Genomic DNA, 115,343 nt, shown 5'->3' on the forward strand with positions numbered 1-115,343 from the left:
TCGACGATCAGCACCCGTTGCGGCGGCAGGTCGGGCTCCAGCATGACGGCACTCAGCGCCTCGCGCTCGGCGTCGCTCAAAATATCGTGGTCGGACATAGCGTTCTCTAAATGTTCAATTTCATTCCTAGCACTGTGGTGAGACATCGCTAAGCAGACCTTGAATGTGCACTTCGTCGGATTTATTTCCTATAGGGGAAAGGATAGATTCTTCCCACAATTGCGTAAGGTTTTTCCGAAACTTCATCACCGGAAGGCCCGACCTAGACTTACGTCCAATGGGCACCCTGCGTTCCGGGGCCGACCATGGACAAGTCATCCGACAACAACAATTCGAAAAAAAGACTGCGGTCATGGTTATGAGTAAAACGGACGCCTTCATACAGGCAGGGAAAACCGCGGTGTTGCAGAACATCCAGGGCACTTTGCAATTCCTGCAGCGTTTCCCGCCCTTCAATCAAATGGAACACGCTCACCTGGCGTACCTGGTGGAACAGTGTCAGCTGCGTTTTTATGCGCCCGGCGAAAGCATCATCAAGCCCGCCGATGGCCCGGTTGAGCATTTCTACATCGTCAAACAGGGCCGCGTCGTGGGTGAACGCCCCCACACGGCCAAGGGCGGCACCGAAACCACCTTCGAAATCACCACCGGAGAGTGCTTCCCCCTCGCCGCGCTGCTGGGTGAACGTGCGACGCGCACCGAACATCTGGCAGCCGAAGACACCTTTTGCCTACAACTGAACAAGCTGGCATTCATCAAACTGTTCGCGCTTTCCAACGCGTTTCGCGACTTTGCCCTACGCGGCGTCAGCAGTTTGCTGGATCAGGTCAACCAGCAAGTCCAGCAAAAAGCCGTGGAAACCCTCGGCACTCAATATTCACTGAATACGCGCCTTGGCGAATTGGCCATGCGCCATCCGGTGACGTGCAGCCCCGCAACGCCTTTGCGCGAAGCCGTGACCCTGATGCACGAGCAGCAGGTCGGCAGCATCGTGGTGGTCGATGAACACAAGTCGCCGCTGGGCATTTTCACCCTGCGCGACCTGCGTCACGTGGTGGCCGAAGGCACCAACGACTTCAACGAAGCCATCGAATTGCACATGACCCACGCGCCGTTTTTCCTGACGCCTGACCACAGCGCCTTCGATGCGGCGATTGCCATGACCGAGCGGCATATCGCCCACGTTTGCCTGGTCAAGGATCAGCGCCTGTGTGGCGTGGTCTCGGAACGTGACCTGTTTTCCCTGCAACGGGTCGATCTGGTGCACCTGGCGCGAACCATCCGCAGCGCCCAGAAGGTGGAAAACCTGGTGGCGATGCGCGGCGAAATCGGCCAACTGGTGGAGCGCATGCTGGCCCACGGTGCGTCTTCGACCCAGATCACCCACATCATCACCCTGCTCAACGACCACACCGTGTGCCGGGTGATCGAACTGACCCTCGCCGAGAAAGGTGACCCCGGCGTGCCGTTTAGTTGGCTGTGTTTTGGCAGCGAAGGTCGCCGCGAGCAAACGCTGCACACCGATCAGGACAACGGCATTCTGTTCGAAGCGCGGGACGCGGCGCATGCCGCCGAGATTCGCGGCAAGTTGCTGCCCATCGCTCAACACATCAACCAGAGCCTGGCGCTGTGCGGTTTCACCCTGTGCAAGGGCAACATCATGGCCGGCAACCCCGAGCTGTGTTTGTCCCGGGCCGAATGGGCACGGCGTTTTGCGGCGTTTATTCGTGAAGCGACGCCGGAGAACCTGCTGGGTTCGAGCATCTATTTCGACCTGCGCGTGGTCTGGGGTGACGAGCAAAGCTGCGATCAGTTGCGCCGTGGGATTCTCGATCAGGTCGCCGACAACCGGCTGTTCCAGCGGATGATGGCCGAAAACGCCCTGCGTAACCGCCCGCCCGTAGGCCGTTTCCGCGAGTTCGTGCTGGCGCGCAAGAATGGCGAGAAGGCGACGCTGGACCTGAAAGTCCAGGGCCTGACGCCCTTTGTCGATGGCGCCCGATTGCTCGCACTGGCCCACGGCATCGAGGCCAACAATACGCTGGAGCGCTTTCGCCAACTGGTCGAAAAAGAGGTCATCGAACGGCTGGACGGTGCGGCGTACGAAGAGGCGTATCACTTCATCCAGCAAACCCGCATGCAGCAACATCAGCTACAGACCCGGGAGAACTTGCCCTACTCCAACCGGGTCGATCCCGACAGCCTCAATCATCTGGACCGACGCATCCTGCGCGAATCCCTGCGCCAGGCCCAACGCCTGCAAAGCAGCCTGACGCTGCGGTATCAGCTATGAGCCTGTTTTCATGGCTGCGCCCGGCAAGTCCGATGCTGTCCAGCGAGTTGCAGCAACGTCTGAAAGACTTGCCGGTGGGAGCAGATCTGAGCGAATGCAGCCTGCGCGAACAGCGCTGGGTGGTGCTGGACCTGGAAACCACCGGGTTGAATATAAACAAGGATCGGGTGCTGTCCATTGGCGCGGTGGTCATTGAAGACGGCGGGATCGACTTCAGTCAGCAGTTCGAACGTACCCTGCAATGCACGGATATGAAATTGGCGCCCAGCGTATTGATTCACGGCTTGGGGCCGAGTGCGATCGCTGCCGGCAGTGATCCGGCGCAGGCCTTGCTCGAATTCATGGAGTTTGTGGGCGACAGTCCGGTGCTGGCGTTTCATGCGCCGTTTGACCAGCACATGCTCGGGCGCGCGTTGAAGGATCATCTGGGTTACAAGCTGCAGCATCCGTTTCTTGATGTGGCGGACATCGCCCCGCTGCTGTGCCCGCAGGCGCATATCCGCGAGGCGGGGCTGGATGAGTGGATCGACTGGTTCAAGCTCGAAGTGTTCGAGCGTCATAACGCCAGTGCCGATGCGCTGGCGACTGCGGAACTGGCGTTGATCCTGTTCAGCCGGGCGCGGCAGCAGCAGATTCATAGTCCGTTGAATCTGCAGCAGCGGGTGAGTCAGTGGAAGCGCAGGCAGCGAACGCCTTCGTTCTAAATTTCCGGTGCCTGTTCTGACGCCTTCGCGGGCAAGCCATGCTCCTACGGGTTTTGTGTCGTTCCCTAATTCTGTGAACGACACAAAACCCGTAGGAGCATGGCTTGCCAGCGAAGAACGATAACGCGGTCTAACTGCACCCACCTGACCAGTGGCCAATTGCTTACCTCCCCCGCCTCTGCCACAATCGCGAACAATTCTCGTTAGTTAATACTTCCCAATCGGTGATGCTGCGTGTCGTCAGTCCAAAGCCCCCACAGTGAGCTCGTCGGTGCGTTATATCGCGACCACCGCAGCTGGCTATTGGCCTGGCTTCGACGCAATGTCGCCTGTCCGCAACGGGCCGAAGACCTGAGTCAGGACACCTTCGTGCGCTTGCTGGGCCGTGATCAACTGAACGAACCCCGCGAACCTCGGGCGTTTCTGGTGGCGATCGCCAAGGGCCTGCTGTTCGACTACTTCCGCCGTGCCGCGCTGGAACAGGCTTACCTCACTGAACTGATGCTGATCCCCGAAGGCGAGCAACCGTCGGTGGAGGAACAGCAACTGATCCTCGAAGACCTGAAAAACATCGATCGCCTGCTCGGCAAACTCTCCAGCAAAGCCCGGGCAGCGTTTCTCTACAACCGTCTCGACGGCCTTGGCCACGCGGAAATCGCCCAGCGACTGGGGGTGTCGGTGCCGCGGGTGCGTCAATACCTGGCTCAGGGCATTCGTCAGTGCTACATCGCGTTGTACGGTGAGCCGGTATGAGCCCGGTCAGTTCCAAACCGGTTTCGGCGCAAGTGCTGGACGCGGCGATTGCCTGGCAATTGTCGCTGGATTCCAGCAACCCGGTGGAGCGCGAAGAGTTCGCCAAATGGCACGCCGCCCACGAAGAGCACGCCCGTGCCTGGCGCCAGTTGGGCATGCTCGATCAGCGTTTCAGCGTGGCCAGCGGCCCGGCCCGCTCCGCGTTGCTGCAATCGCGCGAAAGCATTCGCCGACGTGTGCGCAAGCTGGGCAGCGGCGTGGCGAGCATCGTGGCGGTGATTGGTTTGGCGCTGTTCGCCGGTGAGCGTTATCTGCCGGTCGACTATTGGCTGGCCGATAAGCGCACCGCCACCGGCGAGCAACGCACCTTGCGCCTGAGCGACGGCACCGTGATCAACCTCAATACCCACAGTGCCGTGGACGTGCGCTTTGATGAGAAGCAGCGCCGGGTGATTCTTCAGGACGGGGAAATCCTCGTCGAAACCGGCCATGGCGATGCCCGGCCGTTTATCGTCGAAACCCGCGAAGGCAGCATGCGCGCACTCGGCACGCGTTTCCTGGTCAAGCGCGAGGAAGAAGGCACGCGCCTGAGCGTGTTGCAGTCCGCCGTGGCCGCCCATCCCGAGTCGAGCCCTGAAGAACAGATTCTGCGCGAAGGCCAGCAAGTGCTGATGCGCAGCAATGGACTGGGTCCGATCATCGCGCTCAACCTCGGCGCCGATGCCTGGACCCGCGGCATGCTGGTGGTGGACAACGCGCGCCTGGAGGATCTGGTCCATGAACTCGGGCGCTATCGTCGAGGGCATCTGGGCGTTGCGCCAGAGGTTGCCGACCTGCGGATCACCGGCAGTTTTCCGCTGCACGATACCGATCTGGCGTTGAGCGCCCTGTTGCCGACCTTACCGGTGCAGATCGAGCAGCACACGCAATGGTGGGTGACGGTGGCGAAGGCGGATGCCAAGCCCTGAGCATGATGTCGTCTGAGCGGACGCCTTCGCGGGCAAGCCATGCTCTACAGGTTTTGTGTCGTCCACAGAATTACCGTTCGACACAAAACCTGTAGAGCATGGCTTGCCCGCGAAGAGGCCCTCAGCCTCACCACAATTACTGAATCGAAATTATTTTCATCCAGCCCTATCACTTTTGGTTTTTCGTTCGGCACCTAGGCAATTGAGAAGTATTCCCTTTCAGGAGCCGCCGTATGTCGCGTTCACTAGACACCTTGTTGCGCCCCAGTTTGCTGGCGGTCGCCATTGCCTTTTGCACCCCTCTGGCCAGCAGCCAACTGGTCGCAGCTGAACAGGCATCCAGCGTTCGCGCCTACAACCTTCCGGCCGCGCCATTGGCCAGCACGTTGAACCAGATCGCCAGCCAGTCTGGCCTGGCGTTGTCGCTGAATCCGGCGCTGGCAGCGGGCAAGACGTCGGCACCGGTCAACGGCCAGTACGATGCCGTTGGCGCCCTGCGCGCGGCGCTGAATGGCACCGGTCTGCAACTGGAACAGAGCAGCACCGGCACCTACAGCCTTGTGGCCGCGCCTGAAGGTGTGATGGCGCTGCCGGAAACGGCCATCATCGGCGTGGAAAACACTGAAAGCGCCTGGGGCCCGGTGGAGGGTTACCTGGCCAAGCGTACGGCCGCCGGCACCAAGACCGACACCGCGCTGGTCGAAGCACCGCGTTCGATTTCGATCGCCACCCGCGAACAAATGGACGACCGCAGCGTGCACAGCCTCGATGACGCCGTGCGCTACATGCCCGGCATCACCGCCAGCAGCTATGGCAGCGATACCCGCGCCGACTGGTTGCGCGTGCGCGGCTTTGAACCGACCCAGTTCCTCGATGGCCTGCCGCTGCCAAGAGGCGTGTACGCCAACCCGAAACCGGAAACCTGGAACCTCGACCGCCTCGCCCTGCTGCGCGGCCCGGCTTCGTCGATCTACGGCCAGACCCCGCCGGGCGGCTTGCTGGACATGGTCAGCCGTCGTCCCAGCGCCGAATCCAGCAATGAAATCCAGGTGCAATACGGCAGTGACAACCACCGCCAGATCAACTTCGCCAGCACCGGCAAGATCGACGACGAAGGCCAGTTCCTCTATGGCCTGAGCGGCGTAGTGCGCGACAGTGGCACCCAGATCGATCACGTCGATAACAAGCGCTACAACATCGCACCGAGCCTGACCTGGAACATCGACGAAGACACCAAGTTCACCCTGCTCACGCAGTTCACCCGTGACGATACCGGCATCACCAGCCAGTTCCTGCCAGTACAGGGCACCCGGATTCATTCGCCACTGGGCGAGATTTCCCACCATAAGAATCTGGGCGACCCGGACTGGGAATACTACGACCGTACCTACTACGCACTGGGTTATGCCTTCGAACATCGTCTGAACGATGTCTGGCAGTTCCGGCAGAACCTGCGCTATACCAAGTCCGACCTGGCCTTCCAGGGCCTCACCCCTGGCGCTTACCCCTTCACCCAGGTCGATGCCAACGGTAATGTCGGCCGTACCAGTACAACGACCGACGAAGACATCAGCCAGTTCGCCGTGGATAACAATTTCCAGGCCGACTTCGCCACCGGCGACATTCGCCACACCCTGTTGATCGGCCTCGATCACCAACGCAGCAATACCAACTACACCTCGATCTTCGGCAATGGCCTGACCACTAACGTCATTAACCCGATCTATGGCCAACCAATCGTTCGTCCGCCACGCTCCTCTGCGTTCTATGACTACAACCAGAAGACCTATCAGACCGGTCTGTACGTCCAGGACCAGATGGCACTGGACCAATGGCGCCTGACCCTCGGTGGTCGTGAGGACTGGGTCCACACCGGCACCAAGTTCATCAACAAGGGCGATGCCACCAACACCGAGCGCGATAGCAACTTCAGCGGCAACGCCGCGATCAGCTATGTGTTCGACAACGGCATCGTGCCGTACCTGTCGTACGCCGAGTCGTTCCAGCCAACCAGCAACGCCACCGCCTCACCGACCGAGTCCTTCAAACCGACCGAAGGCGAGCAATGGGAACTGGGCATCAAGTATCAGCCACCGGGCAGCGATACCTTGCTGAGCGCCGCGGTGTACGACCTGACCCAGAAAAACGTTTCCGTCACCACCACCAACTCGAACGGCGCCTCGATCACCAGCCAGACCGGTGAAGTGAAGGTCAAGGGCCTGGAGCTGGAAGCCGTTTCCGACGTGACCGAGAACCTCAAGGTTATTGCCGCCTACACCCTGGCCAAGTCCGAAGTGCAAAAAGGCAACTTCAAAGGCAACCGCCTGCAACTGATGCCTAACCAGCAGGCTTCGCTGTGGACTGATTACACCTGGCACAACGGCGTGCTGGATGGCTTCGGTATCGGCGGCGGCGTTCGCTACACCGGCAACACCTATGGCGATCAGGGCAACACCGAGCTGGGCAAGGCCAATGCCTATACCGTGTTCGATGCCTCGGTCCATTACGACTTGGGTCGCCTGGACAACAGTCTGAAAGGTGCGTCCGTGGCACTGAACGCTACCAACCTGTTCGATAAGGAATACATCTCCACTTGCGACAGTTTCTACTGCTACTACGGCGACACACGTAGTGTCGTCGCCAGTGCCACCTACAAGTGGTAAACACTTGATTTGATACGCGCTGCAACCAGGCCGTCCTTCGAGGACGGCTTTGGTATTTCTGAAGGCTGAGAAATGAAAAGCAAAACAATTCGCCGCTGGTCCTTCGTCCACACCTGGACCAGCCTGATCTGCACGGTCTTCCTGCTGATGCTGGCGCTGACCGGCTTGCCGTTGATCTTCCATCACGAGATCGACCACTTGCTGGGCGATGCCGCCGAGCTGAAGCCAATGCCGGCCGATACCCCGCAGCTGAATTTGCAGCAGTTGGTGCAGGCCGCGGAAAAACATCGTCCCGGCGAAGTCATGCAGTATTTCGGCTTCGATGAAGACGAACCCAACGCCGCGATCGCGATTATGGCGGCCACCGCCGGTACCGAACCGAATTCGTCCCACACCTTCATGCTCGACGCCCGCACCGGCGAGGCGCTGGAAATGCCGTCGGCCAACGGCGGCTTCATGATGGTCATGCTGCGCCTGCACGTAGACATGTTTGCCGGCCTGCCGGGCAAGCTGCTGCTGGCGTTCATGGGCATTCTGTTTGTGGTGGCGATCGTGTCCGGGACGGTGCTGTACCTGCCGTTCATGCGCCGCTTGAAATTCGCCACCGTGCGCCAGGACAAATCCACTCGCCTGCGCTGGCTCGACCTGCACAACCTGATCGGTGTCGTCACCCTGACCTGGGCGCTGGTGGTCGGTGTCACCGGCGTCATCAGTGCTTGCGCCGATCTGTTGATTGCCGCGTGGCGCAACGACAGCCTGAGTGCGATGGTCGCGCCGTACCGCGACGCCCCGCCGCTGACACAACTGGCGCCGGCCACCCGCCTGCTCGACATCGCCAAGGAAGTCGCGCCCGGTATGCAGCCAGACTTCATCGCCTTCCCCGGCACGCGATTTTCCAGCGAACACCATTACGCGGTGTTCATGAAGGGCAGCACGCACCTGACCTCGCACTTGCTGACGCCGGTGCTGATCGACGCCAGTACATTGCAGGTCACCGCCGTGGCTGAAAGGCCGTGGTACATGGACGCCATGGGCATGTCGCAGCCGCTGCACTTCGGCGATTACGGCGGCATGCCGATGAAGATCCTCTGGGCGACCCTCGATGTGCTGACCATCATCGTGCTCGGCAGCGGGGTTTACCTGTGGGTGGTCCGGCGCAAAGCCGCAAAACCCGTACTGGAGAAAGCGGAGAGCGTGGCATGAAACCCCGACAGTCAAATTTCTGGAAGGTCTTCGCCACGCCAACCGTCATCGCCCTGCTCAGCGCGGCGGGGTTGTTTGCTGCGTTACTGGGCGATGGCGTGTGGGATGCCCTTAGCTGGCTGGGGCTGGGCGTTCCTGCAATCCTCGCCCTGCGCGGCTTGCTCCAGCGCAAAACCCTGTAGGAGCAAAGCTTGCTCGCGAAGGGGTCAGCGCGGCCTGACTGACTCACCGAGGCGATCCCTTCGCGAGCAAGCTTTGCTCCTACAGGCTGTCGGCCCAACGCGCTATGCTCCCGACACTGTCCACCGACCGAGACGCTGCCATGTCCGCCCCCAGCATGACCCTTTACCACAACCCGTTGTCACCCTTCGTTCGCAAAGTCATGGTGCTGCTGCACGAAACCGGTCAGCAAGACCGCGTCGCCCTGCAGAACTGTGTGCTGACCCCGGTCGCCCCGGACCTGCCGCTTATCGACGACAACCCGCTGAGCAAAATCCCGGCCCTGCGCCTGGCGGACGGCAACGTCATCCACGACAGCCGGGTGATCCTCGATTACCTCGACCACCAGCACGTCGGCAACCCGCTGATCCCGCGCGAAGGCTCGGCCCGCTGGCGCCGCCTGACCCTGGCCTCCCTGGCTGACGGGATCATGGACGCTGCGGTGCTGGTGCGTTACGAAGTCGCCCTGCGCGCCCCGGAAAAACACTGGGACGAATGGCTCGACGGCCAGCGCGACAAGATTCGTCGCGGTTTGGCGCTGCTGGAAAAAGACGCGATTGCCGAGCTGACCAGCCATTTCGATGTGGCGGCGATCAGTGTGGCGTGTGCGTTGGGTTACCTGGATCTGCGCCATCCGGATCTGGAATGGCGCGAGTCGAATCCGCAGTTGGCCGCGTGGTATTTCGAGGTGAGTCAGCGGCCTTCGATGGTGGCGACGATGCCGAAGGTTTAGATTTTCGCTGACTGGGCCGACCTCATCGCGAGCAAGCTCGCTCCCACATTTTGATCCGTGGTGTGCATACATTTTGTGTTCACTGAAGATCCCTTGTGGGAGCGAGCCTGCTCGCGAATGCACCACACCGGATCTACCGGAAACAACCCGAATATCAGCGTCGCCAACACCTCACCCTCCCGCTGATCCTCACGCAACCCCAACGACCGGCTCATTCCACCACCCCGATATCAAACTCCAGCGGCTTGGCTGCTTTCTGCCCGATCCCGTACCAATCCAGTTTGCGGGTCAGCACCATGAACACGCCCAGCAAGCCGAACAGCAGCAACGAGCCCATCAGCAGCGCGTAATCTTCTGCACTCAACAAGCCATAGAGCAGGCCATACAACGCCGCCAATCCCGCCGAAAAACTCAAACCGTGGCGCACGCTACGCAGCACGTGGCAGACATAGAAACCAATCAACAACACACAACCGCTCGCCGACAACAGATACGCCAGGGCAAAACCGATGTGCTCGGACAACGACAGCAACAACAGGTAGAAGAACGCCAGCGCCACGCCCACCAGCGCGTATTGCACCGGGTGCACCGTCAGGCTTTTCAGGACTTCGAAGAGGAAGAAACCCGCGAAGGTCAGGACGATGAACAGCAGTGCATATTTGATTGCCCGGTCGCTTTTCAAATACTGGTCCACTGGATCGATGAAGCTCACGCCAAAGCTGCGGCCATTGAACGCTTCACAGTCGTTGCCGGATACGCAGCTGCTCAGGGCTTCTTGCAGGTTGGTGGAGAAAAACGTTGTCTGCCAGTTGGCCGTGAAGCCCTGATCGGAGACTTCGCGCTGGGCCGGCAGATAGTTGCCAATGAAGCTCGGATGCGGCCAGTTGGCCTCCAGCGACACCTTGCTTGTCTTGCCCACCGGGAGGACTTGCAACTGGCCAGTGCCTTGTAAACGCAGGTCGAAACCGAAAGCCAGCTCTGTGGCTTGCGTGGTGTTCAGCGCTGGCAACGTCACATGCACACCCTCGCCCAGCCAGCCCACCTGGCTGCCCGGCACGAAGTCCAGGCGCAGGTCATTGAGTTCCAGTTTCAGCGCGTTCTCGATGCCACGAATGTCGCTGATCCCGACTGCAAGGAACGGCTGATCGAACTGGTAATCGGCGAAGTTTTCCTTGATGCCCAGTTGTGCCGGGACCGAGAAGTGCCCGCTGATGCGGTTATCGGCATGGAACAGCCGCGCCTCGTAAATGCCCCGCGCACGCAGCTCGGTCTGAACCTGGCCGTCGAGTTCGAAACGCTCCGGCAGGAAGTACAAACGGCCGCGCTCTTCTCCGACTTCCTGGTAACGCTCGTTGGTTTTTTCGTTGAGTTTCCAGGTGCGCACCACTTTGCGATACGGCACCACCATCAACGGTCCGCTCAGTCGCTGGCTGTAGCTGGAACTGCGTGCGATGTCTTCGAGTACACCATCGCGCAGTTGCTGACGGTCCTGGATCACGCCGTTGATCATCAGCAACGGGATCAGCAACAACAGAATCAGCAGGGCAATGGCCCCGAGTTTTATGGTCAGATTTCGATTCATGGGACTCTCCCTGTTTGGATGGGGAGAGTCTGGGATCGGAGTGTGTGGGGTTTATGGAGGGAATATGGAGAGTGTGTGGAGACTGGGCCGGCCTCTTCGCGAGCAGGCTCGCTCCCACAGTGGTTTTGCGGTGAAACACACATTGTGTGAACACCACCGCCCCCTTGTGGGAGCGAGCCTGCTCGCGATTGGCCGCGACTCGGTCCTAAGCCAGGCGCAACGTCACTTCAACCCCGCCCTCGACATTGCCAATGCTCATCGCCCCACCATGCAACTTCACCACTTCCTCAACAAAGTTAAGCCCCAACCCGGTGCTCTTGCGCCCGCTGTCCGGACGCGGCAAGGAATAGAAGCGCTCACTCAATCGCGGCAACGCGTAGTCGGGAATGGCCTCGGCCTGGTTGAACAGTTTGAATTCAATCTGCTCCCCAACCGGCTTCGCGCTGAATCGCAGCACGCCATTCGCCGGCGTAAAATCCAGCGCATTTTCCAGCAGGTTGCCCAGCGCCTGACGCAACAGAAACGGCTCGCCAGTGATCGTCAGATCCGCTGGAATCGCCTGCTCCACGCGCAACTGCTTGCCTTCGATGCGCGCGGCCTGCGCATTCAGCAACTCATCGACCAGCCCCGCCAACGGCACGGCCACTCGTTCTTCCAGCCCTTGGCGTTGCTCAACCTGAGCCAGATTCAGCAGTCGCTCGATCAACTGCTGCATCCGCACGCTTTCGCTGTCGATGTTGCTGACGAATCGCTGCTGTTGAGCCAACGGCATCTCACCCTGCAGCAACTCCGCCGCGCCGCGAATCGCCGCCAGCGGGCTTTTCAGTTCATGGGTCAGCGTGTGCACATAACGCTCGACATAGGCTTTGCCTTCGAGCTGCGTGCGCATCTGCTCCACAGCGGTCGCCAGTTGCTCCATTTCGCCGCCGCGATAATGCGGAACCTCGACCCGCCGCCCTTCGCTCACGGCTTTCGCATAAGCGGTCAAGCGCCGCAGCGCCGCGCTCAACCACCACGACAGCAGCGCGCCGAACAGCAGACCGAGGCCGATCAGCCCGGCGCCATACGCGAGCAATCGACGCTCGGTGCGATCGACATAAGGCTGCAGCGAGCTGTTGGGTTTGGCCACGGTGACCACGCCAATGATCCGGCCGTTATCGCGGATCGGCGCGCCAACGTGCATCACCGAGGAGTTGGCATCGTTCGGGTCGCTGCGACTGGAGCGCGCGCCGTACTCGCCGCGCAAGGTCAGCAGAACGTCGTTCCAGCGCGAGTAATCCTGGCCCACCGCCACACCACTGGAATCCAGGACCACGATGCCCTTCGCGTCAGTGACGTAGATCCGGTGGTTGACCTGATTCTTCGGCAGCCCCCAGATACTGGCTTTTGGCTGCCGCTCGCCATAGGCCCTGAGCAGTTCCGGCCAGCGGTTCTGGTTGAGGGTGCCGGCCTTGAAGTCGTCGCGCAGGATTTCGGCCATCAGGTTGGCGGTGTCGACCAGGGTTTCTTCGGTGGACTGACGCACACCGGGGCGGATTTCTTCCATCACGGTGCTGAGCACAAAGTAACCCGTCAGGCCGATGAACAGCACATAGACCAGGAAAATCCGGATCCCCAATGGCATCAGCTGTGCCCCGGGCTGTAGCTGTAACCGAGGCCGCGATGGGTCTGGATCGGCTCGGCGTCGACCTTCACCTGACGCAACTTGGCGCGCACGCTCTTGATGTGGCTGTCGATGCTGCGCTCGTACCCGGCATCGGCGGCAACACCCAGCGCATCGAGCAATTGCTCGCGGCTGAAGACGCGCTCAGGTTGTTCGAGCAGGCATTGCAGCAGACGGAATTCATGGCGCGTCAGGGTCAGCAACTGGCCGCGATAGCTGATCTGCACCCGCTCGCTGTCGATGCGAAACAGTAACGATCCCGTCTCGACCGCTACGCGAGGCGCCATGCGTTTGAGGATGGCTCGGACGCGCGCTGCCACTTCCCGTGGGCTGAACGGCTTGACCACGTAATCGTCGGCGCCGATCTCCAGGCCCACGACGCGGTCGATTTCCGCATCGCGGGCACTGAGAAAAATCACCGGCACGTCGCTGAAACGCCGCAGTTGCTTGCAGGTTTCGAAGCCGCTGATGTCCGGCAGGCCGATGTCGAGAATGATCAGATCGGCCGGTGTCTGCCGCTGATGGTCCAGCGCGGCGGCGCCGAGGCTCAGCCACGTCGTGGTGAACCCTTCGCCCTGCAAGGCGAAAATCAGGGTGTCGGCAATCGCCGCTTCGTCTTCGACAATCAGGATATGAGGCATGGCGTCCGAGCCCGGCAGTTGAGTGGGCGAACGGTGCCCCAAGCCTCACCTCACGTCAATGAGACCACTGGAAATCAGCAGTCGGGCTTGTCGGCGGTGAAACGCCGCGCCGGGTTCACGGCCGCGCCGAATTCACGCAGGGCTTTGGCACCGATCAGCAGCGGGTAGTTGAAGCTGCTGCGGTCGGTCAGGTTGACCTCGACCGTGCGCTTGACGTTGCCCAGGCACAGTTCCAGATCGACCACCGGACGCTTGGTGGGCGCCGCTGCATCTTCATCCTCGTCTTCTTCGGAGCGGGTCTTGATCTTGCTGATCCGCGCGACCTTGTGCTCGTAGACCTTGTTGCTGGCGTCTTTGGTAGCGAGGCGGAAGCGCACCCATTCATCGCCGTCACGGGTGAAGGTTTCAATGTCCTTGGCCGACAGCGACGCGGTCAGGGCGCCGGTGTCCATTTTGGCCTTGAGGACTTCGCCGCCGATTTCCGGCAGCGCAATGTATTCGTAGCGCCCGTACAGGGTCGGCTCGGCGGCCAGGACCGGCAGGGCCACGAGGGAAAGCAGTGCGAGGAGGGATTTCACGTGATGGATGTCCTTTTTGGAAAATAGGAGCGCAGAGGCCGAACTCTAGACCGCAAAACACAACGATAGTTGGACTGCCACAAACTTCTGTGGCGAGGGAGCTTGCTCCCGCTGGGCTGCGAAGCGGCCCCAAAACCATGCACCGGGGCGTCTCAGGGAAATCGCACGAACCGGTTTTACGACTGCTGCGCAGCCGAGCGGGAGCAAGCTCCCTCGCCACAAGTGCTCTCACAACGCTGCAAGCATACTGCCAAGAAGGTGAAACATTCGTCACCACCGATTTGGCCTGTCGCCCGAAGCTGCTTATCATGACGCGCCCAAACGCTTTCAAGAGTTACTTATGCGCCGCCTGCTCACCGGCTGTTTCGTTACCCTGCTGCTGTTGCTCAACACGCTGGTCCTGTTCGGGCCATTGATGGTGTTTGCCCTGCTCAAACTGGTCCTGCCCGGCCGCTGGCGTGATTACGCATCCAAGGCGGTGATGTGGATCGCCGAGACCTGGGCCGAGATCGACAAGTTGATCTTCCGTCTGTGCATCCCCACCCAATGGGACGTGTGGGGTGGCGATGACTTGCGCCGCGACACGTCTTATCTGGTGATCAGCAACCATCAGTCCTGGGTCGATATCCCGGCGCTGATCCAGACACTCAACCGGCGCACGCCGTTTTTCAAATTCTTCCTCAAGAAAGAACTGATCTGGGTACCGTTTCTGGGCCTGGCGTGGTGGGCGCTGGATTACCCGTTCATGAAGCGCTACACCAAGGCGTTTCTAGCGAAAAACCCGGAGTTGGCGGGCAAGGATCTGGACATCACCAAAGCCGCGTGCGAACTGTTCAAGCGCCAGCCGGTAACGGTGGTCAATTATCTGGAAGGCACCCGCTACACCTCGGTGAAAAGCGCTCAGCAGCAGTCACCGTTCACGCATCTGCTCAAGCCCAAGGCTGGCGGCGTGGCGTTTGTACTGGCAGCGATGGGTGAACAGCTGGACACCATTCTCGATGTGACGGTGGTGTATCCGCAGCAGAAGATTCCGGGGTTCTGGGATTTGATCAGCGGCAACGTGCCGAGGGTCATCATCGACATCAACACCCGCGAACTCGACCCCGCGCTGTGGCAGGGCGATTACGAGAATGATGCGGCGTTTCGCGAGACGGTCCAGAACTGGGTCAACCAGCTCTGGATCGAGAAGGACCGGCGCATCGACGCCTTGCGCGCCGAGCGCCGCTGAATCAGCTGCCGGCGCCCCAGATTCCGCCCAGGCTCTGCAGCACCGAACCGCCCACACCCTGCTGACCGAGGTATTGCAGAATCACCGGGGCAAACTGACCGATCATGCCGCTGTCCATGCCCAATGCGCTGAACGCATTGTTCAGGTCATTGGTGTCCTTGACGTTGCCCAAGGCATTGTCCAGACCGGCCGCCTTGCCGGACGAACCGAGCAAACCGGCGAGCGCACCCAGTTCACCGCCGCCCGACAGCGTGTCGATGCCCGGTACGCTTTTGGCCAGTTCCGAATAGTCGGTCGAACTCAATTGATTCTTCGCCAGGCCGAGCATCGCTCCGGTGCCGCCAACCATTTGTTGTGGCGTCACGTTCAATTGGCTGAGCGCACCCAGCAGACCAGCGGTTTCAGAGGTCGGCGCTGCCGCTGTGGCGGCGTTATCGCCCTTCATGCCGGAAATGGCATTAGCCGCATCGCTCAGGCTGAACTGAGCAAAGACCGGGCTGGCCGCCAGGGTCATGAGCGATGCCAGTGCAAAACCGCGTGAAATCTTCATCCAGACATCCTCTTGTGCCATGAAAACCGCCCGGTAACGGGCGGAAAAGCTGCCGTTTTGACCGGGCTTCTGTCGGCATGTTCCTCAGCGCTGCGCCCATTTTTAACCCGCTCGTCTGCGGATTGATGTATGACTAAACAAAAACGGCGACCCGAAGGTCGCCGTTTTGTATTGCGTGAAGCCTTATGCCGCGCTGAACAGCTTGTGCGGATCGATCACAAACTTCTTCGGCACGCCCGCATCGAACTCGCCATAGCCACGTGGCGCGTCATCGAGGCTGATCACTTCGACACCGACGATGTCAGCAATATGGATGCGGTCCCACATGATCGCCTGCATCAACTGGCGGTTGTACTTCATCACCGGGGTCTGGCCAGTGTGGAAGCTGTGGGATTTGGCCCAGCCCAGACCGAAGCGAATGCTCAGGCTGCCCATTTTCGCGGCCGCGTCCACGGCACCCGGATCTTCGGTCACGTACAGGCCAGGGATACCGATTTTGCCGGCGACCCGAACCACGCCCATCAGCGAGTTGAGCACGGTGGCCGGGGCCTCGTGTTTCACACCGTCATGGCCGTGACCGCGCGCTTCGAAGCCCACGGCATCGACGGCGCAATCCACTTCTGGCTCGCCCAGCAACGCAGCGATTTGTTCGTGCAGCGGGGTGTCCAAAGACAGGTCGGCGATTTCGAAACCCTGGGCCTTGGCGTGTGCCAGGCGGACAGTGTTGACATCACCAATGATCACCACCGCCGCGCCCAGCAGGCGAGCGGAAGCGGCAGCCGCCAGACCGACCGGACCGGCACCCGCGATGTACACGGTGCTGCCTGGGCCAACGCCGGCCGTCACTGCGCCGTGGTAACCGGTTGGCAGGATGTCGGAGAGGCAGGTCAGGTCGCGGATTTTTTCCATCGCACGATCGCGATCAGGCAGTTTCAGCAGGTTGAAGTCGGCGTACGGCACCATCGCGTATTCAGCCTGGCCGCCGGTCCAGTCGCCCATGTCGACGTAACCGTAAGCACCGCCCGGACGCGCCGGGTTCACGCTGAGGCAGACGCCGGTGTGCATTTCCTTGCAGGAACGGCAGCGCCCGCAAGCCACGTTGAACGGTACGGACACCAGGTCGCCGATCTGCAGGTTCTCGACGTCGCTGCCCTTCTCGATCACTTCGCCAGTGATTTCGTGGCCCAGCACCAGACCGGTCTGAGCGGTGGTACGGCCGCGCACCATGTGCTGGTCGGAACCACAGATGTTGGTGGAAACCACGCGCAGGATGACAGCGTGATTAATCTTCCTGCCACGCGGGTCCTGCATTTTCGGATAGTCGATTTTCTGTACTTCGACCTTGCCAGCGCCGAGATACACCACACCACGATTGCCAGACATGCTTTCACCTCGCTGTTGTTTTTATGTAGCGGTCGCGTCGCCATGGATCGGCGGCGCGTTGATTGCTCGGGTTATTGCCTGTGTGTTTTGTGTTGTTTGTTATGGCCTCATCGCTGGCAGGCCAGCTCCCACAGTGATTCGGGTGAGCACAGGATTTGTGAACAACCCAAAACCCTGTGGGAGCTAGCCTGCTAGCGATGGCGACCTAAAGAACGACGGTTCTATTGGCGTTCAAAAACACTCGCCGCTCAATGTGATAACCCACGGCTCGCGCCAACGTCAGCCCCTCGATATCCCGCCCCTTGGCGATCAAGTCTTCCGGGTAATGGCTGTGATCCACCGCCTCCACGCCCTGGGCGATGATCGGTCCTTCGTCCAGGTCGTTGTTGATGTAGTGCGCCGTGGCGCCCACCAGTTTCACGCCCTTGTTGTAGGCCTGGTGATACGGCTTCGCACCCTTGAACCCCGGCAGCAGGGAGTGATGAATATTGATCGCCTTGCCGTCGAGTTTGCGGCACAACTCCGGCGACAGAACCTGCATGTAGCGCGCAAGGATCACCAGTTCGGCGCCGGAGTCTTCGATCACCTGCAACACCTGACGCTCCTGCGACGGCTTGTCGTTCGGGTCGAGCGGGAAGTGGTAATACGGAATCTGGTGCCAGTCGGCCAACGGCTTGAGGTCCGGGTGGTTGGAGATCACGGCGGCGACGTCCATCGACAACTGACCGATGCGCTGGCGGTAGAGCAGATCGTTGAGGCAGTGATCGGCCTTGGAGACCATGATCACCACTTTTGGCCGGTAGTTCGGTGCAGTCAGTTCGAAGATCATGCCGAAGGCCTGGCCACGTTCTTCGAGGCCCGCGCGGAAGGCTTGTTCGTCGAAGCCGTCGGGCTGACGGAATTCCACGCGAATGAAGAACCGGCCCGAAAGCCGGTCATCGAAGGAGTGGTGCTCGGTGACGTAGCAGCCCTGCTCGAAAAGAAAGCGGGTCACCGCGTCCACGGTGCCGAGAACGCTTGGGCAGTCGGCGGTCAGAATCCATGTGTCTGGGGCGCGGCTCATAGTGCGGTGACTCCTAAGGCATCGATAAACGAAACGGCCTCCTGTAGGAGCGAGCTTGCTCGCGATGGACGTCAACGATAACGCGTGCTTTCTGGATTAACGCGTCGCTCTGGAGTCCTTCGCGAGCAAGCTCGCTCCTACAGGGTGGTTGTGATCAAGCCTGAACGCTAAGCCCGTACTCGGCCGCCGCATCCTGCAACCACAACCACCAGTAATCCGAGAAGCTGCGGCGAATCAGCAGTTCCCAGGTATCTTCGGCCGTGTGGCGGATCACCAGTTGCGACTTGGCGAACACGGTGCCCACGGCCTTGCCGACCGGGAAGCTATTCGGGTGTACGTCGTAGCTGGTGGATTTCATCAGCACCTGGCGCACGTTCGGGCCGCTCAGTTCGAGGATCTGCTGGCCACCGCTGACGTTGACGATCTGGATGTGCAGGTCGCCCAGCGCTTCACGCAGTTTTTGCTCGGCGGCGAATTCTTCGCCGGTCGGCACGATCAGCAGCCATTCATCCGGCCCCATCCATTGCAGGCTGGTTTCGCCTTTGACGATGACACTCAGTGCGCCAGGCAATTCGATGCCGAGGGCCTTGTGCACGTCCGCGGCAAACGCGGTGTCGTGGCCATCGCCACGGATGGTCAGGTGGCCGAGGAGTTTTTTCTCACGCACGATCACGCCGGCGTTTTTGCGACCCTTGCCGACCAGGCTGGCGAGGTCGGCATGATGCAGCGACGACTCGGCCTTGGCCCCGGTGGTTGGGCGTTGTTGGTAAACATTGGCTGCGGTCATAAAGCACCTGTTCCTGAATTCTGTTGGTTCCTGTGGTGGCTGCACTACCGCTATCGCTAGCGGGCTAGCTCCCACATTGGACCGCGTTCCCCTGTGGGAGCTAGCCTGCTAGCGATTGGTAGCCCGCCACAGTTCTCGAGGCCATTAGATGTTCTGGCGATCACCCTTAGGATCGAAGAACACCGAAGAAACGATTTCCGCCTCGATCACGCTGCCATCCGCCAGCGGTGCGAACACCCGCTCACCGATGCGCTTCAAGCCGCCCTTGACCACGCCCATGGCAAACGAATAGCCAAGAGAGTTGTGCAGGTAGCTGGAAGTGACGTGACCGACCATCGTCATCGGGATCGTCTGCTTGGTGTTGAACACCAGCTGCGCCCCTTCCGGCAGCCATGTGGTCGGATCGATCGGTTTCAGGCCGACCAGTTGTTTGCGCTGATCACGTACGCAGTCTTCGCGGTTCATGCCACGCCAGCCGATCCACGAGAACGGTTTGGTGCGACCGACACACCAGCCCATGTTCAAGTCGTCCGGGGTCATCGAGCCGTCGGTGTCCTGACCGACGATGATGAAGCCCTTCTCGGCCCGCAGGATGTGCATGGTTTCGGTGCCATATGGCGTCAGGTTGTACTGCTTGCCGGCCTCGATGATTTTCTCGAGCACGCCCATGGCGTAGTCGGCTTGCACGTTGACTTCGTACGACAGCTCACCGGTAAACGAAATGCGGAACACCCGCGCCGGCACACCGCCGACCAGGCCTTCTTTCCAGGTCATGAACGGGAACGCTTCGTTGCTCAGGTCGATGTCGGTGACTTCGCTGAGCAGCTTGCGGCTGTTCGGCCCGGACAGGGTCATGGTTGCCCAGTGATCCGTCACGGAAGTGAAGTACACCTTCAGGTCTGGCCATTCGGTCTGTTGGTAGATTTCCAGCCATTGCAGCACGCGTGCAGCGCCGCCGGTGGTGGTGGTCATCACGAAGTGGTTGTCGGCGAGGCAAGCGGTTACACCGTCGTCGAAGACCATGCCGTCTTCTTTGCACATCAGGCCGTAACGCGCCTTGCCCACGTCGAGCTTGGTCCAGGCGTTGGTGTAGATGCGGTTGAGAAACTCGCGCGCGTCCGGGCCCTGGATGTCGATCTTGCCGAGGGTCGACGCGTCCAGCAGGCCGACGCTGTCGCGCACGGCTTTGCATTCGCGTTTCACCGCGGCGTGAATGTCTTCACCGTTTTTCGGGAAGTACCACGGACGTTTCCACTGACCGACGTCTTCGAACTCGGCGCCGTTTTTCACGTGCCAGTGATGCAGCGCGGTGAAACGGACTGGCTCGAAAATGTGCCCACAGTGACGGCCGGCCACAGCGCCGAAGGTGACCGGCGTGTAGTTCGGACGGAACATGGTGGTGCCCATCTGCGGGATGGTCACGTTCAGCGAACGGGCGGCGATGGCCAGGCCGTTGACGTTACCAAGCTTGCCCTGGTCAGTGCCGAAGCCCAGTGCGGTGTAGCGCTTGACGTGCTCGACCGACTCGAAGCCTTCGCGGGTCGCCAGTTCGATGGCGGCGGCGGTGACGTCGTTCTGCAGGTCGACGAATTGCTTCGGCGCACGTGCGGTGTTCTTTTCGTGCGGCACCTGGAACAGCGCCAGGGTTGGCTCTTCCAGACGGCTCAGGGCTTTCGGCAATGTGCCTTCGACCACGCTGAAACCGGCTTCGCTGGCTGCGCGGGCGCCACCTTCAAAACCATCGGCCAGGGAATCGCCGAGGCCGTAGACGCCGTTGATGCCACCGACGCACACGCGTTTCTGCGGTGCTTCGCCCGGTACGAAACCGAGGATGTCTTCACGCCAGATCGGCTTGCCGCCCAAGTGCGACGCCAGGTGAACCACCGGGCTGTAACCGCCGGAACTGGCGATCAAATCGCAATCAAGCCATTCGCCAGGACTGGTCACGGCGTGTGCCTTGACATCGATCGCGGCGACGCGAGCGGCGGTCACGTGCTTGCTGCCACGGGCCTCGATCACGGCGCTGCCGGTCAGGATGCGAATGCCTTTGGCGCGGGCTTCTTCCACCAGCGCACCACGCGGGTTGCTGCGGGCGTCAGCGATGGCCACCACTTGCAGGCTGGCGTCGAGCCAATCCAGCGCAACGCGGTAGGCGTGATCGTTGTTGGTCGACAGCACCAGTTTCTTGCCCGGTGCCACGCCGTAACGACGAACGTAAGTCGACACAGCGCCGGCGAGCATGTTGCCCGGCACGTCGTTGTTGCCGTAAACCAGCGGACGCTCGTGAGTACCGGTCGCCAGGACCACGCGCTTGGCGCGGACCCGGTGAATGCGCTGACGCACCTGGCCAATCGGGGCGCGGTCGCCGAGGTGATCGGTCAGGCGCTCGTGAATGGTCAGGAAGTTATGGTCGTGGTAACCGTTGACCGTGGCGCGCGGCAACAGCAGCACGTCCGGGGTGTCTTTCAGTTCGGCGATGACGCTGGCGACCCACTCGGTGGCTGGCTTGCCGTCGAGGCTTTCGCGGGAATCGAGCAGGCTGCCGCCGAACTCTTCCTGCTCATCGGCGAGGATCACGCGAGCACCGCTGCGCGCAGCGGCCAAGGCAGCGGCCAGGCCGGCAGGGCCAGCGCCGACGATCAGCACGTCGCAGTGCTGGTTCATGTAGTCGTAGGTGTCCGGATCGTTCTCGGTCGGCGAGCGGCCAAGGCCGGCGGCCTTACGAATGTACTTCTCGTAAGTCATCCAGAATGATTGCGGGTACATGAAGGTTTTGTAGTAGAAGCCCGGCGGCATCAGCTTGCCGCCGACCTTGCCGAGAATCCCCATCATATCGTTGTTCACGCTCGGCCAGCCGTTGGTGCTGGTGGCGACCAGGCCTTGGTACAGCGCTTGTTGCGTGGCGCGTACGTTCGGGATCTGCGTGGCTTCAGTCGCGCCGATCTGCAGCACGGCGTTCGGCTCTTCGGCACCGGCAGCGAAGATGCCGCGTGGACGGGAATACTTGAAGCTGCGGCCGATGATGTCGACACCGTTGGCCAGCAGGGCAGCGGCCAGGGAGTCGCCTTCAAAGCCTTTGTAGACCTGGCCGTTGAAGGTGAAGCTCAGCACTTTGTTGCGGTCGATCCGTCCGCCGTTGGACAGGCGATTGATCTGGCTCATACCTTCTCTCCCAGAGCCGTGGTGGCCGCTTTCGGGCTATCGGTCTTGTCGGTGAATTGTGGCTTGGTGCCGATCTTGTAGGTCTCGAGAATCTCGTAGGTCACGGTGTCGCGGGTGGCGTTGAAGTACTGACGGCAACCGGCGGCGTGAATCCACAGTTCGTGGTGCAGACCGCGAGGGTTATCGCGGAAGAACATGTAGTCGCCCCACTCCTCGTCGGTGCAGGTGTTCGGATCCAGTGGACGCGGGATGTGCGCCTGGCCGGATGCGTGGAATTCCTCTTCGGAGCGCAGCTCGCCACAGTGAGGACAGAAGATATGCAACATGGGGATTTCTCCTGTTAGTGGGCAACCGCAGCAGCGCCGTGTTCGTCGATCAACGCACCGTTGTGGAAACGGTCGATGGAGAAAGGTGCGGCCAATGGGTGCATTTCACCCTTGGCCAGGCTCGCGGCAAACACATTGCCCGAGCCAGGTGTAGCCTTGAAGCCACCGGTGCCCCAACCGCAGTTGAAGAACATGTTCGGTACCGGGGTTTTCGAAATGATCGGGCACGCATCCGGCGTGGTGTCGACGATGCCGCCCCACTGTCGGTTCATGCGTACGCGGGACAGCACCGGGAACATCTCGACGATGGCCTGGATGGTGTGTTCGATCACCGGGTACGAACCGCGCTGGCCGTAGCCGTTGTAGCCGTCGATACCGGCGCCGATCACCAGGTCGCCCTTGTCGGACTGGCTGATGTAGCCGTGCACGGCGTTGGACATGATCACGCTGTCGATAATCGGTTTGATCGGCTCGGACACCAGCGCTTGCAGCGGGTGGGATTCGATCGGCAGACGGAAACCGGCCAGCTTGGCCATGTGCCCGGAGTTACCGGCGGTCACTACGCCGACGCGCTTGGCGCCGATGAAGCCCTTGTTGGTTTCAACGCCGATGCACACGCCGTTTTCCTTGCGGAAACCGATCACTTCGGTCTGCTGGATCAGGTCCACGCCGAGTGCGTCAGCAGCACGGGCAAAGCCCCACGCCACGGCATCGTGACGGGCTACGCCGCCGCGACGCTGAACGGTGGCGCCCATGACTGGGTAGCGGGTGTTTTTCGAGCAGTCGAGGTACGGAATCTCGTCGGCCACTTGTTTGGCATCAAGCAGTTCGCCGTCGACGCCGTTGAGACGGTTGGCGCTGACCCGACGCTCGGAATCACGGATATCCTGCAGGGTATGGCACAGGTTGTAGACGCCGCGCTGGGAGAACATCACGTTGTAGTTGAGGTCCTGGGACAGGCCTTCCCACAGTTTCATCGCGTGTTCGTACAGGTGCGCCGACTCGTCCCACAGGTAGTTGGAGCGGACGATGGTGGTGTTGCGCGCGGTGTTACCGCCGCCCAGCCAGCCTTTCTCGACCACGGCCACGTTGGTGATGCCGTGTTCCTTGGCCAGGTAGTAAGCCGTGGCGAGACCATGCCCGCCACCGCCGACGATGACCACGTCATAGACCTTTTTAGGGGTCGGCGTGCGCCACATTTTCTGCCAGTTTTCGTGATGGCTGAGGGAGTGTTTGAAGAGGCCGAAGCCCGAGTAGCGTTGCATAGTCATTTACTCCAAAACCGCGCTCAGCGATAAACCGGGAAGTCCGCGCACAGGGCCGACACTTGCTGCGCGACGTTGGCCTCGACATCGGCGTCGCCGAGGTTGTCGAGGATGTCGCAGATCCAGCCGGCCAGCGTGACGCACTGGGTCACCTTGAAGCCGCGCGTGGTCACCGCCGGGGTGCCGATGCGCAGGCCGGAGGTCACGAACGGCGACTGTGGATCGTTCGGGACAGCGTTCTTGTTCACAGTGATGTGGGCGCGACCGAGTGCTGCGTCCGCCTCTTTGCCGGTGAGGCCCTGACGGATCAGGCTGACCAGGAACAGGTGGTTGTCGGTGCCGCCGGACACTACATCGTAGCCGCGTTTGATAAACACGCCGGCCATAGCCTGGGCGTTGTCGATCACTTGTTGTTGGTAAGCCTTGAAACCGGGTTCCAAAGCTTCCTTGAAGCACACGGCCTTACCGGCGATCACGTGCATCAGCGGGCCGCCTTGGGCACCCGGGAAGACTGCCGCGTTGAGCTTCTTCTCGATTTCTTCGTTGGACTTGCACAGGATCAGGCCGCCACGTGGACCGCGCAGGGTCTTGTGGGTGGTGGTGGTGACCACATCGGCATACGGCAGCGGATTCGGGTACAGACCGGCAGCGACCAGACCGGCGACGTGAGCCATGTCGACGAACAGCAGCGCACCGACCTTGTCGGCGATCTGGCGGAAGCGTGGGAAGTCGAGGGTCTTGGAGTAGGCCGAGAAGCCGGCGACGATCATCTTCGGCTTGCACTCGACGGCCAGGCGCTCGACTTCGTCGTAGTCGATCAGGCCGGTCTTGGTGTCGATACCGTACTGCACGGCGTTGTACAGCTTGCCCGAGGACGACACCTTGGCACCGTGGGTCAGGTGACCGCCGTGGGCCAGGCTCATGCCCAGAATGGTGTCGCCGGCTTGCAGCAGGGCCAAGTACACGGCGCTGTTGGCCGAGGAACCGGAGTGCGGCTGCACGTTGGCGTAATCGGCGCCGAACAATTGCTTGGCGCGTTCGATGGCGAGGGCTTCGACCTTGTCGACGTGCTCGCAGCCACCGTAGTAGCGCTTGCCCGGATAACCTTCGGCGTATTTGTTGGTCAGGCCACTGCCTTGCGCTTCCATGACGCGTTTGCTGGTGTAGTTCTCTGACGCGATCAGCTCGATGTGATCTTCCTGGCGTTGCTCCTCGGCATTCATCGCCGCCAGCAGCGCATCGTCGTAACCCTTGATCTGGTCTTGCTTGCTGAACATCGCGTCTCTCCCAGCGGCGGCGGTGCGCCATTCGTCTCGGTGAGGCACGTACCTGTCGGTAGTGCCCTTTGATGCGATGGTATGACCGGCGCAGACAGGTCAAATGCCTACGGACGCCACGCAAAGGTGCGTTTACGACATGGACTGAAATGGGTGGGCCGGGGAAGGCTCTTGTGGGGAGGGGGCCTGCCCCCGTTCGGCGGCGTAGCCGTCGTAAAACCGGCCAATGCGGTCTGCCTGATAGACCGCATTCTCAGGATTTGGGGCCGCTTCGCAGCCCAACGGGGGCAAGCCCCCTCGCCACAGGGGCGGGGTCAGGCCAGGATTTGGCGCAAGGCCAGAAGCACGAGGAAATGCACGGGATAGAGCGCATACGCCCAACGCCGCATCGGCGGTGGCTTGAAATACCCGGCATGTCGCAACAAGAACAACCCGAGCAATGGCGCGATCAGACAAGTGGCGATGCCGAACAGGGCGGCACTGTTGCCGAACCGGGCCGAGGCATACAGCACATGCCATTGATTGGCGGCCATGCAAACCAATCCCGGAAACAGACTGAAATACCAGGGACGCCTGATCACCAGCAACATCACCAGCGGCAACAATACGCCGAAGAAGCCGAACATCAGGCGTTCCGAGAACAGCGCCGCCAGCGTCACAGCGCCGACCGCGAGCAGTCGCGATTGCAGCGTTTCCTGCTGCCAGCCGCGCGCGACCAGCAGCCCAAGCGCCAGCGTAGGCAACACGTTCAAGGTGTCGGGATCAGGGATGAACATCCGGTAAGGGATTTCGCTGATGGCACTGAACAGCATCAACCAGCCCAAATACCGCCACTGATGTGTGACTTCCCGTGCCCGCGAAACATTCGCCGCCATCGCCAGACAGAACCACGGAAACGCCAACCGCCCGGGAACATAGAGAATATCGACGGAGTAACCGACATATCGCAGGTGATCGAGCACCATGCTCAGCAGCGCCAGCCACTTCAGCAGATCCAGTGCCCCATCCCGTTGCGTCATGTGCATAATTGCCCGTCGTCTTTGTAGTGTTCTGTCAGACGCATCCCGTGTGCTCCCCGGATGATCTTCGGTAAAGTGCGCACCATCATTGACCACGAGACGCTTCACCATAAGCGTCTCGACCACGGAAAGCAGGGCCATGACCGATAAGAGCCAACAATTCGCCAGCGACAACTATTCCGGTATCTGCCCTGAGGCCTGGGCGGCGATGGAACAGGCCAACCACGGCCACCAGCGCGCTTACGGCGACGATGAATGGACCGCCCGCGCGTCCGATCAATTCCGCAAATTGTTCGAAACCGACTGCGAAGTGTTCTTCGCCTTCAACGGCACCGCCGCCAACTCACTGGCCCTGTCGTCGCTGTGCCAGAGTTACCACAGCGTGATCTGCTCGGAAACCGCCCACGTCGAAACCGACGAATGCGGCGCGCCTGAATTCTTTTCCAACGGCTCCAAGCTGCTGGTCGCCCGCACCGATAACGGCAAGCTGACCCCGGAATCGATCCGCGAAGTGGCCCTCAAGCGCCAGGACATCCACTACCCGAAACCGCGCGTCGTGACCCTGACCCAGGCCACCGAAGTCGGCAGCGTCTACACCCCGGAAGAAATCCGCGCCATCAGCGCCACCTGCAAAGAACTGGGCCTGAACCTGCACATGGACGGCGCGCGCTTCTCCAACGCCTGCGCATTCCTCGGCTGCACGCCGGCCGACCTGACCTGGAAGGCCGGCGTCGACGTGTTGTGCTTCGGCGGCACGAAAAACGGTATGGCCGTGGGCGAGGCGATTCTGTTCTTCAACCACAAACTGGCCGAAGACTTCGACTATCGCTGCAAACAGGCCGGTCAGCTGGCGTCAAAGATGCGTTTCCTCTCGGCGCCGTGGGTCGGGATTCTGGAAAACGACGCCTGGCTCAAATACGCCCGCCACGCCAACCACTGCGCGCAGTTGCTGGCCGAACTGGTCAGCGACATTCAGGGCGTTGAATTGATGTTCCCGGTACAGGCCAACGGCGTATTCCTGCAACTCTCGGAACCAGCCATCGCCGCGCTGACCGCCAAGGGCTGGCGCTTCTACACCTTCATCGGCAACGGCGGCGCACGCTTCATGTGCTCGTGGGACACCGAAGAAGAGCGCGTCCGTGAACTGGCGGCGGATATCCGGGAAGTCATGTCCCGCTAAGCAGCAACCCGATCCCCTGTGGCGTGGGGGCTTGTCGGACCGCCGCACCGCCCCGTTGGGCTGCGAAACAGCCCTAAGACCTGAACATGCGGTTTGCCAGCCACACCGCATTTACAGGGTTTACGACTGCTGCGCAGCCGAACGGGGCGGTGCGGCGGTCCGACAAGCCCCCTCGCCACAAAAGCTCACTCGCCATTCACCACAGCGTCTTGGTCTACATTGTCCTGCGAGCCACTCGATTCGCTCAGACAATAACAATCAGGAGCGCACGCATGTCATTACAAGGCAAAACCCTGTTCATTACCGGCGCCAGTCGCGGGATTGGTCGTGAGATCGCGCTGCGGGCTGCGCCGGATGGGGCCAACATTGTGATCGCGGCCAAAAGTGCCGAGCCGCATCCCAAACTTCCGGGCACGATTTTCAGCGTGGCGAAGGAAGTTGAGGACGCAGGCGGCAAGGCGCTGGCCTTGCAGGTGGATGTGCGCGATGAGGTCGCGGTGCGTGAAGCCTTGGCCCAGGCCAACGAGCACTTCGGCGGTATTGATGCGCTGATCAACAATGCCGGCGCAATCAAGCTGACCGGCGTTCAGCACATCGAGCTCAAGCGCTTTGACCTGATGCACCAGATCAACACCCGCGCCGTGTTGCTGTGCAGTCAGGCCGCTCTGCCCTATTTGAAAAAGAGCAGCGGCCATATCCTCAATCTGTCACCGCCACTCAACCTGGCAACCAAATGGTTCGCCCAATACAGTCCGTACACCGTGACCAAATACGGCATGAGCATGCTCACTTTGGGCATGAGCGAGGAATTCAAGAACTACGGCATCAGCGTCAACTCGCTGTGGCCGCAGACCATGATCGCCACCGCCGCTATCGAGTTTCAGCTGGGTTCTCGCGAGTCGTTCAAGCATGCGCGCACGCCCGCGATTATGGCGGATGCCGCCCATGTGATTCTGGACAGCAGCGGTCGCAGCATTACCGGACGATTGCTGATTGATGAGGAAATTCTGCGGGAGCATGGTGTGACCGAATTCGATCATTACCGCTTTGAGCCCGGCACCGAAGACAAACTGATGCCTGACCTGTTTGTGGACTGATCACCCTTGTAGGAGCGAGCTTGCTCGCGATGGACGCTAACGATGACGTGGGCTGCCTGAATGAGCGCGGCGCCTTCAAGTCCATCGCGAGCAAGCTCGCTCCTACAAGGGTCCATCAAAACTCGATGCGCACGTCACCCTTCGGCACGCTGCAGCACGAAAGAATGTATCCCTCTGCTTCGTCTTCCTCGGTGATCCCGCCATTGTGGTCCATTTCCACCTCGCCCCCCAGCTTCATCACCTTGCACGTCCCGCAGATCCCCATCCCGCAGGCCTTTGGAATCAACAGACCCAGCTTGGCAGCAGCGGCGTGGACCGTTTCCCCCGGTGCAACGCGAATGCTCTTGCCGGACGCGGTGAATTCCACTTGATGCAGATCCGCCACGTCGATGTCCGGTGCATCTGCTGCAATTTCGGCTTGCTCCACCGCATCGGCGCGGGCTTCCGGTGGCGTGGCACCGAAGGATTCCTCGTGATACCGCTTCATGTCGAAACCGGCGGCTTCGAGCATGCGCTTGACCGCGTTCATGTACGGCGTCGGGCCGCAGCAGAACACTTCGCGCTCAAGGAAGTCCGGCGCCATCAGCTCCAGCATCTTGTGATTCAGGTAACCGCGATAACCGGCCCACGGCTCACCCAGACCATGCTTCTCGCAGATCAGGTGCAGGCTGAAGTTGTCGATCCGCGACGCCATGTGTTCCAGCTCGCGGTGGTAAATGATGTCCTTGGGCGAACGGGCGCTGTGGATAAACACCATGTCGACGTTGCCGTTGGTGTCGTAGAACCAGCGCGTCATCGACATCACCGGCGTAATGCCGACACCGCCACTGAGGTAGAGCACTTTCGGCGCGGTGAAGTCCATGGCGTTGAACAGCCCGACCGGCCCGTGCACCGCCAGTTCCTGGCCTTCATGCAGGGTGTCGTGCAGCCAGTTGGAGACCTTGCCGCCCGGTACGCGCTTGATGGTCACCGAAAAGCTGTACGGCACCGACGGCGAGCTGGAAATGGTGTAGGAGCGCATGATCGGCACGCCTTCGATTTCCAGCTCCAGGGTGACGAACTGACCTGGTTTAAAGAAGAACAGGATCGGCTGGTCGGCCATGAAGCAGAAGGTGCGCACATCCCAGGTTTCCTGGATGACTTTGACGCAACGGACGATGTGTCGACCGTTGGCCCAGGTCTGGGTGGTTACCGGATTCAGGAAGCTGTTGGACATGCTGTTCTCCACCGCCGATGGTCGGCCTTATGTTGGCGATTCTGCGTATAGCGCAGAACACCCATTTACCTATCTGCGACATTCACATACTTATCGCGACCAGCCCCCAACTACCGGGGGTTGCGCGTCGGGAACAGAGTGGGCCATGTCGCTCGTGGATAAGGTTCCGGGTAACGCCGGCCCCACACTCGCCCCATACCAAGACACATTCTTTACACCTTGCGTAGCAAACCTGATTAGCCACTTTCGCCGGCCACACAGAATGGCCTTGAGGATTAAATGATGGACGTCACCACTACCCTGAGCCTGGGCGATCCACTGGAACCCGCACGCAAGGCCACCGCGCAGATGCTGCAAGAGCGCGAACGTACTTTCTCGCTGCCGCAGCCGTTTTACTCTGACGAGCGGCTGTTTGATATCGACATGCAGGAAATCTTCCAGAAAGAGTGGTTGATCGCCGGCATGGCCTGCGAGATCCCGACCAAGGGCAACTACCTGACCCTGCAAGTCGGCAAGAACCCGATCATCGTGATTCGCGGTGCCGAAGGCGTGATCCATGCCTTCCATAACGTCTGCCGCCACCGCGGTTCGCGGCTGTGCACCAGTGAAAAAGGCAAGGTCGCCAAGCTGGTCTGCCACTACCACCAGTGGACGTACGAACTGGACGGTCGCCTGTTGTTCGCCGGCACCGAAATGGGCGCCGACTTCGACATGAAGCAGTACGGCCTCAAGCCAGTGAACGTGAAGACCGCCGGTGGCTACATCTTCATCAGCCTGTCGGAGAACCCGCCGGCCATCGATGACTTCCTGTCGACGCTGAACCATTACATGGAACCGTACGACATGGAGAACACCAAGGTGGCGATTACCACCACCTTGATGGAGAAAGCCAACTGGAAACTGGTGCTGGAAAACAACCGCGAGTGCTACCACTGCAACGCGTCGCACCCTGAACTGCTGAAAACCCTGCTGGAATGGGACGACGTCACCGACCCGCGCGCCGATCAAGCGTTCAAGGATCACGTCGCTGCCTCCGCCGCTGCCTGGGAAGCCGAGAAGATCCCTTACGCCCACGCCAGTTTCGGCCTGCGTAACCGCATCGTGCGCATGCCGCTGCTCAAGGGCACCGTGTCGATGACCATGGACGGCAAACAGGGCTGCGCCAAACTCATGGGCCGCATCAAGAACCCGGACCTGGGCTCGATGCGCATCCTGCACCTGCCGCACTCGTGGAACCACTGCATGGGCGACCACATCATTGTGTTCACCGTGTGGCCGATCAGCGCGCAGGAAACCATGGTCACCACCAAGTGGATCGTGCACAAGGACGCGGTCGAAGGCGTGGACTACGACGTGGAGCGCATGCGCCAGGTCTGGGATGCGACCAACGACCAGGACCGTCGACTGGCTGAAGAGAACCAGCGCGGGATCAACTCCACCGCTTACCAGCCTGGGCCTTACTCGAAGACTTATGAGTTTGGTGTGGTGAACTTTGTGGACTGGTACAGCGAGCGTCTGTTGAACAACCTTGGGGCTGAACCGGCCCCGTATCTCAAAGGCGTTCCGGTACAAGGCTAAGAGCAAAAGCATCGCGAGCAGGCTCGCTCCCACAGGGGATCGGTGGTGTTCACAAATGTTGTGAACGACATCAATCAATGTGGGAGCGAGCCTGCTCGCGATAGCGCCATTCCACGCGACGCATCCCCCTCTGACCCACCGCGAACTTAGAACTGTACGAAATATGATCTATAACGTTCAGGCCTATACCGGACGTGGCTCCCAGCCTTCCGCAAACAAGTTATCCACACCTCCACCCACAGCTAATGGGGACAAGTGTGTGAGAACCAATAACTTTCTCCACAGAAACTGATGAAAATCCGTGACTTATCCAGAAGCAGGGTTTTTAACAGCGATTGGTTGTTTTTTGACCTGACACTTGAAAGCCACGCGATACGTGTCCTGTAGCGGATGGCGAACACCTTATCCACAGAAGCGCCAACAGACTTTGGGGGCAACTTTTGCGGATCTGTGGAAAACCGCTGAAAGCCGCGATAAATCGCGGTTTGCGAGAGGTTTACCTGGTCAAAGCGGTGATTTGGTTGTTTTTTAATCAGACGCCTGACAAGCCCGTTTTATATGGCCTGTAGCGGACAGCGAACATCTTATCCACAGAAGCGCCAACAGAGATTGGGGGCAAGTATCGTCGCCCGCCTAAACTTATCCTTGGGGAAAAGCCCGTAAAAACCGCAAGTTAGGCTGGTTGTTTTTTGTACGAAGGCTTGCAGGGCTTTATTTTCATGGCGTGCAGCGAGGGGCGAACATGTTATCCACAGAAGCGCTAACAGGGATTGTGGGTAACCGTCATCAAACCCTGTTGAAACAGGACAGGCCCGAGGCGATATCCAGGTTCAACTCATAGTCATTGAATGCACCCCAGCCGAGCAGGATCGAAGGCACGTACTGCCCGAGCAGCATGGACGGCGGAATGGTGTAGTCCGGGTAGTATTTATAGGTGATCGACCGGATGCGTCCGGACAGGCTCAACTCGCCCCTGTAGGTCCGCTGGCTCGGCGTGACGCTGTCTGCTGAATGGCCGGGCGAGGACGAGGTCAGGTAATCCACGTTGCCGGTGTCGATTATCGCCAGCGTTGCCCGACGATCCAGTCGCGCAGAAATGGTCAGTCTTTGATTGATGTCCATACGCACGTAGGTGATTGGCGAATCACATCGCGTGGGCGGTGCAGCGTTAATCTCAAGGGTCTTTTTCGTGACCTTCAAACGCCCTGACTGACCGATCAGATCAAGCCCCAACAAGTTATCCCGGTCACTGACAAACACCAGGACATTCCTGAATTCGTTTGTGCCTATCTTCAAGGATTCCAGGATTCCCAGTTGGGCTGCCAGGTCTCGCTCACCGTAAAACGTGCTGTAGCCATAATGGGAGTCGGTTAACAACCTGATTCCCATCAGCTTCGCGGTTTCAGTGTTGACCCGGGTTTGAGGGGCTCCCGTGTCAAGAATGAACCGCGCCGAAACACCATTGGCCGCTTTGACATCGACGTAGGGCAGCGCTTCGTCCGTCACGTGGCTTTCACTGGGGTGAGGATGGATCGGCAATACCTCGTGGTGCTTTGTCCGGGTCACCGAAAAATCGGCGACCTGGCGCAAGATTGCGAACGATTCGCTGCCGAACATGGAGAACAACAGTTTGAGCTCAGGGTCATTCGCGATGGCCCGGGCGTGACGGCGCTTGATCGCCAGGTAGTAATCGGGAAGCTGATTGGCGGCTTTGGCCTCGAACATTCTGGCGAGAACGGACACTGAACATTGCAGGTTTTTTCCAGCATCGCGCACGTCGTCGCACTGCTGCTTCATCTGCGCCAGGGAAGCGCTGCGCCCCTGTTCGGACTCGATCCATGTGTAGAAATCCGGCGCTTCGTTATCAGCCGTCGAATTCGTGGATACAACCAGAAAAACCATCAGGGCACAGATCAGACATGTCTCACGCCGACTGACCGCGTTCATGATCGACCCATGCCTGAAAACGCATTGTTTGAATTAGCGCTGCAGCCAACCCGGACAGCTCATAGAGAAATGTAGCTCACTAGGGCCACTGCATGAGGTAGGCCTCACCGGTCACCCGAATCATCGGGTGAGGGGTGATCTGGCAGGTATCGACGATTCGAAAGCCATGACGCTCGTAGAACCGACGGGCACCGGTGTTGACGGCGTAGTCGATCAGGCTCAATCCCTTGAGGCCCAACTGGTTGGCGCGCTCGTGAGCGTGCGCGAGGAACTGTTTGCCCAGGCCCTGATTTCGCCAGCCGTCGTGCAGCGCCAGGCTGGAGATGTAGAGCGTGTCGGGGATTTCCATGTCGGCATACGGCGCCAGCACCGGGTCGGTAGTGGGTTCGGCCAGGGGATCGTGACGCATTGTGTAGCTGTGCATCATGCCGATGACCTGCCCGTCTGCTTCGGCAATCAGGCAGTTCTGCCAGGAGAAATCCACATCGTCGCCGGCGTAACGACTGGCGCCCACGTCCAACAGATCCTGGCCGGGCTCTGCCAGTTGGCTCCAGATGTAATCCGAAGCGCCCTCCGACGAAATCTGGAACAGACGAGCAATCTCCCGCGCATCCGCGCGTACTGCCGAACGAAATTCAACGGTCATTGTTTTTCCCTGTGGGAGCGAGACCGGCTTGCCGGCGATTGCGTTGGGTCAGCCACCAGTGATGTCGACTGACCCAACGCTATCGCCGGCAAGCCGGTCTCGCTCCCACATTAGATTTGCGCTGATTTTATGTGTTAGCGAACCACGCCTTCTTCGATCAGCAACTTGAGAATCGCCTCGGCACCCGCTTGCGCAGTCACGCCTTTAAGCACCTGTCCGCCGCCGCCACTGGCCTTGGCCGTCGCGGCTTTCATCCGGTCTGCGCCGCTTTTCGCTTTGATCACTTTCAAGCGTTTAGGCCGGGGTTTGGCAGGTTGCAGGGTGGCAACCGCCAGCAGGTCATCGTCGATCACTTCGACTTCATCCGCCTGCAACACCCCACGCCGGGCCGGGCCGTAGGCGCTCTGCCGAGGCTTCGGCGCGGCGTTATCCACCGTTGCGAGAAACGGCAGCCGTACCTTCAAACGACGACGCTGACCACGGGGCAAGGCTTGCAGCACCAGCGCCGAACTTCCGTCGATGGATTCCACCTGAGCCAGCCCGACCACCAGCGGCCAGCCAAGGCTTTCCGCCAGCAGAAACGGCAGCATGCCCGAGCCTTCACCGGTTTCCGCCTGGCTGCCGGTCAGCACGACTTGCGCACCGGCATCGCGCAGATAGGCGGTCAACGCCGGCAATGCATCGGCGCCCTGCGGTTGTTCCAGCACATGCAATTGCTCCAGGCCCATGCCCAGGTAAGCGCGCAACGCCGGTTCCGCGACGTCGCCGGCATGCAGCACTTGCAGATTATCCCCAGCCAGTTGCAGACCCAGTTCCACCGCCCGCGCATCCTGCTCCGCGCGACGTGGCCGGCCGGAGGTCGGGTGGGCGCCGATGGACACCAGGCTGATGATTTTCGTGCTCATAACCCTTTCCTTTCCTTAAGCCGCATCGCGCTTGGCTTCGTTGCGGTAAGCCTCTACCGCCGCGATCAAGGCTTGAAGAATCTCGGCGCTCTCGCCGATCACCGACAGGTCGGCCCGTTTGATCATGTCGCAGCCAGGGTCGAGGTTGATCGCCACCACCTTGTCGCAGGCACCGATGCCTTGCAGGTGCTGGATCGCCCCGGAAATCCCCACCGCCACGTAGACCCTTGCGGTGACCCAGGTGCCGGACGCACCGACCTGCCGATCACGCGCCATGAAGCCGTCGTCCACTGCCACTCGGGACGCGCCTTCGGTGGCGCCGAGTGCTTCGGCAGTCCTGTGGAAAAGTCCCCAGTCCTTGACCCCGTTGCCGCCGGAGAAGATGAACTCGGCTTCGGCCATCGGAATCGCCGCCGGGTCCACGGCCACCGCGCCCAGATCCTCGATCCGCGACAAGCTGCGCGCCACGGTTGTGGATAACTCCACCGGCAAGGCTTCGTGTCGGGTTTCGCTGACCGGTTCGGCACATTCGACGGCAGCCAGGATCAAGCGTGCAACCGGGCGCGCAAGGTCTTGCAAGCCAGCGCCGGCACGGCCGATGCATTCCTGATCCTTGACCTGCCAGACCCGTGTGGCCGGGCGCTCACCCAGTGCGGCGGCAAAGCGTCGACCCAGTTCCCCGCCACCACTGCGGCTATCGGGCAGCAACCAATGACGCGGGCTGAACTGGTTATCCACAGCCCGCAGGCCCTGGACCCGTTGTTCCGGTGCATAACCGCTGAATTCTTCGCCATCCAGCACCAGCAAGCGATCGACGCCAGCGGTGGCAAAGGCGTTTTCTTTATGTTCGCCGAAGACCACGGCCAATACCGCGCCGTCCTTGCCGGCCAATTGATGCGCCAGACCGAGCAAGTCGCGGTCGTGGCTGCTCAAGCGGCCGCCGACCATGTCCGGCACCACGCTGATGTAGAACGCCGGTGCAGGCACTTGATGCAACGGCAATTGCACTTCAACGGCGGCCGAGCGTTTGGTCGCCCCGCCCTGCTGAGCCCCACTGCGGTCGATCCGTTTAATGCCGTTCGGGCCGATGAAACCGATGCCATGGGGATTTTTGCGGATGACGCCGTTCGGCCCCATCCAGCTGTGTTGCGCCGGTTGCATGGCCACATGCAGCGGGTGCAAGCGGTTACGGGCAATCCATTCGGCGCGGGGGTCACGGCGGATAATGTCGCTCATCAGTGGGCCTCCGCAGGTTCACGTTGGGCCGGTGTGGTCGGTTTGCTTGGGGCTGCGTCTTCGAGCAACGCGTCCGCCACCAGTTCGGCGATGTCCTTGATCAACGGACGTGGTTCGACCACGCCTTCGAGCATCGCGGTGCATTGTGGGCAACCCACGGCCACCAGTTCGGCGCCGGTTTCGCGGATGTCTTCCATGCGCATGTCGGGAATGCGTTGCTTGCCCGGAATGTCGGTGATTGGCGCGCCGCCGCCGCCGCCGCAGCAGCGCGAACGGAAACCGGAGCGTTGCATCTCTTTCACTTCAATCCCGAGGGCGCGCAGCACCTCACGCGGCGCCTCGTATTCGCCGTTGTAGCGACCGAGGTAGCACGGGTCGTGATAGGTCACGCTGCTGCCTTTGTGCTGGCCGAGATTGAGTGCGCCAGCACTAATGATTTCCGACATGTAGGTGCTGTGGTGCTGCACGAGGTAGTTGCCGTCGAAGGCGCCGTACTCGTTTTTCAGCACGTGGAAGCTGTGCGGGTCGCAGGTGACGATGCGGTTGAAGCTGTATTTGGCCAGGGTCTGGATGTTGCGTTTGGCCAACAACTGGAAGGTTGCTTCGTCGCCCAGACGTCGGGCCACGTCACCGCTGTCGCGCTCTTCGAGGCCCAGTACCGCGAAGTCGACCTTGGCCGCTTTCAGCACTTTGACGAAGGCGCGCAAGGTGCGCTGGTTGCGCATGTCGAAGGCACCGTCGCCGACCCAGAACAGCACGTCGACGGATTTCTTTTCGCTGAGCAGGTTGAGATTCAGGTCCGCCGCCCAGTTCATCCGCCCGCCTGGGGCAAAGCCGCCCGGGTTGTCGGTGGCGATCAGGTTTTCGAGGACTTCGGCGCCCTTGTTCGGGGTCGCGCCTTTTTCCAGGGTCAGATGGCGGCGCATGTCGACGATGGCATCGACGTGCTCGATCATCATCGGGCATTCCTCGACGCAGGCACGGCAAGTGGTGCAGGACCACAAGGTTTCAGCGTCCACCAGACCGTTGACGATCGGTTGATGCGGATTACCCGCGTGTTCGCCGATGGCTTTGCCCGGATACGGGCTGCCGGCGAACTTGGCGTCGGTGCCACCGGCGAGGCCGACGACCATGTCCTGAATCAGTTTTTTCGGGTTCAGCGGCTGGCCGGCGGCGAACGCCGGACATGCAGCTTCGCACTTGCCGCACTGCACGCAGGCGTCGAAACCGAGCAGTTGGTTCCAGGTGAAATCCTTGGGTTTTTCCACGCCCAGCGGTGCGTTTGGATCGTTGAGGTCCAGCGGCTTCAAACCGGTGGAACGACCACCGCCAAAACGTTCGGCGCGGCGGTGCCAGGCCAGGTGCAGCGCACCGGCGAAGGCGTGCTTCATCGGGCCGCCCCAGGTCATGCCGAAGAACAATTCCGAGACGCCCCAGACCACGCCGATCCCGAGGATCGCTGCCACCAGCCAACCACCGAAGTTTTCCGGCAGGATGCCTGCCACCGGCAGGGTCACCAGGAAGAACGACGCCGAAAACGCCAGCAAGCTTTTCGGCAAACGCATCCACGGGCCCTTGGACAAACGGGCCGGTGGGTTGCGCCGACGCAGGTACACAAAGATTGCACCGACGAACATCACCGCCGTCATCAGCAACAGTGCATAACCGAGGAAGCAGTTATGCAGGCCAAATCCGTGCACCAGAATCGCGAGCACAGCGGACGCCACCGCACCGCCAGCCGTAGCGACGTGGGTGTTGGCGATGTATTTGTCCCGCGCGACGACGTGGTGCAAGTCGACCATGTAGCGCTTGGGCATGGCGAACAGGCCGCCGATCAGGTCGACTTTCGAAGCCCGGCCCCGGCGCCACATAGCCACCCGCCGCAACGCGCCCAGAACCGCAAGGCCCAGGGCAGCGAACAACAGGATTGGAAGAAGGGTGTTCAACATGGTGGAGCTCCCAAAGACCTCGGGGTCTTGCAGGCCAAACTACCTGGATGCCTTGCTCGAATCCCTGTAGGAGCAGAGCTTGCTCGCGATGGCGGTATTTCTACCGCCAAAGATGCATCGGATGTTCCAACGCTATCGCGGGCAAGCCTTGCTCCTACGGGTTATCCACAAGCTCTTAGAAATCCTTGCACAACCGCAGCGCGTCGTAGATCGCCGCGTGGGTGTTGCGCTGCGCCACGCAGTCGCCGATGCGGAACAGCAAGTAGCCGTCGCCCGCCTGGCTCAGCGAAGGCTGAGGCTTGATCGCGAACAGGGCTTCAATGTCCATCTGGCCTTTGTTGCGCGAGCCTTCCTTCATGGCGTAGTAGATTTCTTCGTCCGGACGCACGCCGTTTTCGACGACGACCTGGTCCACCACCCGCTCCTCTTTGGCGCCGGTGTATTCGTTTTCCAGCACCGCCACCAGCTTGTCGCCTTCGCGGTAGACCTTCTCCAGCATCATGTCCCCGGTCATGATCACTTCTTTCGGGTACATGCTGCGGTAGTACGTCGGGAACGAGGTACCGCCAATCGCTACGCCCGGCTTGATGTCGTCGGTAACGATCTCGACCTGGCTGCCCTTGTCGGCGAGGAAGTCGGCGGTCGACATCCCGGTGAACTCGCAAATGGTGTCGTAGACCAGCACGTTCTTGCCCGGTGCGACCTTGCCGTCGAGGATGTCCCAGCTGCTGACCACCAGGCCTTCAGCTGCGCCCCAATGTTCGTTTTGCTCGAGGAATGGATGACCGCCGACAGCAAGCACTACAACGTCCGGACGCAGGTCGAGAATGGTCGCCGCATCGGCTGCCACACCCAGGCGCAGGTCGACTTTCAAACGCGCCAGCTCCAACTGGAACCAGCGAGTGATACCAGCGATCTGGTCCCGTTGCGGGGCTTTCGAGGCCGTGGTGATCTGCCCGCCGATGAATTCTTTCTTCTCGAACAGGGTCACGTCGTGGCCACGTTCGGCGGACACGCGAGCCGCTTCCATCCCGGCAGGACCGGCACCGACCACCACGACTTTGCGTTTCACACCGGTCGATTTCTCGATGATGTGCGGCACACCCATGTATTCACGGGAGGTCGCGGCGTTCTGGATGCACAAGACGTCCAGGCCCTGGTACTGACGGTCGATGCAGTAGTTGGCACCGACGCATTGCTTGATCTGGTCGACCTGACCCATTTTGATCTTGGCGATCAGGTGCGGGTCGGCGATGTGGGCGCGGGTCATGCCGACCATGTCGACATAGCCGCCTTCCAGAATACGGGTCGCCTGGTTCGGGTCCTTGATGTTCTGCGCGTGCAGAACCGGGGCCTTCACCACTTCTTTGATACCGGCAGCCAGGTGCAGGAACGGCTCCGGTGGATAACTCATATTCGGAATAACGTTGGCCAGGGTGTTGTGGGTGTCGCAACCCGAGCCGACCACGCCGATGAAGTCGATCATGCCGGTGTCGTCGTAATACTTGGCGATCTGCTTCATGTCCTCGTGGGACAAGCCGTCCGGGTGGAATTCATCACCGCACAGACGGATGCCGACGCAGAAATCCGGGCCGACTTCGGCCCGCACAGCCTTGATCACTTCCAGGCCGAAACGCATGCGATTCTCGAAGCTGCCGCCCCATTCGTCAGTACGCTTGTTGACTCGCGGGCTCCAGAACTGGTCGATCATGTGCTGGTGCACGGCGGACAGTTCGACGCCGTCGAGGCCACCGGCCTTGGCCCGCGCAGCCGCGCTGGCGTAGTTGCCGATCACCCGCCAGATTTCTTCCGGCTCGATGGTTTTGCAAGTCGCGCGGTGCACCGGTTCACGGATGCCCGACGGCGACAGCAGGGTTGGCCAATGCTCGCCGTCCCAACGGGAACGACGGCCCATGTGGGTAATCTGGATCATGATCTTGGCGCCATGCTTGTGCATGGCATCGGCCAGGTTCTGGAAGTGCGGGATGATCCGGTCGTCGGCCAGGTTGACCGATTTCCACCAGCCTTGCGGGCTGTCGATGGCCACGCTGGAGGAACCGCCGCAAATCGCAAGGCCGATCCCGCCCTTGGCTTTCTCTTCGTAATACTTGACGTACCGGTCGGTGGTCATGCCGCCGTCGGTCGCGTAGACCTCGGCGTGCGCGGTGCTGAGCACGCGGTTACGGATGGTCAGTTTGCCGATCTGGATCGGCTGGAACATTGCTTCGAAAGCCATGGCGGGGTCCTCGACTTACAACGGCTTGACGGTGAACAAACCGTCGTCGTGGCCTTCTTCGGAGCCACCGTAGACTTGCTCGGCAACCGTGCGAATCTTGCTGCCGCGGGCCTGCAGAATCTGGTCCATGGCACCGGCAAACCAGCCAGTGAACATGTAGTCGACCTTGCGCCCGACCTTGCCGTACACGTAGACGAACGCCGAGTGTTCGAGCTTGACGCTGGCGGTGCCTTTGTCGAGGTCGATGTCCTGGATCTTGAACAGGCCCCAGCCGCGTTGCGACAGGCGTTTCATGTAGTGCTCGAACACCGCGACGCCTCCCAGGCCGTGGCATTCAGCTTCTTTTTCACACCAGTGCCAGGCGGATTTGTAGCCGGCCTTGTACAGGATCTCCGCGTAGGCTTCGGCGCCCAGCACTTCCTCGATGCCCATGTGGTTGTTGACGAAGAAATGGCGCGGCACGTACAGCATCGGCAGGGCGTCGGAGGTCCAGACACCGGTTTCGCTGTCGACTTCGATTGGCAATTGCGGGGCGATCTTGGCCATGGAAACTTAACTCCAGAAAAATTTTGGTGTTTCCCCCGGCACGGACGGCCGGGGGAAAGGATTCAGAGATGCGGCGGCTTACTCGCCCCAGACGTCCTTGAGGACGTTGACCCAGTTCTCGCCCATGATCTTGCGCACCACGCGCTCGGAATGGCCGCGTTTGAGCAGGGTTTCGGTCAGGTTCGGGAACTCGCCGACGGTGCGGATGCCCAGCGGGTTGATGATCTTGCCGAAGCTGGTCAGACGGCGGGCGTAGCCCTTGTCATGGGTCAGGTATTCGAAGAAGTCCTGGCCATGGCCCTGGGTGAAGTCGGTGCCGATACCGATAGCGTCTTCGCCGACGATGTTCATGGTGTATTCGATGGCTTCGGCGTAGTCGTCGATGGTCGAATCGATGCCCTTGGCCAGGAACGGCGCGAACATGGTCACGCCGACGAAACCGCCGTGATCGGCGATGAACTTCAGTTCTTCATCGGATTTGTTGCGCGGGTGAATTTTCAGGCCCGACGGCAGGCAGTGGGAGTAGCAGACCGGCTTCTTGGATTCGAGGATCACTTCTTCGGAAGTTTTCGAACCGACGTGGGACAGGTCACACATGACGCCAACGCGGTTCATCTCGGCAACGATTTCGCGACCGAAGCCCGACAGGCCGCCATCGCGCTCGTAGCAGCCGGTGCCGACCAGGTTCTGGGTGTTGTAGCACATCTGCACGATACCGACGCCGAGCTGCTTGAACACCTCGACATAGCCGATCTGGTCTTCAAAGGCGTGAGCATTCTGGAAGCCAAAGAGGATGCCGGTCTTGCCCTGTTCCTTGGCTTTACGGATGTCGGCAGTGGTGCGTACTGGAATCACCAGGTCGCTGTTCTCGCGGATCAGCTTCTGGCTGGCGGCGATGTTGTTGACGGTGGCCTGAAAGCCCTCCCACACCGACACGGTGCAGTTGGCCGCGGTCAGACCGCCCTTGCGCATGTCTTCAAACAGCTCGCGGTTCCACTTGGCAATAATCAGCCCGTCGATAACGATGCTGTCGGCGTGCAATTCGGCTGGGCTCATCAGGCTGTCCCCTATTAGCGATTCATGCGCCGAATCGTGTGCCGGCGCTTTGGGGCCAGCATATGCCTGAGGACCGGTGCAGCCGGGTGCAAAAACGACAGAGGGTTTGCCGAAAGCGTCAATCCGCGACAAAGGGTCGTCGTTGAACGTCGCAGGCCACCTGTTCAAGGGCTTTCGCATGGGCCAGAATTCGCGGCATTACGGAATTTGGGGTAAAGCAATGAAATCGATCTTCCTGGCTTTGGCACTAATAGCGACCGGCGTACAGGCGGCCGAAGAGTCCGACACCAACCCCTGCGATGCGGTCGAAAACGACGTCCAGACCCTGGAATGCTCGGTCTACAGCCGAACCACCGCCGAAGATCTGCTCAAGGACAACTACCAGAGCCTGATCGAACGTATGCAGTCGCTCTACGGCAAGAGCCCGACGCAACTGGCCGACATCACCGCCAAAATCAAGGCGGCCCAGCAGCATTGGCTGAAGACCCGGGATGCGGATTGCGCCGTTGAAGCGTTTCCGGCGACCAGTGGCAGCAAGGCGTTCACCATTGCGCAAAATGATTGCGTGGCGCGGATGAGTGATGAGCGGTCGGAGTTTTTGGAGTCGATTGGGCAGGAATAAGACGTTAGAGGACCTGCCACACTGACTCAAGAACGGTCAGCAGTTTTTTGCTCGCCGTTTTATCAATTTCCAGATCGGCGCAACAAATATTCCACTCGGAAAAAGCATCCAGCGTTTGTTCGATGTACCGTACGGGCTCAAGGAAACTGAAAGGTTTGCACACGTCAATCAGAGCCTTGCGTGTGGGTTTACCTCTTCCCGCGAATGCTGTGGTGTGCTCGATGCCGCGCCCTGTGGTACTGGAAAAGGTCAGGTCGTAGGCCGGCGCCATTTTCCAGCCATCCTTGCTGCCAAAAAACGAGAAGTTCTTCGCATGATCGTCGTGGTTATGAGCGAGGGCGTTGAAAACCATCAACCGGGCCATTTTCTCGACCTCGGCCGCATCCTTGGTCATTGCCCAGGTCGCTCGCAGCAAATCACTGTAATCGAGGCTTGGCGTACGGAAGTCGGCATATAGAATCGCCGCAGCGGTGAGCATGTGGCGCTTGGTATCTTCTTCCCGATCGAAGCGTTTCGTGGCGAAGAATTGCTCTGTGCCCTTGGTGGTTTCTACCTGAAACAGTTTCGACTCGGAAATTTCGACCCCTGCGCGGCGAGCCGTCAGAGCGTAAGCCTGCTCAATAGCGCCGCTATCTCGATGCTCCTCCTCGCAACGAAATTTGATCAACCAGTGCTCATATCCCTTGGGCATTTCACCGAATGACGAAATAGCGCGATGCTTGTCCGGCGAAAGGCCAATCACCACTTTGGGTCGGGCACCACCGGGGGAGCCGCCCGCCAGTCGCAGAGAATTGATGACCTCGCCAGTGCTACCTGAAAGTATCGTTTGTGAAGCCTCGTAGAGATCAGCCAGATCGAGGTCTTCGTCTCCTTCAACGGTTTCGAACATCGGCACGTATTCAAGCGCGCCCATGCTGCGATTACCCATATATGCCAGACGATCCAGCGGGCCGATTGCGTGGCGCTCGACGCCCAACTGACTGCGAAAAAACCGGTCCATGAGCAACAATCCCCAGCCATCGGGCAACGAATCGCTGAAGGCACCGTGCAGGCCGTCGAACAGCAACGGATCAGCCGCCTTCTGGGGTTTGACCGAGAAATCCATATGAAACGGCGCAAGGTTGAATCCTTTCGCTAACCAGCCCGGATCATATGAAAAGTACATACCCTGACGAGGAATCACGACCAGTTCACCGACCCGTGATCCTTGAAGCATGACGCTGAGTGCGTTGATGGATTTCATTGTCGGCCACGAGCCCTTTCGTAGTTTTTCAGTTCTTGAAGCGTCAGCGATTGAGTCGAGGCGAACAAATTTGTCAACGGTTCCTCCGCTCCGAGGCAGCTTGCAATCAGCAACAAGCCATCCAGAGAGATCTTGCCCGTCGTTTCAAAGCGCTTGATATTCGACTCAGGGACACCGGATTTTTGCGCGAGCGAGCGCCGCGAAAGGTTTTTGCTGAGCCTCAGCCGTTTGGCATTTCCGGCGATCTGTAAAGCGATCTCTCCGGGGGAGTAAAGGATATGGGTTAGGGCCATGAGCCGACCTCATTTGGAGTGTTAGCAAGTGTAGCAGCGCAACATGACAAGTAGCTATAATAGACATCATATAGTCTTTTATTGAATTAATTTATTTTTATAAGACAATATATTATCTTTTATATTTAGTTCTTTTTCTACCGACCTCACCCGGTCGAACGCCGCGGAAAATCATCGGGGCTTTTTGCGTCGGGGCGGATCAACTTAAGCTGTAAGCTGCACATCACCATTCGGGGAAGGATTGAAAATGAAAATCTGCGGCATCGAAATCAAAGGCAGCGAAGCGATCATCGCCGTGGCCTCCCTCGACGGTCAGGCCTTGAGCCACGTCGCGCTGAACACCAAGAAAATCGCCCTCGATGATGATGACGAAGCCGCGAACGTCAAAGTCTTTGCCGCTCAGGTCGCGTCGTTCGTGCGTGAGAATTCCATCGACCGGATCGCGATCAAGAAGCGCAGCAAGAAAGGCGAGTTCGCCGGTGGGCCGACGACGTTCAAGATCGAAGGGGTTTTTCAGTTGCTGGAGAGTTGCGAGGTGACGTTGCTTTCGCCGCAGACGATCAATGCGCAGAACAAGAAGTTTGATTTTGAGCTGCCGGGGACGCTGAACAAGTATCAGCATGAGGCTTACAAGGCGGCTTGCTCCGCCCTGATGAAGAAGTAAAAGCGAAAGCAGATCAAAATGTGGGAGCGAGCCTGCTCGCGAAGGCGGACTGACATTCAACATCGATGTTGATGGTTCTACCGCTTTCGCGAGCAGGCTCGCTCCCACATTTGGTTTTGCGTTTGACTCAGACCAGTTCTCGCCCGTCACTCAACCGCCGTCGATCCTCCCGCGGGCACCGCTCAAACCGCGCCCGATAACTCCGGGTGAAATACGACGGCGATTCAAACCCGCACGCAATACTCACTTCCAGCACGCTCATGTCCGTCTGCCGCAACAACTGCCGCGCCTTCTCCAGCCTTAATCGCAGATAAAAATTGCTCGGCGTGTCGTTCAGGTGCAACCGAAACAACCGTTCCAGCTGCCGCCGCGTCACCTTGATCGACTCAGACAATTCCAGCGTGGTCAGCGGCGGCTCACTGTGCTGTTCCATCTCGCCAATAACGTGAACGAGCTTCTTGTTGCTGATGCCATACCGCGTGGCGACTTCCATGCGTTGGTGGTCTTTGCGCGGGCGGATGCGGCCGAGTACGAATTGTTCGCTGACCTGGATCGCCAGTTCCGGGCCGTGGGCCTGGGCGATGAGGTCGAGCATCAGGTCGATGGAGGCCGTGCCGCCGGCTGAGGTGATGCGTCGACGATCTATCTCGAACAGTTCCTGGGTGACGCTGAGCTGTGGATAAGACTCCTTGAAGGCGTCGATGGCTTCCCAGTGCAGGGTTATCCGATGGCCGTCGAGCAGGCCGGCTTCGGCGAGGACAAAGCTGCCGGTGTCGATGGCGCCGAGGGTCACGCCTTCGTTGTCCAGTCGACGCAGCCAGTGTTCCAGCGCCGGGGTGGCGAATTTCAGCGGTTCGAAGCCGGCGACCACCAACAGCGTCGCGCCTTTCTTCAGCGGTTCCAGCGCCGCGTCGGCGTTCACCGACATGCCGTTGCTGGCCAGCACCGCCCCGCCGTCAGCGCTCAGCACATGCCAGCGATACAGCTCGCCGCGAAAGCGATTGGCAACCCGCAGCGGCTCGATCGCCGAGATAAAACCGATGGCCGAGAAACCCGGCATCAACATGAAGTAGAAATCCTGGGACATGGAGCGCACTCGGTTGGCGGGTAGCGTGTGATGTTGATACGCCACTTGCACGCGGCATTCAAGAGGACAGGTCGCTGCAGTGCAAGAGCTTGTCGCCGCTGTGCGCTTTCATGGGCGCTTAGCTGCGTAACTTGGCATCACCGGCGCACGGCGCATCCGGTCTTGCGGATAGCTGCTCAATTTTTGCGGCGTCTGTTGCCCTCAAGCTGCGTTGCCGCTCCTCGTCATAGCGGGCTATGACTCGTCGCGGCGCCTTGCCTGAGGACAACAGCCACTCGCCAAAATATGAGCGCTATCCGCAAGACCGGATGCAGACGACCGGACCCACAATAACGAACTGCCGAGGAAACCTGAGATGAAACGACTGATCAGCAGCTGTGTTCTTGCACTCAGCGGTACCGCTTTCCTGAGCTCCAGCGTCATGGCCGCCGAACCTGCGTCGTGCCAGAACGTGCGCATGGGCGTAGTGAACTGGACCGACGTCATCGCCACCAGCGCCATGACCCAAGTATTGCTCGACGGCCTCGGCTACAACACCAAACAAACCAGCGCGTCCCAGCAAATCATCTTCGCCGGGATCCGCGACCAGCGCCTGGATTTGTTCCTGGGCTACTGGAACCCGCTGATGACGCAAACCATCACGCCTTTCGTCGACGCCAATCAGGTCAAGGTCCTTGAAGCGCCAAGCCTGAAAGACGCTCGCGCCACCCTCGCCGTACCGACTTATCTCGCCGACAAGGGCCTGAAAACCTTTGCCGACATCGCCAAATTCGAGAAAGAACTGGGCGGCAAAATCTACGGCATCGAGCCCGGCTCGGGCGCCAACACCCAGATCAAGGCGATGATCGCCAAGAACCAGTTTGGCCTCGGCAAGTTCCAGTTGGTCGAGTCCAGCGAGGCCGGCATGCTCGCGGCGGTGGATCGCGCCGTACGCCGCAAGGAAGCCGTGGTGTTCTTCGGCTGGGCGCCGCACCCGATGAACGTCAACGTGCAGATGACTTACCTCACCGGCAGCGACGACGCGCTGGGCCCGAACGAGGGTATGGCCACGGTCTGGACCGTCACCGCGCCGAACTACGCGCAGCAGTGCCCGAACATCGGCAAGTTGCTCAGCAACCTGACCTACACCGCCGAAGACGAGAGCCGGATGATGCAGCCGCTGCTGGATCACAAGGACGCGTTCGAATCGGCCAAGCAATGGCTGAAAGATCACCCGCAAGACAAGCAACGTTGGCTCGAAGGCGTCACCACCTTCGATGGCAAACCGGCGGCTGACAACCTGAAACTGACCAGCAAATAACCCGCTCACTTTTTATGAATCAAACCACCGATTCGCAGCCCGACCGGGCTGCGAACGGCACCACCACGCCTGCAAGGAACCCCCTCATGAACCACGACGTCATCATCACCTGCGCACTTACCGGTGCTGGCGACACGACCAGCAAAAGCCCACACGTGCCGGTCACCCCGAAACAAATCGCCGCCGCCGCAGTAGAAGCAGCAAAAGCGGGCGCCACGGTCGTCCACTGCCACGTGCGCAACCCGGAAACCGGCAAATTCAGCCGTGACGTGGCGCTGTATCGCGAAGTGATGGAGCGCATTCGCGAGGCCGACGTCGACATCATCGTCAACCTCACCGCCGGCATGGGCGGCGATCTGGAAATCGGCGCCGGCGAGAACCCGATGGAGTTCGGCCCGAACACCGACCTGGTCGGCCCGCTGACCCGACTGGCCCACGTCGAAGAACTGCTGCCGGAAATCTGCACCCTCGATTGCGGCACCCTGAACTTCGGCGACGGCGACACCATTTACGTGTCCACTCCGGCGCAACTGCGAGCTGGCGCCAAACGCATTCAAGAGCTGGGCGTGAAGGCCGAGCTGGAAATTTTCGACACCGGTCACCTGTGGTTCGCCAAACAGTTGATCAAGGAAGGCTTGCTCGACGACCCGCTGTTCCAGCTGTGCCTGGGCATCCCGTGGGGCGCGCCGGCTGATACCACCACCATGAAAGCCATGGTCGACAACCTGCCAGCGAATGCCGTGTGGGCCGGTTTCGGCATCGGTCGCATGCAGATGCCGATGGCGGCACAAGCGGTGCTGCTCGGCGGCAACGTGCGGGTCGGTCTGGAAGACAACATCTGGCTGGACAAGGGCGTGCTGGCAACCAACGGCCAACTGGTCGAGCGCGCCTCGGAAATCCTCAGCCGCCTCGGCGCCCGGGTTCTGACGCCGGCGGAAGGCCGGACAAAAATGGGCCTGACCAAGCGCGGCTGATCGTGTCACCAAACCCTGTAGGAGCGAGCTTGCTCGCGAAAAAGGTACAGCCGACGCCCCTATGCGCCTGGAATACCATCGCGAGCAAGCTCGCTCCTACAGGGATCACCGAATTCTTTTAGGACGTCGCCATGAGCTTTATCACTGATATCAAAACCTTCGCCGCCCTGGGCAGCGGTGTCATCGGCAGCGGCTGGGTGTCCCGCGCCCTCGCCCACGGCCTCGACGTGGTGGCCTGGGACCCGGCGCCCGGCGCCGAAGCCGCCCTGCGCAAACGCGTCGCCAATGCCTGGGGCGCGCTGGAGAAGCAAGGCCTGGCACCCGGCGCTTCGCAGGATCGCCTGCGCTTTGTCGCGACCATTGAAGAGTGTGTTCGCGATGCCGATTTCATTCAGGAAAGCGCCCCGGAACGCCTCGATCTGAAACTGGAACTGCACAGCAAAATCAGCGCGGCGGCCAAGCCCAATGCACTGATCGGCTCCAGCACTTCGGGCCTGTTGCCGAGCGAGTTCTACGAGAGCTCGACCCACCCGGAACGCTGCGTGGTCGGCCACCCGTTCAACCCGGTTTATCTGTTGCCCCTGGTGGAAGTGGTCGGCGGCAAAAATACCGCCCCGGAAGCCGTTCAAGCGGCCATGAAAGTCTACGAATCCTTAGGGATGCGTCCGCTGCATGTGCGCAAGGAAGTACCAGGATTCATCGCCGACCGTTTGCTCGAAGCACTGTGGCGCGAGGCGCTGCACCTGGTGAACGACGGTGTGGCGACGACCGGTGAAATCGACGACGCGATCCGTTTTGGCGCGGGTCTGCGCTGGTCGTTCATGGGCACCTTTTTGACCTACACCCTGGCCGGTGGCGATGCGGGGATGCGTCACTTCATGGCGCAGTTCGGTCCGGCGCTGCAGTTGCCGTGGACGTATCTGCCGGCGCCGGAGCTGACCGACAAGCTGATTGATGATGTGGTGGATGGCACCAGCGATCAGCTGGGCAAACACAGCATTTCGGCGCTGGAACGCTATCGTGACGATTGCCTGCTGGCGGTGCTTGAAGCGGTGAAAACCACCAAAGAGAAGCATGGGATGGCGTTCGCCGACTAACCACCGCCGTATCTGTAGGAGCGAGGCTTGCCCGCGAAGAGGCCGGTACATCCGACGGATTTCTTGCGGCAGGAATACCGCCTTCGCGGGCAAGCCTTGCTCCTACAGGTTTCAACCACTTTCGGATGTGACGACATGCCCGCACTGACTACCTACCAAACCACAATCATCCCCGACTGGGTCGACTACAACGGCCACCTGCGCGACGCCTTCTACCTGCTGATTTTCAGCTACGCCACCGACGCACTGATGGACCGTCTGGGCATGGACAGCAACAACCGCGAAGCCAGCGGCAACTCGCTGTTCACCCTCGAACTGCACCTCAATTACCTGCACGAAGTGAAGCTCGACGCCGACGTTGAAGTACACACCCAGATCATTGCTCACGACAGCAAACGCCTGCACCTCTATCACAGCCTGCATCTGGTCGGCGATGACAAGGAACTGGCGGGCAACGAACAAATGCTGCTGCACGTCGACCTCGCCGGGCTGCGTTCCGCGCCGTTCAGCGAAGCAACGCTGGGCAAGCTGCAAGCCATCGTTGCCGAACAAACCGACCTGCCTGCCCCCGACTACGTTGGCCGAGTGATCGCTCTACCCGCAAAAAAATAACAAGGAGATCGCCATGAACACCGCCGCTGCGTTTGCCGACTTTCGTACTTATCCGTTGATCAGCGCGCTGAGTGGCGTGCAGGCCCTGGCGGATCGCGTTCTCGTGAAGTGGGCAGATGACCGTGTCAGCCCCTTTCATCATCAATGGCTGCGGGACAACTGCCCGTGCCCGCAATGCGTCTACACCGTGACCCGTGAGCAAGTGCTGGAAATCGTCGATGTTGCTGAAAACCTGATACCCGCAGAGACGAGCGTCGACACTGAAGGTTGCCTCTGCGTCCAGTGGCAGGACGGCCACCTCAGCCGCTTTGATCCAGGCTGGTTGCGGGCCCATGCCTATGACGACGACTCCCGCGCCGAACGCCGGGCCGGCAAGCCGAAATCCAGGCTGTGGAAAAGCGACTTGCGTCTGCCGGTGTTCGACTATCAGGCGCTGATGAACGACAACGACGCCTTGCTGCAGTGGCTGCTGGCCGTGCGTGATATCGGCCTCAGCCAAGTCCGCGGCGTGCCCACCGAACCCGGTTCGCTGAAGTTGATTGCCCAGCGGATTTCCTTCATCCGCGAGAGCAATTTCGGCGTGCTGTTCAACGTGCAATCCAAGGCCGATGCCGACAGCAATGCCTACACCGCTTTCAACCTGCCGTTGCACAGCGATTTGCCGACCCGGGAGTTGCAACCGGGCCTGCAATTCCTGCATTGCCTGGTCAATGACGCGGACGGCGGCGAGAGTATTTTTGTCGACGGTTTTGCGATTGCCCAAGCGTTGCGCGAGGAAGATCCCGAGTCGTTCAAAGCCCTGTGCGAAATCCCCGTGGAGTTTCGCAACAAGGACCGTCACAGCGACTATCGCTGCCTCGCGCCGATCATTGCTCTGGATGCGGTGGGGCAGGTGTCGGAAATCCGTATGGCGAACTTCCTGCGCGGGCCGTTTGATGCGTCGGTGGATGAGATGCCTACGTTGTATCGCGCTTACCGGCGCTTTATTGCCATGACCCGCGAGGCGCGGTTTCGCGTGATGACGCGGCTTAATCCGGGTGAGATGTGGTGCTTCGATAATCGCCGCACCCTTCATGCCCGCAATGCGTTCGATCCTGCCAGTGGCGCCCGGCATTTTCAGGGGTGCTATGTCGATCGGGATGAGTTGTTGTCGCGGATCCTCGTTTTACAGCGTTAAACCGCGTCATCGTTCTTCGCGGGCAAGCCTCGCTCCTACAGGTTATGTATTGCTCCTGTAGGAGCGAGGCTTGCCCGCGAAGGCGTCCGCAAAGGCAACACTAAGATCCCGGATTCACAGGCAAAAAAAACCCCGATCAAGCCGTGACAGGATCGGGGCAGAAGGTACTGTTGAGGAGCCGTTGCGCGAGGGTGACCAAACCTTCGTGAAGCCAGCTGAATCCAGTGTGCCCACTCTCCCCTCTCGCAAGTTAGCCGAAAACGACCTGTTCATAGGTATTGCGGCCATTGCGACAAATCGTCCTTGCCGACGCCAACGGCCCCTACGAGAATCGAACCACGACACCGTTCCCTGAAGAAGGATTGCGTCATGATGCACGCCGATTTGATTGACCAGGAAGACCTGTTGGGCCAACTGAAGTCGTTGGGGTTTCAAGTACCGAACGGCTCCACAGCCGAGCAGGCATGCGAGTGTGCAGTGCGGGGCTTGAACGATGAACGGGCGATGACGCTGCGGACCATGGTCAAGCAGATGTACACCAGCAGCGCGACCATTCTGCCGGCGGTGCGCCAGGCCATTGATAAGCAACTGCTGCCGGCATTGGCGGAGTATCAGCAAAGCCGTAGCGCCTGATCTGTGGCGAGGGGGCTTGCCCCCGTTGGGTCGCGCAGCGGCCCCAAGATTTTACGACTGCTGCGCAGCCGAACGGGGGCAAGCCCCCTCGCCACAATGGTTTAGAGCCTAACGCTGGCGAACGTCGACTCATTGCGCGCCTGACTCAACGCCGACAACGGCCCGGACAACGGCGACAGCACCAATGCTTGCGGCAGCGGCATCATCGCCACTTGCTGCGTGGTGTTGGAACCGACGCGTTCGTCACGCGGCGGAATGCCGAAGTATTCGCGGTAGCACTTGGAGAAGTGCGGCGTGGACACGAAGCCGCACACCGACGCCACTTCGATGATCGACATCGGCGTTTGCTTGAGCAACTGCCGGGCGCGGATCAAACGCAGTTTCAGGTAGTAACGCGACGGCGAGCAGTGCAGGTATTTCTGGAACAGCCGCTCGAGCTGGCGACGGGACACGGCGACGTACACCGCCAGTTCGTCGAGGTCGATCGGCTCTTCAAGGTTGGCTTCCATCAGCGCGACGATTTCCTGCAACTTCGGCTGGTTGGTACCGAGCATGTGCTTGAGTGGCACGCGCTGGTGATCCTGTTCGTTACGGATGCGCTCGTAGACGAACATTTCCGAGATCGCGGCCGACAGTTCACGACCGTGATCGCGGCTGATCAGGTGCAGCATCATGTCCAGCGGCGCGGTGCCGCCGGAGCTGGTGAAACGGTTACGGTCGAGGGTGAACAAACGGGTGCTCATGGCCACGCGCGGGAAGGCTTCCTGCATCGAAGCCAGACATTCCCAGTGAACGCTGCAATCAAAACCGTCCAGCAGGCCGGCGCAGGCCAGGGCCCAGCTGCCGGTGCAGACGGCACCGAGGCGCTTGGATTGACGCGCCTGGCTTTGCAGCCATGAGACGTGTTCGCGAGTAACAGTGCGCTGAATGCCGATACCGCCGCAGACAATGATGGTGTCCATGGACGGTGCTTTGTGCATGGAGGCGTCGGGGGTGATCTGCAGACCGTCACTGGCCCAGACCTGACCGCCGTCGACGGTGAGCGTGGTCCAGCGATACAGCTCGCGACCGGACAATTGGTTGGCCATACGCAGGGGTTCTACGGCGGAGGCCAGAGAAATAAGCGTGAAATTGTCCAGCAGCAGAAAGCCGATGGATTGAGGCGCACGGTTCTGGGGTTGAGCCCCGGAGTTGAACGTCGTCATCGCGGTATCTCCTCACACAAAGCAGGTGATGGCCTCAGGCGGAGGCTCTTGTTATTGCCATCGTTCTCGCATGGGAGACGGGCTTTGTAATGACAGAGCAATTGCCATGCCTAAAATTGAATGCGCGTTCAATAACTCCTGAAAACGACGTCGCAGCGTGTCTATATAAGCCGCGTCGCGAGTGGGGGTTATAAGTGGCAGGAAAGGCAGCAAGCGCTCTGCTCCGTTGCGTGTGAGCAAATCGGTAGCACTTGTGGGAACAGGCTTGCGGCGCCTCAGGAAAGAGTGTCACCGCAAGCACAGGGGACGGAAGGTCAGGGCTGACTTGGATCCCTGACTTGCTGCAAGTGGCTTATCTGTAAGCGACGCGCCAAAACGTGGCGCGTTTCAATTTCTGTGTTCACTTAGCGCGCAGTTTTGACTGGTCTGGTGTGGCAGAAACCGTCCTGTGGCGAGGGAGCTTGCTCCCGCTGGGCTGCGTCAGCAGCCCCAAACCTTGCGACCCTACTCTTTCAGGCACACCGCAGTCGCCGATTTTACGACTGCTCCGCAGCCGAGCGGGAGCAAGCTCCCTCGCCACAGGTTCAACTCGGTATCAGCATTCAACCGCACTCACCGCCAACCCACCTCGCGATGTCTCTTTATATTTGTCATGCATATCCGCCCCGGTATCACGCATGGTGCGGATCACCCGGTCCAGCGAAATAAAGTGCTGACCATCGCCGCGCAACGCCATCTGCGCCGCGTTGATCGCTTTCACCGCGGCAATCGCATTGCGCTCGATGCACGGCACCTGCACCAGTCCGCCGACCGGATCGCAGGTCAGGCCGAGGTTGTGCTCCAGACCGATTTCCGCCGCATTACACAATTGCTCCGGCGTGGCGCCAAGGATCTCCGCCAACCCCGCCGCCGCCATGGCGCAAGCCGAACCGACTTCGCCCTGGCAACCGACTTCCGCACCGGAAATAGAGGCGTTCTTCTTGCACAGAATCCCTACCGCTGCGGCACTGAGGAAATAGTCGACCACGTTGGCGTCGGTCACCGCCTCGCTGAACTTCATGAAGTAGTGCAACACCGCCGGAATGATCCCCGCCGCGCCGTTAGTCGGCGCCGTGACCATGCGCCCGCCGGCGGCGTTTTCTTCGTTGACCGCCAGGGCGAACAGGTTGACCCACTCCATCGCGCTCAGCGTCGAGCCGATCACGTTGGGCTTGTTCAACTCCTGCAGGCTACGGTGCAATTTGGCCGCACGACGGCGCACGTTCAGGCCTCCGGGCAGGATGCCTTCGTGCTTGAGGCCTTGCTCGACGCAATCCTGCATCGCCCGCCAGAGCTTCATCAGCCCTGCGCGGATTTCTTCTTCGCTGCGCCAGACCTTCTCGTTGGCCATCATCAATTCGGCGACGCGCAGGTTGTGCTGCTTGCAGAGGCTGAGCAGTTCGACGGCGCTGGAGAAATCGTACGGCAACACCGTGCGATCCAGATCCACCACACCGCTGGAAGCTTGTGCTTCATCGACGACAAATCCGCCCCCGATGGAATAGTAGGTGTCGCGATGCAGCTCGCCGTCATCGCCTTCGGCGATCAGGGTCATGGCGTTAGGGTGGAACGACAGGTTTTCGTCGATCAGACGCATGTCCCGGGCCCAGATGAACGGCACTGACAATCGGCCGTCTAGCAGCAGCGTATGGGTTTCGCGCAGGGTTTCAATGCGGATGCCGATTTGCGACGGATCGATCGCGTCAGGCCACTCACCCATCAGGCCCATGATCACCGCGTTGTCGCTGCCGTGACCGATGCCGGTGGCCGACAATGAACCATAGAGCTGAACTTCAACACGCCGCACTTGTTCCAAAAGACCCTGCTCACGCAAACCTTGCACGAACAGCGCCGCAGCACGCATCGGCCCCACGGTGTGCGAACTGGAAGGGCCGATGCCGATTTTGAACAGGTCGAAAACGCTGATAGCCATTACTGCCGAACTCCTGGATGTGCCAACTCCAGGCGCAGAAGCGCCCGGTGACGGAGCTGCTACGCTCAAGCTGCAATCCGCCGGGATGGCCGCATCATCAGGCTTTTGCGGTGTCGTTCGACGTCTCACACCGACGCACTCATGCCCACCAACGCCGTGTGCGTTTTACGCCATGTTTTCGCCATTTTTTTGCGATGCAGAGGGGGAAAAGGGGCTGAAAAAATCTGTAAACGACGTCACCGACACTGGATGCGACCATCCCTGTACTGGTTACGACGCACCCTGTAGGCGTCAGATTTTCGCTGGTACATGATCGTATCGACTCGATTGCAAGGCGCCGTGGTAGAGCTGTCTCCAAAACGCCATCCAACCGCAACCTATAAGTGCGGTGGTCCAGTCGGAACACTGCCAAAAAAAACACCAAGGAGTCCATCCATGAAAGGTTCCCCGTCGTTGTTGTTGGCCGCCATGCTGAGTCTGCCGTTACTGGCTCAAGCCGCAGAACCCGCTCAGTGCAGTACCGTAAACTTCTCCGATGTCGGCTGGACCGACATTACCGCGACAACCGCCACCACCAGCGTCGTGCTCGATGCCCTGGGCTACAAGACCAAAACCACCATGATTTCCGTGCCAGTGACCTACAAGTCCCTGGCCGATGGCAAGAACATGGACATTTTCCTCGGTAACTGGATGCCGACCATGGAAAACGACATCAAGGCCTACCGCGATGCCGGCACCGTGGATGTCGTGCGCACCAACCTCACCGGCGCCAAGTACACCCTCGCCGTGCCGCAGGCGCTGTACGACAAAGGGCTGCATGACTTCGCCGACATCGCCAAATTCAAGAAAGAACTCGACGGCAAGATCTACGGCATCGAGCCGGGTAACGACGGCAACCGTCTGATCCAGAGTATGATCGACAAGAACGCCTTCGGCTTGAAGGACGCCGGTTTCAAGATGGTCGAATCCAGCGAAGCCGGCATGCTGTCGCAGGTCGACCGCGCCCAGAAACGCGACACCGCCGTCGTATTCCTCGGCTGGGCGCCGCATCCGATGAACAAGCGTTTCAAGATTCAGTACCTGACCGGTGGTGACGACTTCTTCGGCCCGGACTTCGGTGCCGCCACCGTGGCAACCAATACCCGCAAGGGGTACGTCCAGGAATGCAGCAACGTCGGTCAGTTGCTGAAAAACCTGGAATTCACCGTCGACATGGAAAGCGCACTGATGGGCAACATCCTGGACGACAAAATGAAGCCTGATGCGGCCGCCAAGGCCTGGCTGAAAAAGAATCCACAGGTGCTCGATACCTGGCTCGCTGGCGTGACCACCATTGACGGTAAACCAGGCCTGGAGGCCGTGAAAGCCAAGCTCGCACAGTAAATCGCTTACGCCGGGCGAGCGTGCTCGCCCGGGCTGTTTATTCCTTGCATGCGGACGTTCACTACCATGCTGATTGATCAGAAAATCCCTTTAGGCCAGTACATCGCGGGCTTCGTTGAATGGTTGACGCAACACGGCGCCAACACCTTCGACGCGATCGCCGTGACACTGGAAACGATGATCCACGGCGTGACTTTTGCGCTGACCTGGTTCAACCCGCTGGCATTGATCGGCCTCATCGCGCTACTGGCACACTTCATTCAACGAAAGTGGGGGCTGACCGTTTTCGTCATTGCCTCCTTTCTGCTGATCCTCAATCTGGGGTACTGGCAGGAAACCATGGAAACCCTCGCCCAGGTGTTGTTCGCCACCCTGGTCTGCGTGGTCATCGGCGTGCCGCTGGGCATCGTCGCTGCACACAAACCGATGTTCTACACACTGATGCGTCCGGTGCTCGATCTGATGCAGACCGTACCGACCTTCGTTTACCTTATTCCTACCCTGACCCTCTTCGGTCTGGGTGTGGTCCCGGGTCTGATCTCCACGGTGGTGTTTGCGATTGCCGCGCCTATCCGCCTGACCTACCTGGGTATCCGTGATGTTCCCGCAGAACTGATGGACGCCGGCAAAGCCTTCGGCTGCTCGCGCCGTCAACTGCTCGCTCGCATCGAACTGCCCTACGCGATGCCAAGCATCGCGGCCGGTATTACCCAGTGCATCATGCTGTCGTTGTCGATGGTGGTGATCGCCGCACTGGTGGGCGCCGACGGCCTGGGCAAACCTGTGGTCAACGCACTGAACACCGCCGATATCGCCCTGGGCTTCGAAGCCGGGTTGGCAATCGTACTGCTGGCGATCATGCTCGACCGTATCTGCAAACAACCCGACGCTAAAGTAGGGGGTGACGCATGAGCATTATTCGCTTCGAAGACGTCGACGTGATCTTCTCCAAAGATCCGCGCGAGGCGCTCAAACTCCTCGACCAGGGCATGACCCGCGACCAGATCCTGAAAAAGACCGGACAGATTGTCGGTGTTGAAAAGGCCAGCCTGGACGTCGAAAAAGGTGAAATCTGCGTATTGATGGGCCTGTCCGGCTCCGGCAAATCCAGCCTGCTGCGCTGCATCAACGGTCTCAACACCGTGAGCCGCGGCAAGTTGTTTGTCGAGCACGAAGGCAAGCAGATCGACATCGCGTCCTGTACCCCGGCAGAATTGAAAATGATGCGCACCAAGCGTATCGCGATGGTGTTCCAGAAGTTCGCCCTGATGCCTTGGCTCACGGTGCGCGAGAACATCAGTTTCGGTCTGGAAATGCAGGGTCGGCCGGAGAAGGAACGGAAAAAACTGGTGGACGAAAAGCTTGAGTTGGTGGGCCTGACCCAGTGGCGCAACAAGAAGCCCGACGAGCTCTCCGGCGGCATGCAGCAGCGTGTCGGCCTGGCCCGCGCCCTGGCGATGGACGCCGACATTCTGCTGATGGATGAACCGTTTTCGGCCCTCGACCCGCTGATCCGCCAAGGCCTGCAGGACGAACTGCTGGAGCTGCAAAGCAAGCTGAACAAAACCATCGTCTTCGTGAGTCACGACCTCGATGAAGCACTGAAGCTCGGCAGCCGTATCGCGATCATGAAAGACGGTCGCATCGTCCAGTACAGTAAGCCTGAAGAAATCGTGTTGAACCCGGCGGACGACTACGTGCGGACCTTCGTCGCGCACACCAACCCGCTGAACGTGTTGTGCGGTCGCAGCCTGATGCGCACCCTCGACAACTGCAAACGCATCAACGGTTCGGTCTGCCTCGATCCGGGCGGCGATTCGTGGCTGGACCTGGCCGAAGGCAACACCATCAAAGGTGCACGCCAGAATGGTTCGGCCCTGGATCTGCAGAACTGGGTGCCGGGTCAGGCCGTGGAAGGCCTGGGTCGTCGACCTACCCTGGTGGATTCGAACATCGGCATGCGCGATGCGCTGCAGATTCGTTATCAGACCGGCAACAAGCTGGTGCTGCACGACAAGAACCATGTGGTCGGCATTCTCGGCGACAGCGAGCTGTATCACGCGCTGCTCGGCAAGAACCTGGGCTAAGACCGCAGACACAAAAACGCCGCGAGAGGATCGCGGCGTTTTTGTTTATGGGATATCGGGTGATGCAGTGTTGAAGTTGAAGCCCCCATCGCCAGCAGGCTGGCTCCCACATTGGAATGCATTCTCTTGTGGGAGCCAGCCTGCCGGCGATGAAGCCGACGCGGCGCTTCAGACAGAAACACCGCGCCACTCACAACTCAACTATAGACCCGGCCAAGGAGTTGCCGATGGCTTTCAAACTGATCGAGCACGTCACGGGTGATCTGATCCTGAGTGAAGCCCATCAAGTCGTAATCCTGGCTGCCGTTGTGCAGGTACACCTCGGCGCGGTAGTAACGTGCGCGCGGCTCATCGGCACTTTCAGCCGACACAGTGTCGCTCGCCGCAGCCAGATAGCCATCCAGGCTCACTTCGTAGACAAAAGGGTTGCCCTCTTCCATCTCGATCCGCAGACCCATGCAACGCTTGGCCTTGCCCAGCAACGTTTGCACGTCCAGACCTTTGCCACGCAATTGCACCACGGCCTCTTCCAGCGCCGGGCTGACTTGCTTATCCATGAAACGCTGAACGATCGACTGGTTCGGTTGCAGGTCCAGTTGAGTCAAACGCTCGCTGAAACCACGGCGACCGCGCGCAGCCAGTTCCGCTTGCTCCTGTTCGACCTGCACGTCCTGGCGCATGGCCTTGTGCAAGCCGAACATGAAGAACACCAGCACCACCGAGAACGGCAGACCGGCCAGCACCACCATGGTTTGCATGGCTTCGAAGTTACCGGCGAACAGCAGGCCGATGGTCACCAGGGTGATCACGCCGGACCAGAAGATCCGCAGCCAGTGCGGCGCATCTTCGTCGACATTGCCGCCCTTGCACGAAAGGTTGGCCATCATCACCGCGCCGGAATCCGCCGGGGTCAGGAACAGCACGAAACCGACGAAGATCGAAACGCCGATCACCACTTTCGACGCAGGGTAATGCTCCAGCAACTGGTAAATCGCCATGGACGGTTGTTCCAGCGCCGTCTTCCCGAGCTCCACCGCCCCATGGTTCATCACCAGGTCCAGCGCCGAGTTACCGAAGATCGACAGCCATGCCAGGGTGAAGCCCAGCGGGATCAGCAGCACGCCGGCCACCAGTTCACGCACCGTACGACCACGGGAAATACGCGCGATGAACATGCCTACGAATGGCGCCCAGGAAATCCACCAGGCCCAGTAGAACAGGGTCCACAGGCCCAACCAGCGGTCGGACTTCTCACTGTCGCCTTCGTACACGTAGAGGTCGAAGGTCTTCAGCACCACGCCGTTCAGGTAGTCGCCGACGTTTTGCACGAAGCCGTTGAGCAGGTGCAGGGTCGGGCCGAACAGCAGCACGAAAATCAGCAGACCGCTGAACAGCACGATGTTCAGGTTGGACAGACGACGAATGCCGTTTTCCACGCCGGACACGGCCGCAATGGTCGCCACGGTGCTCATCACAATGATCACGATCAGCAGGTTGGTGTTGCTGTGTTCCATGCCGAACAGGTTTTCAAGGCCCGACGACACTTGCAGCGAACCAATCCCCAGGTTCGTCACCAGCCCCAGCAGGGTCACGAACATGCCGAAGCCGTCCACCGCATGACCGGCCGCGCCTTTGACCCAACGCTCACCGACCAGCGGATACAGCGCCGAACGCAACGCCAGCGGCTGATTGTGACGGTAGGCAAAGTAAGCAACGGCCAGGCCGACCAAGGCGTAGATCGCCCAGCCATGCAGGCCCCAGTGCAGGAAAGTCAGCTGCACCGCCTGACGCGCGGCCATGTTGCTGGCCGAAACGCCTTCCGGCGGATTGAAGTAGTGGTCCAGCGGCTCGGAAGCACCGAAGTACAGCAGCGAGATGCCGATGCCCGAGGAGAACAGCATCCCCGCCCAGGCGCCATAACTGAAGTCCGGGGTGTCGTCCTTGCTGCCCAGTTTGAGCTTGCCGTAGGACGAAAACGCCAGGCCGACCACGAAAACCAGGTAAGCGGCGATCACCACCATGTAGTACCAGCCGAAGCTGCGGGACAACCAGGCCTGAGCCACTCCGAGCATTCTGCCGGCCTCTTGCGGGGCGATGATCAGAATGGCGGTCAACAGCAGGATCAGCGCGGTAGAGGTGTAGAACACCCAACCGTTGACCGTCACCTTCTCGGGCGGGGTCTTTATAAGAGAGGCAGAACTCATGGCACAGATGCTCCGGCAGTGCGAGAGAAGAACACAAGGCAACGCGATACCCGACCAATCGATTAGTTGGCAGCCGACCGGCGGGTGATATAAAGACACCCCGAAAAAAGCCCGAAGCCTGTAGAGGCCGTTGCGTATAGGTTTCGAGCCGTTTTGGATGTCGGTTTATCGCCATTTACACGTAGGAAAAATCTGTAAGCAGCGACGATTTGTCGCAGATCTTATTCTTTGTTGATTGAACGTTCAATCAAAACAAAATAGACTGGCCCTCAATCCGATAGACGTTTTGCGTCTGCCGGAAGGCCTAAGGAGATGTGCAAGATGCCCAAGGTCGGTATGCAACCCATCCGCCGCCAGCAATTGATCGAAGCCACATTGCAGGCCGTCGATCAGGTCGGGATGGGGGATGCCAGCATTGCGCTGATCGCCCGTTTGGCCGGTGTCTCGAATGGCATCATCAGTCATTACTTTCAGGACAAGAACGGCCTGATAGCTGCCACGGCGCAGTATCTGATGAGTGTCCTCAGCGAGAACGTCACCGCGCGCCGTCAGGCGCTGACAGATGACAGCCCGCGGGCGCATCTGCAGGTGATCATCGAAGGCAACTTCGACGCCAGCCAGGTCAATGGCCCGGCAATGAAAACCTGGCTGGCCTTCTGGGCCACCAGCATGCACCACCCGTCTTTGCACAGATTGCAGCGGATCAACGATCACCGTCTGTATTCCAACCTGTGCTGCCAGTTCCGCCGCGTATTGCCGCTCGATGATGCGCGCAGTGCAGCCCGGGGCCTGGCAGCCCTCATTGACGGTTTGTGGTTGCGCGGCGCGCTGTCGGGAGACGCTTTCGACACCGGGCAGGCGCACCGGATCGCTTACGAATACATGGATTTCCAACTGGCCAAGCAGGTGAGTTAGAGCACACATAAAACGCTCAACCCCTGAACGCTACCGACGGCGATGCCAACTGCTTCGCGGCACGCCCGGTGGTTAACGCCAACTAACTTATGCACTTGCGAGGACTTTATGGCCCGTTTCGAACTGCAAAAACTCTACATCGATGGCGGCTACAGTGACGCCAGCAGCGACGCCACTTTCGAAGCCATCAACCCGGCTAACGGTGAAGTCCTCGCAAAAGTACAACGCGCGACCAAGGAAGACGTCGAGCGCGCCGTGGTCAGCGCCGAAAAGGGCCAGAAAATCTGGGCCGCGATGACCGCCATGGAGCGTTCGCGCATCCTGCGCCGTGCCGTGGACATCCTGCGCGAGCGCAACGATGAACTGGCCGCCCTGGAAACCCTGGACACCGGCAAGTCGTTCTCCGAAACCAAGTATGTCGACATCGTCACCGGCGCTGACGTGCTGGAGTACTACGCTGGCCTGGTTCCGGCCATCGAAGGCGAGCAGATTCCGCTGCGCACCACGTCGTTCGTCTACACCCGTCGCGAGCCGCTGGGCGTCGTGGCCGGCATCGGCGCGTGGAACTACCCGATCCAGATCGCCCTGTGGAAATCCGCTCCAGCCCTGGCGGCCGGTAACGCGATGATCTTCAAGCCAAGCGAAGTCACGTCCCTGACCACGCTGAAACTGGCCGAGATCTACACCGAAGCGGGCTTGCCGGCTGGCGTGTTCAACGTCCTGACCGGCAGCGGCCGTGAAGTCGGCACCTGGCTGACCGAGCACCCACGCATTGAAAAAATCTCCTTCACCGGCGGCACCGACACCGGCAAGAAGGTCATGGCCAGCGCTTCCGGCTCGTCGCTGAAAGACGTGACCATGGAACTGGGCGGCAAGTCCCCGCTGATCATTTTCGACGACGCCGACCTCGATCGCGCCGCCGACACCGCGATGATGGCCAACTTCTACAGCTCCGGTCAGGTCTGCACCAACGGTACCCGCGTGTTCGTACCGTCTCACCTGAAAGCGGCTTTCGAAGCCAAGATCGCTGAGCGCGTTGCACGCATTCGCATCGGCAACCCGGAAGACGAAAACACCAACTTCGGCCCGCTGGTCAGCTTTGCCCACATGGAAAGCGTGCTGGGTTACATCGCCAAAGGTAAGGAAGAAGGCGCTCGCGTCCTGTGCGGCGGTAGCCGTCTGACCGAAGGCGACTTCGCCAAAGGCGCATTCGTGGCACCGACCGTGTTCACCGACTGCACCGACGAGATGACCATCGTGCGCGAAGAAATCTTCGGCCCGGTCATGGCGATCCTCACCTACGAAACCGAAGAAGAAGTGATCCGTCGTGCCAACGACACCGACTTCGGCCTGGCCGCCGGCATCGTCACCAAGGACCTGAACCGCGCTCACCGCGTGATTCATCAACTGGAAGCCGGTATCTGCTGGATCAACGCCTGGGGCGAGTCCGACGCCAAAATGCCGGTCGGCGGCTACAAGCAGTCGGGTGTTGGCCGTGAGAACGGCATCAGCTCGCTGAACAACTTCACACGCATCAAATCGGTACAGGTCGAACTGGGCGATTACGCCTCGGTTTTCTAAGGCGGCATCTGCTTCGCCTGCGAGGCCGCTATCGCCAGCAGGCTGGCTCCCACAGGAGTACGCATTCCAATGTGGGAGCCAGCCTGCTGGCGATCGAGTGCGCAGCACTCGCAACGGTCTGACCTGACCAACTTCAAAGAGGGTGCATTCAATGTCCCAAGAATTCGATTACATCATCATCGGTGCCGGCTCGGCCGGTAACACCCTGGCGACCCGTCTGACTGAAGACGAAGGCGTCACCGTCCTGCTGCTCGAAGCCGGCGGCCCGGATTACCGTATGGATTTCCGCACGCAAATGCCGGCCGCCCTGGCGTTCCCACTGCAAGGTCGTCGCTACAACTGGGCCTACGAAACCGATCCAGAGCCACACATGGACGGTCGCCGGATGGAATGCGGTCGCGGCAAGGGCCTCGGCGGTTCTTCGCTGATCAACGGCATGTGCTACATCCGCGGCAACGCGATGGACTACGACAACTGGTCGAAACTGCCAGGTCTGGAAGACTGGACCTACCTCGACTGCCTGCCGTATTTCCGCAAGGCAGAAACCCGTGACATCGGCCCGAACGACTACCACGGTGGCGACGGTCCGGTCAGCGTGACCACGCCGAAAGCCGGCAATAACCCGCTGTTCAGCGCGATGGTTGAAGCCGGCGTGCAAGCCGGTTACCCCGCTACCTCCGACTTGAACGGTTACCAGCAAGAAGGCTTCGGCCCGATGGACCGTACCGTGACGCCGAACGGCCGTCGCGCCAGCACCGCCCGCGGTTACCTGGACATCGCCAAGAAGCGCTCGACCCTGACCATCGTCACCCACGCCCTGACCGACAAAATTCTGTTCGAAGGTAAGCGTGCCGTCGGCGTGCGTTACCTGATCGGCGCCGCTGAAGAGCGCGTTGAAGTCCGCGCACGCAAAGAAGTGTTGCTGTGCTCCGGCGCCATCGCTTCGCCGCAGATTCTGCAACGCTCCGGCGTCGGCCCGGCCGAACTGCTGAACAAGCTCGACATCCCGGTGGTCCACGACCTGCCAGGCGTCGGCGAAAACCTGCAGGATCACCTCGAGTTGTACCTGCAATACGCCTGCACTCAACCGGTCTCGCTGTATCCGTCGCTGCTGCTGCGCAACCAGCCAGCCATCGGTGCCGAGTGGCTGTTCAACGGCACCGGCATCGGCGCCAGCAACCAGTTCGAAGCCGGCGGTTTCATCCGCACCCGTCCGGAATTCGATTGGCCGAACATCCAGTACCACTTCCTGCCAGTTGCCATTAATTACAACGGCAGCAACGGCGTGAAAGAGCATGGCTTCCAGGCGCACATGGGTTCCATGCGTTCGCCGAGCCGCGGTCGCATCCAGGCCAAGTCGAAGGATCCGCGCGAGTACCCGAGCATCCTGTTCAACTACATGGCCACCGAGCAGGACTGGCAGGAGTTCCGTGACGGCATCCGCCTGACCCGTGAAATCATGCAACAGCCTGCGCTGGACCCCTTCCGTGGCCGAGAAATCAGCCCGGGCATTGAAGTGCAAACCGATGAGCAGCTCGACAAGTTCATCCGCGAGCACGCCGAAACCGCGTTCCACCCGTCCTGCTCGTGCAAGATGGGCACCGACGAAATGGCCGTGGTCGATGCCGAAGGTCGCGTGCATGGCATGCAAGCCCTGCGCGTGGTCGATGCCTCGATCATGCCGATCATCACCACCGGCAACCTCAACGCGCCAACGATCATGATCGCCGAGAAAATCGCCGACAAGATCCGTGGTCGCAAGCCGTTGCCGCGCAGCACGGCCGATTACTACGTGGCCGGCGATGCGCCGGTGCGTGGCAAGCCGTTGCGGGATGTGAGCCTGACTGCTCAGTAAGGCGTAACACCGAGGTGTACCCATCGCGAGCAAGCTCAGCTCCTACGGTTCGAGGTTGAATCACATTTTTGTGATCATCCCCAATCCCGTAGGAGCCGAGCTTGCTCGCGATGAGGCCCGACCAAACAACACATCTCTGCCTGACACACCCCGGTTATCCCTCCCCACACCGCCCCACCCTTGAACTCCCCCCCACCCAGGCCTAATCTAGCGCCACGCAAACGTTTCACCCCCCTCGCAACACCGATACATCGCAACCCCATACCAAGGAGGTTCCCGAATGTTCGATTTCCACCCCCAGCTCAAGCAGCGCTTCACTGCCTTGCGCACGGGCGCTGAATTCTTTTCGCTGCGTTATGTGCGCGAGTCCGGCCAATACCTGTCGGTGCGCAAGAACGTCGCCGAACCTCCGAGCCTGAGCCGTGACGAAGGCGCGATGCTGACCGTGCGCGTCAACGGCGTCGAAGCCTACGCCGCGACCAACGACCTGTCGCAAGCCGGCCTGCAGGCCGCGCTGGAAAAAGCCGAGCAACAAGCCCGCCGGCTCAAGCTCCACGCCCTGCTCGACCTGCGTGACCACGCCGTTTCCAGCGACCGCGCCGACTACTATTCGCCGAACTTCGACCAGCCCTTCCCGTCCCTGAGCGACTGCTATCAACTGCTCGGCGCCGAATCCGCGTCCGTGCCAAAAGACGAGCGACTGGTGAACTGGCAGGTGAGCATCGGCATCACCAACGTCGAACAGATCTACCTCAGCAGCGCCGGCGCTGAACTGCGCCAGGCCCAGCGTTTCATCTACCCGAGCCTGGAAGTCACCGCCTACGACGGCAGCGACAGCCAGACCCGCACCCTCGGCCGCGAAAACTTCGGCCAACAGGGCGGCTTTGATGTGATCAGTCGCTGCGGCCTGGTGGGTGCCGGCCCGAAAATCGCCGATCAGGCGCTGCAATTGCTGCTGGCACCGAACACTCCGCAAGGTCCGCGCGACCTGCTGTTGATGCCCGACCAGATGATGCTGCAGATCCACGAATCCATCGGTCACCCGCTGGAACTGGACCGCATCCTCGGTGACGAGCGCAATTACGCCGGCACCAGTTTCGTCAAGGCAGAAGACTTCGGCCATCTGCAATACGGTTCGAAACTGCTCAACGTGACCTTCGATCCGGACATCCCCGAGCAGCTCGCCAGCTACGGCCATGACGACGACGGCACCGCTGCCAGCAAACAGTTTCTGATCAAGGAAGGCTTGCTGCTGCGTCCATTGGGCGGTGCGCTGTCGCAGTTCCGTGCCGGCATGGACGGCGTCGCCAATAGCCGCGCCTGTGGCTGGAATCGCCCGCCGATCGACCGCATGGCCAACCTGAACATCGAGCCTGGCGATCAGCCGCTTGAGCAACTGATCGGCAACATCGAACACGGCATTCTGATGAGCACCAACCGTTCCTGGTCGATCGACGATGCGCGCAACAAATTCCAGTTCGGTTGCGAATGGGCGCAGTTGATTGAAAACGGCGAACTCAAAGGCGTGGTGAAAAACCCGAACTACCGGGCGATTTCCGCGCAGTTCTGGAAAAGCCTCAGCGCCGTCGGCGACGCCAGCACCTTCAAGGTCCTTGGCACTCCGAACTGCGGCAAGGGCGAGCCGAATCAGGTGATCCGTGTCGGCCATGCGTCGCCGGCCTGTGTGTTCAGCAATGTGGATGTGTTTGGGGGAGACGCCTGATGAGTACGTCAAACAATCAGGCCGATGGGTTCAAGGCCTTGGTCAACTGGCTGCGCGACGCGATTCGCGAACCGGAGCAGTTCACCCTCAGCTACGCCGCCGAGTCGTCGGCCTTCGTGCGTTTCAACCATGCGAAGGTGCGTCAGGCCGGTCAGGTTCAGCAAGCGAGTGTCGGCTTCAAACTGATCAACGAGGGCCGGCATGCCGACCTCGACATCACGCTGTCGGGCGATGCCGAAGTCGACCTCCAGCGTTTGGCCGAAGGGCTGCAACAGTTGCGCGAGACCTTGCCGTTGTTGCCGAAAGATCCGTACCTGCTGCTCAATCACAACGGCTGGCAGAGCAAGAACGTACAGGAACATCCACTGCCGGACACCGAGCAAGTGGTTGCAGAAATCGCCCAGGCTGCCGAAGGGCTGGACCTGGTGGGTTTCTATGCGGCCGGCCCGATCAGTCGCGGTTTCGCCAGTTCTTCGGGCGCGTTCGGCTGGCATCAGGCCAACAGCTTCAACTTTGACTTCAGCCTCTTTCATGACAACGGTCAGGCAGTAAAAGCCAGCTACGCCGGGCATGACTGGAGCAGCGAAGGGTTTGTCAAACGCTTTACCCAGGCACGCGAGCAGTTGGCGTTTCTCGGCAGGCCGCAGCGCACTCTGCCGCCCGGTCAGTACCGCGCCTATCTGGCACCGGCAGCCATGGGCGAAATCATGGACATGCTCGGCTGGGGCGGTTTTTCAGCGCAGTCGATTGCCAGCAAAAACAGTCCGCTGCAGAAGCTTTTCGCAGGCAACAGCTCGTTCAGCCCGCTCGTTTCCGTCGATGAAAAAGTCAGTGGTTCGTTGAGCCCGGCGTTCTCCGGCGAGGGTTATCCGCGCAGCGATCTCAAGTTGATTGTCGAAGGCAAGGCCGGCGCGCAAATGGTCAGTTCGCGCAGCGCCGCCGAATACGGCCTGACCGCCAACGGCGCCAGCGGCGGTGAAATGCCAAGCGCCTTGAACATGGCGGCCGGGACGTTGCCTGATGCAGAGATTCTCAAGCAACTGGGCACGGGGCTGTACATCAGCAATCTGTGGTACTTGAACTACTCGGACCAACCGGGGGCACGCATGACCGGCATGACGCGGTTTGCCACGTTCTGGGTCGAGAATGGCGAGATACAGGCGCCGGTCAGCACCATGCGCTTCGATGACAGTGCTTACAGCTTGCTGGGTTCACAGCTGGAGGCGTTGACCGAAGAGCGCGAGTTGTTGCTGTCGGCGAGCACTTACAGTCAGCGAGCGACGGCTTCGGCGTTGTTGCCGGGGGCGCTGATCAGCAAACTGACGCTGACCTTGTAAACACAAAACCCTGTGGCGAGGGAGCTTGCTCCCGCTGGGCTGCGAAGCGGCCCCAAAATCAGTAAACACGGTTCATCAGACAAACCGCATTTACCGGGTTTGCGACTGCTTCGCAGCCGAGCGGGAGCAAGCTCCCTCGCCACAGAGATTACTGCCATCCGCGACCTTGCATTAACTCCATCCCACAAGAGGTCCCATGCCCAACCGCCCACCTCTCGACGCTGTCACCGCCCGTTGGTTGCCGTGGGTCGTCGCCATTGCCTTCTTCATGCAGTCCCTCGACGGGACCATCCTCAACACCGCCCTGCCGGCCATGGCGCGCGACCTGGCGGAAGACCCGCTGCGCATGCAGGGCGTGATCATCGCCTACATGCTCACCGTCGCCCTTCTGATCCCTGCCTCAGGCTGGATCGCCGACCGTTTCGGCACCAAGAAAATCTTTTTCGGCGCGATCCTGTTGTTCAGCATCGGTTCGTTGCTCTGCGCCCTGTCGAGCAGCCTGAGCATGCTGATCGGCGCCCGAGTGATTCAGGGCCTGGGCGGTGCGCTGATGCTCCCGGTCGGGCGGCTCGTGGTGCTACGCGCCTACCCGCGCTCGGAACTGGTGCGGATCATGGGTTTCATCACCATTCCCGGCCTGCTCGGGCCGCTGATCGGCCCAACCATGGGCGGCTGGATGGTGGAATACCTGACCTGGCACTGGATCTTCCTGATCAACCTGCCGGTCGGCGCCGTCGGTTGCTACGCGGTGTGGAAATTCATCCCCGACCTGCGCGGCACTGAGCGCACGCGTTTCGACAGCCTTGGCTTCTTGCTGTTTGGCGCGGCGATGGTGCTGATCACCATCGCCATGGAGGGTCTCGGCGAACTGCACCTGCCGCACTTGCGCGTGATGTTGCTGTTGTTCGGTGGCATGGCCTGTCTGGCGGCGTACTGGCTGCGGGCCGGGCACATCGAGAATCCGCTGTTCGCGCCGTCGCTGTTCAAGACCCGGACGTTTGCCGTGGGTATCCTCGGCAACCTGTTCGCCCGTCTGGGCAGCGGCGCGTTGCCGTTCCTCGTACCGTTGCTGCTGCAAGTGGCGCTGGGTTACTCACCCTCGCAGGCCGGGATGAGCATGTTGCCGCTGGCCGCTGCCGCGATGGTCGCCAAGTCGGTGGCACGGCCGCTGATCGAACGGCTGGGCTATCGCATCGTGCTCACCGGCAACACCTTGGCGCTGGGGCTGATGTTGGCGAGCATGGGCCTGGTCAGCGAGCAGACACCGTACTGGCTGCTGCTGGGCATGCTGGCGATCCTCGGCGCGATCAACTCATTGCAGTTCACCGCGATGAACACCGTGACCCTGATCGACCTCGACGACGCCAGCGCCAGCAGCGGCAACAGCCTGCTGTCGGTGGTCGCGCAATTGTCTCTAAGCCTGGGCGTTGCGTGTGCCGGTGCGCTGCTCGGCGGGTTCACGGCGGAAGTCGGCAATGACGATGTGAACACGGTGCTGGGCGCGTTCCAGTTGACCTTTGTGACCGTCGGCATCATGGCAATGCTGGCCGCGACGATCTTCTCGCAGCTCTCGCGGGAAGACGGACGGCGCGTCAAGCGTCCGGAAGAACACATCGAGCCTTAGGGCGAATGGCCACTGGGCTGGTACACTGCGCGACATTTTGTTTTGCAGGCCAGTCCCGTGACCACCATCGCCACCGCTTTTAACACTTTGCCGCTGTCCGCCGCCATGCTGGCTAACCTCGACTCCCTCGGTTATGCCCAGATGACGCCGATCCAGGCGCAAAGCTTGCCGGTGATCCTGAAAGGGATGGACCTGATCGCCCAGGCCAAGACCGGCAGCGGCAAGACCGCCGCCTTCGGTATCGGCCTGCTGAACCCGATCAATCCGCGCTTCTTCGGTTGCCAGGCGCTGGTCATTTGCCCAACGCGCGAGCTGGCTGACCAGGTTGCCAAGGAAATCCGTCGCCTGGCCCGTTCCGAAGACAACATCAAGGTCCTGACCCTGTGCGGCGGCGTGGCGTTCGGTCCGCAGATCGGTTCGCTGGAGCATGGCGCGCACATCATCGTCGGCACTCCGGGTCGCATTCAGCAGCACCTGCGCAAGGGTTCGCTGGTGCTCCACGGCCTGAACACGCTGATCCTCGACGAAGCCGACCGCATGCTCGACATGGGTTTCTACGATTCCATCGAAGAGATCATTGCCCAGTGCCCCGAGCGTCGCCAGACCCTGCTGTTCTCCGCCACGTATCCGGTGGGTATCAAGCAACTGGCTTCGAAGTTTATGCGCAACCCGCAGCAAGTGAAGGCCGAGGCGTTCCACGACGACACGCAAATCGAGCAGCGCTTCTACGAGATTTCCCCGGAAGAGCGCATGGATGCCGTGGTCAAGGTCCTTGCGCATCACCGTCCGGCGTCCTGCGTCGCCTTCTGCTTCACCAAGCAGCAGGTTCAGGAAACCGTTGACCACTTGACCGCCAAAGGCATCTCCGCCGTCGGCCTGCACGGCGATCTGGAACAGCGTGACCGTGACCAGGTGCTGGCGATGTTCGCCAACCGCAGCACTTCGGTGCTGGTTGCCACCGACGTCGCCGCGCGCGGTCTGGACATCGATGCGCTGGACATGGTGATCAACGTCGAACTGGCCCGTGATTCGGAAATCCACATTCACCGTGTCGGCCGTACCGGTCGTGCGGGCGAGAAAGGCATTGCGATCAGCCTGGTCGCCCCGTCCGAAGCGCACCGCGCCCAGGCCATCGAGCAACTGCAGAAGTCGCCGTTGAGCTGGGATCAGCTGGACAACCTCAAATCCCAGGGCGGCGGACCGTTGCTGCCGGTGATGAGCACGCTGGTCATCGGCGCGGGTCGTAAAGACAAGGTTCGTCCGGGCGACATCCTCGGTGCACTGACCGGCGATGCCGGGATTCCGGGTGCGCAGGTCGGCAAGATCGCGATTTTCGACTTCCAGGCCTACGTGGCCGTGGAACGCGGGATCGCCAAGCAAGCCTTGCAGCGCCTGAACGACGGTAAGATCAAAGGCCGTTCGTTGCGCGTGCGTATCCTCTAAGAACGCCGCGGCCCCCTGTGGGAGCTGGCCTGCCAGCGATGGCATCGACTCGGTCTGACTGGTAAACCGAGTCGATGCCATCGCCGGCAGGCCAGCTCCCACATTTGATTGCATTCCAGATCAGCTCTTGTGTGAGGACACCGTTTTGCGCTCTACCGAAGTCGTGATCATTGGCGCTGGCGCCGCAGGGTTGATGTGTGCGCTGACCGCCGCCGGGCGCGGGCGCAAGGTGATGTTGCTCGACCACGCGAACAAGGCCGGCAAGAAAATTCTGATGTCGGGCGGTGGCCGCTGCAATTTCACCAACATGTATACCGAACCGGGCAATTTCCTCTCGCAGAACGAGCACTTCTGCAAATCCGCGCTGGCGCGCTACACCCAGTGGGACTTCATCGGGATGGTCGCCAAACACGGCGTGCCGTACCACGAGAAAAAACTCGGCCAGCTGTTCTGCGATAACAAATCCAGCGACATCCTCGAGATGCTCCTCAACGAGTGCGATCAGGTCGGCGTCAGCCTGCACCTGGACACCTCGATCCAGACCATCGAGAAGCTTGAAAGCGGTTACTTGCTGGACACCACGCTGGGCCAGATCACCTGCGAATCACTGGTAATCGCCACGGGCGGTCTCTCGATCCCGACCCTGGGCGCCACCGGTTTCGGTTATCAGGTTGCGAAGCAGTTTGGCCACGAACTGTTGCCGACTCGCGCAGGCCTCGTGCCGTTCACCATCACCGATCAGCTCAAGGAGCTTTGCACCGAGCTGTCCGGTACGTCGGTCGATTGCCTGGTCAGCTGCAACGACCAGAGTTTCCGCGAGAACATCCTGTTCACCCATCGCGGTCTCAGCGGTCCGGCGATTTTGCAGATTTCCTCGTTCTGGGAATCCGGCGACTCGGTAGAGATCAACCTGATGCCGGACCACGACGTGCCGAGCTGGCTTCAACAGCAGCAAGCCGAGCGCCCGAACAGCGAACTGAAAACCCTGCTTGGCGAGATCTTCACCAAGAAAATGGCCAACCTGCTGGCGGACAACTGGTTCGTCTCCAAACCGATGAAGCAGTACACCCACGCAGAAATCGCCGACATCGCCGAGAAACTGGCGAGCTGGAAAGTGGTGCCGGCCGGCACCGAGGGTTATCGCACGGCGGAAGTGACGCTGGGTGGCGTCGATACCCACGAGGTGTCGTCCAAGACCATGGAATCGCTGAAAAGCCCTGGTTTGTATTTCATTGGTGAAGTGCTCGATGTGACCGGACACTTGGGTGGTTTCAACTTCCAGTGGGCCTGGGCCTCCGGTTACGCCGCTGCGCAATACGCCTGACCACACAACAAACCCAATGTGGGAGCGAGCCTGCTCGCGAAAGCGGCCTGACAGTCGACAAAAATGTTGAATGTTATGGCCTCTTCGCGAGCAGGCTCGCTCCCACATTGGTTATGCGGCGGTCTTGAAGGAACAGATTTTGCTGTCAGATGTGATCGGCGCCATTGCGTCGGCGTCATTACTGGCTCAATTTAGCGTCATTGCCTCGGAAGGCCTTCGCACTTCATGCCATCGACCCCTTTTCGTCAGTCTCTGCGTCGCCTCTGGGCGCTGGATAAATTCAGTTACAGCGTGCGGGTGTTCATCGCCCTGACCGGCAGCATGGCGCTGTGTTGGTATCAGGATGAAATGGGGCTGCTGATCCCGCTGTTCCTGGGGATCATCGCCAGCGCCCTGGCCGAGACCGATGACAGTTGGCAGGGCCGCCTCAATTCGCTGGCCGTGACGCTGGTGTGCTTCAGCATCGCTGCCCTCTCCGTCGAATTGCTCTTCCCCTACCCCATCGTCTTCGTCATCGCCCTCGCGTTGGCCAGTTTCGGCCTGACCATGCTCGGCGCCCTAGGCGAACGCTATGGCGCGATTGCCTCGGCAACGTTGATTCTGTCGGTCTACACCATGATTGGCGTGGACCAGCGCGGCGGCGCGGTGACCGATTTCTGGCACGAGCCGGTGCTGCTGGTGGCCGGCGCGGCGTGGTACGGCTTACTCTCAGTGTTGTGGCAGGCGATGTTTTCCAACCAGCCGGTGCAGCAGAGCCTCGCGCGATTATTCCGTGAGCTGGGTTTTTACCTGAAGCTGAAATCGTCGCTGTTCGAGCCGATCCGGCAGATGGACGTGGAAGCGCGTCGTCTGGAACTGGCGCAGCAGAACGGCCGGGGCGTCGCGGCTCTGAACGCCGCCAAGGAAATCATTCTGCATCGGGTCGGCAACGGTCGACCGGGCTCGAAAGTCAGCCGCTACCTGAAACTCTACTTCCTCGCCCAGGACATCCACGAGCGCGCCAGCTCCTCGCACTATCCGTATAACGCGCTGGCCGACGCCTTCTTCCACAGCGACGTACTGTTCCGCTGTCAGCGCCTGCTGCGCCAGCAGGGCAAGGCTTGCCGGGCGCTGGCGGAATCGATCCAGATGCGTCAGCCGTTCATCTACGACGCCAGCTTCGCCGAAGCCCTGAGCGACCTGCACGCGTCACTCGAACACCTGCGCATCCAGAGCAACCCGGCCTGGCGCGGACTGCTGCGATCCTTGCGCGCACTGGCCGCCAACCTCGGCACCCTCGACCGTTTGCTCAGTGATGCGAGCAACCCCGACGCGCTCGCCGACGCCACCGACAGCAGTCTGCTCGACCGCTCGCCACGCAGCCTCAAGGATGTGTGGATGCGCTTGCGCACGCAGCTGACGCCGACCTCGTTGCTATTCCGCCACGCCCTGCGCTTGCCCCTCGCGTTGAGCATCGGCTACGGCATGGTGCATTTGATTCACCCGTCGCAAGGTTACTGGATCATCCTCACCACGCTCTTCGTCTGCCAACCGAACTACGGCGCCACACGCCGCAAGCTCGGCCAGCGGATCATCGGCACCGCCATCGGCCTGACCCTGGCCTGGGCGCTGTTTGATCTGTTCCCGAACCCGCTGATCCAGTCGTGCTTCGCGATTGCCGCCGGGGTGGTGTTCTTCACCAACCGCACCACGCGCTACACCCTGGCGACGGCAGCGATCACCTTGATGGTGCTGTTCTGCTTCAACCAGGTCGGCGACGGTTATGGCCTGTTCCTGCCGCGACTGTTCGATACCTTGCTCGGCAGCCTCATCGCCGGGCTCGCGGTGTTCCTGTTCCTGCCGGACTGGCAGGGTCGACGCCTGAACAAAGTGCTGGCCAATACCCTGACCTGCAACAGCATTTACCTGCGTCAGATCATGCAGCAATACGCCGCCGGCAAGAGCGACGACCTGGCCTATCGCCTGGCCCGGCGCAACGCGCACAACGCGGATGCGGCACTGTCGACGACGCTGGCCAACATGCTGATGGAGCCCGGGCATTTCCGTAAGGAAGCGGATGTCGGGTTCCGCTTCCTGGTGTTGTCGCACACTTTGCTCAGCTATTTGTCAGGACTGGGCGCACACCGTGAAACCCAGCTGCCGGCGGACGTGCGCGAGCATTTGATCGAAGGTGCCGGCGTGAAACTGGCAGCGAGCATTGATGAAATCGCTCAAGGCCTGGCGAGCAAACTGCCGATTGCGATTCAAAGTGATGAGGAAGAGGCGCTGGCCAATGAGCTGGAGCAGATGCCGGATGAAATCGATGAAGGGCAGCGGTTGGTGCAGACGCAGTTGGCGCTGATTTGCCGGCAGTTGGGGCCGTTGCGGACGTTGGCAGCGCATCTCATCAAAGACACCAGCGAGGATTGAGATCTGTGGTGACCCGGCGGGCCCCTTCGCGGGCAAGTCGGAACGCCGCCCGCTCACATCCCATGTTCCTTCATCAACCGCTCATAACTCCCATCCGCCTTCATCTCGGCAATCTCCCGATCAAAACCGGCCACGATCTGTTCATGTTGCGGATTTTTCAGGCTGACCAGTATATGCAGGCTGTTCTCGCTCAACGGCTTGGGCAGGAATTCCACGGCATTGCGCACCTTGGCTGACTCCCGTGCCAGGTAGTAACGCGCGACGTATTCATCCTCCAGGGTCAGCTTGACCCGGTCGGCGGCGACCATGCGCACGGCCATGGCGAAGCTGTGCACCGGGACCTTCTGCAGCGAGGCGTCTTCATCGAACGCGGGTGAATAGGCATAACCGCGCACCACCGCAATCGGGTACATGTGCAATTGCTGCAGATTATTGAATTCGATCGGCGCGTCTTTGCGCTTGAGAAAGCGCACGCGGTTGAGCAGGTACTCGCCGGAAAACTGACCGAGCTTGGTGCGTTCGTCGGTGTACCAGGCGTTCACCAGCACGTCATAACGCCCTTCGCCGATGCCCAGCAACGCACGCGCCCACGGCACCTGTTCAAAATCGCTGGCATAGCCGGCGCGGGCCAGCGCAGTACTGACAATGTCGGTGGCCAACCCACCGTTGACCAGCGTGGCGTCGGTAAAGGGTGGCCATAAATCGGCGACCAACCGCAGCTTTTCCGCTGCGGCGCTCTGAGTCAGCAACAGCAATCCGATCAAGGCCAAAGCTCGATGCAATCGCGGCATGCTCGAAAATCCTTAGCGGGCGGCTGCCCGACGTTTTCAGCCAAAACTCCAAGGCCCCGTACCGGCAAAATCCAGGTACTAACATTAGCTCATCGAAGCCACTGCACAGCGCTTCATCCCAGATTACACAAAGAAGACAACTCCGCGCAAAATGAATGATGGCATTTTGGCCTTTGTCACAGTTTTCTCCGCCATCAAGACATCTTTCGCGCGGACGCTTAGTATCGGAGGGACGCTGTTCAAGGAATGTGAAGATGACAATCGATTGGATCTGCAAACACCACAGTGATCTGGGCAAGGAGCAGCTGTACGCCGTTCTGCAGCTGCGCGCTGAAGTGTTCGTTGTGGAGCAGAAATGTGTTTATCAAGACGTTGATGGCCAGGATCTGGAAGGTGATACCTGCCACCTGATGGCCTGGGACGGGGATCGACTGGCGGCGTACCTGCGCTTGCTCGATCCTGAATTGCAGGGCGGCGATGTGGTGATCGGGCGGGTGATTACCGCGCCGGATTATCGCGGCAAGGGCCTGGGTCATGAGCTGATCGCCCAGGCATTGAAGCAGGCGGAAAAGCGCTGGCCTGAAGTGCCGGTTTATCTGTCGGCCCAGGCGCATTTGCAGGGGTATTACGGGCGGTACGGGTTTGTCGTGGCGGGTGAGGAGTATCTGGAGGACGGGATTCCGCATATCGGGATGCGTCGCTCCTGAGGGCCTCTTCGCGGGCAAGCCTCGCTCCTACAGGTTTTCAGTGAACCTGTAGGAGCGAGGCTTGCCCGCGAAGACGTCAGCCGCAACGCCGCAAATTTCAGGGATACTCCAACACCGCTTTAATCTGCCGCAGATTACGCTCGATCCATCCCCGATCAATCGCCCCCCACTCGCGAATCCGATAACACCCGGCATGGTTGCGCGCGCCCTCTTCCTGCTCGAACTCACAAACGATGTCCAGATCCGCCAACGCCGCAATGGTGTCCTGAGCCGTGCGCCGGGGCATGCCGGTCACCTCGGTCAGTGCCGGGACGCTGCTGGCCAGCCCGCTGTCGATCAGGTACGCCACGTACAAACGGCGATAGAAGCTGCTCTTGGTCTTGCTCACGTCCATCCACACACTCCTTGGCTACTGCATTTCCCGCCACGTCAGGTACACCCGCAAATCGAACTCGATCTGGTGATACCCCGGCAACATGTGTTCGCACAGCTTGTAGAACGCTTTGTTGTGATCCGACTCCTTGAAGTGCGCCAGCTCGTGCACCACGATCATTTTCAGAAATTCGGCAGGGGCTTCCTTGAACAATGAAGCCACCCGGATTTCTTTCTTGGCCTTGAGCTTGCCGCCCTGCACCCGAGAGATCGTGGTGTGCAGGCCGAGGGCGCGGTGGGTCAGGTCCAGACGGTTGTCGAACAACACCTTGTCGATGGCCGGGGCGTTACGCAGGTATTCCTGCTTCAGGTCCAGCGCATAGGTGTACAACGCCTTGTCGCTCTGCACGTCGTGCTTTTGCGGATAACGCTGGCTCAGGTAATCGCCCAGCCGACCTTCGGTGATCAGTCGGCGCACCTGGTCCTGCAATGCAGCGGGATAGGCCTGGAGGAATTTCAAGGCAGTCATCGGGGCGGCAACATCGGTTACGAAAAGGTCGCCAGTGTAGCGAATTCAGTCCGTCAGCGCGCTCCAGTCGAACGGCTGCGCAAAGTCGCCGACATCTTCGGCCACCATCGGGTGAGCAACCAGGAAGCCTTGTACGTACTCGCAACCATTGGCTTGCAACCACTCATATTGCGCGACGGTTTCCACCCCTTCGGCGATCACCAGCATTCCGTATTGTTTGCACAGGTCGATCACATTGCGCACCAACGCCGCATCCCGCGTAGACGCTGGCAAGCGAGCGATCAGATGGCGATCGAGCTTGAGCGTGTCCAGCTCCAGGTCGCGCAGATGAGCCAGCGAGCACGGCCCGGAACCGAAGTCATCCAGCGCCACCCGCACGCCCAGGTTACGCAGCAGGCGCAACTGTTTGCGGGTTTCCTCGGGGTTGTGCATCAAGGCCTCTTCAGTGACCTCGACTTCCAGGTGACGCGCCTGCAAGCCATGACGTTCCAGCACCTGGCGCAACTCGGTGACCAGGTTGGGCATGCCGAACTGCGTGCTGCTCAAACTGACACCCAGCACCAGGTCCTCGGCAAACAGGGTTTCCCAGGCTTTGCGCTGCCCGGCGCCGCGATGATAGATCCAGCTGCCCAGACGACTGATCAACCGCGCTTCTTCCAGCAACGGTAAAAACAGCCCGGGCGGCACGTCGCCGACACTCGGGTGCTGCCAGCGCAACAGCGCTTCGAACCCGCGAATCTGTCCACCGGCGATGGCCACCTGCGGCTGGTACACCAGATTGAAATCTCGATTTTCAATGGCGGCGCGCACACTTTCTTCGAGCATCAGCCGTGAGCGCGCGCGGCCATTCATGTCATGGTCATAGAAGCGATACTGCTGACGGCCGGCCCGTTTTGCCTCGTACATGGCGATGTCCGACGCCCGCATCAGACCATCGAGATTGGCCCCGCAATCCGGGTACGTGGCGATGCCGATGCTGGCGCCCAGTGCGATATCCAGACCATCGATCTGCTGACAGATCGACACCCGTTCGATGAGTTTTTCGGCAATCTTCGCCGCTTGCTCGGGGAACTCCAGATCCAGCAGCGCCGTGAACTCGTCGCCGCCCATGCGCGCCAGAATGTCGAACGGCCGCAAGCACGCCTTCAACTGCTCGGAGACCCAGCGCAACACGCGGTCGCCGGCATCATGGCCAAGGGAATCGTTGACCCGCTTGAACCCGTCGAGATCGAGGTAGAGCAATACCCACGCGCTGTCGGAGCGCTCGCCACGCAGCAGCAGGTTTTCCACCGTCTGATAAAAACCCCGGCGGTTGAGCAGCCCGGTCAACGGGTCGGTCACCGCCTGGAATTCCAGTTGCTGATGCAGATGGCGCACCACCGACATGTCCAGCACCGTCACCACCATCGCATGTTGTTCGGTGGGCAGTGGCGCGCAAGACAGCGCCACGGGCACCTGCTGGCCCGGGGCCGTACGCAACAGCGCGTCATGCAGGCGCAAGGTTTCGCCGCGTTTGTAACCGGCGAGCAATTCGGAATCGGCCCAGATCGGGATATGCGGCTTTTGCAGGTAATCCACAAACTCTTTGCCCTGCAGGTCTTGCAGCGTGGCATTGAGCAGCCGCGACATCGCCGGATTGGCAAAGCGAATCAGACCGTCCTCACCGACCACCAGGATGCCTTCGGCGGCGTTGTCCAGCACCGACGCATTAAAGGCGCGCGCGACCTCCAGATCGTGGCTCAGGCGCTGCAACGCCCGGCGATTGCGCTGATGCTCGAGCAGTGCCTGGACTTTGGGCTTGAGAATCTGCGGATCGAACGGTTTGAACAAGTAATCCACCGCACCGCTGGCATAGCCCTTGATCACAGCGTCCTGGGACTGTTCATTGGCGGTGAGGAAAATGATCGGCGTCAGGCGGGTGCGCTGGCTGCCTCGCATCAGGCGTGCGACTTCAAAGCCGTCCATACCCGGCATCTGCACATCCAGCAGCACCAGGTCGATATCGTGTTCGAGTAAAAGACTGAGGGCTTCAAAACCGGACGCAGCCGTCATGACCTGCCAATCCTGGCGCTGCAGCAACGCGCGCATGCTGATCAGGTTTTCAGGGTAATCATCGACGATTAAAAGGGTTGAGCTGCCTTCGGCTGGCGTGGGTTGCGCGCATTCCATGCTGCTTCTCTTGTTGGGGCGTCAGGCCGGTTTCTCGTGAAAACCGGACATATAACAAGCCTTCACTCTAGACCGGGATTCGCTAAAGCAGAAGATATCAGTACGCCATCATTTAACTAAAAGGTTCATTTACCGACTAACGGTCACCGCTACAGGCCGCTAAAAACGGGAAAGATGGCCTTTTAACAGGATTTTGATGTCATCCATTTGTCAGGCAGGCGTTAACAAAATGCCCTTTCTACGCTTATAAAGACCGCCTCCAAGGCGCGTGCTAGAGCTTCTGGTACGTCCGTGCTGCAAAATTCGTGGAAGCTTTTCCTATGATCGATCTCGCATCCTGGAACCTCAGTGTTCCCGTCGGCAACCCGCCGTACACCGTTGAAACAGCCAAACTGGTGAAGGGTTTCAAGGATCAATACTTCCATTCCGACACCGGCACCCTGTTTTTCTGGACCCCGGTGACCGGCACGAAAACCGAAAACGCGAAATATCCGCGCACCGAACTGCGGGAAACCTACAGCAACGGCACCCTGAAAAACTGGTACTACCCGGACGCCGACAACTCCCTGCATGCCACCCTGGCGGTGAACCAGGTGCCGAGCTCGGGCAAAATCGTCATCGGCCAGATCCACGCCTATGAAAGCCAGAAGCCCATGGTGAAGGTCGAGTATCAGTACAAGACCAGCAGCAAGACGGGCAACATCGTCGCCAAAGTGCGCATGCACCCCGATGACGGCGAAGGTCGGGTGATCACCATTGCAACGGGCGTGAAGCTGGACCAGGAATTCTCCTACCTCATCCACCTCAGCCCTGGCGGCGCGCTGGGCATCAGCGCTGCGGGTTACCAGTGGGACACCAACATCAGCGCTACATGGCGCGTCAAACCGCTGTACTTCAAGGCCGGGGTTTATGTGCAGGACAACACCGGGTACACCAGTGAAGGCGGGAAAGTGACATTCAGCAAGTTGGATATTGATCACGATAAATAGCCGTCACTGATTGTTCCTGCGCTCCCGCGTGGGGACGATCTGAATCAGCGTGGCTTTGACACGCTTAAACAGCAGCAAAACGCACGCAATAAAAACCCGCATTATTACGGGCTCTAAACTGGCTCAAACAATACGCAGCACCGATCGTTAAATCACCTGTAATAAATGACAGTTCTTAATACATTTTGGCAATTACGGCGCCAGTGAAAATAAAAAACAGCAATGCGGCTGAAAAAACTCTCCCTATAAAAAACCCGCCTCTCGGCGGGTTATTCATGCGACCAGAACAGCCAACACTTAGTTAACCTTCGCGTTCAACTCACCCTTCAAATAACGCTGATACATCGCTTCCAACGAGACCGGCTTGATCTTCGAAGCGTTGCCCGCAGTACCGAAAGCTTCGTAACGAGCAATACACACGTCACGCATCGCCGTCACGGTCGCGCCGAAGAATTTGCGTGGGTCGAACTCGCTTGGGTTGGTGGCCATCAGGCGACGCATCGCACCGGTGGATGCCAGGCGCAGGTCGGTGTCGATGTTGACCTTGCGCACGCCGTACTTGATGCCTTCAACGATTTCTTCAACCGGCACGCCGTAGGTTTCTTTGATGTCGCCGCCGTACTGGTTGATGATTGCCAGCCAGTCTTGCGGAACCGAAGACGATCCGTGCATCACCAGGTGGGTATTCGGGATGCGTTTGTGGATCTCTTTGATGCGGTCGATGGCCAGCACGTCGCCGGTAGGCGGCTTGGTGAACTTGTACGCGCCGTGGCTGGTGCCGATGGCGATGGCCAGGGCGTCGACCTGGGTGCGCTTGACGAAGTCAGCGGCTTCTTCCGGGTCGGTCAGCATTTGGCTGTGATCCAGAACGCCTTCGGCGCCGATGCCATCTTCTTCACCGGCCATGCCGGTTTCCAGCGAACCCAGGCAGCCCAGCTCGCCTTCTACCGATACGCCACAGGCGTGAGCCAAGGCCACGGTTTGTTGGGTAACGCGGATGTTGTAGTCGTAGTCGGTCGGGGTCTTGCCGTCTTCGCCCAGGGAACCGTCCATCATGACCGAGCTGAAGCCCAGTTGGATGGAGCGCTGGCAGACGTCAGGGCTGGTGCCGTGGTCCTGGTGCATGCACACCGGGATGTGCGGGAATTCTTCGATTGCCGCCAGGATCAGGTGACGCAGGAACGGTGCGCCGGCGTATTTGCGAGCACCGGCCGAAGCCTGGACGATCACCGGGGAGTCAGTCTTGTCAGCGGCTTCCATGATGGCGCGCATCTGCTCAAGGTTGTTGACGTTGAAGGCTGGAACGCCGTAGCCGAACTCGGCTGCGTGGTCCAGCATCTGGCGCATGCTGATAAGTGCCATTGTGTGTGTCTCTCCCGGTTTGGGTCGTTAATCGTGCCAGCCTGCCGGAGCGGCGGCTGCTATTCAAGTTTTTGCAGATCGGGGGTTGGTCCGGGCTGCGGATTCGGTACAACAAAAATCCTGAGAGCTGACGCTAGCCCTTGTAGGAGCCTAGCTTGCTCGCGATGGCGGTTTAACTGCCAACACTTGTGTTGAAAGTGCTGGCCTCTTCGCGAGCAAGCTCGGCTCCTACAGGGTTTGGCGTCGGCCTCGCATCATTCGGCTTTACAACCGCGGCCGATCAAATCGTTGGTGGCGACCCAGTACACCAGGCCTTCCTCACCTTTTACGTGAAACGCCAGCATGTCGTTGCTGTACAGCGAACCTTCCGCACCCGGTTCAAGCTTCAGGCGATAGACCTGATCGGCCCCGCCGAGGCGCACGTCGACGGCCTTGCGGCTGTCGTCGGTGTAGCGCCAGAGCACTTTGGCCTGGCTGTCGCAGGTCCAGGTGGTCCAGTTGTCCGTCGATTCGGCAGGCTTGAACAGGTTGAAATTAGAGCAACCTGCCAGCAGTGCCAGCGCCGTAATGGCGATAAAACCTTTCATCCGTGTTCCTCGACTGACGGCGCACGCCGCCAGCCCTGAGTAAGGAGTCAGACCCGTCAAGGGCAACCATGTTCCTTGGCGGGTGTCTGTGTTTCGTATTTGTCCAGGCCATCAGGCCCGGAACGCTTGTTGATCACCGGGTTGGTTTCCGCTTGCCAGTCAGCCTGGTAGCAGCCTTTTTCCACCGATTGCGGCGCAGGTTCCGGCTTGGCTTTCGGGTTACTCCCACAAGCCGCCAGCGAACCCGCAACGATCAACAGCGCTAGCGTCTTGACCATCTGAACACTCCCTTTCCTGGTCAAATCAGCGACCTCAGGCCTTGGCCCGACTTTCCAGGACTTCCACCGCCGGCAATACCTTGCCTTCGACGAATTCAAGGAACGCGCCGCCGCCGGTAGAAATGTAGGAGATCTGATCAGCGACGCCATATTTGTCGATGGCCGCCAGGGTGTCGCCGCCGCCCGCGATAGAGAATGCCGAGCTTTCCGCAATGGCCTGGGCCAGCACTTTGGTGCCGTTACCGAACTGGTCGAATTCGAACACGCCGACCGGGCCGTTCCACAGGATGGTCTTGGACGACTTCAACAGCTCGGCGAAATTCGCCGCGGTCTGTGGGCCGATGTCCAGGATCATGTCGTCTGCGGCCACGTCGGCGATCAGCTTGACGGTCGCGGTGGCGCTTTCAGCGAATTCCTTGGCAACGACAACGTCCACCGGCAGCGGCACGCTGACCTTGGCGGCGATTTCGCGAGCGGTGTCCAACAGGTCCGGCTCGTACAGGGATTTGCCGACCGGATGACCGGCAGCGGCCAGGAACGTGTTGGCAATGCCGCCGCCGACGATCAACTGGTTGCAGATCTGGCTCAGGCTGTTCAGCACGTCGAGTTTGGTCGAGACCTTGGAACCGGCAACGATGGCCGCCATTGGTTGAGCCGGGGCGCCAAGCGCTTTGCCCAGTGCGTCCAGTTCAGCGGCCAGCAACGGGCCAGCAGCGGCGACTTTGGCGAACTTGGCCACGCCGTGGGTCGAACCCTCGGCACGGTGAGCGGTGCCGAAGGCGTCCATCACGAATACGTCGCACAGGGCGGCGTATTGCTGGGCCAGTTCGTCAGCGTTCTTTTTCTCGCCTTTGTTGAAGCGCACGTTTTCGAACAGGACGATGTCGCCTGCCTTGACGTCAACGCCGCCCAGGTAATCGGCAACCAGCGGCACTTCGCGGCCCAAAGCCTTGCTCAGGTAGTCGGCGACAGGCTTGAGGCTGTTCTCGGCCGAGAATTCGCCTTCGGTCGGACGGCCAAGGTGCGAGCAGACCATCACGGCCGCGCCTTTTTCCAGGGCCAGCTTGATGGTCGGCAGCGAAGCCAGGATTCGCGCATCGCTGGTGACTACACCGTCCTTGACTGGGACGTTGAGGTCTTCGCGGATCAATACGCGCTTACCTTGCAGATCGAGGTCGGACATCTTCAACACGGTCATGGGTCGCACTTCCTACGGTTTTTTTGAAGTCGCTGTTTGCAGATAGTGTTCTGCAACATCCAGCATTCGGTTGGCAAAACCCCATTCGTTGTCGAACCAGGCCAGGATGTTCACCAGCCGTGGGCCGGAAACTCGGGTCTGACTGGCATCGACGATGGCCGAATGTGGGTCATGGTTGAAATCACAGCTTGCATGGGGAAGCTCGGTGTAGGCCAGCAGGCCTTTGAGCGGGCCGCTGGTGGCAGCCTCGCGCAGAATCCGGTTGACCTCGGTGGCGTCGGTATCGCTCACGGTCTGCATCGTAATGTCGAGGCAAGACACGTTCACCGTCGGCACCCGCACGGCTTTGGCCTGAATTCGCCCGGCAAGTTCCGGTAACAGGCGTTCGATGCCGCGCGCCAGACCAGTGGACACCGGAATCACCGACTGGAACGCCGAACGGGTGCGGCGCAGGTCTTCGTGATGATAGGCGTCTATGACGGGCTGATCGTTCATCGCCGAGTGGATGGTGGTGATCGACACGTATTCCAGACCAATGGCCTGATCCAGCAGGCGCAACAGCGGCACGCCGCAGTTGGTGGTGCAGGACGCGTTGGACACCAGCAGCTCTTCGCCGGTCAGGCAATCCTGGTTCACGCCGTAGACGATGGTGGCGTCGACATCCGCCTCGCTGGCCATCGGCTGGGAAAACAGCACACGCGGTGCGCCGGCGTCGAGGAAACGCTGGCCATCTTCGCGGGTGTGGTAAGCGCCGGAGCACTCCAGCACCAGATCGACGTCGAGCGACGCCCAATCGATGCCTTCGGGGGTGGCACTGCGCAGAACCTTCACGCAGTCGCCATTAATATGCAGACAATCGCCCTCAACTCGCACTTCGCCGGGAAAACGCCCGTGGGTGGAGTCGAAGCGTGTCAGGTATTCGATGCTGGCCATGTCGGCCAGATCGTTGATCGCGACAATCTCAAACCCGGCCTTCTCGCCTCGCTCGAACAACGCACGCAAGACGCAACGACCAATCCGGCCGTAGCCGTTGAGTGCAACTTTGTAGGGACGCGGTTGAGGCATGGGGTTCTCGATAATACGCAGCCAGACGAAATTCTAATGTGCAACACAACCCTTGTAGGAGCGAGCTTGCTCGCGATGGACTTCAGGACAACGCGTTTATCCAGACAGCCAGCGTTATCGTTAACGACCATCGCGAGCAGGCTCGCTCCTACAGGGACCGCGGCAGCCGGGGCCACCGTGTTGTGCTTTAGTCTTCCAGCAGCTCTTCAGCCTGACCCAGGATGTTTTCCAGGGTGAAGCCGAACTCTTCGAACAAGGCTGGCGCTGGCGCCGACTCGCCGTAGGTGGTCATGCCGATCACGCGACCTTCCAGGCCCACGTACTTGTACCAGTAGTCCGCGTGCGCGGCTTCGATGGCGATACGGGCGCTGACCTGCAAAGGCAGAACCGCTTGCTTGTAGCCGGCGTCCTGCGCATCGAACACGCTGGTGCACGGCATCGAAACAACACGCACCTTGCGACCTTGCTCGGTCAGCTTGTCGTAAGCCTGAACCGCCAGACCCACTTCCGAACCGGTGGCGATCAGGATCAGCTCAGGCTCGCCTGCGCAGTCCTTCAACACGTAACCGCCACGGGAAATCTCTTCGATCTGAATCGCGTTGCGGGTTTGGTGCTGCAGGTTCTGACGCGAGAAGATCAAGGCCGAAGGACCGTCGTTACGCTCCAGGGCGAACTTCCAGGCCACTGCCGATTCAACGGCATCGGCTGGACGCCAGGTGTCGAGGTTCGGTGTGCTGCGCAGGCTGGTCAGTTGCTCGATCGGCTGGTGAGTCGGGCCGTCTTCGCCCAGACCGATGGAGTCGTGGGTGTAGACGAACAGCACGCGCTTCTTCATCAGCGAGGCCATGCGCACGGCGTTGCGGGCGTATTCCATGAACATCAGGAAGGTCGCGCCGTAAGGCACCAGACCGCCGTGCAAAGCCACGCCGTTCATGATCGCGCTCATGCCGAACTCGCGAACGCCGTAGTACACGTAGTTGCCGCTTGCGTCGTCGGCGGTGACGCCTTTGCAACCTTTCCACAGGGTCAGGTTGGAACCGGCCAGGTCAGCGGAGCCGCCGAGGAATTCCGGCAGCATCGGGCCGTAGGCATTCAGTGCGTTCTGGCTGGCTTTACGGCTGGCGATGGTTTCGCCCTTGGCCGCGACTTCAGCAATATAGGCAGACGCTTTTTCAGCGAAGTCAGCCGGCAGTTCGCCGCTCAGACGACGGATCAGCTCGTTGGCCAGCTCAGGGAAAGCCGCGGAGTAAGCAGCGAAACGCTGATCCCACTCGGCCTCAACTGCGCGGCCGGCTTCCTTGGCGTCCCACTCGGCATAGATATCGGCCGGGATTTCGAAAGGACCGTGGTTCCACTTCAACGCCGTGCGGGTCAGAGCGATTTCCGCGTCACCCAACGGGGCGCCGTGGCAGTCTTCTTTACCTTGCTTGTTCGGCGAACCGAAACCGATGGTGGTCTTGCAGCAGATCAGGGTTGGCTGCGCGCTTTTGCGTGCAGTGTCGATGGCGATCTTGATCTCTTCCGGGTCATGACCGTCGACGTTGCGGATCACCTGCCAGTTGTAGGCTTCGAAACGCTTAGGGGTGTCGTCGGTGAACCAGCCTTCGACTTCGCCGTCGATGGAGATGCCGTTGTCATCGTAGAAGGCGATCAGTTTACCCAGGCCCAACGTACCGGCCAGGGAGCCGACTTCATGGGAAATGCCTTCCATCATGCAGCCATCACCCAGGAACACGTAGGTGTGGTGGTCGACAACGTTGTGGCCCGGACGGTTGAACTGCGCCGCCAGGACTTTTTCTGCCAGGGCAAAACCAACCGCGTTGGCCAGGCCTTGGCCCAGTGGACCGGTGGTGGTTTCAACGCCAGGTGTGTAGCCGAATTCCGGGTGGCCCGGAGTGCGGCTGTGCAGTTGGCGGAAGTTTTTCAGGTCATCGATCGACAGGTCGTAGCCGGTCAGGTGCAGCAGCGAGTAGATCAGCATCGAACCGTGACCGTTGGACAGCACGAAGCGGTCACGGTCGGCGAACGATGGATTGCTCGGGTTGTGCTTCAGGTAGTCACGCCAAAGTACTTCGGCGATATCTGCCATACCCATAGGGGCACCGGGATGGCCGCTGTTGGCTTTTTGCACGGCATCCATGCTGAGGGCACGAATGGCGTTGGCACGCTCACGACGGCTGGGCATCGCTGTTCTCCTGCGGATATTGAATCGAGAGTGAATAAAACGAAACGGAAAAAAGGCGAGCATTTTCCCTCACCGAGCCGCCTCGGGGCAATGACAGATAATCATCTGAAGGCGTTTTTCCGGTGGATAAAGGCGCATTCGCCTGGTGAAACCTTTCCGCTGACGATTTGTAGAGTGACCCTTTCCCCGAGAAGTGCCATCTATCGAGCAATATCAAAACTTTTTGATATTGCTCTTGCGGGGATTTCTGACCATCACTAGACTGCTGGCCCTATGAATTTACGCGTGCCTTCCATTCAACATGACGAGTGCGATGAGCTGGCAGCCCTGTGCAAGGCCGGCGGCGATCCTTTGCGGCTGAATGTATTGCGTGCGCTGGCCAACGATTCGTTTGGCGTACTGGAACTGGCGCAGATCTTCGGCATCGGCCAGTCGGGCATGAGTCATCACCTCAAGGTGCTGGCCCAGGCCGACCTGGTGGCAACGCGTCGTGAAGGCAATGCGATTTTTTACCGTCGCGCCCTGCCCCACACCGATCTGCTGGGCGGCAAACTGCACGCTGCGCTGCTCGAAGAAGTGGACAACCTGACCCTGCCGGCCGATGTGCAGTCGCGGATCGGTCAGGTCCATGGGCAACGGGCGGCGGCCAGCCAGGACTTTTTCTCACGGGTCGCGGAGAAGTTTCGTGCCCAGCAGGACTTGATTGCCGGCCTGCCGCAGTACCGCGAAAGCGTGGTGGCCTTGCTCGACAAACTGAGCTTCAGTGAAGGGGCCACGGCCATTGAAGTCGGCCCTGGCGACGGCGCTTTTCTGCCGGAACTGGCGCGCCGTTTCACGCACGTCACCGCACTGGACAACAGCACGGCGATGCTCGAACTGGCGCGCCAGGTCTGCGAACGTGAAACGCTGGCTAACGTCAGCCTGCAACTGGCCGATGCATTGAATGGTGTAAGCCTCAAGGCCGATTGCGTTGTACTGAACATGGTGCTGCACCATTTTGCCGCGCCGGCCGATGCGCTCAAGCACATGGCCGATTTGCTGCAACCGGGCGGTAGCCTGCTTGTGACAGAGTTATGTAGCCACAACCAGAGTTGGGCCAGGGAGGCCTGCGGTGATCTCTGGTTGGGGTTTGAACAGGACGATCTGGCCCGTTGGGCCACCGCTGCGGGACTCGTTCCCGGGGAAAGCCTCTATGTAGGCTTACGTAATGGTTTCCAGATTCAGGTCCGCCACTTTCAGCGGCCAGCTGGCGACACTCACCATCGGTAAATTCAGGAAAAAATCGAGATGAGCGAATACTCCCTCTTCACCTCCGAGTCCGTGTCCGAAGGGCATCCGGACAAAATCGCCGACCAGATTTCCGATGCGGTGCTGGACGCCATCATTGCTGAAGACAAGTTCGCCCGTGTGGCGTGCGAGACGCTGGTGAAAACCGGCGTGGCAATCATCGCAGGTGAAGTCACCACGTCGGCCTGGGTCGACCTGGAAGAAATCGTGCGCAACGTGATTCTCGACATCGGCTACAACAGCTCCGATGTCGGCTTCGACGGCGCTACTTGCGGCGTGATGAACATCATCGGCAAGCAGTCCCCTGACATCAACCAGGGTGTCGACCGTGCCAAGCCTGAAGATCAGGGCGCTGGCGACCAGGGCCTGATGTTCGGCTACGCCAGCAACGAAACCGACGTGCTGATGCCAGCACCGATCACCTTCTCGCACCAACTGGTTCAGCGCCAGGCCGAAGCCCGTAAATCCGGCCTGCTGCCTTGGCTGCGCCCGGACGCCAAGTCGCAAGTGACTTGCCGTTACGAAGGCGGCAAGGTTGTCGGTATCGACGCCGTTGTTCTGTCGACCCAGCACAACCCAGAAGTGTCGTACAAAGACCTGCGCGAAGGCGTGATGGAGCTGATCGTCAAGCACGTGTTGCCTGCCGAACTGCTGACCAAAGACACCCAGTTCCACATCAACCCGACCGGCCAGTTCATCATCGGTGGCCCGGTAGGTGACTGCGGTCTGACCGGTCGCAAGATCATCGTCGACAGCTACGGCGGCATGGCCCGTCACGGCGGCGGCGCGTTCTCCGGTAAGGATCCATCGAAGGTTGACCGTTCGGCGGCCTACGCCGGTCGTTACGTGGCCAAGAACATCGTCGCTGCCGGCCTGGCCGAGCGTTGCGAGATTCAGGTTTCCTACGCGATCGGTGTTGCTCAACCGACTTCGATCTCGTTGAACACCTTCGGCACCGGCAAAATCAGCGACGACAAAATCGTCAAACTGGTTCGCGAAGTGTTCGACCTGCGTCCATACGCAATCACCACCATGCTCGACCTGCTGCACCCGATGTACCAGGAAACCGCTGCGTACGGCCACTTCGGTCGCACTCCGGCCACCAAGACTGTGGGCGAAGATACTTTCACCACGTTCACCTGGGAAAAAACCGACCGCGCCGACGACCTGCGTTCGGCTGCCGGCCTGTAAGACCTCCCCGGCGGTACCAAAAGCCCTGCACGGTTCGCCGTGTGGGGCTTTTTATTGTCTTTCGCTTGGACCGTGTCGCCGCCATCGCCGGCAAGCCGGTCTCGCTCCCACATTGGAATGCATTTCCCTGTGGGAGCGAGCCTGCTCGCGATGAGGCCAGCTCATTCACCCGGAAACACAAGGCAAAACACCCACCCTTCCCGCCTGACAATAAGTGACTAGCCTTCAAGTATTCCAATTGAGCAAGGACGCTCAGCATGCTTCTGCGCCTGTTTACTATTTTCTCCCTGACCTTGCTCTGCTCGATCTCAAACGCTGCAGATTGCCCCGACTGGCCACCCGCCAGAGCTCTGGACGAAATCACAGCCCTGCAAAAACAAATCGACACCTGGGACGACAACTATCACCGCCGTGGCCACTCATTGGTCACCGACGAACTCTACGATCAGTCCCGCGAACGGCTGACCGAATGGAGTGAGTGTTTTGACTCAGGTCTGGCGCCTGAGCCATTGCGTACGGCTGGAGGCAAGATCGTCCACCCCATCGCTCACACGGGCCTGGAAAAACTGCTTGATGGTCGTGCGGCCGAGGCTTGGCTGCGCGATCGCAAGGACATCTGGATACAACCCAAGGTCGACGGCGTAGCCGTGACGCTGATCTATCGCAACGGCGTGCTGCATCAGGCGATCAGTCGCGGTGACGGCATGACCGGACAGGACTGGACTGCCTCGGCACGACTGATCCCCGTTATCCCCCGACAACTGGCGCAACCTGTGGACTTGCTCGTGCAAGGCGAACTCTACTGGCGCCTGATCGACCATGTACAAGCCAGGGCCGGCAGCCTAAATGCCCGTTCTACGGTGGCCGGTCTGATGGCCCGCAAGGAACTCCCCCCTGAGCAAGCCGCTGGCATCGGGCTGTTTATCTGGGATTGGCCGCAAGGCCCGGCCAATTTGCCCGACCGCGTCGCCGCCCTGGATGAACTGGGTTTTCCAAGCACCGCGCCTTACAGCCAGCCGATCCAGACATTCGCCGATGCCGAACGCTGGCGCGATCACTGGTACCGCTCTCCATTACCCTTTGCCAGCGACGGTGTCGTCCTGCGCCAGAGCCAGCGCCTTTCGGCCGAGCGCTGGCAGGTGAAAACACCTTACTGGGCCGTCGCCTGGAAATACCCCTTTGCCCAGGCGCTGGCCGAGGTGCGAAAAGTCGATTTCAAGGTCGGTCGTACCGGACGGATTACACCGGTGCTGGAGCTGAAACCGGTGACGCTCGATGACCGTCAGATCAAACGCGTGAGCGCCAGCTCCCTGCGACGCTGGGAGGAACTGGATATCCGCCCCGGCGATCAGGTGTCCATCAGTCTGGCGGGGCTGACCATTCCCAGGCTCGACGGCGTGGTTCTGCGCGCCGCCGAACGCGCCGAATTAAACATACCGTTGGCAGCAGACTTTCATCCGTTGAGTTGCTGGCAGCCGACACCCGGTTGCGAAAGCCAATTCCTCGCGCGACTGACCTGGCTCAGTGGCAAGCAAGGGCTGGCCTTGCCTCATGTCGGTCCCGGCATCTGGGAGAAACTTCTCGCAACAGGCCGTCTGAACGGCCTGCTGGATTGGTTGACCCTCGATGCTCAAGAGCTTGCTAACATTGACGGTTTCGGCGAGCGCAGCACGACTCGTCTTTTAAACAGTTTCAACAGCGCCCGCCAACGCCCTTTTGCTCGCTGGCTCAAAGCCCTGGGATTACCACCGACCGGCCAGGCGCAACTTGCCGATTCATGGCAGGAACTGGCGCAACGAAACACCGAACAATGGCAGGTCGAGGCCGGAATCGGCCCGGGACGTGCGGCGCAATTGAGCGCATTTTTCCGCGACCCGCAGGTCCTGGCCTTGAGTGACACATTACGTGCGGCGGGAATCGACGGGTTTTAGCGACCGCAGATGCTCGCCCACCCGGGAACCCAAAGGTGCCGATGGGCTCAAACGCCCACCGCCCTATCGATCCGATTTGCACTTTGTACATGGAGCTTTTATGAGATTTTTTTCACCGCTCGCCCTGCTGACTCTTTGCGGTGTGATGGCCGCTCCGCTGATGGCCGCCGAAGAGGCCCCGGGCCTGACCGGTTGCGCCGCCAAGAAACAGGGCATCATCAATCAGATCGAACTGGCCAAGTCCCACGGCAACGCCGATCAGCAGGCGGGCCTGGAAACAGCCCTGAGCGAAGTCACCGCTCATTGCACTGACGCCTCGCTGAAAAAGGAACGGGAGAACAAGGTCCTCGACGCCAAGCATGAAGTCAGCCAGCGTCAGGCAGACCTGGACAAAGCCATGAAGAAAGGCGATCCAGAGAAGATCAACAAGCGCAAAGACAAACTCGCCGAATCTCGCAAGGAATTGCAGAACGCGCTGGATGAGCTGGACAAGTAAGCCCCCCCAACTGAGCGACGGAGCTTTTGTGGCGAGGGGGTTTACCCCCGTTGGGCTGCGAAGCGGCCCCAAACGCGGCTAGTCAGACAGTCCGCAACTGCCGGGTTTACGACGGCTACGCCGCCGAACGGGGGTAAACCCCCTCGCCACAGGAATGCGTTGCAAATCAATGATCCCGAAACTCTTTATGACAGGCACTGCAGGCATCTTCGACTTTCTGCACCGCCGGCCCGAGGTTACTGGCCTTGTAAGGCTGGACCTTGCTGGCAATCACCAATTCACCGGTGCTGGCTTCAAGGGTGCGGGCCATTTCCTGAAAACGTGCCTGTTTCTGCCAGACATCGCTCTTGGCACTGGTGTGATCTTCTTCGCGCACCTGCGGAAAATGCTTCCACGGCTCATGGGACAGCGCATCGAGCTTCACCGCGCCGTCAGCGAACTTCGGACCGTCGAATGGAATGCGGCCGCGCAACATGCCGCCCAGGTCTTCGCCGGTCTTGAGCATTTGCTTGAAGATCGCCTTGCGCTGACCCAGTGGCGAGTTCGGGTCGACACCGCCACACGCAGACAACGTCAGGCAGGCCAGCAATACAACGGAAAGTCTTTTAAATGTCATGGTGGCTTCAGGTCACGGGAAACGGCGGCCAGTATCCTCGCGTCACCGACAAACACCAATAGCCCTATTATCAATACGGCTTGTTCGAGCGCAGGGAGCACTCGCGCAACCGGCAAAGGAATTACTCCATGAACAGCCGTTTCAAGGTATGGCGTCATCGCCTCGCCTGGACCCTCCCGATAGTGGCCGTGCTCGCAGGCTGCACCGGTGGTGACAACAACAAACCGAAAACCCACGCACTGGCGACTTATTCCAGCGCCACCTGGGAAGCACTGCCCGCAGTGTCCGATAACGATCTGGTCGCCGGTTTCGGTTCATGGCGCAGCGCCTGCACCCGACTCAAGGCCGACCCGGTCTGGGGCTCGACCTGCGCCGCTGCCGCGAATGTGCCGCAAACCGCCACCGACATTCGCGGCTTCCTCAAACAGAACCTCGACGTCTACGGCCTGCGTGCCGCCAACGACAACCCCAACGGGTTGATCACCGGTTACTACGAACCGGTCTACCCCGGCAGCCTGATTCAGACTACGGTCGCGAACATCCCGGTGTATGGCGTGCCTGAAGACATGATCATCGTCTCCCTGGACAGCATTTACCCGGAGCTCAAAGGCAAACGCCTGCGCGGACGACTCGAAGGCCGCGTGCTCAAGCCTTACGACGATGCGGCAACGATCGAAACCAAGGGGGTCAAGGCGCCGGTGGTGGCGTGGCTCACCGACCCGATGAACCTGCAATTCCTGCAAATCCAGGGCTCGGGTCGCATCCAGCTTAATGACGGCCGCCAGTTGCGCATCGCGTACGCCGACCAGAATGGCCATCCCTATCGACCGATCGGCCGCTGGCTGGTGGAACAAGGCGAGCTGAAAAAAGAAGACGTGACCATGGGTGCGATCAGCAACTGGGCCAAGGCCAATCCGACGCGCATTCCGGAACTGCTCGGCAGCAACCCCAGCTATGTGTTCTTCACCCGCAACCCGGACAGCAACGAAGGCCCTCGCGGCTCGCTGAATGTTCCGTTGACCGCAGGCTATAGCGCCGCCGTGGACCGCAAAGTGATACCACTGGGCAGTCTGATGTGGTTATCCACAACGCGGCCGGACGGCACGGCGCTGGTTCGCCCGGTGGCGGCCCAGGACACCGGCGGCGCGATTGCCGGTGAAGTTCGGGCGGATCTGTTCTGGGGCACCGGCGAGGCGGCCGGGCAATTGGCCGGCGACATGAAACAGCAGGGGCAGATCTGGATGCTGTGGCCCAAAGGTGCGGCATTGCCGCAAGTGCCTCAGGTGGCTGATGCAGTTAAATCCAATCCTTGAGTTCTGCTGCGCCTGATAAATTGCAATCGCGAGCAGGCTCGCTCCCACAGGGGATTTGTGAACAACGCAAATCCAATGTGGGTGCGACGGTGCGACGATTCGACCTGCTCGCGAAGAGGCCGATAAAACCACCGAATATTGTCAGACAGAAACCACAAAGAAACTAACGATCAACCCCATCCCCACAAACCACACCAACGACCGCAAAATATGCCAGTCCGCCAGGTAGCAAATGATGTACAGCAACCGGCTGGTGATAAACAAAACCGACAGCACATTGATGGTCACCAGCTCGGCATTGCCAGCCAGATGCGCCACGATCACCGCCGCAGCAAAGGCCGGGGTGATTTCAAAACTGTTCAGTTGCGCCGCATTCGCGCGCCTGCCCAAACCTTCCAGTGAATCAAGAAAATCCCGGGGATCATGGTTGTCTTTCAGCCTGTAACCGCCACTGATCTTGGCCACGCCCGTACACAGGTAAGGCAGGAAAATCGCGATCAAAATGCACCACAAAGCAACCGTCATAGAGTCATCCCTTCATCAAGTTTCATGCGTCGAGCGTTCGTCGACAGTGAGCCAGTCAAAACTTCATCACCAACATACCGATCAACACCAGCCCACAGGCCAGGAGCCGTGGCCGGCCGAAAGGTTCTTTCAGGTAGCGCATGCCAAACAACACCACCAGAATCACGCTGATCTCGCGCAAGGCCGCCGCCTCGGCAATCGACCCCAGCTGCATCGCCCACAGCACCAGAGCGTAGCTGAACAACACGCAAAACCCGACCGCCAATCCCAGCCGCCACTGTTCACGCCAGAACAGCATGAACGCCGGTCGCTTGCGCACCAGTGCCAGCAACGGAAACGGCCAGGCGCTGAGCAACGTCACCCAGACCAGGTAATCCAGCGGATGCGACCAACGCCGCAGCGCCTGGCCATCGATAAAGGTGTAGCAGCCGATGCACAGACCGATCAGCGCCACCACCGGCAGCATCGACCACGGCAAACGTGCGCCGCCACCACCCTGCCACAGCAAACACAGCATGCCGAACGGGATCAGCAGGATTCCGAAAATCTGCTGATGGGTCAGCACTTCTCCGGCAAAGATCAGCGTCAGGGCCAACACCACCAGCGGCGACAGTCCGCGCATCAATGGATAGACCAGCCCCAGATCACCGACCCGATAGGCCTGAATCAGCAAATAGCGATAGAGCAACTCAAATGCCGCCGACGCCAGGATCCACGGCCAGATTTCAATCGGCGGCAACGCCACGAAAGGCAGCATCAGAGCAACAAACAACATCGCCACGCTGTCCATGCAGGCCACGACCAACAACCGTTCCGCGCTGAATTTAATCAGGGTATTCCACGCCGCGTGCAACAGCGCTGCCACCAACACCAGTGCTGTTGCAAGCACGGCACACTCCTTTTGTATCGCCGCGATCCCTTGTAGGAGCGAGCTTGCTCGCGAAGAACGTCGAGACACCGCGTTTAAGCAGTAAGCACGCGTTATCGTTGACGACCATCGCGAGCAAGCTCGCTCCTACAGTGATCGGGGAGAATTGATTCGCCATATGTCAGCAGCTGTTTATACTGCAAGCGACCACGCCGCACTCAGTTGCGCACAGACTAATTCCAATAATTTCTGCCTCGGTCCGTTCTCCTCGAGAACGGTCGTCGGCATGCGTATGCCTGATCACAGCGTCAAGACTACCGACAGAGACCTTGCGCATGCCACTCGCCTTACTTGCCCTCGCTGTTGCCGCGTTCGGCATCGGCACCACTGAATTCGTCATCATGGGCCTGCTGCCCGACGTCGCTCGCGACCTTGCCGTGAGCATTCCCGACGCCGGCCTGCTGATCACCGGCTACGCCCTGGGCGTGGTGTTCGGCGCGCCAATCCTCGCGGTCGGCACCGCCAACATGCCGCGCAAAGCCACACTGCTGGGCATGACGCTGATGTTTATCCTCGGCAACATCCTGTGTGCACTCGCGCCGAACTACGCCACGCTGATGGCCGCGCGCGTGATTACTGCACTGTGCCACGGCGCATTTTTTGGCATCGGTTCGGTGGTCGCCGCCGGCCTGGTGGCACCGAACAAACGGGCCCAGGCGATTGCCATGATGTTCACCGGCCTCACGCTGGCCAACGTGCTGGGCGTGCCGTTGGGCACCGCGCTCGGGCAGTACGCCGGTTGGCGTTCGACGTTCTGGGCGGTGTCGGTGATCGGCGTGATTGCCGCCATCGCGCAATGGGTCTGGCTGCCGAAGGACATCGCCATGGACAAGGCCAACCTGGCCAGCGAGTTCAAAGTGCTGGGCAAGGTCAATGTGCTGCTGGCCCTGGGCATGAGCGTACTGGCGTCGACCAGTCTGTTCAGCGTGTTCACCTACATCGCGCCGATCCTGCAGGACATCACCGGCGTCAGTCCCCATGGCGTGACCATCATGTTGCTGTTGTTTGGCGTGGGGCTGACGGCGGGCAGCATGCTCGGTGGTCGATTGGCGGACAGTCGATTGCTGCCTTCGCTGGCGGGGATGGCACTGGCGGTGGTGGTCGTGCTGGCGGCGTTTACTCAGACCAGCCATTCGGTGATCCCGGCTGCGATTACGCTGGTGCTGTGGGGGATCTTTGCCTTCGCGCTGTGCCCGATTCTGCAGCTGCTGATTATTGATCAGGCCCATGAAGCGCCGAACCTGGGCTCGACGTTGAACCAAAGCGCATTCAATCTCGGTAACGCGACGGGCGCGTGGATTGGCGGGCTGGTGGTTGCCAGCGGCGCGGACCTGGCAGACTTGCCGTGGACCGGTGCATTGGTCAGTGGTTTGACAGTGCTGGCGGCACTGTTTTTCATCTATCTGCAACGTCGCAGGGTTGCTGCGGTCAATGTGCCGGGCTAACAAGGCAGACCATGGAATCATCGGACAGACCTCATGACGCCGATTAGAAAATCGGCTTCATGCTTCGAGGCATTCAGGACGCACGCTGTGTGAATTTTCTTAAGACCACTTGACCCGCTGTCTAATATCAATCTGAAACGCCCGGACCAGAGCCTTTCAGCCCATACCCGCACTCTGCGCCAATCGACTTCGCGTTTGTATTCCCAATTGATACACAGTGCTCTCGCATGGCTTCGTCTCTCCTAAAGTGCAGCTTCCGCAACTGCTCTCAAAGGAAGAGACACTCATGCCTAATATCAGCCTCCTACGTCCATCCTTACCACTTCCGTCAAACAGCCTGAACAACGCGATTCAAGGTTCACCGACAAGTCCCGCAGACGAAGATTGGGGCGACTTCATGCAAGGCACCCCGTGCAAAGGTGAAGGCCGGTGCGAAACGCTGGTGAGCTCATCGACCGGCCGAGAGCTTTCGATCCGCCGTTATGAAAATGGCGTGGTCGAAATTGAGCTAAAGCGTCCGGATATTAAAGTCTTGGTGCTAAGCGGCGGTGGGGCCAAGGGGGTCTCCTACTCAGGAATGGTGAAAGCGCTGGAAGAAAGTGGTCATCTGGCCAGGATCGAGAAGATCTTCGGCTCATCGGCAGGCGCCATTGTTGCGGCTGTGCTCGCCTGCGGCATGACACACGCGGAAATCGACAAGCTGCTGGACGAGATCGACCTTGTGTCGCTGCTCGACAGTCCCAGCAAGGTGCTTGCACTGATACAGCATCTCAGCTCCACCATTGGTAAAGGCATTGAAAAGATCCCGGGCAAGACCGGCAACATCGGACGGTTGTTGTTCGACCTGCTGCCTCGTCTTCAAACCAAAGCCACGCCGCTGGAGGCATTGCTCCAGGAGAAAACGGTTGAGTCGACCCTGTCTCGCTTCAGCGAGGCCCTTAACGATCCTCAGCGACAGCTTTCGGATGTGAGCAACGCCTGTGTGGAACAAATAAAATCCAGGGGCTACGTGACCTTTGGTGATCTGGCAACGCTGAGCAAGGACATACCTGAAATCAAACAACTGCACATCACCGGCACCGCCATGTTCGGCGGGCGCCCCCAAATGGTGGTGTTCAATGCCAGCCTGACCCCGGATATGGATGTGGCTCGCGCAGCCCTTATTTCAGGTTCATTGCCCGTCGTTTTCCAATCACCTTCGCAACAAGGTCTTCCCTTTCAGGGTGAGGGGGAGCGAACTTCCTTTCAGGATGGCGGGATCATGCTCAACACTCCGGTCCTGGATCTATACGACACTCAAATCCCCATGAGTGCAATTCCCGAAAGAGAACAGTTGATTCTAAAATTCGAGAGCGAGAATGGCGGTAAAAAAAACGACAGAGGCACACTTCTCTCGAGAACGATCGACAAGTTCATCGGTGTGGACCACGCGGCCCGAGACGCACAAGAAGACAATAGCATCGCAGCGTTTAAAGAACAAACAGTCATCGTTCCCCTGAAGACCGATGAGGGCGACTTCACTACGATGTTGGGAGGCACGGTCAACTTCAGCATGACGAAAGAGCACAGAAACATACTGCAGGAAAAACTGCGTTCTAAAGTTGAAGAACACCTGATCAGCCATAACCGCAGCGAAACGTACACCTTCAATTCCATTGGCAGCGCACTACTGGCCCTGGACGATCAATCGTTCAACGAAGTGATGATTGAGCTTAAAGAGCCAGCATCCGAAGCGGTCATCATCTTCCGGCTGCTCGCGAAACAGGTGCTGGACGTTCTAAAAAGCGATCTGGTTTCCATCTCCGAAGAAAAAAACAAACTCGCAGAAAAAGAAACAGACAAAGACAAAGCCGACGCCATAAGGAACGCCACACTGGAACTCACCCCAGAACTGCTTACAGCGTTCGGAAGGCTAGACGAACTCGGCGACACACCAGCAAAAATCGATTGGTTGGCAAAAAAGCTCAATCACGGAAACGACCCGGATTACATGGAGCTGCTCCAAGTCGTTAAACACATGGATAGCCAGCCAGTGGATGCCAAGCAGTCAATGCAGAAATCTGTGGTCATGACCGCGGCAATCGAGGAAATGGGTGTCCGCGACATCATCACCAAGAGCGAAAACTTCATTCGTGAAGTGCTCTTTCCCTCCCTGTATCGTGTTGGCCAGCCTGACTCGAACGTCGAGCTGATAGGAGACGTAATCATTGACTTGCTAAAAGCCAAGACACCCGAGGATCTCGAGAGAGCAGGCATACGACTTGAGGATAATTATGTCGCGCGCAACTCCCCATTCTCGGGTTTTGTCAGCTCGACGACAGTCGAACAAACCCGGGCATGGCTGATCCCTGCCAGATAACCGCACGGCGCCCAGCAGGTCGAGCGAGCTGATACCTCGCCCGGCCTCATCGCCTGGCGTCCTCGTCAGCGGTCGGCCTGCCTTCGCTTCCCTTCTCTTTAGGCGCGCCGCTTTCACTGCGAATCTGCGCATGGCTAATCAGCGCAAAAATAAAGCTACCGCCGATGATGTTGCCCACCAGCGTCGGACCGGCGAACACCAGCCAGAAATCCTTCCACGGCAATTCCCCGGCAAAGACCAGATACGAAACTTCGGCCGAACCGACCACGATGTGGGTGAAATCCCCCAGCGCCATGAAGTAGGTGATGAGGATGATGATCCACATCTTGGCGCTCTCCATGGACGGGATCATCCAGACCATGGTGGCGATCATCCAGCCCGAGACGATGCCCTTGGCGAACATCTGGCTGGCATCGTTTTCCATGACCTTGCGGCCGATGCCGAGAAAGGCCAGGTCGGTCTTGCTGTCGAAAATCGGCAAATGCAGCATCACATACGCTACCAGCAAGGTGCCGCAGAGGTTGCCCACCAACACCACCGACCACAACCGCAGTAAGCGGCCGAAGTTACCCAGCGTGGGCTTGCTCATGATCGGCAGCACGGCTGTCAGGGTGTTTTCGGTGAACAGCTGCTGGCGGGCGAGGATCACCGCGAGAAAACCGGCGCAGTAGCCGAAACTGGCGATGACCTTGAAGCCTTCGGCATCCGGCAGACGGGAATTGAGCAGCCCCATGGCCATCAGCGACAGGCCCATGGTCAGGCCTGCGGCCAGCGCCGACCACCACAACGCGGCGACGCTGCGCTCAAGCTCCTTATCGCCCTGGGTACGGATGATCTCGTGCAGCACCGCTGCGCGTGGAGGCTGGTTCTTTTCGACCTCATGCTGTTCTTTCGCCGAGAGGTCGGGGGTCTTGCCTTCTTTTTGCGTGTCCATTGAAGCTCCTGAGCCTTTGGCGTGTCATGTAGGTACGACACGTGGGGTTCGGGGCTGTTCAGTGGTCCGCTGAATCATCGTGGGCGGGTAGACCGCTATCGCTAGCAGGCTAGCTCCCACATTGACTCTCAGCAGCACACAAAATTTGTGGCCGCTGAAGATCTTAATGTGGGAGCTAGCCTGCTAGCGATGGGCGCACCGCCGATCTCACTCGGTAATGCCATCATCCTGAAACTGATCCTTGACGTACTTGATCTCCGTCCGGCCATGCGGTGCAGGCAAGCCGTCCTCACCCAGATTGACGAAGACCATCCTCTCCACCGTCAGGATGCTTTTGCGGGTGATCTTGTTGCGCACTTCGCAGGTCAGAGTGATCGACGTCCGGCCGAATTCAGTGGCGGTGATGCCCAGTTCGATGATGTCGCCCTGGCGCGAGGCGCTGACGAAATTGATTTCGGAAATGTACTTGGTGACCACGCGCTGATTGCCCAACTGGACGATGGCGTAGATCGCCGCTTCTTCGTCGATCCACCGCAACAGGCTGCCGCCGAACAGCGTGCCGTTGGGGTTGAGGTCTTCGGGTTTTACCCATTTGCGGGTGTGGAAATTCATGGGGGACTCCGGGCTTGAGGTGCTTGGGCGATAGGTTATGCCCCCCAGCTTCAAGTTTTAAGCGACAAGCCGCAAGCTAAAAGCAGATTCGCTTTTACTTGCCGCTTGGAGCTTGTCACTTGCCACTAGCCGGATAAAGAAAGCTATAATCGCCACCGATTTAAAACGGCTACTACCGTTTTCCCGCCACCTGTCCGAGGGGCGCTGCAGCAGGTTCGACCTGTCAGGCTCGGATGGGGCGTTGACTGGCCACGGCCAGACACTAAACGCACAACGGCGCCCATTCGCATACATTACGAATGGAGGCTCATCATGAGCGCTGTTATCACGCCTGCAGATTTTAACGATTACAAAGTCGCCGACATGTCCCTGGCTGCCTGGGGCCGTCGCGAAACCATCATCGCTGAATCCGAAATGCCAGCCCTGATGGGTCTGCGCCGCAAGTACTCCGCCGAGCAACCGCTCAAAGGCGCGAAAATCCTCGGCTGCATCCACATGACCATTCAGACTGCCGTGCTGATCGAAACCCTGGTTGCCCTGGGTGCCGAAGTGCGTTGGTCGTCCTGCAACATTTTCTCGACTCAGGACCAGGCCGCTGCCGCCATCGCTGCTGCCGGTATCCCGGTTTTCGCCTGGAAAGGCGAAACTGAAGAAGAGTACGAGTGGTGCCTGGAGCAAACCATCCTGAAAGATGGCGCGCCTTGGGATGCCAACATGATCCTCGACGACGGCGGCGACCTGACCGAGCTGCTGCACAAGAAATACCCGGCGATCCTGGACCGCGTCCACGGCGTCACCGAAGAAACCACCACTGGCGTTCACCGCCTGCTGGACATGCTGGCCAAGGGCGAGCTGAAAATCCCGGCCATCAACGTCAACGACTCGGTGACCAAGAGCAAGAACGACAACAAGTACGGCTGCCGTCACAGCCTGAACGACGCGATCAAGCGCGGCACCGACCACCTGCTGTCCGGCAAGCAAGCGCTGGTCATCGGTTACGGTGACGTGGGCAAGGGTTCGGCCCAGTCCCTGCGTCAAGAAGGCATGATCGTTAAAGTATCCGAAGTCGACCCGATCTGCGCCATGCAAGCCTGCATGGACGGTTTCGAACTGGTTTCGCCGTTCATCGACGGTATCAACACCGGCACCGAAGCCAGCATCGACAAGGCACTGCTGGGCAAGATCGACCTGATCGTGACCACCACCGGCAACGTCAATGTTTGCGACGCGAACATGCTCAAAGCCCTGAAGAAGCGTGCTGTTGTCTGCAACATCGGTCACTTCGACAACGAAATCGACACCGCTTTCATGCGCAAGAACTGGGCATGGGAAGAAGTGAAGCCACAGGTTCACAAGATCCACCGTACCGGCCCTGGCGCATTCGATGCCCAGAACGACGATTACCTGATCCTGCTGGCCGAAGGCCGTCTGGTTAACCTGGGTAACGCAACCGGTCACCCAAGCCGCATCATGGACGGCTCGTTCGCCAACCAGGTTCTGGCCCAGATCTTCCTGTTCGGCCAGAAGTACGCCGACCTGTCGCCAGCCCAGAAAGCCGAGCGCCTGACCGTTGAAGTACTGCCGAAGAAACTCGACGAAGAAGTGGCCCTGGAAATGGTCCGCGGTTTCGGCGGCGTCGTGACTCAACTGACCAAGACCCAGGCCGACTATATCGGCGTGACTGTTGAAGGTCCGTTCAAGCCGCACGCTTACCGCTACTGATTCGCTGACCGGCTTCGCGGTGTTCTGATACACCGCGTTGCCTGCTCTCCTGTAGGAGCGAGCTTGCTCGCGATGGACGTTAACGATAACGCGTGCTGGCTGGATAAACGCGTTGCTCTCACATTCTTCGCGAGCAAGCTCGCTCCTACAGGGGGCCAGAGTTCGCCTTACGCGTTTCCAAGGATATGACCATGTCCCAAGACCGTCGCTACAGCTTCGAATTCTTCCCTACGAAGACCGACGCTGGGCATGAAAAGCTGCTCGCCACTGCTCGTCAGCTGGCCACGTACAACCCCGATTTCTTCTCCTGCACCTATGGCGCTGGCGGTTCGACCCGTGATCGAACCCTCAACACCGTGTTGCAGCTCGAAAGCGAAGTCAAAGTCCCTGCCGCACCGCATCTGTCCTGCGTGGGCGACAGCAAGGACGACTTGCGCGGCCTGCTGGCGCAATACAAGGCCGCCGGCATCAAACGTATCGTTGCCCTGCGCGGTGACCTGCCTTCGGGCATGGGCATGGCCAGCGGTGAAATGCGCCACGCCAATGATCTGGTTGAATTCATTCGTGAAGAAACCGGCGATCATTTCCACATCGAAGTCGCCGCTTACCCGGAAATGCATCCGCAAGCGCGCAATTACGAAGACGATCTGACCAATTTCGTGCGCAAGGCCAACGCCGGCGCCGACAGTGCGATCACCCAGTACTTCTTCAACGCCGACAGCTACTTCTACTTCGTCGAGCGTGTACGGGCGATGGGCGTGAACATCCCGATCGTGCCGGGGATCATGCCGATCACCAACTACAGCAAGCTGGCGCGCTTCTCCGATGCCTGCGGTGCGGAAATCCCGCGCTGGATCCGCAAGCAACTGGAAGCCTACGGCGACGACACCCAGAGCATTCAAGGTTTTGGTGAGCAAGTCATCACCGAGATGTGTGAACGCCTGCTGCAAGGTGGCGCTCCGGGGCTGCACTTCTACACACTGAACCAGGCTGAAGCGAGTCTGGCGGTGTGGAACAACCTGAAGTTGCCGCGCTAAACATCGTTACAAGCAAGATCAAAAGATCGCCGCCTTCGGCAGCGCCTACATTCGGGAATGTTTAATCCCTGTAGGCGCTGTCGAGGGCTGCGATCTTTTGCTTTTTACGCACATTTATTGTGATGCAACACACGGAGATAGAGCATCTGCAGCCGGTTTCTGGCTCTTTCCCGTTTCTCGTCGTAATCTCAAGCCCATGCCATTGATCACGCAGTTAATCGCCGTGCTGGTTTTCACTTGCCTGAGCTTCGCCGCTCGGGGCGAGAAATTGCGCATTGTCACCGAACCATGGGCGCCTTACGTCTATGAGGAAAACGGCAAATCACTAGGCCTGGACTACGAAACCACGGCCATCGTCTTCAAGCGCCTGGGGATCGAAGTCGAGTGGCAGTTCCTGCCGTGGAAACGCTGCCTGTCGATGCTCGAAACCGGCCAGGCCGATGGCGCGCTGGACATTTTTCACAGTGAAGAGCGTGACGCCACCCTGCTCTACCCCAGCGAACCGCTCTCGGAAGTCGAGTTCGTGATGTTTTACGCCAACGAGCGCCCGCATCCATTTCGTACCCTCGACGACTTGAAAGGCCTGACAATCGGCACGTCGCCGGGCTATCTGTACAGCCCGGACTTTCGCGAATCGACCCTGTTCACTCGCGAACCGGCGCCCACCCATGAAGCCAACTTCGGCAAACTGGTGCGCGGGCGGATCGACCTGCTGATCACCGATCGCCGGGTCGGCCAGCATTTGCTCGACGAATTGAACATCCGCGACCAGATCAGCGAAAACCCCACGGTCATCAGCCAACAGAGCCAATTCCTGGCAGTACGCCGCAATGCGGGCATGGACTTGCTGGTGCAACGCTTCGGCGCCGAACTCAAGCGGTTCAAGCGCGAGCCCGCCTACGCCGAACTGAGTGCCCGTTATGGCGCCGAGCCGGCAGCCAGCAAGAAAGCCGCCGGGGCCACCGCCGTCCGCGAAAAAACCGTTGAGCAGCAGGAAAGCGGCGCGCAGTGATTGCTCTGTTATACTCCGGCCTTCCCGCCAGGCTCACGCCCGGACGCTCGGACTTGTTCAAGGCATCTCGACCCCGCTACAGCGCAGCTTTTCAGCCCGCGCGAGCGCTCCAGACGAGCTTTCAAGGCCCAGCAGGACCGGACGGGATTGCGTTCCTCTTAAACGCCATTCGCGCCAGGCAAGACTCCCATTGGGCCAAGCCCTAACTAAAACAGGATTACTCATGTCCTTTGCTTCCCTCGGTCTCTCCGAGGCTTTAGTCCGCGCCATCGAGGCAGCGGGCTATACCGAGCCTACTCCGGTGCAACAGCGGGCCATTCCCGCCGTGTTGCAAGGTCGCGACCTGATGGTTGCGGCTCAGACAGGTACTGGTAAAACCGGCGGCTTCGCCCTTCCGATTCTGGAGCGGTTGTTCCCCAACGGTCACCCGGACAAATCCCAGCGTCATGGCCCGCGCCAACCGCGCGTACTGGTCCTGACCCCAACCCGCGAACTCGCGGCTCAAGTCCACGAGAGCTTCAAGGTCTATGCCCGTGACCTGAAGTTCGTCAGCGCCTGCATCTTCGGCGGCGTCGGCATGAACCCGCAGGTTCAGGCCATGTCTCGTGGTGTTGACGTGCTGGTGGCCTGCCCTGGCCGCCTGCTCGACCTCGCTGGCCAAGGCAGCGTCGATCTGTCCCACGTGGAAATCCTCGTGCTGGACGAAGCCGACCGCATGCTCGACATGGGCTTTGTCCATGACGTGAAAAAGGTCCTGGCCCGCCTCCCGGCCAAGCGTCAGAACCTGCTGTTCTCGGCGACGTTCTCCAAGGACATCACCGACCTCGCCGGCAAGTTGCTGCACAACCCGGAACGCATCGAAGTCACGCCGCCGAACACCACGGTCGAGCGTATCGAACAGCGTGTGTTCCGCCTGGCTGCGAGCCACAAGCGCTCGCTGCTGGCGCACTTGATTACCGCCGGCGCCTGGGAACAGGTTCTGGTCTTCACCCGCACCAAGCACGGCGCCAACCGCTTGGCCGAGTACTTGGACAAACACGGCCTCAGCGCCGTGGCGATCCACGGTAACAAGAGCCAGAACGCTCGCACCAAAGCCCTGGCCGACTTCAAGGCCGGCGAAGTGCGCATCCTGGTCGCCACCGACATCGCCGCGCGCGGTCTCGACATCGACCAGTTGCCACATGTGGTCAACTTCGAACTGCCGAACGTCGACGAAGATTACGTTCACCGCATCGGCCGTACCGGCCGTGCCGGTCGCTCGGGCGAGGCGATCTCGCTGGTGGCCCCGGACGAAGAAAAGCTGCTGAAAAGCATCGAGCGCATGACCAAGCAGAAGATTGCCGACGGCAACCTGATGGGCTTCGATTCCAGCGCTGTAGAAGCCGAGAAACCGGAAGTCCGCGAGCGTCCGGATGTGCGTAACCCGCGCAATCCACGTGGTCCGCGCGGCGACGGTCCGAACGGCAGCGGCGGTGGCGGCGGTCGTAAAGACAAGGGCAAGGACAAGGGCGGCAAGGAAAAACCGGCGGCCAGCGGCCGTGGCGAGCGCCCGGCACGTGAGCAGAAACCACGCGAAGGCACCCCGGCGCGTGAGCAACAGCGTCCGGCGCCACGCGCTGCCGCTGACCGCGCTCCGGACGAGTTCCTGGACGACGATATCGATAACTTCGGTAACCGCGTCGACTACGTGCCTCAAGCCAAACCGGCTCAGGGCCGTGGTCGCCGTCCGGGTGCTCCGGCACAGGGCGCGACAGCTGGCGCAGGTGCTCCGCGCACTGGCGGCAAGCCTCAGGGTCGCCAAAGCGGTCCGCGCAGCAGCGACGGTGCCACCACCGGCACGCCGCCGGCCAAGCGCAGCGGTCCGCGCAACGGTGCGCCACGTGACGGTCAGGCCCGTCGCGAAGAAGGCCGCAACCGTCGCCCGGCGCGTGACGATCAGCCGCGTTCGGAACCCGCCGTGCAAAACCCGCGCGGTCCGGCACCGAAGATCATTCACAAGGAGTCGAAAACCGATCGTTTCCCGACTCCCGAGCAACTTGATCAACTGCCAGGCCGTCCGCGTGGTGAGAAACCAGCATTGCTGACTCGCAATCGCTGATTTAGCGCTGCCATAAAAAATGCCCCTGATCTCACGATCCGGGGCATTTTTTTATGCATCATCAAACCCTGTAGGAGCAAAGCTTGCTCGCGATGGTGTCATCAGCCACACCACACACCGAGGTGAACCTATCGCGAGCAAGCTTTGCTCATACAGGGCTCCGTGTCGTTGTTGTGGATTGCACCAGGCAATAAAAAACGCCCCCGACCGTGAGATCGGGGGCGTTTTTGTTCAAGCGGCGAAAGTTACTTCGCTTTGACGCCTTCAAACGTCACGTACAGTTCGACCGCATCGGACGCTGGGCCCAGGTCTTTCTGCTTGCCGAAATCGGAGCGCTTGATGCTGGTGGTGCCTTCGAAGCCGGCACGGTAGCCGCCCCATGGATCCTTGCCTTCACCCAGGAAGGTGGCCTTGACCACGATTGGCTTGGTCACGCCTGCGATGGTCAGATCACCCGCCACGTCGGCAGTGTCTTTGCCGGCGGCATTTTTGCCGGTGGATTTGACGCTGGTGGAAACAAATGTGGCTTTACCGAATTTGCTCGCGTTCAGGAAATCGCCGCTGGCGATGTGCTTGTCGCGCTCGGCGTTGTTGGTGAACACGCTTGCAGTGTTTACATTGAACTCGATCTTGCTGGCCTCAGGCTTGGCAGCGTCGAAGCTGAACTTGCCGTCGATGTCCTTGAAGGTGCCAGTGATGAAGCTGTAGCCCAGGTGGCTGATCTTGAAGTCAACGAAGGCGTGCTGGCCTTCCTTGTCGACAACGTAGTCAGCCGCCATCACGTTGGCGGACAGCAGAGCGGAACCGATTGCCAGAGCGGCGAGGGTCTTTTTCAACATGCTTTCTATTCCTTTGGAGTCGAGGTTGAACTTCAGGCTTTGCGGCCCAGCATACGAGTGAGGGTCGCATCACGATCGATAAAGTGGTGCTTCAATGCTGCCAACGCATGGAGACCGGAAAAAATTACCAGTACCCACGCCAGATACAGATGAATCACACCGGCGGTGTCTGCCTGGTCCGGCAGTCCGGACACCAGTGCAGGAACTTCAAACAGGCCAAACACCGGAATCCCGACACCGTCTGCGGTGGAAATCAGGTAACCGGCAATCATCACAGCAAACAGGCCGAGGTACAGGAACGAATGGCCGAACTTCGCACCGATGCGCGTCATGCGGCTATAGCTTTCCAGTGTGGGCGGCGGCGGGCTGATGAAGCGCCAGATCACCCGAAGAACCATCACCGCCAACAACACCAGGCCAATGCTCTTGTGCAGGTCAGGCGCGTCTTTGCGCCAGGTGCTGTAGTAGTCGAGACCGACCATCCACAACCCCAACGCGAACAGACCGAAGACCGCCAGCGCCACGCCCCAATGCATGAAGATGCTGACCCAACCGTAGCGGGAAGAAGAGTTACGTAGCTGCATGCCCAAATCCTGTGAGAACTGCGACCAAGACTATCGAGTTATCTATCGATTTAAAGCGGAAAATTTCGCTTTGAAATATCGAGAAATACGATCAAGAGTCTGAAATGGGTGAGTTAAAGAAAGATTAAAGAAGAATTTGTGGCGGGATGTTAGTGGCAGACCAGGAGATATGTGCCGATTGTACGGGCTACTTCGCGAGCAGGCTCCCACAGGGTTTCAGGTTGGCCACCTGTTTTGTGTTCGACCCGATCCCACTGTGCGAGCCTGCTCGCGAAGGTCTGACAGGCAAAAAAAAGCGCGACCCTTGAGCTGAGCCGCGCTTCATTTCACCCCAAAGGCTTACTGCGCCTTGGTCACTGCCGGTGTCGTTGCCGCTGGCTTCTTCACCGTCTCGGTTTTTTTCGCTGGCGCCTTGGCTGGCGCTTTTTTGGCTTCGGTTTTGGCAGCAGGCTTTTTCGCCGGCGCTTTGGCCGGAGCCTTCTTGGCTGGCTCGGCTTTCACCGGTGCTGCAGGCTTCGGTGCTTCCACTGGCGCAGGTGCCGGGGTGGCCACTGGGGCTGGCGCCGGTGCTGGCGGTGTTACCGGCTCTGGTGCCTTGACCGGCTCCGGCTTCTTGTCCTCTTCCGAGGAACCACCAAACAGATTGCTGAAGAAGTTACCCTTCTTCGCCGCCACTGCACCGGCCGCAACAGCAGTCGCTGCCGGAACAACCTTCGCCGGTTCAAACGACTTGCCCGCCGCCAGGTCTTCAACCTGACTGGCTGCGCGCTGACCGGTGCGCAATGCGCCTTCCAGCGTGCCTGGGTACAACGTGTCGGTGTGTTCGCCAGCGAACGCTACGCGCTGCAGCGGACGCTCCCACAGACGCCAGTACTTGCTGATCTGGCCCGGGCCGAAGGCCAGGTAAGCGCCGCCCATCGACGGGTCGGTGCTGTAGCGGCGGATTTCATAACCGGTGAACGAACCGCGTGCCTGTGGATAAAACGCGTGCAGACGAATCAGCACCTGATCGACCATCTGCTTGTCGCCGAAGGCCTGCATCACCCGCGCATTGTCGCCGGACAGGTTGATCACCACGTTGGCGCCGCCCTTGAGCGCCGGCTCGACCCACAACATGCCCAGCCCGGTGTTGCTGTAGATCTCACCGGACATGCGCGCCTTGCTTTCCCATACAGGCGTCTTGAACTTCAGCATGATCTGGTCGCGCCAGCCGTAGTTGGTGCCCTTGATCGCGCCCATGTGCTGGGCATCCAGCGCCGGGGTCATCTGGATCTTGCTCAGGGCGCGCAATGGCACGGCGACCACGACGTAGTCAGCCTGATAGCCGACGGTGCCGACTTTGACGGTCACGCCATCCTTGTCTTGGGTAATGGCCGAGACCGGGGAACTGGTCTTGATGGTTTTCAGCTGTTTGACGAAGGCTTGTGCCAACACCGGGCTGCCGCCGAGCAGGCGCGAAGCGCGCAGGTCACGGTCGGACACACCGCGATAAACCCGGCTCTGTTGCGCGTAATACAACAGCGACAGGCGCGAAGGTTCGTCATAACGGGTACGAATTTGCTGATTGATCAACTGCCGAGCCGTGGCTGGCAGCGCCAAACGGTCGAGCCAGTTGGAGACGTTGATCTGATCCAGGGCATGCAGCGTGCTGTTCGCCGCCGGGTTCTGCGGGTCCTCGATCGAGCGCGCCAGATCGTCCAGGGTCTTTTCGTAGCGCTTGAGCGCGTCAGCGGTGGCCGGCTCCTTGGTGGCCAGATCGGCCGCGGTGTAATACACGCCGTCGATCAGGTAGCTCGGCGTGCGCACGAATTCCGGCGCCGGCGTGGTGCTCAGCTTGAACGTCGAGACGTACTTGTTCAGCACCGGCTGGGTCTTGTCGTTGCCGATCCATTCACTGGTGGCCATTCCGGAACGGCCGCCCAGGCTCGGCTTGGCTTCCAGCAGGGTGACCTGCCAGCCTTTGTTCTGCAGTTCATAAGCAGCGGTGAGGCCCGAAAGCCCACCGCCGATCACGATCGCCGTTTTATCCTTGGCCAGCGCAGACACGCTGAACAGCCCCAACATCACCAGCGCACAGGCGCGCAGCCAACCAGCAGACATTCAGCGAACTCCGGAAATACACGTAGAAAAAAACGGTTTTGCGAGTCAGACGACTCAAAGAACCGCGAAGAATACGTTAGCCATCATTGGGCCGCCAGCGACGTCTATCGCCCTATACAAAGTAGCTCAATCGACACAATGGGTTGTTCCCGCGCGACGCATTGCATAGGCTTGCGCGATTGTATGTCCGCGCATGTCACGGACCGCCTCGAGGAGACTGAACATGGGCCTGAACAATCAGTGGATGCAACGCGATCTCGCGGTGTTGTGGCATCCCTGCACCCAGATGAAAGACCACGAACAGTTGCCGCTGATTCCGATCAAGCGCGGTGAAGGCGTGTGGCTGGAAGACTTCGAAGGCAAACGCTACCTCGACGCGGTCAGCTCCTGGTGGGTCAACGTGTTTGGCCACGCCAATCCGCGCATCAACCAGCGCATCAAGGATCAGGTCGATCAGCTGGAGCACGTGATCCTCGCCGGTTTCAGCCATCAGCCGGTCATCGAGTTATCCGAGCGTCTGGTGAAGATGACGCCGGAAGGCCTGACCCGGTGCTTCTACGCCGATAACGGTTCGTCCTGCATCGAAGTCGCGCTGAAAATGAGCTTTCACTACTGGCTCAACCGCGGCCAGCCGAACAAGAAGCGCTTCGTCACACTGACCAACAGCTACCACGGCGAGACCATGGCGGCGATGTCGGTGGGCGACGTGCCGCTGTTCACCGAGACCTACAAGGCGCTGCTGCTGGACACCATCAAGGTGCCGAGCCCCGATTGCTACCTGCGCCCGGAAGGCATGAGTTGGGAAGAGCATTCACGCAACATGTTTGCCGCGATGGAGCAGACGCTGGCGCAGAACCACGACACCGTCGCGGCGGTGATCGTCGAGCCACTGATCCAGGGCGCCGGCGGCATGCGCATGTATCACCCGGTTTATTTGAAGCTGCTGCGTGAAGCTTGCGACCGCTATGGCGTGCACCTGATCCACGACGAAATCGCCGTCGGCTTCGGCCGCACCGGGACGATGTTCGCCTGTGAACAGGCCGGCATCCGCCCGGACTTCCTCTGCCTGTCCAAGGCCCTGACCGGCGGTTACCTGCCGTTGGCGGCGTGCGTGACGACCGAAGACGTCTACAGCGCGTTCTACGACGACTACCCGACCCTGCGCGCGTTCCTGCATTCGCACAGCTACACTGGCAATCCGCTGGCGTGTGCGGCGGCGTTGGCGACGCTGGATATCTTCGAAGAAGACAATGTGATCGAGAACAACAAGGCTTTGGCGCAGCGCATGGCCTCGTCTACCGCACATTTGGCCGATCACCCGAACGTCTCGGAAGTGCGTCAGACCGGCATGGTGCTGGCCATCGAGATGGTCAAGGACAAGGCTACGAAAGAAGCTTATCCGTGGCAGGAACGTCGTGGCTTGAAGGTGTTCCAGCATGCGTTGGAGCGTGGTGCTTTACTCCGACCGTTGGGCAGCGTGGTGTACTTCCTGCCGCCTTACGTGATCACGCCGGAGCAAATCGACTTCCTCGCGGAAGTGGCCAGTGAAGGGATCGACATTGCGACCCGCAATAGCGTGAGTGTCTCGGTGCCGAAAGACTTCCATCCCGGGTTCCGTGACCCGGGCTAAAAATCACTGGGAAACCCTGTGGCGAGGGAGCTTGCTCCCGCTGGGCTGCGAAGCGGCCCCGCTTATCCCTAGAAAGAAGAGGCCTGCTGCGCAGTCCAGCGGGAGCAAGCTCCCTCGCCACAAAAAGCCAGCCAAAAAAGCGACTTGATCCAACTTACTGATTCAGTAGAGACCCAGCATGAGACTGTCCCGCTTCTTTATCGACGCCCCCCTGAGCACCGGCGAGCACGAGTTGCCCGAGGCCCAGGCCCATTACATCAGTCGCGTGCTGCGCATGGCCGAGGGCGATGCGTTGCAACTGTTCGACGGCTCGGGCCATGAGTTTCGCGCCACGCTGGTGGAGGTTGGCAAGAAGCGCGTCGTGGTGCAGATCGATGAAAGCTTCGCCGGTCAGATCGAATCACCACTTGCGATCCATCTCGGCCAGGGTTTGTCCCGTGGCGAGCGGATGGATTGGGCGATTCAGAAAGCCACTGAACTGGGCGTGACTGAAATCACCCCGATCTTCAGCGACCGCTGCGAAGTCCGGCTGAAGGACGAGCGCGCCGACAAACGCCTGCTGCATTGGCGCCAGGTGGCGATCAGCGCGTGCGAGCAGTGCGGCCGGTCACGGGTGCCGGTGATTCATCCGCCGGTGTTGTTGGCGGACTGGTTGAAGCATGCCGAGGCAGAGTTGAAATTGGTGTTGCATCCGGTGGCGGAGCCGTTGGTGAGTCATGCGAAGCCGGCAACGTTAGCGTTCTTGATTGGCCCGGAGGGTGGGTTGTCGGATGCAGAGGTTGATCAGGCCAAGAGCGCTGGTTTCCATGCTGCTCGGTTGGGGCCGAGGGTATTGCGTACCGAGACCGCGCCGGTTGTTGCACTGGCGGTGGCCCAGCAGCTTTGGGGTGACTTCTAGGGCCTCTTCGCCAGCAAGCTGTGCTCCTACAGGATTGGTGTCGACCCAAATATTGGTGGCAACCCCCAATCCTGTAGGAGCACAGCTTGCTGGCGAAGCAGGCGATGCGGTCTAGAGGACATAAACCAGAATCGCCACAAAATGCAGCAAACTCCCGGCAATCACGAACAAATGCCAGATCCCGTGCGCATGCCGCAGCCGATGATCCAGGGCAAAGAAAACAATCCCCACGGTGTACAAAATCCCCCCCGACGCCAGCCAGGCGAACCCGGCCATGCCCAGCGCCGCCAGCAACGGCTTGACCGCCACCAGCACGATCCAGCCCATCACCGCGTAAATCACGATCGACAGGACCCGCGCTTCCGAACGCGGTTTGATCTCTTGCAGGATGCCGATCAACGCCAGCGCCCAGACAATCCCGAACAACGTCCAGCCCCACGGCCCGCGCAGGGTCACCAGACAAAACGGCGTGTAACTGCCGGCGATCAACAGGTAGATCGAAAAGTGATCGACCTTCTGCATGATCGCTTTTTTGCGCCCGCGCACGCTGTGATAAACAGTCGATGCGCTGTAGAGCACCATCAACGTGAAACCGTAAATCGCCACGCTGACGATCTTCCACGGACTGCCGTCCATGCCGGCAATCACCAGCATCCACACCACCCCGACCGTCGCCGCCACCGCCCCGACCAAATGCGTCCAAGCGTTCAATCTTTCCCCGTGATACATGTGTTGCTCACCTCGACATTCGTTACAGCATTGCGCAAGGCTCAGGCCTCAAGCGTAAAAGCGCAATGTTTCAAAACACAATCGCCCTTGTAGGAGCCGGCTTGCTGGCGATGGGTGCTTTGAATTTTACGGTGTTCTCAAGATTGCCATCGCCAGCAAGCCGGCTCCTACAAAGGTCTGCGTGTCCCGGAGGAATTGGGCACAATCGGATCATTCCAAAAAGAGTCCGGCCCATGCTGATCGACGAAGAGTTGACCCTGAAAAAACTCGAGGTGTTCCTCGCCTTCATGCGCTCCGGCAACCTGGCCCGGGCCGCCGCCGAGTTGCAAACCAGCAACGTCAGCGTGCACCGCGCCATTCATTCCCTGGAGAGCGCCCTGCGCTGTCCGCTGTTCAAACATGAAGGTCGCAACCTGACGCCGCTGGAAAGCGCGTATGTGCTGGAAGAACGGGCGCAAAAGCTGATTCAGGATGTGGTCGAAACCGTGCGCCTGACCCGCGAAGCCGCCGGTTTCTCCGCTGAACGCTTCAAGTTGGGCTCGTTGTATTCGCTGACAGTGAAGACCGTGCCGCAACTGATCATGGGCCTGAAGATCCGCCGCAGCGAACTCAACATCGACTTGATCCTCGGTTCGAATTTCGACCTGTTGTACAAGCTCAAGAACATGGAAGTCGATGCGATCCTGGTGTCTTTGGACGACAGCGTGAACGACCCGGACTGCGAGCAGATTCCGCTGTTTTCCGATGACATCTTCCTGGCCACCCCGGCGGATTCGAAGTTTGCCCAACGCACGGAAGTGGATCTGGCCGAAGTCCGCGATGAGACGTTCATCACCCTGACCCAAGGCTTCGCCACGCACCAGGATGGCAATCGGGTGTTCAGGCAGGCGGGGTTCGAGCCGAAGGTGGCGATGCAGGTCAACGACATCTTCACCCTGCTGAGCATGGTCAGCTCGGGGGTGGGTTATGCGTTGCTGCCGGGGCGGATTGCGGCGGTGTATGAGAACCGCGTGAAGCTGATTCCATTGCAGGAAAAGTACCGGTTGCAGCAGCACATTGGTGTGGTGTTCCTGAAGGCCAAGGAGCGCGACCCGAATTTGCTGGCGTTGCTGGCGGAGTGTCGAATGTATGCCAATCACCAGGCTTGAGATCAAGTTGGCCCCAATCGCCAGCAGGCTGGCTCCCACAGTAGGAGTGCAAACTCATCCCCCCTGTGGGAGCTAGCCTGCTAGCGATGGCGTCAACCCAGACAACTCAGAATCTGAAGTCAGCCCACAATCCCGCGAACAATGAAGTACAACAACGAAGGCCCCAGCAGACACCCAAGCCCGGTATGGAACGTTGCCGTCAACGCCCCATAAGGCACCAACCGCCGATCCGTCGCCGCCAATCCCGCCGTCACACCACTCACCGTCCCGGCCAACCCACCAAACACCATCGCCGAGCGCGGGTTATCCAGCCCCATCCAGCGCGCCGCCATCGGCGTGCCGACCATCACCAGAATCGCCTTGATCAACCCGGTGGCAATCGACAACGCCATGACATCGGACGTGGCACCAATCGCCGCGCCGGTCACCGGTCCGACGATGTACGTCACCGCTCCCGCGCCAATGGTGGTCATGCTCACCGCATCGCGATAACCGAACGCCCAGGCAATGCTGGCCCCGACAATGAACGGCAGAATCGTGCCCAGCAGCAGTGCGATCACGCCGATCATCCCGGCCTTTTTCGCTTCGGTGGCCTGCACTTCGAAGGCCGTGGCAACGATGGCAAAGTCGCGCAGCATCGCGCCGCCCATCAAACCGATACCCGAGAACAGTGTCAGGTCCGCCAGACCTTTTTGCCCGCCGGTCATTGTGCCGCCGACCCATGCCAGTACCAGGCCAATGACGATGGCAATCGCCGAGCCATGAATCCGTCCGAACGTCAGGCGTTTGGACAACACCACCGACACCCACATGATCACGCCGACAAACGCGAACGCCGTGACCAGACCGTTATGTTCCAGACCTTTCTCGATGAGATCCCACATGTCAGCGACCTCCTACGGGTGTGCCAACGGGGCTTATTTCCTCGGGTTCATCGGGCAACGGTTCGCCTTTGTGGGTCCGGCTGATCAGGGCAATCGTGCAGCCGCAGATCACCACTGAACCGATCGCTGCAAGCACCGCCACCGGGCCGCCATGCAGCGCGGTCACGACGTTTTGTTGTGCCGCCATCGCCACCACCACCGGAATGTACATCGCGCCCCAGAAGCCGACGCCCATCTCGCAATCCTTGGTCATGCCGCCGCGCTTTTGCATCCACAACCGCGCGCAGATCAACAGGATCATCGCGATCCCGACACCGCCAACGTTTGATTTCACACCCAGCAACACGCCAAGCATGTCACCCATGATCACCCCTGCC

At 60.0% G+C, this 115,343-nt stretch carries 98 protein-coding genes and 1 riboswitch (2 of these 99 cut by a window edge); of the genes, 48 read left to right on the top strand and 50 right to left on the bottom strand.

All coding sequences use genetic code 11. The features are described from left to right. Positions 1–98 carry the beginning of a response regulator gene (locus ACA066_RS26670; protein WP_497697245.1) on the bottom strand. The gene continues 349 nt to the left of window position 1, outside the view, so only the first 98 of its 447 coding nucleotides appear in the window; it begins with the start codon at positions 96–98; the stop codon falls past the left edge of the window. A gap of 254 nt (positions 99–352) precedes the next feature. On the opposite strand from ACA066_RS26670, the gene ACA066_RS26675 reads away from it, so the two are divergent. From ACA066_RS26675 to ACA066_RS26710, 8 genes are all read left to right on the top strand, one after another. Next, positions 353–2,293, top strand: coding sequence for a putative nucleotidyltransferase substrate binding domain-containing protein (locus ACA066_RS26675; RefSeq protein ID WP_497697246.1), 1,941 nt, complete (start codon positions 353–355; stop codon positions 2,291–2,293). Beyond that, on the top strand, positions 2,290–2,997 hold the full coding sequence (locus ACA066_RS26680) for a 3'-5' exonuclease (RefSeq protein WP_497697247.1): 708 nt from the start codon (positions 2,290–2,292) through the stop codon (positions 2,995–2,997). Before ACA066_RS26675 ends, ACA066_RS26680 begins: the two co-directional genes overlap by 4 nt. A gap of 234 nt (positions 2,998–3,231) precedes the next feature. After that, positions 3,232–3,750, top strand: a complete 519-nt coding sequence (locus ACA066_RS26685) for an RNA polymerase sigma factor (protein ID WP_214379308.1) — start codon at positions 3,232–3,234, stop codon at positions 3,748–3,750. Then, a complete protein-coding gene (locus tag ACA066_RS26690; RefSeq protein ID WP_497697248.1) occupies positions 3,747–4,718 on the top strand; it encodes a FecR domain-containing protein in 972 nt (323 codons plus the stop codon). The genes ACA066_RS26685 and ACA066_RS26690 overlap by 4 nt, the downstream gene beginning before the upstream one ends. Before the next feature lie 233 nt (positions 4,719–4,951). Beyond that, positions 4,952–7,381 (top strand): TonB-dependent siderophore receptor, encoded by a 2,430-nt coding sequence (locus ACA066_RS26695; RefSeq protein ID WP_497697249.1) that lies wholly within the window; start codon positions 4,952–4,954, stop codon positions 7,379–7,381. A gap of 72 nt (positions 7,382–7,453) precedes the next feature. Then, a complete protein-coding gene (locus ACA066_RS26700) occupies positions 7,454–8,584 on the top strand; it encodes a PepSY-associated TM helix domain-containing protein (protein ID WP_497697250.1) in 1,131 nt (376 codons plus the stop codon). Continuing rightward, positions 8,581–8,766 (top strand): hypothetical protein, encoded by a 186-nt coding sequence (locus ACA066_RS26705; protein ID WP_497697251.1) that lies wholly within the window; start codon positions 8,581–8,583, stop codon positions 8,764–8,766. The genes ACA066_RS26700 and ACA066_RS26705 overlap by 4 nt, the downstream gene beginning before the upstream one ends. Before the next feature lie 140 nt (positions 8,767–8,906). Continuing rightward, positions 8,907–9,536: a glutathione S-transferase gene (locus ACA066_RS26710; RefSeq protein WP_497697252.1), complete on the top strand. Its 630-nt coding sequence runs from the start codon at positions 8,907–8,909 to the stop codon at positions 9,534–9,536. 211 nt (positions 9,537–9,747) lie between these two features. Here the strand turns inward: ACA066_RS26710 and creD are convergent, their stop codons facing one another. The 4 genes from creD to rloA2 all read right to left on the bottom strand — a co-directional run bounded on the left by creD (position 9,748) and on the right by rloA2 (position 14,000). Beyond that, entirely contained in the window at positions 9,748–11,118 is a 1,371-nt protein-coding gene (gene creD, locus ACA066_RS26715; RefSeq protein WP_497697253.1) for a cell envelope integrity protein CreD, read from the bottom strand. 205 nt (positions 11,119–11,323) lie between these two features. Continuing rightward, positions 11,324–12,742, bottom strand: a complete 1,419-nt coding sequence (gene creC / locus ACA066_RS26720) for a two-component system sensor histidine kinase CreC (protein WP_497697254.1) — start codon at positions 12,740–12,742, stop codon at positions 11,324–11,326. After that, a complete protein-coding gene (gene creB / locus ACA066_RS26725) occupies positions 12,742–13,422 on the bottom strand; it encodes a two-component system response regulator CreB (RefSeq protein WP_497697255.1) in 681 nt (226 codons plus the stop codon). Before creB ends, creC begins: the two co-directional genes overlap by 1 nt. A gap of 74 nt (positions 13,423–13,496) precedes the next feature. Next, positions 13,497–14,000 (bottom strand): retropepsin-like aspartic peptidase RloA2, encoded by a 504-nt coding sequence (gene rloA2, locus ACA066_RS26730; RefSeq protein WP_017341175.1) that lies wholly within the window; start codon positions 13,998–14,000, stop codon positions 13,497–13,499. Positions 14,001–14,340: 340 nt separating this feature from the next. Here rloA2 and yihG point away from each other — a divergent pair, with 340 nt between their 5' ends. After that, positions 14,341–15,228 carry a 1-acylglycerol-3-phosphate O-acyltransferase, YihG family gene (gene yihG, locus ACA066_RS26735; protein WP_497697256.1) on the top strand — a complete coding sequence of 296 codons (888 nt, stop codon included), beginning with the start codon at positions 14,341–14,343 and terminating at the stop codon, positions 15,226–15,228. 1 nt (position 15,229) lies between these two features. On the opposite strand, the gene ACA066_RS26740 is transcribed toward yihG, so the two are convergent. From ACA066_RS26740 to ACA066_RS26780, 9 genes are all read right to left on the bottom strand, one after another. Beyond that, the gene (locus ACA066_RS26740; protein ID WP_497697257.1) at positions 15,230–15,778 is read right to left on the bottom strand and encodes a DUF2780 domain-containing protein; all 549 of its coding nucleotides are present in this window, start codon (positions 15,776–15,778) and stop codon (positions 15,230–15,232) included. A gap of 183 nt (positions 15,779–15,961) precedes the next feature. Then, complete coding sequence (gene fdhA / locus ACA066_RS26745; protein WP_497697258.1) at positions 15,962–17,161, bottom strand: formaldehyde dehydrogenase, glutathione-independent; 1,200 nt, start codon at positions 17,159–17,161, stop codon at positions 15,962–15,964. 205 nt (positions 17,162–17,366) lie between these two features. Then, positions 17,367–18,224: a formyltetrahydrofolate deformylase gene (gene purU / locus ACA066_RS26750; protein ID WP_497697259.1), complete on the bottom strand. Its 858-nt coding sequence runs from the start codon at positions 18,222–18,224 to the stop codon at positions 17,367–17,369. 154 nt (positions 18,225–18,378) lie between these two features. Beyond that, positions 18,379–19,011, bottom strand: a complete 633-nt coding sequence (locus ACA066_RS26755; protein WP_497697260.1) for a sarcosine oxidase subunit gamma — start codon at positions 19,009–19,011, stop codon at positions 18,379–18,381. 144 nt (positions 19,012–19,155) lie between these two features. Further along, positions 19,156–22,173, bottom strand: coding sequence for a sarcosine oxidase subunit alpha (locus ACA066_RS26760; RefSeq protein ID WP_497697261.1), 3,018 nt, complete (start codon positions 22,171–22,173; stop codon positions 19,156–19,158). Beyond that, entirely contained in the window at positions 22,170–22,499 is a 330-nt protein-coding gene (locus tag ACA066_RS26765; protein ID WP_017341182.1) for a sarcosine oxidase subunit delta, read from the bottom strand. Before ACA066_RS26765 ends, ACA066_RS26760 begins: the two co-directional genes overlap by 4 nt. A 14-nt stretch (positions 22,500–22,513) precedes the next feature. After that, on the bottom strand, positions 22,514–23,764 hold the full coding sequence (locus ACA066_RS26770; protein ID WP_007947735.1) for a sarcosine oxidase subunit beta: 1,251 nt from the start codon (positions 23,762–23,764) through the stop codon (positions 22,514–22,516). A gap of 23 nt (positions 23,765–23,787) precedes the next feature. Further along, positions 23,788–25,041, bottom strand: a complete 1,254-nt coding sequence (glyA, locus tag ACA066_RS26775) for a serine hydroxymethyltransferase (RefSeq protein WP_214379345.1) — start codon at positions 25,039–25,041, stop codon at positions 23,788–23,790. Positions 25,042–25,355: 314 nt separating this feature from the next. Further along, positions 25,356–26,066 carry a TraX family protein gene (locus tag ACA066_RS26780; RefSeq protein WP_497697262.1) on the bottom strand — a complete coding sequence of 237 codons (711 nt, stop codon included), beginning with the start codon at positions 26,064–26,066 and terminating at the stop codon, positions 25,356–25,358. Between the two features lie 133 nt (positions 26,067–26,199). On the opposite strand from ACA066_RS26780, the gene ACA066_RS26785 reads away from it, so the two are divergent. Both ACA066_RS26785 and ACA066_RS26790 read left to right on the top strand, forming a co-directional pair. Next, positions 26,200–27,240, top strand: coding sequence for a threonine aldolase family protein (locus ACA066_RS26785; protein ID WP_497697263.1), 1,041 nt, complete (start codon positions 26,200–26,202; stop codon positions 27,238–27,240). A gap of 272 nt (positions 27,241–27,512) precedes the next feature. Beyond that, entirely contained in the window at positions 27,513–28,337 is an 825-nt protein-coding gene (locus ACA066_RS26790; RefSeq protein WP_497697264.1) for an SDR family oxidoreductase, read from the top strand. Positions 28,338–28,452: 115 nt separating this feature from the next. Here the strand turns inward: ACA066_RS26790 and gbcB are convergent, their stop codons facing one another. Further along, entirely contained in the window at positions 28,453–29,553 is a 1,101-nt protein-coding gene (gene gbcB, locus ACA066_RS26795; protein WP_214379351.1) for a glycine betaine monooxygenase reductase subunit, read from the bottom strand. Between the two features lie 282 nt (positions 29,554–29,835). Here gbcB and gbca point away from each other — a divergent pair, with 282 nt between their 5' ends. Then, entirely contained in the window at positions 29,836–31,131 is a 1,296-nt protein-coding gene (gene gbca, locus ACA066_RS26800; protein ID WP_497699967.1) for a glycine betaine monooxygenase oxygenase subunit, read from the top strand. 786 nt (positions 31,132–31,917) lie between these two features. Here the strand turns inward: gbca and ACA066_RS26805 are convergent. The 8 genes from ACA066_RS26805 to ACA066_RS26840 all read right to left on the bottom strand — a co-directional run bounded on the left by ACA066_RS26805 (position 31,918) and on the right by ACA066_RS26840 (position 41,652). Then, on the bottom strand, positions 31,918–33,078 hold the full coding sequence (locus tag ACA066_RS26805; RefSeq protein WP_497697265.1) for a retropepsin-like aspartic protease: 1,161 nt from the start codon (positions 33,076–33,078) through the stop codon (positions 31,918–31,920). 79 nt (positions 33,079–33,157) lie between these two features. Next, complete coding sequence (locus tag ACA066_RS26810) at positions 33,158–33,724, bottom strand: GNAT family N-acetyltransferase (RefSeq protein ID WP_497697266.1); 567 nt, start codon at positions 33,722–33,724, stop codon at positions 33,158–33,160. A gap of 134 nt (positions 33,725–33,858) precedes the next feature. Beyond that, positions 33,859–34,629, bottom strand: coding sequence for an electron transfer flavoprotein subunit beta (gene etfB, locus ACA066_RS26815; protein ID WP_497697267.1), 771 nt, complete (start codon positions 34,627–34,629; stop codon positions 33,859–33,861). A 15-nt stretch (positions 34,630–34,644) separates the two neighbouring features. After that, positions 34,645–35,865, bottom strand: coding sequence for an electron transfer flavoprotein subunit alpha (gene etfA / locus ACA066_RS26820; protein ID WP_497697268.1), 1,221 nt, complete (start codon positions 35,863–35,865; stop codon positions 34,645–34,647). After that, positions 35,865–37,814, bottom strand: a complete 1,950-nt coding sequence (dgcB, locus tag ACA066_RS26825) for a dimethylglycine demethylation protein DgcB (protein WP_497697269.1) — start codon at positions 37,812–37,814, stop codon at positions 35,865–35,867. The genes etfA and dgcB overlap by 1 nt, the downstream gene beginning before the upstream one ends. 175 nt (positions 37,815–37,989) lie before the next feature. Next, positions 37,990–40,050 (bottom strand): dimethylglycine demethylation protein DgcA, encoded by a 2,061-nt coding sequence (dgcA, locus tag ACA066_RS26830; protein WP_008151900.1) that lies wholly within the window; start codon positions 40,048–40,050, stop codon positions 37,990–37,992. A gap of 15 nt (positions 40,051–40,065) precedes the next feature. Then, a complete protein-coding gene (locus tag ACA066_RS26835) occupies positions 40,066–40,596 on the bottom strand; it encodes a DUF5943 domain-containing protein (protein ID WP_497697270.1) in 531 nt (176 codons plus the stop codon). A 78-nt stretch (positions 40,597–40,674) separates the two neighbouring features. Next, positions 40,675–41,652 (bottom strand): dipeptidase, encoded by a 978-nt coding sequence (locus ACA066_RS26840; RefSeq protein ID WP_008033250.1) that lies wholly within the window; start codon positions 41,650–41,652, stop codon positions 40,675–40,677. A 220-nt stretch (positions 41,653–41,872) separates the two neighbouring features. On the opposite strand from ACA066_RS26840, the gene ACA066_RS26845 reads away from it, so the two are divergent. After that, positions 41,873–42,274: a lysozyme inhibitor LprI family protein gene (locus tag ACA066_RS26845; RefSeq protein ID WP_497697271.1), complete on the top strand. Its 402-nt coding sequence runs from the start codon at positions 41,873–41,875 to the stop codon at positions 42,272–42,274. Positions 42,275–42,278: 4 nt separating this feature from the next. On the opposite strand, the gene ACA066_RS26850 is transcribed toward ACA066_RS26845, so the two are convergent. Together ACA066_RS26850 and ACA066_RS26855 are read right to left on the bottom strand one after the other, a co-directional pair. After that, positions 42,279–43,517 carry a type II toxin-antitoxin system HipA family toxin gene (locus ACA066_RS26850; RefSeq protein WP_497697272.1) on the bottom strand — a complete coding sequence of 413 codons (1,239 nt, stop codon included), beginning with the start codon at positions 43,515–43,517 and terminating at the stop codon, positions 42,279–42,281. After that, on the bottom strand, positions 43,514–43,810 hold the full coding sequence (locus tag ACA066_RS26855) for a helix-turn-helix domain-containing protein (protein WP_497697273.1): 297 nt from the start codon (positions 43,808–43,810) through the stop codon (positions 43,514–43,516). The genes ACA066_RS26850 and ACA066_RS26855 overlap by 4 nt, the downstream gene beginning before the upstream one ends. A gap of 247 nt (positions 43,811–44,057) precedes the next feature. On the opposite strand from ACA066_RS26855, the gene ACA066_RS26860 reads away from it, so the two are divergent. Next, complete coding sequence (locus tag ACA066_RS26860) at positions 44,058–44,474, top strand: DUF3010 family protein (protein ID WP_497697274.1); 417 nt, start codon at positions 44,058–44,060, stop codon at positions 44,472–44,474. A 127-nt stretch (positions 44,475–44,601) separates the two neighbouring features. Here the strand turns inward: ACA066_RS26860 and ACA066_RS26865 are convergent, their stop codons facing one another. After that, positions 44,602–45,561, bottom strand: a complete 960-nt coding sequence (locus ACA066_RS26865; RefSeq protein ID WP_497697275.1) for a GlxA family transcriptional regulator — start codon at positions 45,559–45,561, stop codon at positions 44,602–44,604. Between the two features lie 355 nt (positions 45,562–45,916). Between ACA066_RS26865 and ACA066_RS26870 the strand changes: the two genes are divergently transcribed. The 6 genes from ACA066_RS26870 to ACA066_RS26895 all read left to right on the top strand — a co-directional run bounded on the left by ACA066_RS26870 (position 45,917) and on the right by ACA066_RS26895 (position 51,354). Then, entirely contained in the window at positions 45,917–46,861 is a 945-nt protein-coding gene (locus ACA066_RS26870; protein ID WP_497697276.1) for a choline ABC transporter substrate-binding protein, read from the top strand. A gap of 86 nt (positions 46,862–46,947) precedes the next feature. Continuing rightward, a complete protein-coding gene (cdhC, locus tag ACA066_RS26875; RefSeq protein ID WP_497697277.1) occupies positions 46,948–47,835 on the top strand; it encodes a 3-dehydrocarnitine:acetyl-CoA trimethylamine transferase CdhC in 888 nt (295 codons plus the stop codon). Positions 47,836–47,966: 131 nt separating this feature from the next. Then, on the top strand, positions 47,967–48,932 hold the full coding sequence (locus tag ACA066_RS26880) for an L-carnitine dehydrogenase (RefSeq protein WP_497331471.1): 966 nt from the start codon (positions 47,967–47,969) through the stop codon (positions 48,930–48,932). 135 nt (positions 48,933–49,067) lie between these two features. Continuing rightward, a complete protein-coding gene (locus tag ACA066_RS26885) occupies positions 49,068–49,544 on the top strand; it encodes a thioesterase family protein (RefSeq protein ID WP_497697278.1) in 477 nt (158 codons plus the stop codon). A gap of 13 nt (positions 49,545–49,557) precedes the next feature. Continuing rightward, positions 49,558–50,721: a gamma-butyrobetaine dioxygenase gene (locus tag ACA066_RS26890; RefSeq protein ID WP_497697279.1), complete on the top strand. Its 1,164-nt coding sequence runs from the start codon at positions 49,558–49,560 to the stop codon at positions 50,719–50,721. Between the two features lie 369 nt (positions 50,722–51,090). After that, positions 51,091–51,354, top strand: a complete 264-nt coding sequence (locus tag ACA066_RS26895) for a hypothetical protein (RefSeq protein WP_017341203.1) — start codon at positions 51,091–51,093, stop codon at positions 51,352–51,354. A 101-nt stretch (positions 51,355–51,455) separates the two neighbouring features. Here the strand turns inward: ACA066_RS26895 and gbdR are convergent, their stop codons facing one another. Continuing rightward, the gene (gene gbdR / locus ACA066_RS26900) at positions 51,456–52,559 is read right to left on the bottom strand and encodes a choline metabolism transcriptional regulator GbdR (protein WP_008033265.1); all 1,104 of its coding nucleotides are present in this window, start codon (positions 52,557–52,559) and stop codon (positions 51,456–51,458) included. A gap of 595 nt (positions 52,560–53,154) precedes the next feature. Continuing rightward, complete coding sequence (locus tag ACA066_RS26905) at positions 53,155–54,531, bottom strand: L-serine ammonia-lyase (RefSeq protein ID WP_497697280.1); 1,377 nt, start codon at positions 54,529–54,531, stop codon at positions 53,155–53,157. Between the two features lie 435 nt (positions 54,532–54,966). Here ACA066_RS26905 and ACA066_RS26910 point away from each other — a divergent pair, with 435 nt between their 5' ends. The 3 genes from ACA066_RS26910 to choV all read left to right on the top strand — a co-directional run bounded on the left by ACA066_RS26910 (position 54,967) and on the right by choV (position 58,001). Beyond that, positions 54,967–55,914, top strand: a complete 948-nt coding sequence (locus tag ACA066_RS26910; RefSeq protein ID WP_497697281.1) for a choline ABC transporter substrate-binding protein — start codon at positions 54,967–54,969, stop codon at positions 55,912–55,914. A 66-nt stretch (positions 55,915–55,980) separates the two neighbouring features. After that, positions 55,981–56,826 (top strand): choline ABC transporter permease subunit, encoded by an 846-nt coding sequence (gene choW / locus ACA066_RS26915; protein ID WP_133835662.1) that lies wholly within the window; start codon positions 55,981–55,983, stop codon positions 56,824–56,826. Continuing rightward, complete coding sequence (gene choV / locus ACA066_RS26920) at positions 56,823–58,001, top strand: choline ABC transporter ATP-binding protein (RefSeq protein ID WP_497697282.1); 1,179 nt, start codon at positions 56,823–56,825, stop codon at positions 57,999–58,001. Before choW ends, choV begins: the two co-directional genes overlap by 4 nt. A 197-nt stretch (positions 58,002–58,198) precedes the next feature. Here the strand turns inward: choV and ACA066_RS26925 are convergent, their stop codons facing one another. Further along, a complete protein-coding gene (locus ACA066_RS26925; RefSeq protein WP_497699968.1) occupies positions 58,199–60,148 on the bottom strand; it encodes a BCCT family transporter in 1,950 nt (649 codons plus the stop codon). Between the two features lie 378 nt (positions 60,149–60,526). Here ACA066_RS26925 and betI point away from each other — a divergent pair, with 378 nt between their 5' ends. The 9 genes from betI (at position 60,527) to yccS (ending at position 74,416) form a co-directional block, all read left to right on the top strand. Then, on the top strand, positions 60,527–61,120 hold the full coding sequence (betI, locus tag ACA066_RS26930) for a transcriptional regulator BetI (RefSeq protein ID WP_497697283.1): 594 nt from the start codon (positions 60,527–60,529) through the stop codon (positions 61,118–61,120). Positions 61,121–61,228: 108 nt separating this feature from the next. After that, positions 61,229–62,701, top strand: coding sequence for a betaine-aldehyde dehydrogenase (betB, locus tag ACA066_RS26935; protein ID WP_497697284.1), 1,473 nt, complete (start codon positions 61,229–61,231; stop codon positions 62,699–62,701). 151 nt (positions 62,702–62,852) lie between these two features. Then, positions 62,853–64,556, top strand: coding sequence for a choline dehydrogenase (gene betA / locus ACA066_RS26940; protein ID WP_497697285.1), 1,704 nt, complete (start codon positions 62,853–62,855; stop codon positions 64,554–64,556). A 280-nt stretch (positions 64,557–64,836) separates the two neighbouring features. Further along, positions 64,837–66,279, top strand: a complete 1,443-nt coding sequence (locus tag ACA066_RS26945) for a TldD/PmbA family protein (protein ID WP_497697286.1) — start codon at positions 64,837–64,839, stop codon at positions 66,277–66,279. Continuing rightward, on the top strand, positions 66,279–67,616 hold the full coding sequence (locus ACA066_RS26950; RefSeq protein ID WP_497697287.1) for a TldD/PmbA family protein: 1,338 nt from the start codon (positions 66,279–66,281) through the stop codon (positions 67,614–67,616). The genes ACA066_RS26945 and ACA066_RS26950 overlap by 1 nt, the downstream gene beginning before the upstream one ends. Before the next feature lie 196 nt (positions 67,617–67,812). Continuing rightward, positions 67,813–69,240, top strand: a complete 1,428-nt coding sequence (gene mdtD / locus ACA066_RS26955) for a multidrug transporter subunit MdtD (RefSeq protein ID WP_497697288.1) — start codon at positions 67,813–67,815, stop codon at positions 69,238–69,240. Between the two features lie 105 nt (positions 69,241–69,345). After that, positions 69,346–70,683, top strand: a complete 1,338-nt coding sequence (dbpA, locus tag ACA066_RS26960) for an ATP-dependent RNA helicase DbpA (RefSeq protein ID WP_235864487.1) — start codon at positions 69,346–69,348, stop codon at positions 70,681–70,683. 145 nt (positions 70,684–70,828) lie between these two features. Next, on the top strand, positions 70,829–72,007 hold the full coding sequence (locus tag ACA066_RS26965) for a BaiN/RdsA family NAD(P)/FAD-dependent oxidoreductase (protein WP_497697289.1): 1,179 nt from the start codon (positions 70,829–70,831) through the stop codon (positions 72,005–72,007). Positions 72,008–72,232: 225 nt separating this feature from the next. After that, positions 72,233–74,416: a YccS family putative transporter gene (gene yccS, locus ACA066_RS26970; RefSeq protein ID WP_497697290.1), complete on the top strand. Its 2,184-nt coding sequence runs from the start codon at positions 72,233–72,235 to the stop codon at positions 74,414–74,416. A 53-nt stretch (positions 74,417–74,469) separates the two neighbouring features. On the opposite strand, the gene ACA066_RS26975 is transcribed toward yccS, so the two are convergent. Then, positions 74,470–75,207, bottom strand: coding sequence for a substrate-binding periplasmic protein (locus ACA066_RS26975; protein WP_497697291.1), 738 nt, complete (start codon positions 75,205–75,207; stop codon positions 74,470–74,472). A gap of 254 nt (positions 75,208–75,461) precedes the next feature. On the opposite strand from ACA066_RS26975, the gene ACA066_RS26980 reads away from it, so the two are divergent. Then, the gene (locus tag ACA066_RS26980; protein ID WP_497697292.1) at positions 75,462–75,914 is read left to right on the top strand and encodes a GNAT family N-acetyltransferase; all 453 of its coding nucleotides are present in this window, start codon (positions 75,462–75,464) and stop codon (positions 75,912–75,914) included. Positions 75,915–76,011: 97 nt separating this feature from the next. Here the strand turns inward: ACA066_RS26980 and ACA066_RS26985 are convergent, their stop codons facing one another. The 3 genes from ACA066_RS26985 to ACA066_RS26995 are packed head-to-tail and all read right to left on the bottom strand — an operon-like array spanning position 76,012 to position 78,984. Beyond that, positions 76,012–76,308, bottom strand: a complete 297-nt coding sequence (locus ACA066_RS26985; RefSeq protein WP_497697293.1) for a winged helix-turn-helix domain-containing protein — start codon at positions 76,306–76,308, stop codon at positions 76,012–76,014. Positions 76,309–76,323: 15 nt separating this feature from the next. After that, positions 76,324–76,815 (bottom strand): M48 metallopeptidase family protein, encoded by a 492-nt coding sequence (locus tag ACA066_RS26990; RefSeq protein ID WP_497697294.1) that lies wholly within the window; start codon positions 76,813–76,815, stop codon positions 76,324–76,326. A gap of 45 nt (positions 76,816–76,860) precedes the next feature. Next, positions 76,861–78,984 carry a putative bifunctional diguanylate cyclase/phosphodiesterase gene (locus ACA066_RS26995; protein WP_497697295.1) on the bottom strand — a complete coding sequence of 708 codons (2,124 nt, stop codon included), beginning with the start codon at positions 78,982–78,984 and terminating at the stop codon, positions 76,861–76,863. A gap of 320 nt (positions 78,985–79,304) precedes the next feature. Here ACA066_RS26995 and ACA066_RS27000 point away from each other — a divergent pair, with 320 nt between their 5' ends. Continuing rightward, positions 79,305–79,973 (top strand): polysaccharide lyase family 7 protein, encoded by a 669-nt coding sequence (locus ACA066_RS27000; protein ID WP_497697296.1) that lies wholly within the window; start codon positions 79,305–79,307, stop codon positions 79,971–79,973. Positions 79,974–80,270: 297 nt separating this feature from the next. Here ACA066_RS27000 and fba read toward each other — a convergent pair whose 3' ends face one another. The 6 genes from fba to tkt form a co-directional block, all read right to left on the bottom strand. Next, positions 80,271–81,335 (bottom strand): class II fructose-bisphosphate aldolase, encoded by a 1,065-nt coding sequence (fba, locus tag ACA066_RS27005; RefSeq protein ID WP_497697297.1) that lies wholly within the window; start codon positions 81,333–81,335, stop codon positions 80,271–80,273. A gap of 254 nt (positions 81,336–81,589) precedes the next feature. Further along, positions 81,590–81,922 (bottom strand): MliC family protein, encoded by a 333-nt coding sequence (locus ACA066_RS27010; protein ID WP_497697298.1) that lies wholly within the window; start codon positions 81,920–81,922, stop codon positions 81,590–81,592. Between the two features lie 56 nt (positions 81,923–81,978). After that, positions 81,979–82,200 carry a hypothetical protein gene (locus ACA066_RS27015; RefSeq protein WP_497400113.1) on the bottom strand — a complete coding sequence of 74 codons (222 nt, stop codon included), beginning with the start codon at positions 82,198–82,200 and terminating at the stop codon, positions 81,979–81,981. Between the two features lie 34 nt (positions 82,201–82,234). After that, positions 82,235–83,398 (bottom strand): phosphoglycerate kinase, encoded by a 1,164-nt coding sequence (locus tag ACA066_RS27020; protein WP_027926616.1) that lies wholly within the window; start codon positions 83,396–83,398, stop codon positions 82,235–82,237. Positions 83,399–83,410: 12 nt separating this feature from the next. Further along, positions 83,411–84,463 (bottom strand): erythrose-4-phosphate dehydrogenase, encoded by a 1,053-nt coding sequence (gene epd, locus ACA066_RS27025; RefSeq protein ID WP_497697299.1) that lies wholly within the window; start codon positions 84,461–84,463, stop codon positions 83,411–83,413. A 187-nt stretch (positions 84,464–84,650) separates the two neighbouring features. Beyond that, on the bottom strand, positions 84,651–86,648 hold the full coding sequence (gene tkt, locus ACA066_RS27030) for a transketolase (RefSeq protein WP_497697300.1): 1,998 nt from the start codon (positions 86,646–86,648) through the stop codon (positions 84,651–84,653). 273 nt (positions 86,649–86,921) lie between these two features. Between tkt and ACA066_RS27035 the strand changes: the two genes are divergently transcribed. The 4 genes from ACA066_RS27035 to ACA066_RS27050 all read left to right on the top strand — a co-directional run bounded on the left by ACA066_RS27035 (position 86,922) and on the right by ACA066_RS27050 (position 91,553). After that, on the top strand, positions 86,922–87,917 hold the full coding sequence (locus ACA066_RS27035; RefSeq protein WP_214379419.1) for an ArsR/SmtB family transcription factor: 996 nt from the start codon (positions 86,922–86,924) through the stop codon (positions 87,915–87,917). A gap of 18 nt (positions 87,918–87,935) precedes the next feature. After that, a complete protein-coding gene (metK, locus tag ACA066_RS27040; protein ID WP_008033298.1) occupies positions 87,936–89,126 on the top strand; it encodes a methionine adenosyltransferase in 1,191 nt (396 codons plus the stop codon). 257 nt (positions 89,127–89,383) lie between these two features. Further along, positions 89,384–91,057 carry an NAD-dependent DNA ligase LigB gene (gene ligB, locus ACA066_RS27045; protein ID WP_497697301.1) on the top strand — a complete coding sequence of 558 codons (1,674 nt, stop codon included), beginning with the start codon at positions 89,384–89,386 and terminating at the stop codon, positions 91,055–91,057. Positions 91,058–91,157: 100 nt separating this feature from the next. Then, positions 91,158–91,553, top strand: coding sequence for a DUF1090 domain-containing protein (locus ACA066_RS27050; protein ID WP_497697302.1), 396 nt, complete (start codon positions 91,158–91,160; stop codon positions 91,551–91,553). Between the two features lie 166 nt (positions 91,554–91,719). On the opposite strand, the gene ACA066_RS27055 is transcribed toward ACA066_RS27050, so the two are convergent. Further along, entirely contained in the window at positions 91,720–92,169 is a 450-nt protein-coding gene (locus ACA066_RS27055; protein WP_253433124.1) for a c-type cytochrome, read from the bottom strand. A gap of 128 nt (positions 92,170–92,297) precedes the next feature. Here ACA066_RS27055 and mltA point away from each other — a divergent pair, with 128 nt between their 5' ends. Beyond that, on the top strand, positions 92,298–93,482 hold the full coding sequence (mltA, locus tag ACA066_RS27060) for a murein transglycosylase A (protein WP_497697303.1): 1,185 nt from the start codon (positions 92,298–92,300) through the stop codon (positions 93,480–93,482). Positions 93,483–93,623: 141 nt separating this feature from the next. On the opposite strand, the gene ACA066_RS27065 is transcribed toward mltA, so the two are convergent. Together ACA066_RS27065 and ACA066_RS27070 are read right to left on the bottom strand one after the other, a co-directional pair. Further along, positions 93,624–94,007, bottom strand: a complete 384-nt coding sequence (locus ACA066_RS27065) for an MAPEG family protein (protein ID WP_497697304.1) — start codon at positions 94,005–94,007, stop codon at positions 93,624–93,626. Positions 94,008–94,062: 55 nt separating this feature from the next. Next, positions 94,063–94,896, bottom strand: coding sequence for an EamA family transporter (locus ACA066_RS27070; RefSeq protein WP_253433134.1), 834 nt, complete (start codon positions 94,894–94,896; stop codon positions 94,063–94,065). Positions 94,897–95,210: 314 nt separating this feature from the next. Here ACA066_RS27070 and ACA066_RS27075 point away from each other — a divergent pair, with 314 nt between their 5' ends. Both ACA066_RS27075 and ACA066_RS27080 read left to right on the top strand, forming a co-directional pair. Beyond that, positions 95,211–96,380, top strand: coding sequence for an MFS transporter (locus ACA066_RS27075; protein WP_497697305.1), 1,170 nt, complete (start codon positions 95,211–95,213; stop codon positions 96,378–96,380). A 286-nt stretch (positions 96,381–96,666) separates the two neighbouring features. Then, a complete protein-coding gene (locus ACA066_RS27080) occupies positions 96,667–98,739 on the top strand; it encodes a patatin-like phospholipase family protein (protein WP_497697306.1) in 2,073 nt (690 codons plus the stop codon). A gap of 46 nt (positions 98,740–98,785) precedes the next feature. Here ACA066_RS27080 and ACA066_RS27085 read toward each other — a convergent pair whose 3' ends face one another. Both ACA066_RS27085 and ACA066_RS27090 read right to left on the bottom strand, forming a co-directional pair. After that, positions 98,786–99,673 (bottom strand): formate/nitrite transporter family protein, encoded by an 888-nt coding sequence (locus tag ACA066_RS27085; RefSeq protein WP_497697307.1) that lies wholly within the window; start codon positions 99,671–99,673, stop codon positions 98,786–98,788. Between the two features lie 207 nt (positions 99,674–99,880). Further along, a complete protein-coding gene (locus ACA066_RS27090) occupies positions 99,881–100,285 on the bottom strand; it encodes an acyl-CoA thioesterase (protein WP_497697308.1) in 405 nt (134 codons plus the stop codon). Between the two features lie 190 nt (positions 100,286–100,475). Further along, positions 100,476–100,574, top strand: a riboswitch (S-adenosyl-L-homocysteine riboswitch). A gap of 23 nt (positions 100,575–100,597) precedes the next feature. Here ACA066_RS27090 and ahcY point away from each other — a divergent pair. From ahcY to rhlE2, 4 genes are all read left to right on the top strand, one after another. Further along, positions 100,598–102,007, top strand: coding sequence for an adenosylhomocysteinase (gene ahcY, locus ACA066_RS27095; protein ID WP_497697309.1), 1,410 nt, complete (start codon positions 100,598–100,600; stop codon positions 102,005–102,007). A 191-nt stretch (positions 102,008–102,198) separates the two neighbouring features. Beyond that, a complete protein-coding gene (gene metF / locus ACA066_RS27100; protein ID WP_497697310.1) occupies positions 102,199–103,044 on the top strand; it encodes a methylenetetrahydrofolate reductase [NAD(P)H] in 846 nt (281 codons plus the stop codon). Between the two features lie 196 nt (positions 103,045–103,240). Further along, complete coding sequence (locus ACA066_RS27105; RefSeq protein WP_497697311.1) at positions 103,241–104,056, top strand: substrate-binding periplasmic protein; 816 nt, start codon at positions 103,241–103,243, stop codon at positions 104,054–104,056. A gap of 223 nt (positions 104,057–104,279) precedes the next feature. Beyond that, the gene (gene rhlE2 / locus ACA066_RS27110; RefSeq protein WP_497697312.1) at positions 104,280–106,154 is read left to right on the top strand and encodes an RNA helicase RhlE2; all 1,875 of its coding nucleotides are present in this window, start codon (positions 104,280–104,282) and stop codon (positions 106,152–106,154) included. A gap of 245 nt (positions 106,155–106,399) precedes the next feature. Here the strand turns inward: rhlE2 and ACA066_RS27115 are convergent, their stop codons facing one another. The 3 genes from ACA066_RS27115 to ACA066_RS27125 form a co-directional block, all read right to left on the bottom strand. Then, complete coding sequence (locus tag ACA066_RS27115; protein ID WP_497697313.1) at positions 106,400–106,993, bottom strand: YceI family protein; 594 nt, start codon at positions 106,991–106,993, stop codon at positions 106,400–106,402. A 32-nt stretch (positions 106,994–107,025) separates the two neighbouring features. Beyond that, a complete protein-coding gene (locus ACA066_RS27120; RefSeq protein ID WP_497697314.1) occupies positions 107,026–107,577 on the bottom strand; it encodes a cytochrome b in 552 nt (183 codons plus the stop codon). 339 nt (positions 107,578–107,916) lie between these two features. Beyond that, positions 107,917–109,677 (bottom strand): flavin monoamine oxidase family protein, encoded by a 1,761-nt coding sequence (locus ACA066_RS27125; protein WP_497697315.1) that lies wholly within the window; start codon positions 109,675–109,677, stop codon positions 107,917–107,919. A 223-nt stretch (positions 109,678–109,900) separates the two neighbouring features. On the opposite strand from ACA066_RS27125, the gene ACA066_RS27130 reads away from it, so the two are divergent. Together ACA066_RS27130 and ACA066_RS27135 are read left to right on the top strand one after the other, a co-directional pair. Continuing rightward, on the top strand, positions 109,901–111,307 hold the full coding sequence (locus ACA066_RS27130) for an adenosylmethionine--8-amino-7-oxononanoate transaminase (protein ID WP_497697316.1): 1,407 nt from the start codon (positions 109,901–109,903) through the stop codon (positions 111,305–111,307). Positions 111,308–111,485: 178 nt separating this feature from the next. Then, positions 111,486–112,205: a 16S rRNA (uracil(1498)-N(3))-methyltransferase gene (locus ACA066_RS27135; RefSeq protein WP_497697317.1), complete on the top strand. Its 720-nt coding sequence runs from the start codon at positions 111,486–111,488 to the stop codon at positions 112,203–112,205. A 111-nt stretch (positions 112,206–112,316) separates the two neighbouring features. On the opposite strand, the gene trhA is transcribed toward ACA066_RS27135, so the two are convergent. Continuing rightward, positions 112,317–112,934, bottom strand: a complete 618-nt coding sequence (trhA, locus tag ACA066_RS27140; protein WP_497697318.1) for a PAQR family membrane homeostasis protein TrhA — start codon at positions 112,932–112,934, stop codon at positions 112,317–112,319. Positions 112,935–113,167: 233 nt separating this feature from the next. Here trhA and ACA066_RS27145 point away from each other — a divergent pair, with 233 nt between their 5' ends. Then, a complete protein-coding gene (locus ACA066_RS27145; protein ID WP_497697319.1) occupies positions 113,168–114,082 on the top strand; it encodes a LysR family transcriptional regulator in 915 nt (304 codons plus the stop codon). A gap of 119 nt (positions 114,083–114,201) precedes the next feature. On the opposite strand, the gene madM is transcribed toward ACA066_RS27145, so the two are convergent. Together madM and madL are read right to left on the bottom strand one after the other, a co-directional pair. Continuing rightward, positions 114,202–114,966, bottom strand: coding sequence for a malonate transporter subunit MadM (madM, locus tag ACA066_RS27150; protein WP_454846633.1), 765 nt, complete (start codon positions 114,964–114,966; stop codon positions 114,202–114,204). Position 114,967: 1 nt separating this feature from the next. Next, positions 114,968–115,343, bottom strand: partial view of a malonate transporter subunit MadL gene (madL, locus tag ACA066_RS27155; RefSeq protein ID WP_497697320.1) — the 3' portion only. 41 nt of this gene lie beyond the right edge of the window; only the last 376 of its 417 coding nucleotides appear in the window; its start codon lies off the right edge, out of view; the stop codon is at positions 114,968–114,970.

The sequence above is a fragment of the Pseudomonas sp. LBUM1651 genome (genome assembly GCF_059716135.1).

Bases quoted from the DNA above. Each gene is read 5' to 3' on its own strand.
- purU (WP_497697259.1), bottom strand. From the start codon at position 18,224: ATGAGCCGCGCCCCAGACACATGGATTCTGACCGCCGACTGCCCAAGC.
- ACA066_RS26910 (WP_497697281.1), top strand. From the start codon at position 54,967: ATGAAAGGTTCCCCGTCGTTGTTGTTGGCCGCCATGCTGAGTCTGCCG.
- ACA066_RS27010 (WP_497697298.1), bottom strand. From the start codon at position 81,922: ATGAAAGGTTTTATCGCCATTACGGCGCTGGCACTGCTGGCAGGTTGC.
- choW (WP_133835662.1), top strand. From the start codon at position 55,981: ATGCTGATTGATCAGAAAATCCCTTTAGGCCAGTACATCGCGGGCTTC.
- fdhA (WP_497697258.1), bottom strand. From the start codon at position 17,161: ATGTCTGGCAATCGTGGTGTGGTGTATCTCGGCGCTGGCAAGGTCGAA.
- ACA066_RS26860 (WP_497697274.1), top strand. From the start codon at position 44,058: ATGAAAATCTGCGGCATCGAAATCAAAGGCAGCGAAGCGATCATCGCC.
- ACA066_RS26835 (WP_497697270.1), bottom strand. From the start codon at position 40,596: ATGGCCAAGATCGCCCCGCAATTGCCAATCGAAGTCGACAGCGAAACC.
- ACA066_RS26980 (WP_497697292.1), top strand. From the start codon at position 75,462: ATGACAATCGATTGGATCTGCAAACACCACAGTGATCTGGGCAAGGAG.
- fba (WP_497697297.1), bottom strand. From the start codon at position 81,335: ATGGCACTTATCAGCATGCGCCAGATGCTGGACCACGCAGCCGAGTTC.
- ACA066_RS27080 (WP_497697306.1), top strand. From the start codon at position 96,667: ATGCCTAATATCAGCCTCCTACGTCCATCCTTACCACTTCCGTCAAAC.
- ACA066_RS27020 (WP_027926616.1), bottom strand. From the start codon at position 83,398: ATGACCGTGTTGAAGATGTCCGACCTCGATCTGCAAGGTAAGCGCGTA.
- ACA066_RS27120 (WP_497697314.1), bottom strand. From the start codon at position 107,577: ATGCAGCTACGTAACTCTTCTTCCCGCTACGGTTGGGTCAGCATCTTC.
- rhlE2 (WP_497697312.1), top strand. From the start codon at position 104,280: ATGTCCTTTGCTTCCCTCGGTCTCTCCGAGGCTTTAGTCCGCGCCATC.
- ACA066_RS26865 (WP_497697275.1), bottom strand. From the start codon at position 45,561: ATGTCCCAGGATTTCTACTTCATGTTGATGCCGGGTTTCTCGGCCATC.
- tkt (WP_497697300.1), bottom strand. From the start codon at position 86,648: ATGCCCAGCCGTCGTGAGCGTGCCAACGCCATTCGTGCCCTCAGCATG.
- gbdR (WP_008033265.1), bottom strand. From the start codon at position 52,559: ATGACGACGTTCAACTCCGGGGCTCAACCCCAGAACCGTGCGCCTCAA.
- ACA066_RS27015 (WP_497400113.1), bottom strand. From the start codon at position 82,200: ATGGTCAAGACGCTAGCGCTGTTGATCGTTGCGGGTTCGCTGGCGGCT.
- ACA066_RS27105 (WP_497697311.1), top strand. From the start codon at position 103,241: ATGCCATTGATCACGCAGTTAATCGCCGTGCTGGTTTTCACTTGCCTG.
- betA (WP_497697285.1), top strand. From the start codon at position 62,853: ATGTCCCAAGAATTCGATTACATCATCATCGGTGCCGGCTCGGCCGGT.
- ACA066_RS27125 (WP_497697315.1), bottom strand. From the start codon at position 109,677: ATGTCTGCTGGTTGGCTGCGCGCCTGTGCGCTGGTGATGTTGGGGCTG.
- ACA066_RS27115 (WP_497697313.1), bottom strand. From the start codon at position 106,993: ATGTTGAAAAAGACCCTCGCCGCTCTGGCAATCGGTTCCGCTCTGCTG.
- ACA066_RS26770 (WP_007947735.1), bottom strand. From the start codon at position 23,764: ATGCAACGCTACTCGGGCTTCGGCCTCTTCAAACACTCCCTCAGCCAT.
- ACA066_RS27055 (WP_253433124.1), bottom strand. From the start codon at position 92,169: ATGACATTTAAAAGACTTTCCGTTGTATTGCTGGCCTGCCTGACGTTG.
- ligB (WP_497697301.1), top strand. From the start codon at position 89,384: ATGCTTCTGCGCCTGTTTACTATTTTCTCCCTGACCTTGCTCTGCTCG.
- ACA066_RS26885 (WP_497697278.1), top strand. From the start codon at position 49,068: ATGCCCGCACTGACTACCTACCAAACCACAATCATCCCCGACTGGGTC.
- ACA066_RS26880 (WP_497331471.1), top strand. From the start codon at position 47,967: ATGAGCTTTATCACTGATATCAAAACCTTCGCCGCCCTGGGCAGCGGT.
- ACA066_RS26760 (WP_497697261.1), bottom strand. From the start codon at position 22,173: ATGAGCCAGATCAATCGCCTGTCCAACGGCGGACGGATCGACCGCAAC.
- ACA066_RS27035 (WP_214379419.1), top strand. From the start codon at position 86,922: ATGAATTTACGCGTGCCTTCCATTCAACATGACGAGTGCGATGAGCTG.
- ACA066_RS26740 (WP_497697257.1), bottom strand. From the start codon at position 15,778: ATGAAGATTTCACGCGGTTTTGCACTGGCATCGCTCATGACCCTGGCG.
- ACA066_RS26700 (WP_497697250.1), top strand. From the start codon at position 7,454: ATGAAAAGCAAAACAATTCGCCGCTGGTCCTTCGTCCACACCTGGACC.
- mltA (WP_497697303.1), top strand. From the start codon at position 92,298: ATGAACAGCCGTTTCAAGGTATGGCGTCATCGCCTCGCCTGGACCCTC.
- ACA066_RS26990 (WP_497697294.1), bottom strand. From the start codon at position 76,815: ATGACTGCCTTGAAATTCCTCCAGGCCTATCCCGCTGCATTGCAGGAC.
- epd (WP_497697299.1), bottom strand. From the start codon at position 84,463: ATGCCTCAACCGCGTCCCTACAAAGTTGCACTCAACGGCTACGGCCGG.
- betB (WP_497697284.1), top strand. From the start codon at position 61,229: ATGGCCCGTTTCGAACTGCAAAAACTCTACATCGATGGCGGCTACAGT.
- ACA066_RS26765 (WP_017341182.1), bottom strand. From the start codon at position 22,499: ATGTTGCATATCTTCTGTCCTCACTGTGGCGAGCTGCGCTCCGAAGAG.
- ACA066_RS26785 (WP_497697263.1), top strand. From the start codon at position 26,200: ATGACCGATAAGAGCCAACAATTCGCCAGCGACAACTATTCCGGTATC.
- ACA066_RS27085 (WP_497697307.1), bottom strand. From the start codon at position 99,673: ATGGACACGCAAAAAGAAGGCAAGACCCCCGACCTCTCGGCGAAAGAA.
- ACA066_RS27000 (WP_497697296.1), top strand. From the start codon at position 79,305: ATGATCGATCTCGCATCCTGGAACCTCAGTGTTCCCGTCGGCAACCCG.
- ACA066_RS26905 (WP_497697280.1), bottom strand. From the start codon at position 54,531: ATGGCTATCAGCGTTTTCGACCTGTTCAAAATCGGCATCGGCCCTTCC.
- creC (WP_497697254.1), bottom strand. From the start codon at position 12,742: ATGCCATTGGGGATCCGGATTTTCCTGGTCTATGTGCTGTTCATCGGC.
- ACA066_RS26985 (WP_497697293.1), bottom strand. From the start codon at position 76,308: ATGGACGTGAGCAAGACCAAGAGCAGCTTCTATCGCCGTTTGTACGTG.
- ACA066_RS26945 (WP_497697286.1), top strand. From the start codon at position 64,837: ATGTTCGATTTCCACCCCCAGCTCAAGCAGCGCTTCACTGCCTTGCGC.
- ACA066_RS27050 (WP_497697302.1), top strand. From the start codon at position 91,158: ATGAGATTTTTTTCACCGCTCGCCCTGCTGACTCTTTGCGGTGTGATG.
- ACA066_RS26675 (WP_497697246.1), top strand. From the start codon at position 353: ATGGTTATGAGTAAAACGGACGCCTTCATACAGGCAGGGAAAACCGCG.
- ACA066_RS26690 (WP_497697248.1), top strand. From the start codon at position 3,747: ATGAGCCCGGTCAGTTCCAAACCGGTTTCGGCGCAAGTGCTGGACGCG.
- ACA066_RS27065 (WP_497697304.1), bottom strand. From the start codon at position 94,007: ATGACGGTTGCTTTGTGGTGCATTTTGATCGCGATTTTCCTGCCTTAC.
- ACA066_RS26870 (WP_497697276.1), top strand. From the start codon at position 45,917: ATGAAACGACTGATCAGCAGCTGTGTTCTTGCACTCAGCGGTACCGCT.
- dgcA (WP_008151900.1), bottom strand. From the start codon at position 40,050: ATGGCTTTCGAAGCAATGTTCCAGCCGATCCAGATCGGCAAACTGACC.
- ACA066_RS26790 (WP_497697264.1), top strand. From the start codon at position 27,513: ATGTCATTACAAGGCAAAACCCTGTTCATTACCGGCGCCAGTCGCGGG.
- ahcY (WP_497697309.1), top strand. From the start codon at position 100,598: ATGAGCGCTGTTATCACGCCTGCAGATTTTAACGATTACAAAGTCGCC.
- ACA066_RS26850 (WP_497697272.1), bottom strand. From the start codon at position 43,517: ATGAAATCCATCAACGCACTCAGCGTCATGCTTCAAGGATCACGGGTC.
- gbcB (WP_214379351.1), bottom strand. From the start codon at position 29,553: ATGTCCAACAGCTTCCTGAATCCGGTAACCACCCAGACCTGGGCCAAC.
- ACA066_RS26710 (WP_497697252.1), top strand. From the start codon at position 8,907: ATGTCCGCCCCCAGCATGACCCTTTACCACAACCCGTTGTCACCCTTC.
- yccS (WP_497697290.1), top strand. From the start codon at position 72,233: ATGCCATCGACCCCTTTTCGTCAGTCTCTGCGTCGCCTCTGGGCGCTG.
- dgcB (WP_497697269.1), bottom strand. From the start codon at position 37,814: ATGTTGAACACCCTTCTTCCAATCCTGTTGTTCGCTGCCCTGGGCCTT.
- choV (WP_497697282.1), top strand. From the start codon at position 56,823: ATGAGCATTATTCGCTTCGAAGACGTCGACGTGATCTTCTCCAAAGAT.
- glyA (WP_214379345.1), bottom strand. From the start codon at position 25,041: ATGTTCAGCAAGCAAGACCAGATCAAGGGTTACGACGATGCGCTGCTG.
- ACA066_RS26975 (WP_497697291.1), bottom strand. From the start codon at position 75,207: ATGCCGCGATTGCATCGAGCTTTGGCCTTGATCGGATTGCTGTTGCTG.
- ACA066_RS26780 (WP_497697262.1), bottom strand. From the start codon at position 26,066: ATGCACATGACGCAACGGGATGGGGCACTGGATCTGCTGAAGTGGCTG.
- ACA066_RS26810 (WP_497697266.1), bottom strand. From the start codon at position 33,724: ATGACCGTTGAATTTCGTTCGGCAGTACGCGCGGATGCGCGGGAGATT.
- ACA066_RS26995 (WP_497697295.1), bottom strand. From the start codon at position 78,984: ATGGAATGCGCGCAACCCACGCCAGCCGAAGGCAGCTCAACCCTTTTA.
- dbpA (WP_235864487.1), top strand. From the start codon at position 69,346: ATGCTGGCTAACCTCGACTCCCTCGGTTATGCCCAGATGACGCCGATC.
- yihG (WP_497697256.1), top strand. From the start codon at position 14,341: ATGCGCCGCCTGCTCACCGGCTGTTTCGTTACCCTGCTGCTGTTGCTC.
- ACA066_RS26755 (WP_497697260.1), bottom strand. From the start codon at position 19,011: ATGACCGCAGCCAATGTTTACCAACAACGCCCAACCACCGGGGCCAAG.
- etfA (WP_497697268.1), bottom strand. From the start codon at position 35,865: ATGAGCGACATTATCCGCCGTGACCCCCGCGCCGAATGGATTGCCCGT.
- ACA066_RS26705 (WP_497697251.1), top strand. From the start codon at position 8,581: ATGAAACCCCGACAGTCAAATTTCTGGAAGGTCTTCGCCACGCCAACC.
- madM (WP_454846633.1), bottom strand. From the start codon at position 114,966: ATGTGGGATCTCATCGAGAAAGGTCTGGAACATAACGGTCTGGTCACG.
- cdhC (WP_497697277.1), top strand. From the start codon at position 46,948: ATGAACCACGACGTCATCATCACCTGCGCACTTACCGGTGCTGGCGAC.
- mdtD (WP_497697288.1), top strand. From the start codon at position 67,813: ATGCCCAACCGCCCACCTCTCGACGCTGTCACCGCCCGTTGGTTGCCG.
- trhA (WP_497697318.1), bottom strand. From the start codon at position 112,934: ATGTATCACGGGGAAAGATTGAACGCTTGGACGCATTTGGTCGGGGCG.
- etfB (WP_497697267.1), bottom strand. From the start codon at position 34,629: ATGAGCACGAAAATCATCAGCCTGGTGTCCATCGGCGCCCACCCGACC.
- ACA066_RS27135 (WP_497697317.1), top strand. From the start codon at position 111,486: ATGAGACTGTCCCGCTTCTTTATCGACGCCCCCCTGAGCACCGGCGAG.
- metF (WP_497697310.1), top strand. From the start codon at position 102,199: ATGTCCCAAGACCGTCGCTACAGCTTCGAATTCTTCCCTACGAAGACC.
- ACA066_RS26680 (WP_497697247.1), top strand. From the start codon at position 2,290: ATGAGCCTGTTTTCATGGCTGCGCCCGGCAAGTCCGATGCTGTCCAGC.
- ACA066_RS26895 (WP_017341203.1), top strand. From the start codon at position 51,091: ATGATGCACGCCGATTTGATTGACCAGGAAGACCTGTTGGGCCAACTG.
- ACA066_RS26845 (WP_497697271.1), top strand. From the start codon at position 41,873: ATGAAATCGATCTTCCTGGCTTTGGCACTAATAGCGACCGGCGTACAG.
- ACA066_RS27090 (WP_497697308.1), bottom strand. From the start codon at position 100,285: ATGAATTTCCACACCCGCAAATGGGTAAAACCCGAAGACCTCAACCCC.
- ACA066_RS27130 (WP_497697316.1), top strand. From the start codon at position 109,901: ATGGGCCTGAACAATCAGTGGATGCAACGCGATCTCGCGGTGTTGTGG.
- gbca (WP_497699967.1), top strand. From the start codon at position 29,836: ATGGACGTCACCACTACCCTGAGCCTGGGCGATCCACTGGAACCCGCA.
- ACA066_RS26840 (WP_008033250.1), bottom strand. From the start codon at position 41,652: ATGAGCCCAGCCGAATTGCACGCCGACAGCATCGTTATCGACGGGCTG.
- creB (WP_497697255.1), bottom strand. From the start codon at position 13,422: ATGCCTCATATCCTGATTGTCGAAGACGAAGCGGCGATTGCCGACACC.
- ACA066_RS26695 (WP_497697249.1), top strand. From the start codon at position 4,952: ATGTCGCGTTCACTAGACACCTTGTTGCGCCCCAGTTTGCTGGCGGTC.
- ACA066_RS26950 (WP_497697287.1), top strand. From the start codon at position 66,279: ATGAGTACGTCAAACAATCAGGCCGATGGGTTCAAGGCCTTGGTCAAC.
- ACA066_RS26890 (WP_497697279.1), top strand. From the start codon at position 49,558: ATGAACACCGCCGCTGCGTTTGCCGACTTTCGTACTTATCCGTTGATC.
- creD (WP_497697253.1), bottom strand. From the start codon at position 11,118: ATGAATCGAAATCTGACCATAAAACTCGGGGCCATTGCCCTGCTGATT.
- metK (WP_008033298.1), top strand. From the start codon at position 87,936: ATGAGCGAATACTCCCTCTTCACCTCCGAGTCCGTGTCCGAAGGGCAT.
- ACA066_RS27145 (WP_497697319.1), top strand. From the start codon at position 113,168: ATGCTGATCGACGAAGAGTTGACCCTGAAAAAACTCGAGGTGTTCCTC.
- ACA066_RS26805 (WP_497697265.1), bottom strand. From the start codon at position 33,078: ATGAACGCGGTCAGTCGGCGTGAGACATGTCTGATCTGTGCCCTGATG.
- ACA066_RS27075 (WP_497697305.1), top strand. From the start codon at position 95,211: ATGCCACTCGCCTTACTTGCCCTCGCTGTTGCCGCGTTCGGCATCGGC.
- ACA066_RS26855 (WP_497697273.1), bottom strand. From the start codon at position 43,810: ATGGCCCTAACCCATATCCTTTACTCCCCCGGAGAGATCGCTTTACAG.
- betI (WP_497697283.1), top strand. From the start codon at position 60,527: ATGCCCAAGGTCGGTATGCAACCCATCCGCCGCCAGCAATTGATCGAA.